106 protein-coding genes, 1 pseudogene and 2 riboswitches (2 of these 109 running past the window's edge) are annotated in these 115,343 nt (G+C 30.0%); of the genes and pseudogenes, 15 read left to right on the top strand and 92 right to left on the bottom strand.

Translation table 11 applies throughout. The features are described 5' to 3' along the window. From F3K33_RS05935 to F3K33_RS05920, 4 genes are all read right to left on the bottom strand, one after another. Positions 1 to 562 carry the 5' end (the start) of a replication-associated recombination protein A gene (locus tag F3K33_RS05935; protein WP_077868349.1) on the bottom strand. The gene continues 683 nt to the left of window position 1, outside the view, so 562 of the gene's 1,245 nt are visible here — the first part of the coding sequence; the start codon lies at positions 560 to 562; its stop codon lies off the left edge, out of view. A 578-nt stretch (positions 563 to 1,140) separates the two neighbouring features. Further along, positions 1,141 to 2,160 carry a cell wall-binding repeat-containing protein gene (locus F3K33_RS05930; protein WP_039773936.1) on the bottom strand — a complete coding sequence of 340 codons (1,020 nt, stop codon included), beginning with the start codon at positions 2,158 to 2,160 and terminating at the stop codon, positions 1,141 to 1,143. A gap of 99 nt (positions 2,161 to 2,259) precedes the next feature. Continuing rightward, entirely contained in the window at positions 2,260 to 3,576 is a 1,317-nt protein-coding gene (locus tag F3K33_RS05925) for a hypothetical protein (protein ID WP_039773935.1), read from the bottom strand. Continuing rightward, on the bottom strand, positions 3,577 to 4,227 hold the full coding sequence (locus F3K33_RS05920) for a DUF2059 domain-containing protein (protein ID WP_039773934.1): 651 nt from the start codon (positions 4,225 to 4,227) through the stop codon (positions 3,577 to 3,579). A gap of 339 nt (positions 4,228 to 4,566) precedes the next feature. On the opposite strand from F3K33_RS05920, the gene F3K33_RS05915 reads away from it, so the two are divergent. Beyond that, positions 4,567 to 5,526 (top strand): PspC-like choline-binding domain-containing protein, encoded by a 960-nt coding sequence (locus tag F3K33_RS05915; protein WP_039773933.1) that lies wholly within the window; start codon positions 4,567 to 4,569, stop codon positions 5,524 to 5,526. 298 nt (positions 5,527 to 5,824) lie between these two features. Here F3K33_RS05915 and F3K33_RS05910 read toward each other — a convergent pair. The 10 genes and pseudogenes from F3K33_RS05910 to F3K33_RS05860 all read right to left on the bottom strand — a co-directional run. Further along, positions 5,825 to 6,211: pseudogene (locus tag F3K33_RS05910) on the bottom strand (ABC transporter permease); the annotation flags it as partial. 227 nt (positions 6,212 to 6,438) lie between these two features. Beyond that, on the bottom strand, positions 6,439 to 8,418 hold the full coding sequence (locus tag F3K33_RS05905) for an ABC transporter ATP-binding protein/permease (RefSeq protein WP_154862456.1): 1,980 nt from the start codon (positions 8,416 to 8,418) through the stop codon (positions 6,439 to 6,441). A gap of 39 nt (positions 8,419 to 8,457) precedes the next feature. Beyond that, the gene (galU, locus tag F3K33_RS05900; RefSeq protein WP_039771221.1) at positions 8,458 to 9,336 is read right to left on the bottom strand and encodes a UTP--glucose-1-phosphate uridylyltransferase GalU; all 879 of its coding nucleotides are present in this window, start codon (positions 9,334 to 9,336) and stop codon (positions 8,458 to 8,460) included. A gap of 311 nt (positions 9,337 to 9,647) precedes the next feature. Beyond that, positions 9,648 to 10,169, bottom strand: coding sequence for a VanZ family protein (locus F3K33_RS05895; RefSeq protein ID WP_039771223.1), 522 nt, complete (start codon positions 10,167 to 10,169; stop codon positions 9,648 to 9,650). A 178-nt stretch (positions 10,170 to 10,347) separates the two neighbouring features. Then, complete coding sequence (locus tag F3K33_RS05890) at positions 10,348 to 10,575, bottom strand: acyl carrier protein (protein ID WP_017210807.1); 228 nt, start codon at positions 10,573 to 10,575, stop codon at positions 10,348 to 10,350. Positions 10,576 to 10,887: 312 nt separating this feature from the next. Continuing rightward, positions 10,888 to 12,399: an amino acid adenylation domain-containing protein gene (locus tag F3K33_RS05885; RefSeq protein WP_039771224.1), complete on the bottom strand. Its 1,512-nt coding sequence runs from the start codon at positions 12,397 to 12,399 to the stop codon at positions 10,888 to 10,890. Positions 12,400 to 12,441: 42 nt separating this feature from the next. Beyond that, on the bottom strand, positions 12,442 to 13,806 hold the full coding sequence (locus F3K33_RS05880) for a hypothetical protein (protein WP_039771227.1): 1,365 nt from the start codon (positions 13,804 to 13,806) through the stop codon (positions 12,442 to 12,444). Further along, positions 13,793 to 15,391, bottom strand: coding sequence for an MBOAT family O-acyltransferase (locus F3K33_RS05875; protein ID WP_039771229.1), 1,599 nt, complete (start codon positions 15,389 to 15,391; stop codon positions 13,793 to 13,795). The genes F3K33_RS05880 and F3K33_RS05875 overlap by 14 nt, the downstream gene beginning before the upstream one ends. 1,076 nt (positions 15,392 to 16,467) lie before the next feature. Continuing rightward, the gene (locus F3K33_RS05865) at positions 16,468 to 18,363 is read right to left on the bottom strand and encodes a diguanylate cyclase (protein WP_039771231.1); all 1,896 of its coding nucleotides are present in this window, start codon (positions 18,361 to 18,363) and stop codon (positions 16,468 to 16,470) included. Positions 18,364 to 18,552: 189 nt separating this feature from the next. Further along, the gene (locus F3K33_RS05860) at positions 18,553 to 18,765 is read right to left on the bottom strand and encodes a nucleotidyltransferase domain-containing protein (protein ID WP_069187761.1); all 213 of its coding nucleotides are present in this window, start codon (positions 18,763 to 18,765) and stop codon (positions 18,553 to 18,555) included. A gap of 474 nt (positions 18,766 to 19,239) precedes the next feature. Between F3K33_RS05860 and F3K33_RS26280 the strand changes: the two genes are divergently transcribed. Continuing rightward, the gene (locus F3K33_RS26280; protein WP_039771233.1) at positions 19,240 to 19,812 is read left to right on the top strand and encodes a hypothetical protein; all 573 of its coding nucleotides are present in this window, start codon (positions 19,240 to 19,242) and stop codon (positions 19,810 to 19,812) included. Between the two features lie 33 nt (positions 19,813 to 19,845). Here the strand turns inward: F3K33_RS26280 and F3K33_RS05855 are convergent, their stop codons facing one another. The 10 genes from F3K33_RS05855 to F3K33_RS05815 form a co-directional block, all read right to left on the bottom strand. Next, positions 19,846 to 20,895, bottom strand: a complete 1,050-nt coding sequence (locus F3K33_RS05855) for a galactose ABC transporter substrate-binding protein (RefSeq protein WP_039771235.1) — start codon at positions 20,893 to 20,895, stop codon at positions 19,846 to 19,848. 220 nt (positions 20,896 to 21,115) lie between these two features. Beyond that, entirely contained in the window at positions 21,116 to 21,316 is a 201-nt protein-coding gene (locus F3K33_RS26695; RefSeq protein WP_023973379.1) for a hypothetical protein, read from the bottom strand. Continuing rightward, on the bottom strand, positions 21,313 to 22,155 hold the full coding sequence (locus F3K33_RS05845) for an Ig-like domain-containing protein (RefSeq protein WP_039771237.1): 843 nt from the start codon (positions 22,153 to 22,155) through the stop codon (positions 21,313 to 21,315). Before F3K33_RS05845 ends, F3K33_RS26695 begins: the two co-directional genes overlap by 4 nt. A gap of 122 nt (positions 22,156 to 22,277) precedes the next feature. Further along, positions 22,278 to 23,036, bottom strand: a complete 759-nt coding sequence (locus tag F3K33_RS05840; protein WP_243141282.1) for an Rpn family recombination-promoting nuclease/putative transposase — start codon at positions 23,034 to 23,036, stop codon at positions 22,278 to 22,280. Between the two features lie 257 nt (positions 23,037 to 23,293). Then, entirely contained in the window at positions 23,294 to 23,464 is a 171-nt protein-coding gene (locus tag F3K33_RS26275) for a hypothetical protein (protein WP_023973382.1), read from the bottom strand. 234 nt (positions 23,465 to 23,698) lie between these two features. Continuing rightward, positions 23,699 to 24,625: a GH25 family lysozyme gene (locus F3K33_RS05835; protein WP_039771240.1), complete on the bottom strand. Its 927-nt coding sequence runs from the start codon at positions 24,623 to 24,625 to the stop codon at positions 23,699 to 23,701. A 219-nt stretch (positions 24,626 to 24,844) separates the two neighbouring features. Further along, the gene (locus tag F3K33_RS05830; protein WP_051144816.1) at positions 24,845 to 25,594 is read right to left on the bottom strand and encodes a DnaD domain protein; all 750 of its coding nucleotides are present in this window, start codon (positions 25,592 to 25,594) and stop codon (positions 24,845 to 24,847) included. Further along, on the bottom strand, positions 25,591 to 25,887 hold the full coding sequence (locus tag F3K33_RS05825; protein WP_051144818.1) for a putative phage replisome organizer: 297 nt from the start codon (positions 25,885 to 25,887) through the stop codon (positions 25,591 to 25,593). The genes F3K33_RS05830 and F3K33_RS05825 overlap by 4 nt, the downstream gene beginning before the upstream one ends. A 374-nt stretch (positions 25,888 to 26,261) precedes the next feature. After that, positions 26,262 to 26,810 carry a YqaJ viral recombinase family protein gene (locus F3K33_RS05820; RefSeq protein ID WP_051144820.1) on the bottom strand — a complete coding sequence of 183 codons (549 nt, stop codon included), beginning with the start codon at positions 26,808 to 26,810 and terminating at the stop codon, positions 26,262 to 26,264. A gap of 53 nt (positions 26,811 to 26,863) precedes the next feature. Further along, entirely contained in the window at positions 26,864 to 27,067 is a 204-nt protein-coding gene (locus F3K33_RS05815) for a helix-turn-helix domain-containing protein (RefSeq protein WP_039771242.1), read from the bottom strand. A gap of 193 nt (positions 27,068 to 27,260) precedes the next feature. Between F3K33_RS05815 and F3K33_RS05810 the strand changes: the two genes are divergently transcribed. From F3K33_RS05810 to F3K33_RS05790, 5 genes are all read left to right on the top strand, one after another. Beyond that, positions 27,261 to 27,680, top strand: coding sequence for a helix-turn-helix domain-containing protein (locus F3K33_RS05810; RefSeq protein ID WP_039771244.1), 420 nt, complete (start codon positions 27,261 to 27,263; stop codon positions 27,678 to 27,680). 447 nt (positions 27,681 to 28,127) lie between these two features. After that, positions 28,128 to 28,718, top strand: coding sequence for a helix-turn-helix domain-containing protein (locus tag F3K33_RS05805; protein ID WP_039771245.1), 591 nt, complete (start codon positions 28,128 to 28,130; stop codon positions 28,716 to 28,718). Beyond that, a complete protein-coding gene (locus F3K33_RS05800; RefSeq protein WP_023973389.1) occupies positions 28,700 to 28,897 on the top strand; it encodes a YvrJ family protein in 198 nt (65 codons plus the stop codon). Before F3K33_RS05805 ends, F3K33_RS05800 begins: the two co-directional genes overlap by 19 nt. A 95-nt stretch (positions 28,898 to 28,992) precedes the next feature. Continuing rightward, the gene (locus F3K33_RS05795; RefSeq protein ID WP_039771247.1) at positions 28,993 to 29,217 is read left to right on the top strand and encodes a DUF1659 domain-containing protein; all 225 of its coding nucleotides are present in this window, start codon (positions 28,993 to 28,995) and stop codon (positions 29,215 to 29,217) included. Between the two features lie 158 nt (positions 29,218 to 29,375). Then, on the top strand, positions 29,376 to 29,594 hold the full coding sequence (locus tag F3K33_RS05790) for a DUF2922 domain-containing protein (protein ID WP_017210821.1): 219 nt from the start codon (positions 29,376 to 29,378) through the stop codon (positions 29,592 to 29,594). 210 nt (positions 29,595 to 29,804) lie between these two features. Here the strand turns inward: F3K33_RS05790 and F3K33_RS05785 are convergent, their stop codons facing one another. The 38 genes from F3K33_RS05785 to F3K33_RS05600 form a co-directional block, all read right to left on the bottom strand. After that, positions 29,805 to 30,653, bottom strand: coding sequence for an Rpn family recombination-promoting nuclease/putative transposase (locus F3K33_RS05785; protein ID WP_039771249.1), 849 nt, complete (start codon positions 30,651 to 30,653; stop codon positions 29,805 to 29,807). Between the two features lie 180 nt (positions 30,654 to 30,833). Beyond that, the gene (locus F3K33_RS05780) at positions 30,834 to 31,373 is read right to left on the bottom strand and encodes a Uma2 family endonuclease (RefSeq protein WP_039771251.1); all 540 of its coding nucleotides are present in this window, start codon (positions 31,371 to 31,373) and stop codon (positions 30,834 to 30,836) included. A gap of 168 nt (positions 31,374 to 31,541) precedes the next feature. Continuing rightward, positions 31,542 to 31,799 (bottom strand): hypothetical protein, encoded by a 258-nt coding sequence (locus tag F3K33_RS05775; RefSeq protein ID WP_039771253.1) that lies wholly within the window; start codon positions 31,797 to 31,799, stop codon positions 31,542 to 31,544. A 159-nt stretch (positions 31,800 to 31,958) separates the two neighbouring features. Continuing rightward, complete coding sequence (gene galU / locus F3K33_RS05770) at positions 31,959 to 32,831, bottom strand: UTP--glucose-1-phosphate uridylyltransferase GalU (RefSeq protein ID WP_039771255.1); 873 nt, start codon at positions 32,829 to 32,831, stop codon at positions 31,959 to 31,961. 239 nt (positions 32,832 to 33,070) lie between these two features. Beyond that, positions 33,071 to 34,108, bottom strand: coding sequence for an acyltransferase family protein (locus F3K33_RS05765; protein ID WP_039771257.1), 1,038 nt, complete (start codon positions 34,106 to 34,108; stop codon positions 33,071 to 33,073). Between the two features lie 752 nt (positions 34,109 to 34,860). Continuing rightward, entirely contained in the window at positions 34,861 to 35,961 is a 1,101-nt protein-coding gene (gene glf / locus F3K33_RS05760) for a UDP-galactopyranose mutase (RefSeq protein ID WP_039771258.1), read from the bottom strand. A 7-nt stretch (positions 35,962 to 35,968) separates the two neighbouring features. After that, positions 35,969 to 36,172, bottom strand: a complete 204-nt coding sequence (locus F3K33_RS05755; RefSeq protein WP_039771260.1) for a 4Fe-4S dicluster domain-containing protein — start codon at positions 36,170 to 36,172, stop codon at positions 35,969 to 35,971. A 19-nt stretch (positions 36,173 to 36,191) separates the two neighbouring features. Beyond that, complete coding sequence (locus tag F3K33_RS05750) at positions 36,192 to 37,226, bottom strand: acyltransferase family protein (RefSeq protein ID WP_039771263.1); 1,035 nt, start codon at positions 37,224 to 37,226, stop codon at positions 36,192 to 36,194. Beyond that, positions 37,223 to 38,335, bottom strand: coding sequence for an NAD-dependent epimerase/dehydratase family protein (locus F3K33_RS05745; protein WP_039771265.1), 1,113 nt, complete (start codon positions 38,333 to 38,335; stop codon positions 37,223 to 37,225). Before F3K33_RS05745 ends, F3K33_RS05750 begins: the two co-directional genes overlap by 4 nt. Before the next feature lie 18 nt (positions 38,336 to 38,353). Then, on the bottom strand, positions 38,354 to 39,733 hold the full coding sequence (locus F3K33_RS05740; RefSeq protein ID WP_039771267.1) for an oligosaccharide flippase family protein: 1,380 nt from the start codon (positions 39,731 to 39,733) through the stop codon (positions 38,354 to 38,356). Then, the gene (locus tag F3K33_RS05735; RefSeq protein ID WP_051144822.1) at positions 39,733 to 40,695 is read right to left on the bottom strand and encodes a Coenzyme F420 hydrogenase/dehydrogenase, beta subunit C-terminal domain; all 963 of its coding nucleotides are present in this window, start codon (positions 40,693 to 40,695) and stop codon (positions 39,733 to 39,735) included. The genes F3K33_RS05740 and F3K33_RS05735 overlap by 1 nt, the downstream gene beginning before the upstream one ends. After that, complete coding sequence (locus F3K33_RS05730; RefSeq protein WP_039771269.1) at positions 40,685 to 41,305, bottom strand: LbetaH domain-containing protein; 621 nt, start codon at positions 41,303 to 41,305, stop codon at positions 40,685 to 40,687. Before F3K33_RS05730 ends, F3K33_RS05735 begins: the two co-directional genes overlap by 11 nt. A 12-nt stretch (positions 41,306 to 41,317) precedes the next feature. After that, on the bottom strand, positions 41,318 to 42,442 hold the full coding sequence (locus F3K33_RS05725; RefSeq protein WP_039771271.1) for a polysaccharide pyruvyl transferase family protein: 1,125 nt from the start codon (positions 42,440 to 42,442) through the stop codon (positions 41,318 to 41,320). Between the two features lie 24 nt (positions 42,443 to 42,466). After that, positions 42,467 to 43,696, bottom strand: coding sequence for a hypothetical protein (locus F3K33_RS05720; RefSeq protein ID WP_039771273.1), 1,230 nt, complete (start codon positions 43,694 to 43,696; stop codon positions 42,467 to 42,469). 207 nt (positions 43,697 to 43,903) lie between these two features. Next, positions 43,904 to 44,650 (bottom strand): DUF4422 domain-containing protein, encoded by a 747-nt coding sequence (locus F3K33_RS05715; protein ID WP_039771275.1) that lies wholly within the window; start codon positions 44,648 to 44,650, stop codon positions 43,904 to 43,906. A 15-nt stretch (positions 44,651 to 44,665) separates the two neighbouring features. Beyond that, positions 44,666 to 45,775 (bottom strand): glycosyltransferase, encoded by a 1,110-nt coding sequence (locus tag F3K33_RS05710; RefSeq protein WP_039771277.1) that lies wholly within the window; start codon positions 45,773 to 45,775, stop codon positions 44,666 to 44,668. Positions 45,776 to 45,788: 13 nt separating this feature from the next. Beyond that, positions 45,789 to 46,685 carry a glycosyltransferase family 2 protein gene (locus F3K33_RS05705; RefSeq protein WP_039771279.1) on the bottom strand — a complete coding sequence of 299 codons (897 nt, stop codon included), beginning with the start codon at positions 46,683 to 46,685 and terminating at the stop codon, positions 45,789 to 45,791. Positions 46,686 to 46,736: 51 nt separating this feature from the next. Then, positions 46,737 to 47,567 (bottom strand): DUF4422 domain-containing protein, encoded by an 831-nt coding sequence (locus F3K33_RS05700; protein ID WP_039771281.1) that lies wholly within the window; start codon positions 47,565 to 47,567, stop codon positions 46,737 to 46,739. Positions 47,568 to 48,388: 821 nt separating this feature from the next. Continuing rightward, positions 48,389 to 49,060, bottom strand: coding sequence for a sugar transferase (locus F3K33_RS05695; RefSeq protein WP_039771283.1), 672 nt, complete (start codon positions 49,058 to 49,060; stop codon positions 48,389 to 48,391). A 78-nt stretch (positions 49,061 to 49,138) separates the two neighbouring features. Further along, positions 49,139 to 49,221, bottom strand: a riboswitch (cyclic di-GMP riboswitch). 89 nt (positions 49,222 to 49,310) lie between these two features. Then, positions 49,311 to 50,075 (bottom strand): tyrosine-protein phosphatase, encoded by a 765-nt coding sequence (locus F3K33_RS05690; protein WP_084670541.1) that lies wholly within the window; start codon positions 50,073 to 50,075, stop codon positions 49,311 to 49,313. A gap of 672 nt (positions 50,076 to 50,747) precedes the next feature. Continuing rightward, positions 50,748 to 51,464, bottom strand: coding sequence for a CpsD/CapB family tyrosine-protein kinase (locus tag F3K33_RS05685; RefSeq protein ID WP_039771285.1), 717 nt, complete (start codon positions 51,462 to 51,464; stop codon positions 50,748 to 50,750). Positions 51,465 to 51,476: 12 nt separating this feature from the next. Then, positions 51,477 to 52,175, bottom strand: a complete 699-nt coding sequence (locus tag F3K33_RS05680; protein ID WP_023973408.1) for a YveK family protein — start codon at positions 52,173 to 52,175, stop codon at positions 51,477 to 51,479. A gap of 1,136 nt (positions 52,176 to 53,311) precedes the next feature. After that, the gene (locus F3K33_RS05675) at positions 53,312 to 54,106 is read right to left on the bottom strand and encodes an ABC transporter ATP-binding protein (RefSeq protein ID WP_011968424.1); all 795 of its coding nucleotides are present in this window, start codon (positions 54,104 to 54,106) and stop codon (positions 53,312 to 53,314) included. Continuing rightward, positions 54,072 to 54,974: an ABC transporter permease gene (locus tag F3K33_RS05670; RefSeq protein ID WP_011968423.1), complete on the bottom strand. Its 903-nt coding sequence runs from the start codon at positions 54,972 to 54,974 to the stop codon at positions 54,072 to 54,074. Before F3K33_RS05670 ends, F3K33_RS05675 begins: the two co-directional genes overlap by 35 nt. After that, positions 54,974 to 55,990 carry an ABC transporter substrate-binding protein gene (locus F3K33_RS05665; RefSeq protein WP_039771287.1) on the bottom strand — a complete coding sequence of 339 codons (1,017 nt, stop codon included), beginning with the start codon at positions 55,988 to 55,990 and terminating at the stop codon, positions 54,974 to 54,976. Before F3K33_RS05665 ends, F3K33_RS05670 begins: the two co-directional genes overlap by 1 nt. Positions 55,991 to 56,702: 712 nt before the next feature. Next, a complete protein-coding gene (locus F3K33_RS05660; protein WP_039771289.1) occupies positions 56,703 to 57,116 on the bottom strand; it encodes a HutP family protein in 414 nt (137 codons plus the stop codon). A gap of 48 nt (positions 57,117 to 57,164) precedes the next feature. Then, positions 57,165 to 58,727 (bottom strand): AAA family ATPase, encoded by a 1,563-nt coding sequence (locus F3K33_RS05655; protein ID WP_039771291.1) that lies wholly within the window; start codon positions 58,725 to 58,727, stop codon positions 57,165 to 57,167. A 599-nt stretch (positions 58,728 to 59,326) separates the two neighbouring features. Next, positions 59,327 to 60,145, bottom strand: a complete 819-nt coding sequence (locus F3K33_RS05650) for an acetyl-CoA carboxylase carboxyltransferase subunit alpha (protein ID WP_017210848.1) — start codon at positions 60,143 to 60,145, stop codon at positions 59,327 to 59,329. Positions 60,146 to 60,147: 2 nt separating this feature from the next. Continuing rightward, positions 60,148 to 61,011, bottom strand: coding sequence for an acetyl-CoA carboxylase, carboxyltransferase subunit beta (gene accD, locus F3K33_RS05645; RefSeq protein ID WP_039771293.1), 864 nt, complete (start codon positions 61,009 to 61,011; stop codon positions 60,148 to 60,150). Continuing rightward, complete coding sequence (locus F3K33_RS05640) at positions 61,004 to 62,356, bottom strand: acetyl-CoA carboxylase biotin carboxylase subunit (RefSeq protein ID WP_039771295.1); 1,353 nt, start codon at positions 62,354 to 62,356, stop codon at positions 61,004 to 61,006. The genes accD and F3K33_RS05640 overlap by 8 nt, the downstream gene beginning before the upstream one ends. 14 nt (positions 62,357 to 62,370) lie before the next feature. Next, positions 62,371 to 62,799: a 3-hydroxyacyl-ACP dehydratase FabZ gene (gene fabZ / locus F3K33_RS05635; protein ID WP_011968417.1), complete on the bottom strand. Its 429-nt coding sequence runs from the start codon at positions 62,797 to 62,799 to the stop codon at positions 62,371 to 62,373. Between the two features lie 3 nt (positions 62,800 to 62,802). Next, positions 62,803 to 63,318: an acetyl-CoA carboxylase biotin carboxyl carrier protein gene (gene accB, locus F3K33_RS05630; protein ID WP_039771297.1), complete on the bottom strand. Its 516-nt coding sequence runs from the start codon at positions 63,316 to 63,318 to the stop codon at positions 62,803 to 62,805. A 381-nt stretch (positions 63,319 to 63,699) separates the two neighbouring features. Further along, complete coding sequence (gene fabF, locus F3K33_RS05625) at positions 63,700 to 64,935, bottom strand: beta-ketoacyl-ACP synthase II (RefSeq protein WP_039771299.1); 1,236 nt, start codon at positions 64,933 to 64,935, stop codon at positions 63,700 to 63,702. 17 nt (positions 64,936 to 64,952) lie between these two features. Next, entirely contained in the window at positions 64,953 to 65,693 is a 741-nt protein-coding gene (fabG, locus tag F3K33_RS05620; protein WP_017210853.1) for a 3-oxoacyl-[acyl-carrier-protein] reductase, read from the bottom strand. Positions 65,694 to 65,891: 198 nt separating this feature from the next. After that, entirely contained in the window at positions 65,892 to 66,836 is a 945-nt protein-coding gene (fabD, locus tag F3K33_RS05615; RefSeq protein WP_039771301.1) for an ACP S-malonyltransferase, read from the bottom strand. Then, positions 66,829 to 67,770, bottom strand: coding sequence for an enoyl-[acyl-carrier-protein] reductase FabK (gene fabK / locus F3K33_RS05610; RefSeq protein WP_011968412.1), 942 nt, complete (start codon positions 67,768 to 67,770; stop codon positions 66,829 to 66,831). The genes fabD and fabK overlap by 8 nt, the downstream gene beginning before the upstream one ends. A 353-nt stretch (positions 67,771 to 68,123) precedes the next feature. After that, complete coding sequence (locus tag F3K33_RS05605; RefSeq protein WP_011968411.1) at positions 68,124 to 69,095, bottom strand: beta-ketoacyl-ACP synthase III; 972 nt, start codon at positions 69,093 to 69,095, stop codon at positions 68,124 to 68,126. 14 nt (positions 69,096 to 69,109) lie between these two features. Continuing rightward, a complete protein-coding gene (locus F3K33_RS05600; protein WP_011968410.1) occupies positions 69,110 to 69,559 on the bottom strand; it encodes a MarR family winged helix-turn-helix transcriptional regulator in 450 nt (149 codons plus the stop codon). 494 nt (positions 69,560 to 70,053) lie between these two features. Here F3K33_RS05600 and F3K33_RS05595 point away from each other — a divergent pair, with 494 nt between their 5' ends. Next, a complete protein-coding gene (locus F3K33_RS05595; protein ID WP_023973448.1) occupies positions 70,054 to 70,665 on the top strand; it encodes a hypothetical protein in 612 nt (203 codons plus the stop codon). A 293-nt stretch (positions 70,666 to 70,958) separates the two neighbouring features. Here F3K33_RS05595 and F3K33_RS05590 read toward each other — a convergent pair whose 3' ends face one another. The 23 genes from F3K33_RS05590 to F3K33_RS05480 all read right to left on the bottom strand — a co-directional run bounded on the left by F3K33_RS05590 (position 70,959) and on the right by F3K33_RS05480 (position 97,657). Next, on the bottom strand, positions 70,959 to 71,492 hold the full coding sequence (locus tag F3K33_RS05590; RefSeq protein ID WP_039771304.1) for a hypothetical protein: 534 nt from the start codon (positions 71,490 to 71,492) through the stop codon (positions 70,959 to 70,961). A gap of 810 nt (positions 71,493 to 72,302) precedes the next feature. After that, positions 72,303 to 73,232 (bottom strand): tetratricopeptide repeat protein, encoded by a 930-nt coding sequence (locus F3K33_RS05585; RefSeq protein WP_039770426.1) that lies wholly within the window; start codon positions 73,230 to 73,232, stop codon positions 72,303 to 72,305. Positions 73,233 to 73,349: 117 nt separating this feature from the next. Beyond that, a complete protein-coding gene (locus F3K33_RS05580) occupies positions 73,350 to 73,808 on the bottom strand; it encodes a HepT-like ribonuclease domain-containing protein (protein ID WP_039770428.1) in 459 nt (152 codons plus the stop codon). Continuing rightward, the gene (locus tag F3K33_RS05575) at positions 73,792 to 74,232 is read right to left on the bottom strand and encodes a nucleotidyltransferase domain-containing protein (protein ID WP_244620235.1); all 441 of its coding nucleotides are present in this window, start codon (positions 74,230 to 74,232) and stop codon (positions 73,792 to 73,794) included. The genes F3K33_RS05580 and F3K33_RS05575 overlap by 17 nt, the downstream gene beginning before the upstream one ends. 190 nt (positions 74,233 to 74,422) lie before the next feature. Next, positions 74,423 to 76,732 (bottom strand): M56 family metallopeptidase, encoded by a 2,310-nt coding sequence (locus F3K33_RS05570; protein ID WP_039770433.1) that lies wholly within the window; start codon positions 76,730 to 76,732, stop codon positions 74,423 to 74,425. Positions 76,733 to 76,736: 4 nt separating this feature from the next. After that, the gene (locus F3K33_RS05565; protein WP_077304961.1) at positions 76,737 to 77,105 is read right to left on the bottom strand and encodes a BlaI/MecI/CopY family transcriptional regulator; all 369 of its coding nucleotides are present in this window, start codon (positions 77,103 to 77,105) and stop codon (positions 76,737 to 76,739) included. Positions 77,106 to 77,890: 785 nt separating this feature from the next. Beyond that, a complete protein-coding gene (locus F3K33_RS05560) occupies positions 77,891 to 78,193 on the bottom strand; it encodes a hypothetical protein (RefSeq protein WP_017210862.1) in 303 nt (100 codons plus the stop codon). A 360-nt stretch (positions 78,194 to 78,553) separates the two neighbouring features. After that, a riboswitch (cyclic di-GMP riboswitch) is annotated at positions 78,554 to 78,636 on the bottom strand. A 241-nt stretch (positions 78,637 to 78,877) separates the two neighbouring features. Beyond that, entirely contained in the window at positions 78,878 to 80,128 is a 1,251-nt protein-coding gene (purD, locus tag F3K33_RS05555; RefSeq protein ID WP_039770435.1) for a phosphoribosylamine--glycine ligase, read from the bottom strand. A gap of 415 nt (positions 80,129 to 80,543) precedes the next feature. Next, positions 80,544 to 82,052, bottom strand: a complete 1,509-nt coding sequence (gene purH, locus F3K33_RS05550; protein ID WP_039770437.1) for a bifunctional phosphoribosylaminoimidazolecarboxamide formyltransferase/IMP cyclohydrolase — start codon at positions 82,050 to 82,052, stop codon at positions 80,544 to 80,546. 13 nt (positions 82,053 to 82,065) lie between these two features. Further along, entirely contained in the window at positions 82,066 to 82,677 is a 612-nt protein-coding gene (gene purN / locus F3K33_RS05545; RefSeq protein ID WP_039770439.1) for a phosphoribosylglycinamide formyltransferase, read from the bottom strand. Beyond that, positions 82,665 to 83,666, bottom strand: coding sequence for a phosphoribosylformylglycinamidine cyclo-ligase (purM, locus tag F3K33_RS05540; protein ID WP_011968400.1), 1,002 nt, complete (start codon positions 83,664 to 83,666; stop codon positions 82,665 to 82,667). Before purM ends, purN begins: the two co-directional genes overlap by 13 nt. A 69-nt stretch (positions 83,667 to 83,735) precedes the next feature. Further along, positions 83,736 to 85,151, bottom strand: a complete 1,416-nt coding sequence (gene purF / locus F3K33_RS05535) for an amidophosphoribosyltransferase (RefSeq protein WP_039770442.1) — start codon at positions 85,149 to 85,151, stop codon at positions 83,736 to 83,738. Positions 85,152 to 85,408: 257 nt separating this feature from the next. Then, a complete protein-coding gene (purC, locus tag F3K33_RS05530; RefSeq protein WP_011968398.1) occupies positions 85,409 to 86,116 on the bottom strand; it encodes a phosphoribosylaminoimidazolesuccinocarboxamide synthase in 708 nt (235 codons plus the stop codon). Continuing rightward, entirely contained in the window at positions 86,116 to 86,595 is a 480-nt protein-coding gene (gene purE / locus F3K33_RS05525; RefSeq protein ID WP_017210869.1) for a 5-(carboxyamino)imidazole ribonucleotide mutase, read from the bottom strand. The genes purC and purE overlap by 1 nt, the downstream gene beginning before the upstream one ends. A 429-nt stretch (positions 86,596 to 87,024) precedes the next feature. Next, complete coding sequence (locus F3K33_RS05520) at positions 87,025 to 90,771, bottom strand: phosphoribosylformylglycinamidine synthase (protein WP_039770444.1); 3,747 nt, start codon at positions 90,769 to 90,771, stop codon at positions 87,025 to 87,027. A gap of 510 nt (positions 90,772 to 91,281) precedes the next feature. Next, complete coding sequence (locus tag F3K33_RS05515; protein ID WP_023973460.1) at positions 91,282 to 91,449, bottom strand: zinc-ribbon domain-containing protein; 168 nt, start codon at positions 91,447 to 91,449, stop codon at positions 91,282 to 91,284. Positions 91,450 to 91,715: 266 nt separating this feature from the next. Further along, positions 91,716 to 92,402: an amino acid ABC transporter ATP-binding protein gene (locus F3K33_RS05510; protein WP_023973461.1), complete on the bottom strand. Its 687-nt coding sequence runs from the start codon at positions 92,400 to 92,402 to the stop codon at positions 91,716 to 91,718. Positions 92,403 to 92,417: 15 nt separating this feature from the next. Continuing rightward, positions 92,418 to 93,059, bottom strand: a complete 642-nt coding sequence (locus F3K33_RS05505; protein ID WP_039770446.1) for an amino acid ABC transporter permease — start codon at positions 93,057 to 93,059, stop codon at positions 92,418 to 92,420. A gap of 348 nt (positions 93,060 to 93,407) precedes the next feature. Further along, positions 93,408 to 94,241 carry an amino acid ABC transporter substrate-binding protein gene (locus F3K33_RS05500; RefSeq protein ID WP_023973463.1) on the bottom strand — a complete coding sequence of 278 codons (834 nt, stop codon included), beginning with the start codon at positions 94,239 to 94,241 and terminating at the stop codon, positions 93,408 to 93,410. 149 nt (positions 94,242 to 94,390) lie between these two features. Further along, the gene (locus F3K33_RS05495) at positions 94,391 to 94,906 is read right to left on the bottom strand and encodes a methyl-accepting chemotaxis protein (protein ID WP_017210874.1); all 516 of its coding nucleotides are present in this window, start codon (positions 94,904 to 94,906) and stop codon (positions 94,391 to 94,393) included. A 185-nt stretch (positions 94,907 to 95,091) separates the two neighbouring features. Beyond that, the gene (locus tag F3K33_RS05490; RefSeq protein WP_039770448.1) at positions 95,092 to 95,910 is read right to left on the bottom strand and encodes an EcsC family protein; all 819 of its coding nucleotides are present in this window, start codon (positions 95,908 to 95,910) and stop codon (positions 95,092 to 95,094) included. Between the two features lie 364 nt (positions 95,911 to 96,274). Continuing rightward, on the bottom strand, positions 96,275 to 97,222 hold the full coding sequence (locus F3K33_RS05485) for an SPFH domain-containing protein (RefSeq protein ID WP_023973465.1): 948 nt from the start codon (positions 97,220 to 97,222) through the stop codon (positions 96,275 to 96,277). A gap of 3 nt (positions 97,223 to 97,225) precedes the next feature. Next, positions 97,226 to 97,657, bottom strand: coding sequence for an NfeD family protein (locus F3K33_RS05480; RefSeq protein ID WP_011968388.1), 432 nt, complete (start codon positions 97,655 to 97,657; stop codon positions 97,226 to 97,228). Positions 97,658 to 97,974: 317 nt separating this feature from the next. Here F3K33_RS05480 and F3K33_RS05475 point away from each other — a divergent pair, with 317 nt between their 5' ends. From F3K33_RS05475 to F3K33_RS05465, 3 genes are all read left to right on the top strand, one after another. Next, on the top strand, positions 97,975 to 99,873 hold the full coding sequence (locus tag F3K33_RS05475) for an NAD(+) synthase (protein ID WP_039770451.1): 1,899 nt from the start codon (positions 97,975 to 97,977) through the stop codon (positions 99,871 to 99,873). A gap of 521 nt (positions 99,874 to 100,394) precedes the next feature. Then, positions 100,395 to 101,423: a branched-chain amino acid aminotransferase gene (locus F3K33_RS05470; RefSeq protein ID WP_011968386.1), complete on the top strand. Its 1,029-nt coding sequence runs from the start codon at positions 100,395 to 100,397 to the stop codon at positions 101,421 to 101,423. Between the two features lie 211 nt (positions 101,424 to 101,634). Further along, complete coding sequence (locus tag F3K33_RS05465; RefSeq protein ID WP_039770455.1) at positions 101,635 to 102,066, top strand: hypothetical protein; 432 nt, start codon at positions 101,635 to 101,637, stop codon at positions 102,064 to 102,066. 51 nt (positions 102,067 to 102,117) lie between these two features. Here the strand turns inward: F3K33_RS05465 and F3K33_RS05460 are convergent, their stop codons facing one another. Next, positions 102,118 to 103,824, bottom strand: a complete 1,707-nt coding sequence (locus F3K33_RS05460; protein ID WP_039770457.1) for an ABC transporter ATP-binding protein — start codon at positions 103,822 to 103,824, stop codon at positions 102,118 to 102,120. A 97-nt stretch (positions 103,825 to 103,921) separates the two neighbouring features. Here F3K33_RS05460 and F3K33_RS05455 point away from each other — a divergent pair, with 97 nt between their 5' ends. Further along, a complete protein-coding gene (locus tag F3K33_RS05455) occupies positions 103,922 to 104,173 on the top strand; it encodes a hypothetical protein (RefSeq protein WP_017212760.1) in 252 nt (83 codons plus the stop codon). Between the two features lie 37 nt (positions 104,174 to 104,210). On the opposite strand, the gene F3K33_RS05450 is transcribed toward F3K33_RS05455, so the two are convergent. The 4 genes from F3K33_RS05450 to F3K33_RS05435 form a co-directional block, all read right to left on the bottom strand. Then, positions 104,211 to 104,879, bottom strand: a complete 669-nt coding sequence (locus F3K33_RS05450; protein ID WP_011968383.1) for an ATP-binding cassette domain-containing protein — start codon at positions 104,877 to 104,879, stop codon at positions 104,211 to 104,213. Next, a complete protein-coding gene (locus F3K33_RS05445) occupies positions 104,876 to 105,631 on the bottom strand; it encodes an ABC transporter permease (RefSeq protein ID WP_023973470.1) in 756 nt (251 codons plus the stop codon). The genes F3K33_RS05450 and F3K33_RS05445 overlap by 4 nt, the downstream gene beginning before the upstream one ends. Next, a complete protein-coding gene (locus F3K33_RS05440; RefSeq protein WP_039770459.1) occupies positions 105,606 to 106,604 on the bottom strand; it encodes an ABC transporter substrate-binding protein in 999 nt (332 codons plus the stop codon). The genes F3K33_RS05445 and F3K33_RS05440 overlap by 26 nt, the downstream gene beginning before the upstream one ends. Positions 106,605 to 107,537: 933 nt before the next feature. Continuing rightward, positions 107,538 to 107,957 carry a YaaR family protein gene (locus tag F3K33_RS05435; RefSeq protein WP_011968380.1) on the bottom strand — a complete coding sequence of 140 codons (420 nt, stop codon included), beginning with the start codon at positions 107,955 to 107,957 and terminating at the stop codon, positions 107,538 to 107,540. 316 nt (positions 107,958 to 108,273) lie between these two features. Here F3K33_RS05435 and F3K33_RS05430 point away from each other — a divergent pair, with 316 nt between their 5' ends. After that, positions 108,274 to 110,886, top strand: coding sequence for a calcium-translocating P-type ATPase, PMCA-type (locus tag F3K33_RS05430; protein WP_039770461.1), 2,613 nt, complete (start codon positions 108,274 to 108,276; stop codon positions 110,884 to 110,886). A 155-nt stretch (positions 110,887 to 111,041) separates the two neighbouring features. Beyond that, positions 111,042 to 111,344: a hypothetical protein gene (locus tag F3K33_RS05425; RefSeq protein ID WP_011968378.1), complete on the top strand. Its 303-nt coding sequence runs from the start codon at positions 111,042 to 111,044 to the stop codon at positions 111,342 to 111,344. A gap of 189 nt (positions 111,345 to 111,533) precedes the next feature. Here the strand turns inward: F3K33_RS05425 and asnB are convergent, their stop codons facing one another. Beyond that, on the bottom strand, positions 111,534 to 113,378 hold the full coding sequence (gene asnB / locus F3K33_RS05420) for an asparagine synthase (glutamine-hydrolyzing) (RefSeq protein ID WP_039770462.1): 1,845 nt from the start codon (positions 113,376 to 113,378) through the stop codon (positions 111,534 to 111,536). A gap of 468 nt (positions 113,379 to 113,846) precedes the next feature. Between asnB and F3K33_RS05415 the strand changes: the two genes are divergently transcribed. After that, entirely contained in the window at positions 113,847 to 115,262 is a 1,416-nt protein-coding gene (locus F3K33_RS05415) for a spore germination protein (RefSeq protein ID WP_011968376.1), read from the top strand. Positions 115,263 to 115,331: 69 nt separating this feature from the next. Here F3K33_RS05415 and F3K33_RS05410 read toward each other — a convergent pair whose 3' ends face one another. After that, positions 115,332 to 115,343, bottom strand: the 3' portion of a protein-coding gene (locus F3K33_RS05410) for a CvfB family protein (protein ID WP_023973475.1). It continues 825 nt past the right edge of the window; only the last 12 of its 837 coding nucleotides appear in the window; its start codon lies beyond the right edge, outside the window; the stop codon is at positions 115,332 to 115,334.

Here is a 115,343-nt window from a genome sequence, read left to right as displayed (position 1 = left end):
TTTCTCCAATATACTCCAGCGCCTCATCTGAATATTCTATTTCTATCCCTTCATCTATAAGCTTTTGTATAGACCTCTTAAGACCAACTATTATGTCACCTGTAGTTAGAGGCTTAAAAGAGAATATATTACATCTGCTTATTATAGCTTTGTGTATAACAAAATATGGATTTTCAGTTGTACTTGCAATCAAAGTTATTCTTCCATCTTCTATAAATTCTAACAATGCCTGCTGCTGCTTTTTGTTAAAATGTTGAAGTTCATCAATATATAAAACAACTCCATTATAATTTAATAAGCTATCTATATTATTAGTTATGTCCTGAATATCCTTAACCGATGCAACTGTTGCATTTAATTTATAAAATTTCTTATCTACATAATTAGCCATTATATTCGCTAAAGTTGTTTTTCCCGTTCCTGGTGGTCCGTAAAATATGCAATTACATATGTTTTTTCCAGCTATCAAGTTATATAATGGCTTTCCTTGCCCTAATATATGCTGCTGACCTACAAAATCTTCTAATTTATTAGGTCTCATCAAATCAGCTAATGGTCTCACCTTTTCCACTCCTTTCTGCAATTATCGTTTTAAGACGTAATCCAAAATAATAATAAATCTAACTTTAATTACTCGCTCTCAAAGTAAAATCTCACGCGACTACTGAGTCAGATGTTTTTTATAAATCTGACTTTTTAATCCTTTGGATAAAAATCTGAAAGACTAATTTGACATTCTATTTAGCAGCAGATATACATATCCTAGTAAATCCACTCCCACTGCCATATTACTTATGCTTAACCCAAAATCTTTTTGTTAGTTTTGGACTTCTCTTTTTCTTTAATGCCTCTTAACTTATATATGTTGCAATTCACAATGCACACTTCACAATTACGTCTAAAATTCTCACAATATCTTTAGAATTATGACGAAGATTTATTTTTGCAATATATATAATAAACTTTATTTTATATAAAGTAACACTTTCCCCAATATTTCTCTTCGCTAGAAATAAAAATAGCGACAAGTAATATTATAGCAGATATAAAAAAATAAGAAAGCAGTAAGAATTTAAAATTCTCGCTGCTTTGCTTCTACATCATAGTTATATATATTTTATTTTAAATATATATTATATATTATTTAGTTATTGTTTGTTTTGTAGTCACGTATCCTACTTGTCCATCTCTATACACACGAGCAGTAGAATATACTATTGAACCTAGTGGAGCAGTATACTCACCATTATTATATTCTATTCCTTCATCTGTTCCATTTGCATTAGTAACTAATATATCTTGTGTAACATAATCTTTATCCCCACCAGTTGTACTATCAGCAGCTTTATTAAAGCTAACTGTGAAAGTGGCCTTTGCATCTGAAGCATTTTTATTAATAGTAACCTTTGCATAATCTGCATACTTGCTATTAATATCCCCTTGGAATGTTGTTGTTGAACCACCACTACTATGATTTGATCCACCACCACCTGATGAACCATTGCTACCAGTTGATCCCGTATTTCCTCCTGTTGTACTTGGAGTTACTTTTGCTCCATTTCCTGAAAATGCTACAGTTGGAGTTGGTATCTTGTCTCCTGTAGCTTCTCCGCTTGCTGCAAAAGTATAAACAGCTCCGTTAATTGTAACATTACCTGTTGCCATTGCTCCATTTGGTGCAAGATAATATACTTTTCCATTAACTTCAACTACACCTGTTTGCATTGCTCCTGATGCTGATGCAAAATACCATGCGCCTCCGTCATTTATCCAACCTGTCTTCATTGCTCCTGATGATTGTAAATAATACCATGTACCGCTATCATTTACCCAGCCTGTTTTCATTGCTCCTGATGGGTCTGCATAATACCAAGTAGCTCCATCATTTATCCAACCTGTTTTCATTTCGCCTGATGGTTGCATATAGTACCATGTACCACCGTCATTTGCCCAGCCTGTTTTCATATATCCTGTTGAATCAAAATAATACCAATTTCCATTTATTGATCTCCACCCTGTAGAATATGAATTTCCTTCTGTATTCCACCATCCATTCGAATCTTGCTTCCATTCTGCTGATGCTCCAATTGGAGATAATGCTGCTACAGTTAATCCAACTAATGCAACTGCAACCAACTTCTTTAACTTTAAACTTTTCATTATTATATACCCTCCTTAATAATACTGCTTCTCTAATTATCTTATTTTTTATAAAATGTTACTTTCTTGAACTCCCTTAGCTTTAGGCAATTCCTATAATTACTTATTTAGGACTCTTTTCCAAACACCAGGAATAAACAACAAGATCCCTGTAGCAAGTGCTGTAGCTCCATATTTTACCAAGCCTACTAGACTATAACCAGCTATATTATAGACAGTATCTTTTAAATAAACCGGAATAGCATTGATATTTTCATAAATTTTCAAATGATAAATACTGGAAGATACTATAACTAAAATTAATCCTGCAATGAAAAATGCAGTTCCTATGTATTTTAAACTAGAATCTAAACCATTAGCATTTACTTTTATTAATATACCTATAATAATTATAGGCATTATTATGAATAACCAAAATAATTTATAAATTGTTGAAGTTATTAGTGCTAACTTATGAACCTTATTTGATTCGATAATCTTATTAAAATTCATCTTTTCAACTTCTTTATCAATACTTTTACTTGCTTCATCTCCCAGCTTACCCTTAATACTATCTAATTTACTTTTAGGATTTTTACCATCTTGTATATTATTTGCGGCATTTTGTCCTTCATTATTTAAACTTGATGATGCTTCTTCCTTAGACCTTTGATTATTACTATCTTGTGATTTTGTAACATCGTCATTAGAATTTTCAGGTTCAGTAGAAGAATTACTTTCTCCTGATTCATAATCATCAATTGTTATTCCATAATCTTTTAACATCTTTAAGGCCTGTTCTTCGGTTATACCTTTTTTTGTTGCCTTTTCAATTGCTTCTTCTTCAGTTAATCCTTTTTGCCTTAGTATTTCCTTCACCTTAGCTTCTGCTTCACTTTTGCTCATTAGTTGTTCTACTTTTATATTGCCTTGTCCATCTTTCAATGCTGGCTTAATATAACTTATCCCATTAACTTGTGATATACTTTTAGTATATCCCATGTTTTCAATCTGGAACTTATCATTGAAAGATAAATCACTACTAGTTGGCTTAATCATATTATCCATAATAGAATCTAGCATATCAGATACTCTTTGCTTATATATAGATGTATCCATAGGCTTAACATTATTTTCACCAGTTTTTAGATATTCTAACAATTCGTGAACTACATTATCAGCTTCCTTTTTCACATCATCTTCTGTTATTATAGATTCTTTTATGTCAATGTTAATCCCCTTAGAGCTTAAGACCTTATCTATTTTTTCATAAATATAATCTTTAAGTTCTCTATAAGTTCCACTTTCATTAAAAATATTTAAATAAGTAGCTTCATTAAGCAACACATATTTAAAAAACACAGATAAAACAGCAAGCATGATACTAGCCATTAATAATATCTCAAGAACAACATTTTTTATAGAACTGTTTTTCATCTATTTTAGAGCTTCCTTAATCTTGTGTGCATAATCAGCTAAATTGCCAGTATTGTCATTAACGAAATCGTTAAGTGTATACACATTTCCTGAATTAAGCTGAAGAATTATTTGGTATCCTTGCATAACAGATGCAGTAGCTTTTCCATCTTTATTTTTCCCAAAAACTAGCTTAAGGCCATTAGTATTTTTTATCACTTTTTTCATATCATTTTGAAAATCGATTCTATTAACATTATCTGTGTTAGTACCATTTTCAATTTCTTTTAATCTATCTGCCACCTTATTAACTTCTGATATTATCTCATCAAGCTCAGCTTCACTAAATTTGTCAAACATTTTTAATCCAACTGTAACAAGTGTATCATCGTCTTCAATTAAATCTAATGCATCATTTAATTTGCTGTAGTCTTCTGCTCCTTTATACTCGTCAACCACTTTTTTAAATTCAGTCAAATCGATAACGCTAGCAATCTTTGTGTTTTTATTAACATTATAAGTTAATGGGCTAGTATTACTTTTAAATAAAGTTTTCATATCATCTTTTACTGTTTCATCGCTAGGCCTTTCTGCTGCAAATGCCCCTATTGAAGTGGATGTAGCTACTACTAATCCAAGTGCTCCCATTGATAATAATTTTTTCATTTTCATTCTTATTTTTCCCCTTTCAATATTTTAACTATATTCTCTTCCATATAACAGTATACATATTCTATAATATATCATTTATGGGCTAATTACAATATTTTTTCCATGATATCCACTTATATGAATAGTTTTTCATTTAAAAATTACTATTTTTTTCAATTTTCTTATTCTAGATATTAATTAACCTTCCATCATTTATAATAATTTGAAATTTACATATTTAAATGGTAAATTATATATATGTATATTTCAAACTTCACATAGTTATACATATGCAATAACCTCAAACAGACTATTGTGAATTTTGAGCATAACTAATCAAGTATTATGAGGAGTGTTAAAATGAAAAATTTCAAACTAAAAAACTTAGTTTTTGTAGCTGCAATAACACTTGTAGCTACTGCTACTGTTGTGCTTCCTACAAAAGCATCAGCTGCTTGGAGACAAGCTGATAATAGTAGTTGGAGCTACAGCGACGGAGATGCTGCGGTATCCGGTTGGAAATCAATAAATGGAAATTGGTATTTCTTCGATTCAAATTCCGTAATGAAAACTGGCTGGGTTAATGATGGCGGTAAATGGTATTACCTAGCATCATCTGGCGAAATGAAAACTGGCTGGATTAGCGATGGCGGTAAATGGTATTATACTAATCCATCTGGAGATATGCAAACTGGCTGGCTTTTAAACAACGGAGCTTGGTATTACCTAAATTCATCTGGAGATATGAAGACTGGATTACTTGAATTAAACGGTAAAACTTACTATTTAAGTGACTCTGGATCAATGAAAACAGGAACTGTAACTATTAACGGTGTAAGTTATACTTTTGGTCAAAATGGCGAAAAAGTAACAACCTCTACAGCAAATCAAAGTACTACTAATACAACAACTTCTTCATCAGGAGGATCAGGTGGTTCAGGAGGCAGTAGCTCTGGATCAAAAAATGATGACACTGACTCTTCATATGAATACTTATATGGGACTTGGACCGTTGGCGATCTTGTTTATAAAGGTAGTAACAATGACTCTATAGAATCATATGTCGGTGAACAATTTACAATCTCTAAAGATGGTATTACTGCTACACTTCCTGTTCTTGGCGTAACAACTATTAATCCTACTATTAAAGAAAGCTCAATGACAGCTTCTGAATTCAAATCAAAATGGAAGATTTCAGTTAGCGGCAGTACTGTTAAACGCCTCCACATATCTTATAGTAGCTATTCTGCAGATATGTATATTACCGAAGATGATACAAAATATGTTTCAGTAAAAGGTGCTCTTTTTGAATTGCAATAATAAAACTTGTTATTTTTGCGTTTAGCTTTTAATCAAAAAAATAGGTGCTTATTTATGTACAAGCATTTAACATAATCATGAGTTCCATTTAGAAGATGGTTTTCTGAGCGCTAAAATATACAGTAAAAATAAACCTTTGGATAATGTAACATCCAAAGGTTTATTTTATATATATGTTTCAATGCACAATGCTCAATTTATAATTCACATTTCACAATTCACAATTACGGCTAAAATTCTTGCAATATTTTTAGAATTATTATGAAGAATTATTTTTACAACATATATTAACTATTAATTATTCTCTTCTTAAAGATTCTACCGGATCTAATCTTGCAGCTTTATTAGCTGGCAATAATCCAGCCAGAACGCTTATAACAATACTTAATGTTAATCCAAAAGCAGCATATGACTTCTTTATCAAAACTAAATTGATGCCAAATAATTTAATTGACTTGATATTTATACCTGTCATTAATGCATATGCAAAGACAAGTCCAATAATCCCGCTAAAGCAGCCGATTAAGAACGCTTCTAAAACAAAAATCTTTCTTATATCCTTCCGACGTCCCCCTATGGCTTTAATTATTCCTATTTCCTTAGTTCGTTCTACAACACTAATATACATAATCACTACAATCATAATTGCAGATACTACCAAAGATACTGCTGAAATTCCTTTAACATAATCATGAGTTCCATTTAGAAGATGGTTTTCTGAGCGCTAAAATATACAGTAAAAATAAACCTTTGGATAATGTAACATCCAAAGGTTTATTTTATATATATGTTTCAATGCACAATGCTCAATTTATAATTCACATTTCACAATTCACAATTACGGCTAAAATTCTTGCAATATTTTTAGAATTATTATGAAGAATTATTTTTACAACATATATTAACTATTAATTATTCTCTTCTTAAAGATTCTACCGGATCTAATCTTGCAGCTTTATTAGCTGGCAATAATCCAGCCAGAACGCTTATAACAATACTTAATGTTAATCCAAAAGCAGCATATGACTTCTTTATCAAAACTAAATTGATGCCAAATAATTTAATTGACTTGATATTTATACCTGTCATTAATGCATATGCAAAGACAAGTCCAATAATCCCGCTAAAGCAGCCGATTAAGAACGCTTCTAAAACAAAAATCTTTCTTATATCCTTCCGACGTCCCCCTATGGCTTTAATTATTCCTATTTCCTTAGTTCGTTCTACAACACTAATATACATAATCACTACAATCATAATTGCAGATACTACCAAAGATACTGCTGAAATTCCTGATAATACATAAGTTAAAATGCTTATCATAGAATTAAACATATTTAACATTTGCTCTTGTGAAGATCCTGAATATCCAAGTTCCTTAACCTTTTCTTTTATTCCATCAGTATATTTTTCACTAGGTGTATTTAAATACATTACATTAGACTTTAATTCATATTTATTCTCTGAATACCAGTTTTCTAAATCTGAATAGTTTAAAAAGACAGACTTCATAATTGAAGTTAAATCTCCACCGGCTGTAGTGTAAATTCCGCTTACAATAAATTCTTTTTTTAATACCTTTTGATTTACTAAAATGCTCAAAGTCACCTTTTTACCAATAACGTCTTCTCCAACTTTATCACTTATAGTTTTGTTTATTAGTATCTCCCCATCTTTAGGTAACGTTCCTTCCTTAAGATTTGATTCTGTTATATTTGAGGATATGGTTGAAAGCCTCATGACATTACTTCCTTTTCCATTATAACTTAAAGAATCTGCTCCTAGAGATATTTCATTAAACCCCTTTTCTATAGAAGATACATTTTCTATTTCTGATAGCTTTTTTATGTCTTCTTCTTTAAATGGAGTTTGTTTATTAATGTCAGGCTTCTGTATGGTTGCAATATCTAAATCAACTGTTTCAGAATCATCACTAGGCATGTTTACCTCTATTACTAGAGGATTAACATAACTATTCATAGTTCTATTAAAATAAGCCTTAATTCCATTTCCAAAAGCCAGCATCAAGATAAGACTCATTATTCCTATACTTGAGCCTATAGAAATAAATATATTTCTTATTGCCTTTTCCTTCATATTAGTAAGTGCCAGCTTTATTGCATTAAATGAATTTAAACTTTTCCCTCTTTTTCTGATGTATCTGCTTCCTTCATAGTTCTTCTCATCGCCAACAGCAGCTTCCAATTCAAAGGATTTATTATCCTCATTTATACTGCCATCAGCTATTTTAATTACTCTGCTGCAGCAAGATGCTACTTTCTCAGAATGAGTAACCATAATCACAAGTTTACCAGCTTTAGCTATACTCTTCATTATTTCTAGAACTTGCATTGATGTCTTTGAGTCTAGACTTCCTGTAGGTTCGTCTGCAATAATTATTTCAGGATCATTCACTAATGCTCTTGCAATAGCTACCCTCTGTTTCTGCCCACCTGATAACTGGTTTGGCTTCTTATTTATATGATCTTTTAACCCAAGTTCTATTAACAATTCTTTTGCACGTTTAACTCTTTCTTTTTTCTTTACATTAGATAGCGTCATAGCTATTGCTACATTGTTTAAAATGGATAAATGAGGTATTAGATTAAAGCTTTGAAAGACAAATCCAATCCTATTTTTTCTATACTCATCGAGCTCTCTTTTCTTAAACTTTTTAATATTCTCTCCGTTTACAAATAATTCTCCATTATATTTAGAATCCAATCCACCTATTAAATTCATTAATGTAGACTTACCACTACCCGATTCTCCTATAATCGCTACTAATTCTTTTTTATCAAAAGATAAATTAATATCTTTTAGCACATAAATTTTTTCATTACTTTTTACTTTATAATATTTGCTAATATTTTTCAAACTTAATATACTCATTATTTTCCTCTTTAATTAATTCAACTTAAATTTCAAAACTTAAATAACTATACTCTTTAAATAATCAGTAAATCCATCTCTAAGTTCTGAATTCCTTAGTGCGTATTCTACTGTAGCTTTTAAGTATCCAAGCTTATCTCCTACATCATATCTTGTTCCTTCAAAGTTATATGAATAAATTGCTTCTTCTTTAAGCAATTCTAATAATGCATCTGTAAGCTGTATTTCATTACCTTTTCCAGGTTTAATTCTGCTTAATACCTCAAATATCTGTGGTGTTATTATGTACCTTCCAAGAATTGCAGTATTAGATAAAGCATCTTTAATATTTGGCTTTTCCACTAACCCCTTAACCTTAGAAACTCTATCCTCAATTTTTATTCCATTAACTATTCCATACCTTGATACATGCTCTGGTTCTACTGCTTGCACTCCCAATATACTTGTTTTGTATTCACCATAACAATCTATAAGCTGTTTCAAACAAGGCTTTTGGTATTCATTTGTATAAACAATATCATCTCCAAGCAATACTGCAAAAGGTTCATTTCCTACAAATGCCCTAGCACAATAAATAGCATGTCCTAACCCTTTTGGTTCCTTCTGTCTTATGTAGTGAATATTTGCCATACCTGATATATCCCTGACTATCTTTAATAAATCGTCCTTATTATTTTTAGCTAGTTCTGCTTCAAGTTCCACTGACTTATCAAAATGATTTTCAATGCATGTTTTATGCCTTCCAGTTATAATAAGAATTTCTTCAATTCCAGAAGCTATTGCTTCTTCTACAATATACTGAATTGCAGGTTTATCTACTATAGGTAGCATTTCCTTAGATTTTGCTTTAGTTGCTGGAAGAAACCTTGTGCCCAATCCTGCCGCAGGAATTATCGCTTTTTTTATTTTTTTACTCATGATTATGTCCCCCATATTAGTCATCTTATCTTTTTTTGTCAATTATATCCTATTTATAGTATAACATGAAATTTTATTGTATTGTGAAATTATTTTAACAGCTGCTGAAGTAAAGAGAAATCAAAATCATCCTTAAGCTAATAAGTTATAAAAATAAGAAATATATATGTTGCAATTCAAATGAACATTTCACAATTCATAATTTCAGCCAAAATTCTTGCAATATTTTTAGAATTATAATGAAGAATTATTTTTGCAACGTATATATTAAAGAAAAAAGTACGTAATTTTTTAACTACGTACTTTTTTCCTTATGACCTTTTCCTTTTATAAATTTTATAATAGGAAAGATAAAATAAGCCTAATCCAATCATTGCTCCCATAAAATCAACTAAAATATCACTAACTAATGAAGTCCTTCCTGGTATAAAAGATTGATGAAACTCATCAGTTACAGCATAAAATAAACAAATAAACAATATGTAAATTATCATACCTTTTCCGCTTTTATTATAAGAAAAAAGTGCACCGCAAACTAGAATTGCTAGTACCATATACATAAATGCATGTGCATTTTTCCTTACTATATGATCTAAATTACTTGCTTCTTCCTGCTTAACATTAATGCTATTCTTATTTACTTGGGAACTATCACTACTGCTTACTGCCTTATCTTTATTTTCAGCTTGTGATTTTTCTTGATTTCTTTGAGCATTTTCAATTATATTAACCACCTTAGTGCTTTGTTCATGAGAAATTGTTCCGTTATTTCCTGACATATAAAATATAAATCCCATCCAGAACAAACATAAAAGTATAACGATTTTTTTCAAGTGACCACCTCTTTTTAATTAGACCATTTGTGAATTTCATTTCAATACTGTTAATAGTTATCTTATATTATACCCCATATATCACTTGCTTAAAACAAAAGTTGCACTAAACATAATTTAGTGCAGTAACTTTATATAATTATAATTTTCAATCTCGCCATCTAACTTATAATAAAATCTATTCCTCTAAAAGACGTTGTATCAAGTTAAAAATTGCTTCTGCACTGTTAAAATTTTCAGGAATTATTTCAATTGCAGGAACTTCGATATCATATTCATCATCAATTACATTAACAATTTCAACAATATCAAACGAATCCAAAATACCTTCATCAACTAAAGTTGTACATGTCCCAAAATCAACATCATCTCTAACACCTTGTAATAATTCAATTAACTTCTCCATAATATATCTCTCCTTCATTGTATGATTTCACTTATTATATAAACATATTTGTAAATTCACTAAAACTTTAAGTTCATATCTTCACTAGAAATTATAAATATATTTGTGTAGAAAACATTTGAAAATGAGTTGTTAAAGGTTCTTAGCGGTAGGTTGTTCCATTTTAGCTTGTCAAACTGAAAGTTGGAGCATGCTAAAGTGGATGCAACCTGCTGCTTAGAACCTTTCAGCGATATTTTCATAGTTTTTCGGAATCAAAATATTTATAATTTCGGTAAGTTACAACATAAATCTAAATTTAATGTTGTTTATTTATTTTATATATTCTTCTATTAGCTTTTTACGATCAATTTTTCCATTCATATTGAGTGGCATACTGCTTCTATTATTGCAGACATTAGGCAGCATATAACGAGGCAGCTTTTCCTTCAAATTCTGTGATAGTTTTTTAGTCTCAAGGCTTCCTGAATATACAGCAACAATTTGATCACTTTCTTTATTATATAGGCAGCAACACATATCCACGCCTTCTAATGCACTCATTGCATTTTCTATTTCACCTAATTCTATTCTATTTCCCATATGTTTTATTTGAAAGTCTTTACGTGAAACATAAACTAATTCTCTATTCTCATTCCAGTAAACTAAATCTCCTGTACAATAAACAGTTTCAGGATAGCTCTTATTTAATGGGTTTTGAATAAATGCTTCTCTTGTTTTTTCTGGATTATTATAATATCCACAAGCTAAGAATGATCCACGAATTAACAATTCTCCAACTTTTCCACATTCTTCAACAAGTTGTCCATCTTCATCCACAATCAAAGCCTCTACATTATCACATGGCACCCCTATTGGGATAGGTTCATCATCATTAAACTCTCTGTCAACTATATAGTATATTCCTATATCTGTGATCTCAGTTGGTCCAAACAAATTTGCATATACTGCATCAGGAACATGTCTACGCCATATATTAAGCTGTTTAGTAGGCATTGTCTCTCCTGCAAATAGAATCTTCTTTAAAGCAGGCAACTTAATGACATCTAAAGCTCCTAAATTAGCCACTATACTTAATGCAGATGGAACCCAATAAATCATGTTAATTCCTTTTTCATTTAAAAATTCAAGTAACTTTACTGGAAATGAAAATAACATTTTAGGAATAATATATAATGTCGCTCCACTTCTAATAGTTGCAAATATATCAAATACAGACATACTGAAATAAAATGGTGTCTGATTTCCAAAAGTAGTATTCTCATCCAACTCAAAAGTTTTAACTACCCAGTCTGCATAATCAATTACAGATCTATGGCATACAATAACACCTTTTGGAATCCCTGTTGACCCGCTTGTAAAAAGAATGTACAAAGGATCAGTATCAATCATTTGCCTTCTTGCAGTCTCTAGTTTTTCTTCATTTTTTGGTAACATATGAATTTCATCATACAATACCTTTATGCAATCTGTTTCTATAAGCGAAAGACACTTTTCTGTTTTATCGTCGTAAATTATAGCAGCTGGCTTCAATGTATCCAATATTATGTTAATGCGCTCTACAGGCATTTGAGAATCCAGTGGAACATAAAAACATCCTGCATATGCTGCACCCATGAATGCTGAGATATTTCGTGCGCCTTTTTCCATATAGACAACAACAGCTTTATGCATACCTATGTTTTCTATCAAAAAACTCCCAATACTTTTAGATTCTTCAACTAATTCATGATAAGTTAATTCATATTTACCATCAGAAAAAGCAACTTTATTAGGAAATTTCTTTTCTGATTTTTCAAGATAAGATAAAATGCTTTTTTCCATAATATTTCCTCCATAATCTATTTTTTCATAGCTTACTTTACATTATCTTTTATATGACTCTTCTTTTGAGACATCTTCATCATAATGACGAATTGCTTCATTATTATTAGATCCTTTTGCTCTGGCATTTACTCGTATTTTAAACTTCTTATAGGACTTTGAATCAAAAACGAAATCTGGATTTTTATCATAATCTCGTATAATATGCTCCTGCCCAGTTTCTGAATCCAGTAATACAAATTGGTATTCTGGTGTAACTTTAGATCCATGAAGAGAATCCCCTGATAGTGTTATAATACTACCATTCTTTTTCCAATTAAACCAAGCAGATGAAACATAATCTATTGATGCATAATATTCATCTTGTTTATAAAAATATTTGCTCATATCATCACCATTTTGGCGCTTCTTTATGAAAGCTGCTAAAGATTTAGAGAAAGCCTCTGCGCCAATAGCATTCAAGTGTTCAGTATCAGAAAAATAATTATTTTTTAACTTAAACACTTCTGGTTTAATTAAGTTATAGTTGTAATATTGAATATTTAAGTTCTTTGCTATCTCTGCCACCTTATTATCAAATTCAAAGTAATTTTTTACTCTAAGGATTTGAAATGTAGGAAATGGTGTTGTTAAAAGAATTAACTCACAATTGTTCTCCTTACATAATTCAGATATCTTCTTTAAATATTCAGTATCTTTTGAGTTTATATCTCCTATATTTTTATTTGCCGGAGGTAATTTTAGATTATCGTAATTTAAAGTTCCTTTTTGATCACTAGGATCAACCTTATTGAATCCTTTTCCTACATAGCCACTCTTATTGTTTTCCATAGCTTCTACTTGTCCCGGTTTTGGATAATCTGTATAAAAAGAATCAAATTTTCCATAAATATTGTTTACTACATCAAGAGGTGATTTTACATCATATCCACGCCACGGAAATAGCCTGTCTAAATAAGAACCATCTTGGGACGATGAAAAATAATATTCAAGCTTATTTAAAAATGATTTCATATATAAAGAAACTGAAAGAAATACTATTGGCTTTTCTTCCTTGCTAGTAAAATTATCTGGATCAACCGTTAAAACAATTAGTTTAGGTTTATGGTAAGAAAATAATTCTTTCAATGAATAGTAAGTACCCACAAACATTTGCTGAGAAAATGCATAATTAAAAGTATTTTCCCCCAATTCCTTATCCATAATATATGGATTAATATCTCTTTGAGATAGTGACGCACCTGCAAATACCACATCAAAATCTTTTTTCTCAGAATACATTTCACGCATTGTCATTCGTGAATAATTTCCCTTTGGCACAAGGGCAAATGCTAAGCCATAACTTAAAATAATAAATACCATTATAAATATGATTCCACTAAACCATTTATATTTAAAATTGCGCATACATAAATCCTCCTAGGAGATTTCCAGAACTAGCATCAAAGCTTATGACAGCAAAAATTAATGCATAAAATACTGCCCACCTAAAAACTAAATTTTGCTTAGATAAAAATTCACGTATCTTTACGCCTCTTTCTTGCAATACACTTACTGAAAACAAAATAACCGTTGCCCAAAATAAAATTCTAAAATCCTGTTCTTTAAGTCCAAGTTTATAAATTGTACCATCAAGTAATTGCGTAATTTTAAAATTTGCTACGGTATTATGTAACATATAAAGTGAAGAGTTAAGATTACTTGCTCTATCAAAATACCATCCTAAATTTACAATAAAAAATGTTCTTAATATCCTAAACAAGTGATATGAGAAGCATTCCGTATTTACTTTAGTTACTCTTTTTAACCATTCATAAAACGGTTCTAGAATCGTGCTAAAGGCAATAACAATTCCATTATATAATCCCCACGCTACGTAATGCCAATAAGCTCCATGCCAAATACCAACAACTAAAAATACCACTAAGTTAGAAAATACAACCGGAATAGTCCTTCCTGCTTTCCTTCCAAGATGTTTATTGGCTAGTTTTGATACCTTAGACATTTTCTTTGAAAGAGCTAGAGGGTAAAATATATAATCGCGCATCCAAGCACCTAAGGTAATATGCCATCTGCGCCAAAATTCTGATAGTGAGGTTGAAAAATACGGTCTTCTAAAATTCACAGCCATATTTATTCCAAGCAATTCAGAGATCCCCATAGCAACATCAATTCCGCCTGAAAAATCTGCATATTGCTGTAATGAATAGAATAAAACTCCTACTACTGTGATTGCACCACCATAATTATCATAGTTCTTAAATGTTTCATTAACTAATGTGATTGCTCTATCTGCAATTACCATCTTCTTAAAAAGCCCCCATAAAATCAATTGGAGACCATATTTAAATTTCTGCCAATCAAACCTGTGAGTTTTATATAATTGTTCTGATAATTTATCAAATCTATTAATAGGGCCTTGTACAATTTGAGGAAAAAATGAAATAAACAGTGCAAATTTAAATAAGTTTTTTTCTGCTTTATATTTTCCATTGTATACATCAATTAGGTACCCCATGGACTGAAAAGTATAAAAAGATATTCCTAATGGTAGTAACAAATTCAACTTCATTGGCACTGTCCCATGGTGGGTCACAATGTTGAACAATCCTACAATGTTTTTTGATAAAAAATCAAAATATTTTAAAAACGCTAAAATTCCGAAATTACTTAATAAAACACACCAGAAAATTATTCTCTGCTTCTTCTTTGCTAGAGCCTTTATTTGTTTCTTACTTTCAGGTGTCAGTGTTTCTTTTTTTTCAGTTAATTCAATTTTCATATTTTCGCTAATTTTACTTATAATAATTGTTCCAACCCAGACTGTCAAAGTCGTAAAAATTATATATCCAACAGTCTTTACACCAGCAGATATATAAAAAATATAACTTCCAATAAGTAAACATATCCATTGAAACTTCTTAGGCAAAATATAGTACGCCAAAATCAATATAACAAAAAAAATACAAAAATTAAATTGCAAAAACGACATTATTCCACATCCTTATAAAGAAATTAATATACATGTTTCAAAAAGTTTAATTCATAAAAATTCATCTTAAACTATATACTACAATTCACAATTCACAATGCACAGTTCACAATGCACAATTACGGATAAAATTCTTGCAATATTTTTAGAATTATGATGAAAAATCATTTTTTCAATATATAGTTTTATAAAGAATGAATTATACTATTTAAAGCTTATATATGGCAAAAAATATTTAATATCCAAACATTTTTTATTATAGCACTTTATAACATTTGTTCCATACATAAACTAATAAATATAAGAATTTTTTAATACTTTTGTATAGATACCCCAACTAAGACCTGAACTTATGCATATAACTCGCCGAAATGAATAATATACTTTTATTCCAGTTTCCAGGTAATTTTGATGGGTGATTCTAAGGCTATAAAGTTGCACCAAAATGCTAGCCTCACAGAACAAGCTGTGAACTAGCACATTTGGAACAACTTATAGCCAAAGAATCACATCCATCAAAATTACCAATGAAACATTCCACAAAAGTATATTACCCATTTCTAGTTGGGATATATTTCATAGTATAAATCCAACTTATAATTGGCTTATCTATATAGATAAACAATTTAAGAATTCAACTTATTAGATAAATGTATTTACAAATTTACTAAAACTTTAAGTTCATATCTTCACTAGAAATCATAAATATATTTGTGAAGAAAACATTTGAAAATGAGCTGTTAAAGGTTCTTAGCTGTAGGTTGTTCCATTTTAGCTTGTCAAACTGAAAGTTGGAGCATGCTAAAGTGGCTACAACCTGCTGCTTAGAACCTTCAGCGATATTTTCATAGCTTTTCGGAATCAAAATATTTATGATTTCGGCGAGTTATATGCATAAGTTGGGGTATCTATAGTCCACATATTATTCCACAAAAAATACGTTGTATCGACGGTAAGTGGTATAACCGCCTGTACAACGCATTGCTATTTCATATGTATATTGAAAATATTTTTATTTATGTAATATCCTGATTTAAATTTCAGTGTGAAACTATATATTAATTTTGGATTATTTTTTAATCCATATTTAATTCTGGCTTCCATATGGTTACTTGATTCTTTCCATTTCGTTTTGATTTTAATGATGCTTTATCTGCATTTTTTATTAACATTTCCTTATCATAATTGACATCAACTAAAGAGCTAATTCCTACACTAATAGTAATATTAAAAGTGTTAGATGTAGACTTAGATTTGCTTAGTCCAACTTTTTCAGAAATCCACTTCTTAAAGATATTAGAATTAAATAATTTTTCCGATTTGAACATGCTTTCTTTTATCGTTTCTGCATCTAATGCTGTTTCTTCTTCCTCTTTATCACCAATTTCAAATTTATAATCACTAATAATATTTTTTATTTGCTCCATAATAACCCCTGCATCTTCACTATTAGTATAAGGCAAAATTATCGTGAATTCATCTCCACCATATCTAAATATGACATCTTCATCACGTAAAATGCTTCTCATAACTTCTACAACCTTTTTTAAAAGAAGATCCCCTACTGGATGTCCATGAGTATCATTATATTTTTTAAAATTATCTATATCAATCATTGCCATAGATAGATCATTCTCATCCTTTTGAACTTTTCTAATATATTCATCAAGCATATTTTGAAAATAACGATGATTATAGACTCCTGTAAGTCCATCTCTTGTAGCCAATCTTTCTACATTTTTGTATAAAAAGGCATTTTCTAGTGCACTTGTCAAAGGTGTTATGGTTCCATTTATAAGTTCAATTTCTTCTATTGTTAATTTATTTTTTGTGTTTATATGTAAAATACCTATACAACTTTCTTTTGATAATAATGGGATGGAATATATGTATCCTTTATCTGCTTTTAATTCAGCCATATGTTTGTTTTTAAAAGCTTCTTCAACAGTTCCATTAAACTCTAAATCTTTTTTATCATTGCCATAAGATGAAATCACATCAATTTTATTTTCATCTACTTTATCAAATATTCCTAATGCACATGACTGAACTTCTATAAGCTCAGTTACTATCTTAATACCCATATTAGATACCTCTTCCAAATCCATAGATGAGGTTATTCTTTTAGTTAGTTCAAACAGTCTTTGGTTATTTTGATTTTCTTTTTGAAGCTTAGCAGTTAATTGGGCATTATTTATAGCAAGTCCAATTTCTCCAGATATAGTATTAATCAATTTAAAATCTGATTCTCCAAAATCCGAATCTTTTTTACTTCCTAAAACTAATACACCCAATATTTTTTCATGCATTTTTATAGGAATTGTAATCTGAGCTCTTGTATCACTTATGCACCGTATATATCTAAAATCCTTTTGAACATCATCTGTGAGTAACCCCTGTTCTTTATAAAATGTCCATCCAACAAGACCTTCACCTATTCTGAAAGTTGTCTTTTCTAACTCTTCATATAAAACATTAGAATGTGATTTCAGTTTAAGTTCATCTTTTTCTAACAAAAATATTAATCCAAAATCTGCATTTGTGTGAGTTACAAGACGAGCTAATATAGTATCTAATAACTCTTGAATAGATGCCATATTATATATAGCAAATGCTGTATCATATAAAATACTATTTTCAAATTTTAATATTCTTATATTTCTATTTATTTTATCTATTTCATTGAATAGAGATTCTCCATCTATTAATTTAACATCATTAGAATATTTCCTATCTCCAATATTTAAATTACTTTTCATTTGTTTTAATTTTATATATGCTCTTATAATTTTATTTACAATAATGGCTAATAATAAAATAATAGTAAACATAAAATAAATAAAATTGCTAATTTCCCATTTTTCAAAGGATATAATTATTTTTTGCTGCACTAAAATAATAAATAATGTAGGCATTAATATGGCAATAATACTAAAGATTAGATACAGTTTAAATGTAAAGCTTTTACTCACTATTAAATCTCCCTTTTCGATATAATATATGTTTCAATTCACAATGCACAGTTTTCAATCTACAATTCACAGTTTTTCAATGCACAATTCATAGTTTCAATTTACAATTTACAGTTCACAAGCCACAGTTCATAATTTTCAATGCATAGTTCACAATTACTGCTAGAATTCTTGCAGTACATATTCAATTTAATAAATATTAATCAAATAAGTACTTGTATTCATTTCTATGTCCTCAATAAATTCAGATCTTGAATTTTCACAATACACGGCAAGATCAATATCACTTTTTAATAAATTATCCCCTCTTGCTCTAGATCCAAAGAGAATAACTTTATTAATACTTTTATGCTTATGGCATATATCCAATATATCATCAACAATTTTCTGTTCTAAATTCAAACTTATCTCTCCTTTGGCTTGTTACACTTAACATACATAATATTATAACCTATAAATTATTTACTTAAAACAATAAATGTACTAAGTACTCTTTTATAGCTGTCACTATTAACTTCTGCCATAATATATTTTATATAAATTTTCATTCATCTATCTCAAACCCTCATGTTTCCTATAAATATTTACATATTTAAATATTTTCCTAGGTAAATATTTTTCTATAAACATACTTACCTAGAAAAATATATTCCCATAAACCTATTTTCCTAGAAACATTTAAACCTATTTTTATTCTAAAATATGAACCTAGAAACCTATGAATATATAAAAAAATTTAAATTTTTTCATATTAAAGTATTTATATATTTTAATATTTGCATATATCTTATATGAGGGGGTAATTAGTTCTGCATATGACAAGGCTTATATAATATATTATTTCTTCATATTTTAATACATAGGGAGGAATTATAAATGAACATGTCTGTAAAAAAATCTAAGGTAAAAGGCGAAATCAAGGATGATTTTTCCATTGATGAAAATGAGTCTGATGATATATTTACATTCTCAGAGGGAGAGCTTAAGTTAGATGGGACTCTTTTAAAATCATTTTCTTTTGATTCTGATGAAGAACTTATTGAACATCCTGCGCCACCCACCATTCACGATCCCACCACCACCACCAACAACAACAACAACAATAATAGCAATAATAGCAATAATAATAATAATAATAATAATAATTACAGTAACAATGATAGCACTAATACTACACCTAATTTAAATTCTCATGATATTCCATATAATCCTGATGTCAAAAATGAAATTTTGGACCACAGAACTTTAAAAGTTAATCCAAATGGACGAACACCATCTGTTGATGGCGAAGCCTTCGATATGGTAAGAAGCTATACTTTAAGACGCTCTACTGTAAGAATCCTAAGTAAAATTAAAGCCATTCATATTGATGATAATGTTTATTTAAATACCATCGTTGACGAAGCTATTCGTTATTATTATGAATACCTTAAAACTCAAAACAATTAAGTTAATCTTCTTCTATTTTAATACCTAATCAAATTATTTCTTATATATAATTTGATTAGGTATGCGAATTGCAACTCCTGTTTCATCAAATTGATAATCAGTACCTTCAATGGGATCTCTCCCTTGAACCATATTCATTCCTATAGTATAAAGTGCTTCTGCCATGGCCTTTGGATCTTGAAAAATAGTCCCTAACATTAATCCTTCGTTAATTAACTTCTGTGATTCTGGCAATCCCTCAACACCAACTACTGCAATATTTTTTTCTTTATCTCCTAAATTATATCCATAGGATTGCAGTGCTTCAATTGCACCTAATGCCATAGAGTCGTCATTTGCAATTATGACTTCAATCTTAGGTCCAGTTTTTAAAAATAGCGACTCTATAGCCTCTTTTGCGAGTTCTCTACTCCAATAAGCAAATACTCTTTCAAGCTCCTGAGTTTCTACTCCTGCTTCACTAAGTGCTAAAAGAGAATATTTTGTTCTATCAGCTGCTACCAAATTATTTCTTTCACCTTCTAAAAGAACATATTGCATTATTCCATCATGGTTCTTATCAATGGAATCTCTATTTGTGTTCCATTCATTAGCAAGAATCTCGCCCTCCATAATTCCATCGCTTTTTGCATCTAACCCTATATATAGAGATTTATTGTATCTTTTAATCTCACTTAGCAGCGGCTCCCTATTAAAAAATATCACTGGAATATTAGCTTTAGCAATTTGATTAGTAACTCTTTTTACCGTTAATTCATCCCTGTTCTTAACTAGATGCATTATTATAAGATCAGCACCTTCTTTAAGTACATTATCAAGCTGCTCATTTTGCACTGCTTGATTTGATTTAGCATCATAAAACGTAAATTCTACTTTTCCTGGATTTTCTTCTTGAATATCTTCTAAATCTTTGCGAACTAAAGAAATATAATCATCACTAAAATTTATTAAAAATACAGCTACTCTAATAGGTCTTTTTTCAGCAGCATTAATACTCGCAAATGTGGCTTTTTCTTTAAAGCTAAATAACATATATGACATTATCATTAGAAACATTATAATAGATAGCATTTTCTTAAACATTTTTACTTCCTCCAACAGTAGAAATTTTCCACAATGTTATTATGTATATCGCGAAAATATTTATGCTAAGCTATTATGGGTATTTTACAATTATTTAATATTAAGTGTAAGTAAAATAGAGTGGTAATAAACACCACTCTATCTAAACTCTAAATTTTCATTCAGCATGATACTTACACTTGATAATTTTTATTTTCCACAGGAGTGAGGTTACCCAATCCTATTCAAATATATCTGGTAAAAATTTATATACTTCACTTTCATTTTTAAATATAACTTCTATTGGCTCAGAATATGGTGTACATTTATTTCCTTTAAAAAAGTTATATAGTGCTGATGATATTCCCATAACAATTCTATTATGAGCCATTGATATTCTTGAGCTAATAAAATAAAAATTTAATTCCAATATTAAATTCACTTATCTAACTCCACTTTAACTTCGTATTCATTTAAGATATTATTATCATCTTCATATTTTATGCTTGAATCTGGTTTGTTATTATATACTCTTATAATAAGAGTTGTTGTTCCTGGATCTAAAACAATATTATCATTATCGACAAGCTTTGCTTTTCTAACTTCACCAATATCTGAATATGAAGTAGCCCTAAATACTTTAATATACTTTTCATCTAATCTTTTTATATTAACACTTATATTATCTGATGACGCTTTTGCATAATAAGTTCTCTTATTTTTTGCTTCGCTAACTATATTATTACTGTTATAATTCTCATCACTATAAAGTTCCATTGCACTACCATCTTTATTTAGCAATCCTATTTTGTTGTAATAAGAATAATAAACTGTTACTTTACATGTATCTGATCTTCCACTTCCGTCATTTGCTGTACATGTAATTGTTGTAGTTCCTTCTGATATTCCTTTTACCTCTCCATTTGAACTTACCCTTGCTACATCTGTATTACTAGATTTCCATGTTACTTTTTTATTGTCTGCATTGCTTGGCAATACTGTTTCCTTTAGCTTTAAAGTATCTCCTTGATTAATAACTGCGCTTGATTCATTTAACATTACTCCTGTTACGCTTACTGTATCTTTATTATTAAGACTTTTATCTGATTCTTTTTCGGAATTAACCTTTAATTCTGATCCAACGTTGTTTACTATAGTATCCGTTGATTGAACTGAGTTTCCTTCCGTTTCTGTAGCATATATTTCTATAGGATTTAATATTGATACTGATGCTACTACCATTAAACCTGATATTACTTTTATTAATTTAAGCTTTTCCATACCTCATTCTCCCAACCATTTTTATTTAATTATACCATATTTTTCTTTTAGATTCTCAAAATTTTCAATCTCACTATGTTATTAACACACATAAGCATACTGAATTTAGGAATCCTAATTAGCTATCTTATGCCCAGCCTAGAAGCTTCTTCTCTAGTTTGTTCAAAAGTTTCCTTTATTGTTCTTGAAATATTAGAAGTCATTATTTCAACCTCCTCTTTTTTTGCTATTAAAATATCCTCTATTCTTTCGCCTAATTTATTCTTTATATCGTCATTCAAGGTCGTTCTTAACCAATGCCTTATCATCATTTTTTGTTCTTTTGTCAAGTTATTAAAGTTTATTGCAATCTCTTTTATCCTGCTTATAAATTCTTCAACATCTATTTTTTGATCTAATAAAAATACTGCTGATGCTATATTTTTTAATTTCATCAATTCATCTTTTTCATACTTATTTATGTCTATAAGTATATATTCAAAATCAATTATGTTATTTCCAAATAATTCATTTTTATTTATAACATTTTTAAATTTTCTCTCTACAGTCCATTTATACCCGCCATTATATGATACAATTGGTACTATTGCTGGCAGTTTAAATCCCTTACTTTTAACATCTATCTTTTTAGTATTCTTTAATACTTCTCTCCATATTTCTGACATATACATAAATAATCTTATAGGTATACTATAATCAACATATGATTGAAATTCTAGTAATATATAAAATATTACTTCTTTATCTTCTATGTTTGCTTTATATACTATATCTGATTCTAATTCCTCATAATCTGAAAGAATATATGACTTATTTACTAATTCCATATTATCCTCTGTAATGTCTTTTCCCCATGGACTTTCACCAAAACTTTGAATCATAGTAACTAGAAGTCTCTTATTAAGTAATCTTTTAGTGCAGCTCCTTTTAACAAGAAATTTTTCACAAGATTTGCCTCCTTTGTTATACTCATTATTCCATAACCTTATTTAAATAACTTAAAATAAATGTTTATTTTTATTGAAAATTTGATATAATATAAATAAGAAAAGCTTAGTGCTGGTAACACTAAGCTAATCCTAGAACGTTTTATGTTTTAGGGCTATTAGATTTTAATTAATTGTTAGAAAATGAACGCTTACTCTTGTGATGATGGGGCGTTCTTTTCATTTGTTTTAAACTTAATTTTAAAACCTTTTATATTAATTTCAAGATTAAATTCACAATCTTTTGAATTATGTCTTAACGCTCTATTAATCAATATCACTAATATTAATGCTATCGATATTATTAATATTCCAATAATCATCCAACACCACCCCCTTAGACTATATAGTAAAATTACTTACTAATAGCCCAAGGTGGGAAAACGTACAACCACCATAGCCCATCTCTATGGTTCATTCTTAAATACTATCACAGTTTAACATATTTTATTATTTAATGGAACAAATTTCTACAATGGAAAAAAGTATTGCACTAAATTTTCATTCAGTACAATACTTGAACTTGCTAAAATCTAAGTTCCCACCTAACGTTGATTTTATATTCCTGGAGTCCCCATTGCTCCATTATTATCAAAATGATACCATTTGTCATCTATCTTTATACGTCCTGTCTGCATTATACCTTCCCCATTAAAATAGTACCATTTTGAAGATTTCTCATCACAATACCAGCCAGTTTTCATAGCTCCATTATTGTAATCTCCAAAGTAATACCAACTATCTCCATACTTTTTCCAATCATGAATCATCCAACCTTCTGAATCAAACAAATACCATTTTCCGTTTATGAATTCCCAAGCATCCTTAGTAAAAGTTCCATCAGTATGCTTATACCACCATTTATCATTCTCATTTATCCAAGTTCCTAAGTACATATTATTTTTAAGCAAAACACCTTGTGTAAATAAATTCACATCGCATTTTCCGCTTACCCCTGATATATCTCCATTTTCAGTATATTGATGCCCTATTCTATTAGTAAAGAAATTTGAAGGAAGGTTCCAGGGATCATTATTATAATTTGCTTCCCAGAAAGGATACTCTTTTATTTTACTTTTTATCTCTTCTATATTTGATAAAAATCCTGTATAAGAGTAGATTCCTAATTGAAGAGGACTTAATTCCTTAAATGCATTTATAAATCTTATTATATAATCACACAATTCATCAAATTCAGATTCAATATCAAGCATAGGAATCATGTCCCATGCACAGTCTTTAATCTTTTTATAAAAGTTTTCTGCCTGAGCCTGTGGAGAGCTTGTACTAACTAAAAAATGATAAGCTCCAACATTTATCCCATGGCTTTTACATAAATCATAAAACTCCTCTAGTCTGCTGTCTTGAAACGTCTTCCCCTCAGTAGCTTTCATATAGACGCATTCTATGTTATCTTCTGCGACTTTATCAAAATCAATACTTGCATTATTATTTGATATATCAATTCCTTTAACATACCTCATTACCTATACCCCCTTATATACATTTTTTCAATTCACAATGCACAATTCACATTTTGCAATTCACAATTCACATTTTGCAATTTGCAATGCTCAATTTACCTCTTTCAATTCTCAATTTACAATTAGAGCTAAAATTCTTGCGATATATTTAGAATTACCATGAAGAATTATTTTTGCAATATATTAAGACATAATCCCTAAAATAACCAATTCATATGATTAGCTATCTTCTGTCCATCCTAGAAGTTTCTTCTCTAAATCATCATAATCATACTGCCTAGGCTCAAAGTTAATAAATCTAAGTTTTGGTTTTTCTTTAACAAATGATGAATTGCCTGCATCGCAATCATTAAACTCCATATCTTCATAGTCTTTTGGATATCCTTCCTTAAGCCAGTTTTTAAGGATACCATTAATATAATTTATATCAAGCTTATTTCTTTCTATAGCTTCTCTAACAGCCATTTCTATATACTTTTCTTTATGAATCATTAACTCTTTTATTACCCAGCTTAAAGTAAATCCTCTTATGACTTTATTATCTTCTTCTAAGGTTTTTATAATTTTAAGAGCCTGTGATTTTATTTCATCATGAGACGAAGAGACAATTTTAGTCTGTATATGAGCTTTATCATAAGATTCATCATTTTCTTTTGTTAAAGCAACATCATTTACCTTATCTTTTTCTTTATTCTCTTTTTTATCTATATTCTTTTTCTTATGTTCTTTATCTTCTTCTCTCTTCTCCTTCTGTAGCGTTACATTTGCGTTACAGTTTTTATTTTTGTTAATTTTATTAGTATCACTTCCTTCATTTATGGCATTATTACAAGCTTCATCAGTATTTAATTTTTTCTCTACAAGTTCCTTTTCTTTTTTCTTTCTTTCTCTAAAGTTTTTAACTCTTTCACGAGTACCCTCTTTTACTCTTTTCATTCCTTCAATATTTTGATGTTTTTCCCAGTTCATATTTTTATTACGCCATTTTCATAAATTTTAATAAGCTTAAAAGATTCTAATATATCTAGAACCTCTTCTATAATATCTAGTGGCCTGTTAAATAATATAGACAGCATTTTTTTAGTATAAGGTACGTCTTTTTTTAGATATATTAATCCACCATCATTAACCTTTCCCGCCTGTAAAAGCAGTCTTATCCATACATAATTTGTACAATCTCTTAATGGCAGTGAGTCAATTAATCTCATTGTTTCATCTTCACACATATTTGTATTTAGCTTAATCCACTCTATCCCCTTCATAAATATCGTCCCCTACCTAATTTTTACTTAAAATATTCAGTACTCCCTTTTAGATTTATTTTCACTCATTTTGTTCTTTTCAACCTAACTTAAATGGTACATATATGTTGAAATGCACAATGCACGATTGGCAATGCACAATTCACAATTCACAATTGGCAATTATGGCTAAAATTCTTGTAGTATTTTTACAATTATCGCGAAGAATTATTTTTGCAATATACATTATAAGCTGTACTCATAATTGGTAAATATACGCAGATTTAATAGTTCTATAATTCTCACAAAAATAAAGTAATCTCTGAAACTATATAAATATAGATAAACAGCCATAACTAAACTCCAGTATATCGGCTATTTATCTATATTTTTAGTCACCTAGGCGAAATTTCCTTTAAGATATGATCATAAAAAAATACTTTCTCTTCATTAACTATCTTTGAAATCACCTTTTCATCTCTATGTATCTCTTTAAATACAAATTTTCTGCTGTTGATTAAACATGCAAAATAGCATTTATCGGCTTTTGTAACTCTCATATTATGTTGACATTCAAGAAAAACATTTTTATTTATTTCTTCATCAAAGTTAATTCCATTATATATGCTGCAAAGTAAAATAGAATTTTCACCAACTATTCTTCTATCTACTTTACAACACATAAATTCATATTCTTCATCAATAATTGTTTTTAATTCTTTTCTTACCTTCTTACCACTTCTTATGGTAAATTCTTTACATAAAATCTCCTTTAAAGTATTAAACCAATAAATTTCTTCATATTCTTCCTTAAGATTTATATGTCTACTCTGACCTTTTTCTAACTTCTCTTCATATAATTCTTTTATTGTTTTCTTTGCATTTATACCTAATATTATCCCTATCTCATTCCCATAAATGAATTTTAAATCTCTTTCTGCCATACTTCCCCCTTAAACGTAAATACTTTCATGTCATCGTTTACAAAACGCATATATTAAAAATATTCACTTATTCTAATATTAAATAAACATCTTATTGCGTTTAAATCTTCTGAAGTAAATCTTGCACCTCTTCCATTTAACGCATTGTTAACAAAAGAGCTTGATCTGCCAATGTGTTCTGCTAACTCACTTTGTTTGATGTTATTCACCAATAAGAATTCCTTAAATTTATTATATTGAGCTTGTGACTTTGACATACTATATTCCCCCTTATATAATTTTATCGTAACAGCATTTGGTTTAAGTTGCCACCGTTAATTTAATTATACGACTACAGCTATAAGTGTCAATGATTTTTTTGGAAATTTTTTCAAATTATTTTCTTGCTTTTTGTCGCTTACAGTTGTATACTTATCTCCAAAGTAATCTTTTACATTATGGAGGAGAAATATGAATATAACAGGTATAATCCTTAAGAACTTGCGATTAAAAAAGAATATTACTCTAGATCAGCTAGCTTCTGAGATAAATAAAACATTTGATATTAATATTACTGGAAGCATGCTTTCTAAATGGGAAACTGGTAAAGCAGCACCAATATATGATCACTTGAAACGCTTAGCCTCATACTATAATGTCACTACAGACTTTCTTCTTGGTTTTGATCAATATGAAAACTTAATTAGCGTTGATTCTTCTGCTAATTTAAATAAGACAAAACCTAAAATACGTTATTCTAAAAAGGCCAATAAAGTAAAAACACTAGCAAAATTATTGGAGAACGATAAGATCACTCTTAAAGATCTTCTAATCTTTGAGGATTTTATTCGTATTTATATATCAAAAAAATCAAAAAATTTATATAGGTAGAAGACTAGATAAATTTCTAGCTTCTATTTTCTCAACTTTCTTCTTTACTCAATTCACAATTCACAATGCACAATCGCAGTTAAAATTCTTTAAATATTTTTATAATTAGAATTATTTTTGCAATATATATTTTAAATACACAACTTAACATACATTATAGATAAACAGAATATAACCTAGATTTATGTTATAACTTATCGAAATTATAAATATGAATATCCAATTTTCAAATTTGATATCCATATTGTACATACCTAATATCCTATATATGTTGCAATTCACAATTACGGTTAAAATTCTTGTAATATTTTTAGAATTATCATGAAGAATTATTTTTGCAATATATATTTTTTTAAATTTTTTCTTAAAATTTGTTCCCAAAGTGTTTATAAAAATCTTTTTTTCTGTATATCTCTTATGAAAAGTAATTTTTAGGAGGGATTATATGTGAATTATGATTATATTGAACACTTAGCCTCAAAGGCTAAGGGTGGTGACCTTAAAGCTAAAGAAAATTTAATTAAGGAATTTACTCCACTTATAAATTCCTTATCTATGAGAACATTTATCCATGGTTATGAAAAATGCGATATTAAAAATGAGTGCTTCTTAATGCTTTTTTACTGCATAGCTAAGTACGATTTAAATACTCATCGTTTTGTTGCCTATGCCACAAATTCCATAAAAAATAATCTACTTGTTCTACTAAAAAGATACGATAATCGAAAAGATATTGATGGATATTTCTCTTTAAGTGATGATATTGAGTGTAATACTTCTCTAAGTAATGATATGGAAGATGAAAGTATGAATCTTGAATATGAGAACATTAAACTATTATCTGCAATAAAAAATAATTTAAGCGATTCAGAGAGGTATTTAATAAACTTTGTCTTTTTTATGAAAAATACCCTTACAAATTATGCTTATCATGAGAATGTATCATATATGACAGCTTTAAAAAGAAAGAAAAAAGCTTTAAAAAAATTAAAAAGTTGTATTGTTGGAGGTAATGAATTATGGGAATTAACGATATGATGAGCCTTATTACTAATGCTGGATTTCCTATAGCAGTGTGCGCTTATTTACTATTTCGCCTTGAAAAACAACTCTCCACTCTTTCATCTTCAATAAACAAATTAAATACTATAATTTCTACTAAATTAGGCGTTGTCATTGATACTTCATGTGATAGCGAAGTTCAAAATTTGAAATAAAAAATAAATTTCAAAAAAATTTTCAAATTACCCTTTATAAAAATCAATTTTTGTGTATATACAATATGAGAACAAAATTTAGGAGGTAAGAAAATATGGCAGTAGCAAAACAAATTAAAACTACATCTTTAAGTATCGAGGTTCAAAGTGGGTTGGATAAAGCGGGGGACCCAATCTATAGCAAGAAAAGTTTCGCAAATGTGAGGACTGACGTAGCTCCTGAAAATGCATATGCAGTAGGAGAAGCAATTAAGAGTGTTATGTCCACTGGTACAAGATCCACTTTGTTAAATGAATCTTCAAGCCTTACTCAAGAATAAAAACAGCTCAATCAAACACTTAACTTCCCTTTCAAGATATGTATTAAACTTTAAGTAATTCTTAGTTTACTTAATATTCAAAAAGGTACTTTCTCTTATCTTTCATCTTATAATCAATCTTTAACTACTATAAATAAAATTTTAGGGGGATTTAAATTATGGAATATGTTTTAGCAATGACTTTTATAACTGAAAATGGATTAAAAAGCAACTTCAGCATCAGCGGAGTTAAACCTGATGTTACTCCTGCTGAGGTAAATTCTCTAATGGACACAATCATTCAAAAGAACGTCTTCTTCAGCTCTTCTGGAGCTTTAGTAAAAAAATCAGACGCTAAATTAACACAGAAAACTGTTACAAAAATTGATATAGCATAAAATTAAAAGGCTCGTTACCTCATGGTAGCGGGCCTTTTTCAATAGTATAAAAAAATCTAAATTAGTTCAAAATACTAGATATTAAGCAATACTACTAATTCAAATGAAAGTAATTCTACTGAAAAAAGAGCTACTCTGCCATATGATAAAATAATATGGAGAGATGGATTGTATCATTACTGAGTACTTTTAGCGAATGCTTGCTATATCTCACCTTAATTTTTGTATTTCTTCTATAGTTAATCCAGTTTTAATCGCTATTGTTTTATTGTCTAAAACATCTAATAAGTTTTTAGCTATATTTATTTTTTCCTGATACTGTCCTTGTTTTATTCCTTCTTTTATTCCTTTTTCTTCAGCACTCCTAATTTCTGCATTATGAATACGTAGTGCTTTTAAATCATTCTCATATATTTCCCTTTCTTCTTTGTCTAAATACATTATATCCAACTTTTCTATAGCTTTTTTTATGTTTTCGTCTTCTTCTAATTCTTTTGGTATTTTATATTTATCTATTTCATAAGCTCTATTTAAAAAGCTAACCCATCTATCTAACGCAGTTTTTACATCTTTATAATCCTTCTTAAATTTATTTAGTTCTATAAAATGCATTTCAAATAAATCAGAAAATTCTTCTTTTGTTTCTTCATTATAAACCTTATATACATTATGAAAATCTTCCTCTTTTAAGTAATTAAAATCTAATATATTTATTCCTATAGTCTTTCTTAAAATTTCAAAATCATCTCCACTTTCTATCTGATCTGAATACACCTTTGACCAATAATAAAAAGCTCTTTTATCATAAAAGCCTTGTTCTGCTATTTGCATCTCTATATCATACCATATTCCTTTTTCATCTACTGCTTTTATATCAAGAATTGTCATTTTACCTTTTCGGTAATTTGAAATATTATATGGATTCTTTAACTCTATATCTTCTATTTTATTTTTCTCTGATATTATGGAATTTATAAATGCTATTAATATACTTTTATTTTCTTCACTTCCAAATAACTTTTTAAATGCAAAATCAACTTTTGGATTTAATTTACACACAAGCTTCACTTCCTCTCTCATATATATTCACACTTGATATTGATTATAGTAATATTATACCCCATAGCCAATTTCCTTAAAACAAAAAATTGCACTAAACCTTAATTTAGTGCAATACTTGTAATTGGTAATTTTTCATAAGGTTCTGACTCTTTTTTGAGTGAAACATGACTCAACTAACTATTTTAATATTTCTTCTGCTTTAATAAATAATCCTTCAAAAATATTACTGGAGTAATACTCATTTATAGAAGGCTTAAATACGCCATCTACCAGATTATACTGAATCATCTCACCTGTCTGCTCAACTATTACATATTCTAAAACTCCATACCTTTGATATATTTGAAGTTTGGTTATATAATCATGTCCTGAATAATTAGGAGAAACCACTTCGAATATTATCTTTGGTGGAGATACGAAACTTTCTCCAACTTTTTTTCCATCTTCACACATTACAAATACATCTGGAAATATATTTATTATATCCTTATCATTATGAAATTTTAATTCTATTTGCTCAGTATATACTTTACATTTACTATTAGTTAAGTAGCTCATAAGCTTAAATTGAATATTATTTACTATCTCATTATGTTTAACAGAGGTTTTAGAATGAAGAACAACATCTCCATTTATGAACTCTATATTATATTTATATTTATGTTGTAACTTCTCATATTCTTCTAAAGTAAACATTCTATTTTCTTCTATATGCATTTATATCAGCCCCTTATTTAATAAATTATATACTAATATATTTTTATTATAGCCTAAATCACATTGTAATGAAACAAAAAGCAGACATGATTTTTTATTAACCATACATGATATACATTAAATACATGTGATTTAAAAGTACTAATAGGTAGCTTGAGAGTGAAGTTGCTATATATATCTTTCCAAACATTTTTTATAGAAAAACTCCACAATATTATCTGCTTTTCTAGCGTTATAAAATTCTAACATCAAAGTATTAAATTCTAATCTATCTTTAGCTTTAACATTTAATACTCCTTGACCATTAGAAAGCAATATATAGTTACATACTAATCTTGATGTTCTCTTATTTCCATCATAATAAAATTTATTTATTTCTAATTGAGGTACAACATCGGAAAATGTAATATCTCGCTCAAATAACATTATCTTTAACATCCTTTCAATTTATCTATAGTGTAATTATACCCTATAACCAATTTCCTTAAAACAAAAAATCGCACTAAATAATCACTTAGTGCAATGCTTGTACCTGTAAAAGTTTTAGGCCTCAGGGGTGCTAGTGAGGAACTTGTGACTCACTTGCTATTTTACTATATTTTTTAAATAATCTATAAATTCATCCTTAATTTCAGGCTTCCTTAAGGCATATTCTACTGTTGCTTCTAAAAATCCAAGCTTATCTCCAACATCGTATCTTCTTCCTTCAAAGTTATAAGCGTACATAGCTTCACTTTTAGCAAGCTCTAGCAATGCATCTGTAAGTTGAATTTCATTTCCCTTACCAGGTTTTGTATTTTCTAAAATTTCAAATATTGCAGGAGTAACTATATATCTACCAAGTATTGCAGTATTAGATGGTGCATCTTCTATACTTGGCTTTTCTACTAATCCCTTGACTTTGCAAACTCTATCTTCTATTACTATTCCATCAACTATACCATACTTACATACATCTTCAGGTTCAACACTTTGAACACCTAAAATGCTTGTTTTGTACTCATCATAGCAATCAATAAGCTGCTTTAAGCAAGGTTTACCTTCATTATATACTATATCATCCCCAAGAAGAATTGCAAAAGGTTCATTCCCTACAAAACTCTTAGCACAATGAATAGCATGTCCTAATCCTCTAGGTTCTTTCTGTCTTATATAATGAATATCAACCATATCTGAAATATCTTTAACTAATTCTAATAATTCATCCTTGTGGTTTTTTGCAAGTTCCATTTCAAGCTCAACAGATTTATCAAAATGATCTTCAATACATTTTTTATTTCTACCAGTAACAATTAGAATTTCATCAATACCTGAGGCAACCGCTTCCTCTATAATATATTGAATTGTTGGCTTATCTACTATAGGAAGCATCTCCTTTGGTTGAGCCTTAGTTGCAGGTAAAAATCTCGTTCCAAGACCTGCTGCTGGAATTATTGCTTTTCTTATCTTTTTATTCATTAATGCTCTCCCATATTTTTTAATATAAATATAATATTCAATTTTTACTTTAGTAATTTCACAATTTAATTCAACAAAAAGATTGCACTAAACAATTCATTTAGTGCAACACTACTCGTACTTGGAAAATCATGTTTCCCCCAGGGGTGCTAGTCGGGAGCTTGCGAGCGACTTGCTATAAATCGGTAATTTTTTCACAAGGTTCTGAGCCCTTTGTGAGGGAAGCATGACAGAAATTGCTAAATTCTCATATTGTTTAAATCACTGTACTCTTTTTCCTTCAACTTATATCCAAATAATACAGGATATAAATTTTTTTTCTTACTAACCTCATAAATTATTATTGGTATCACCATTCCAATCACAGTTCCAATAATAATATGTAGGCTTGCATTTTTAATGCCTCCAAATTTCATAATAATTATCCTCGCCCCTGCCTGAGGTATAAGATGAGAAACATAAATAACTAAAGATATTTTCCCAAAATATTTGATTACAATTAGTTTTTTAACTCTTGAAAGAAGAACAGATATAAAGAGCGTAAATCCTATACCCGATATGCTTATTATGAGGTAAATAATATGGACAGGGTACTCTGATAACAAAAAATATGAATATACATATATAAAGCTAACGATAGCAAAAATAATAGCCGAAGCAATTGTATGTATTAATATATTTTTGTTATTTAGTTTACCAAAAATATTTATACCTTTTTTATTATACACATATATACCTAAAACAAAAAACACAAAATATTTTCCTACATCAGATAATATCCAAAAATTCAAAAAAGGTGATGATATATAATATATTATAGAAAAAATCATAATTACATTTAAACTCATTACTCTTTTTGAAAAATAATACAATATAAATAAAAAGAACAAGCAGTATAAATACCAATAGATTGAAAAAGGATGAACAGGCGATTTCAACAACTCACTCCAACTTTGATGGTTATTTGTGAATTTTGACGCTATAGACATAAAACTTCCTGTTATCATTACCCATATAAAATAAGGATAAATAATTGTAGTAAGTTTCTGTTTAACAGCTAACAAAAACGTATTTTTTGCCCATTTATCCGCAAATATTCCAGATGCAAAAAAAAATAATGGCATATGAAATCCATATATTATAATGTTAGATATATTATATGGATTGTGTTGTGAAATTGTATTTGATCCTTGTAATCCAACAATTACATGTCCATATACTACTAACAGTATACCAATTCCTTTAAAATAGTCTATCCATTCGATTCTTTTTGCCAAAACAATCCCTCCTATAAAGCATAGAATTCTCACAAAAGCTAATTAGAACCTGTGATTACTCTCTTTTTATTACTTTGATTTTTTATTACTAGCTCAAAAAAATTGTAGAACTTGAACTATCTGTTTCTAATCTATATTTCTTAAACTTATTATTCTAATACTCATAGACCTGATACCTTTTAACCCTAAATCTTTAATTCCTTTTTATTGATCCTTTTTCAAAAAGAAACAAATATTACCACACTTGTTAATAAACTCAGAAGCAATGATTTCCTAGCAACTTATATCATCTTGGCTTACAATAAAATTCTATCTATTGGTGCTCATTATAACTTTATATCTAGATTATTATTATCTTAATTATCAAAAGAAATTTATAAAACCAAGACTTATTCAGATCATATAAATAGTCGCATTCTAAATAATTCCAAAATTCATTCTTTAAATAATATGCAGTAAAAAGCGTTTCTCTTTTCTAATAATAATTGCTAGTACTAATATCCATATTGATACTCAAATCAAAGTTTTTGGTTTAAGTATTTTAAATTTATTGAAATAATAATTTAGTAACTAAATATTTAAAAAAACTTCATTTATGGGTTTCTTCGCTATAATTATTTTTGTATAAAAATAAGCTGTTGTCATAAATTTTACAGTTTTTAAATGATTCAAATAAAATTCAAATTTTACACATTACTTTCCTTGATTACTCAGCATAGTTGATTTTCTCCTCCTAATATTAGACAGCAGAACTATACTAACTCTCTCTCACACATATCCAACGCAGATGCAATAACAGCATCCATGTCATAGTACTTATACTCACCAAGACGTCCACCGAAAATAATATTTTTTTCGTTTTCTGCTAACTTCTTGTACTCTTCATAGAGCTTACTATTCTTCTGATCATTAACCGGATAATATGGCTCATCACCAGGCTTCCATTCAGAGCTATATTCACGGCTTATGACCGTCTTCGGCTGCGTTCCAAATTCAAACCATTTATGCTCAATTATACGTGTCCAAGGTGTCTCCGCATCTGTGTAGTTAACAGCAGCATTCCCCTGGAAGTTTGACTTATCCAGAACCTCTGTCTCAAAGCGTACAGAACGATATTCCAGTGTTCCTAACTTATAATCAAAGTAAGCGTCGATAGCTCCAGTGTAAATAACTTTGTCGGCCATTACATCATATTCTATTTTCTTCTCTAGATAGTCCACGCCAAGCTGTACCTCAATGCCATCCAGCATATTAGCAACCATCTTTGTATAGCCACCCATTGGAATACCTTGATATAAAGCATTAAAGTAGTTATTATCAAAAGTTAAACGAACCGGAAGTCTCTTGATGATAAATGCTGGAAGCTGATCGCAAGGACGTCCCCACTGCTTTTCAGTGTATCCTTTAACTAATTTATTATATATATCAGTTCCAACCAAAGATATAGCCTGTTCTTCAAGATTCTTTGGTACAGTAATACCTGCTTGGTTTTTCTGCTCTTCAATCTTTGCAGCTGCTTCTTCAGGAGTCACAACCCCCCACATCTTATTAAAGGTGTACATATTAAATGGTAAAGAATACAATTCACCATAATAATTTGCTACTGGGGAATTCGTAAAACGGTTGAACTCTGCAAACTTATTTATATAATCCCACACCTTCTTGTCATTGGTATGGAAAATATGTGCACCATACTTATGAACATTGATGCCTTCAATCTCTTCTGTATAGACATTTCCAGCAATATTAGGACGCTTGTCAATTACCAAAACAGATTTACCTTGTGCTTTTGCTTCATTCGCAAATATTGCTCCGTAAAGACCTGCTCCTACTACTAAATAATCATATTTCATAACTTTATTACCTTGACCTTTCCTTAATTTTTATAGGGCACACTGCTATACATTTATAGCATCGTACACATTTTTCAGTTTCAATTTTAGGATATGGAAATCCCTCTTCATCCAAAACCATATAAATTGCAGACTTAGGACAAATTGCATAACATGCAGAACATCCACAGCACAATTCTTTTTCACCGAACAAAATAGGTAATTCTTTCATTTTTTTCACTTCACCTTCTTTACATTGAAACGTATTTTCTCAATATTCTATTTTTTAATAAAACAACTGTAATAATACTGCAAATACCATATATAAATACAACTTCAATAATACGAATACCTATATTTTGTTTTAAGCCAAAATATATCAAGCATTTGTTCGCTATCTTGTATATAAATGGATGCAAAATCCATATTCCTGTAGTTGTTGGTGCTATACGCTTTGCAATATTCCAAAACATATCATTATGAATAGAGCAATTCACCATGTTCTTCATTAATATTACACTCCCAAAAACAACAGGTATAAAATCATAATAACTAGATGCCCAAACAATATGCAATTTTATCGCTAACATGCATACACACAACCAGCAAATCACAAAAACTAAAATGTCTATTTTACCCCAAATACCAACATTTAGCTTCTCATTCTTTTTTATGTACATACCAATAAAGAAGTAGCTTCCATTGGTACATAACCTTAATGGAGCAGGCACTATTTCCCTAATCTCTGGAAGTCCATTTATCGTAAGAATAATATCAACAAAAAAAATAATGAACAACAATAGAATAAGTCCACTAATTACTGGTTTTGTAATTATCTTTTGAATACTATACCCTTTGTTTTTTAGTAGTATATTTATAATCAAAGAAAACACATAAATAATTACAAGAGCAGACAGAAACCATAAATGAAACAAATCTGATTTACCTATAAATGCACCTATACAAACTTTTAGAAAATATAACGCATCGTGATTAATAATAGATTCTATTACCCCAACAGAAATTCCCCAAAGGATAACAAAACGTAGTATTCTAATAACTTTCTTCTTTATATAATCAAAAGTAATATCTCGACTATATAGCAGATAACCATTTAGCATAAAAAACAATGGTATTCCAAAGCTACCTAATAAATAAAAACAGAGTTGCACTGCCCCATCCCCATTTTCAATCACATGTAATATTACTACCATTAAGGATGCAATTGATTTTACTAGGTTAATTCTATCTGACTTACTTGTTAAACTGTTTGAAATATTATTCATTTTATTATATGTTTCACCTTTCTCGCCAATTCATATACCCTTCTAAATGGTTGGTATTTCATAATATAATAAAAGACGACTTTATTACTATAAAGATTCCTTCCTTTAATGCATTCTGTTGAGTAATGAATTTCTTTCTTAATAAAATAATCTATTTTCCCATCCCATTTATAGTCTATACTTTGCATTTTTTTATTTTCCAAAAAGTAGTTTACACTTTTCCTAAGTCCATCTGATAAACTTATCGAAAACTCATATCCTTCAATTGCCTTCATAACTTTTGTATTATCAAATCTCATATTGCTTCCCTTATCCCCTTTTAAAATCTGATAGTACTCAGGAATATATTTCTCCACCATTTCTAAAGAAATAGAAAACATTTTCGATTTTCTTCTCAATATTTCACACAAAGTTTCGTAAACTTCCCTCCATGTATATGTATACGTGCTTGTTATATGAAACTCTTCTTTATAAGCATTTCTATTACAAAGTAGTTTATACAAAACTTCTGAAAAATCAATTGTGTGTGTCAGGGTACATATTGCAGACCCTCCATCAAGTAAAACAATGGGTTTATCTTCAATAATTCTTTGTATTAAAGTAAAATTAAATCCATCTGGTATTATTTGAAACGGAATTCTAGAATCACCATATGTTACATATGGTCTTATTATTGTATAATTTATATCTTGATCCTTTAAATATTTCTCGCACAATGACTTATTATATGCATAATCCCACTTCTCATTACCTACAGGCGTATTTTCTGAAATGATTTCATTCTCATTACGCTTTATATAAGCAGTTGCAGATGAAATAAAAATATATTGTGAAAATTTTTTATAGATTACAGAAAGAGTTTTTTTCATTTGATCTACTGTAAAACTAAGGAAATCAACTACAACATCATATTTTCTTAAATTTATTTTTCTTTTCAATTCATCTACAGATTCTAATCGCCAATCAGCAATAATTAAATTAGCTCTTTCGTCTATAAATTCTTTTCTTTTTCCTCTATTAACTAAATATACATCGTTATTTTCATCCAAACATTTTTTAGTAAAATCCGTTGATAATATTCCACTTCCACCTATTATTAGTATTTTCATTTTCTCACCCTATTAAAATTATTTTTTTAACATCTTTAAGAACAAATTCCTCTTGCTAATCAGCAAGACTATCAGTATTATACATCTAACTATATATGACCATATCCCTGAAATATAATATAGAAAAAGCTGAATTCCCACGAGTAATACATATATGTATAATTCACGAATATTTAGAGTTATGTTTGCAAATTTTTTAGTATCAAACCAACGATAAACAATGGTTACAAAATAACCTAGCAATGTATTTAACGCTGCCCCCATAATCCCCAACACCGGTATAAAAATGATATTTAGAATAATATTGGTTACAGCACCAATAAGAGTAGAATATAGTGCTCCTTTGGTATCTTTAAATACAGAATACAAAGAACCCAAATTCCCATTTAATGCATGTAAGACTACGCTTAAAATTAATAATGGAACATATAACCATGCAGATGCATATTCTTCTGCAAACAAAACTAAAATCATTGGCTTAGTTATAACTAATATTCCAAGAAGTCCAACAACCATAACAGATAAATAATTGTTGAAAACGTCAGAATATAGTCTGTCTCTATCATTATTATCAATTGAATTAATAGCGGTTGTTTGCCATGCTTGATAGAAAATATTCTCAAAAATACTTAATATATTGGGTAACTTATTAGCTACAGAGTATATACCAGTGGCGGTTGTTCCCATAAAAAAAGTCAACATATATCGATCAGACAAATCCATAATCCACCACATTGTCGCTGTTGGCAATAATGGTAAGCAGAATTTAATAAATTCTTTCATGTATTTTCTATCTATGGCATGAACAGAAAAGTTCTTAGTTATTTTACATGCAATTCCTAAATATATTGTTTCAACTATTTTACTTATCAGAAAAGATAATAGCCAACCATACAATCCTTGGTTTAGTAAAACCATAAAAACACAATTTGAAAAAAGTAAAGAAACAGAAGAAACCACTCCTGATAATGCAAAAAGAAACATCTTATCAGAGCCTCGCAAATATTGAGCCATAATGAAGTTTATAGACCCTAGTATTGCACATATACAAACAATTATTATATATTGTTGCGAAAAGTCAAATCTAAAGGTAAAGAATGGGATCATGAAGCATACCAAAATTCCAGGCAAACTAATGACAAAGGAGGAACTAAATACCTTTTTTTTATCATATTTTTTATCATTTGAATAACGAAAAGTAGCTTCATATATATCAAGACAAAGTAGAGGCAATACAAGCCCCATTGTCGAATTGATTAAATCCATTATTCCATATTGCGCAACTGTCATAAAATAGGAGTACAAAGGTGCTAAAATAAAGGCAATGATTTTGCTCCCCATATTTGCAATAGCAATAATTATTGTATTTCTCTTAAGCTCATTATAATTCTTATTCATTATTTTTCCTTTCCTAATAATCGCGCACGAAAATACCAGAACCACTCTCTAGCTGAAGGACGGAAAAATTTATCAATGGCCTTGACTCCTCCTTTTTCTTTAACAAATTCAAAAAAAAGATCTCGAGAATCATTTTTTTTCACCGAAGATACTGCAGTCCAATTTCCTGCCATTAAAGTCTCTGAATCATACCTTTCATAATGCAAATTATCCTTTATCTCTTCGAATATTTCCAATGCTCTACTATTTTGTACTAATAATGCTGATAAGCCATAATCATCGTTCAACTTTTCATTTTCCTCACCAATACCCCAACAATCTGAAATAGTAAAATCACTATTTCTATTTAATCCTTTAAAATGACAGTTGAAGCATGATGGTCTAATATTACAATAGGATAAATATGATTTCATAAATTTATTCATGCATCCTCTAATTTGATAATTGTGATTTACATATTCAACACTAAAATACCACTTTTTCCATCCCTTTGGTTTACTCTTAAAAACTATATTCTTTATTGTGCCAGACTTAGATAATTCGTCTACATACTCATTCCATACTGTATTGGACGCTACTCCATGACATACAAAATCCATGCAATATAAATTATCATATTCTTTTTCCATGAAAGATTTTAAACCTTCAACTTGGCAAGGAGTTCCCACAAATAGCACAACTGTACCGTCTTGTAAATATTGTCTCACCTCTTTATAAGTCTCACCAATTAGACTCTGTGGATATTTGGACCCCCTTAATTTATCTAAATCCTCAACCCTATTTACGCATATATGATGAATTGAAAAATCAGAATCAAAAGCAGCACCAAATACGACACCATTATAATTCTGTATTATATGATCGGCAAGCAAAGTAAATATTCCACCAGACGTACTTTTCATTCTTATTTCAATATTATCATTATAGCAAGCAAATGCTTGTGGATAGTTATCAGTTTCCATTTCCAAACCTCCCTAAATGTCCATCTGTTGCATTCTCTTTATGGTGAATTGAAGCAGGATTTCCAATTACAATCGAATGAGAAGGTACATCAAAATTAACAAATGTATTTGGTGCAATAAGCACATCATCACCTATCTTAACTTTACCTACAACAGTTGAATTCGCCCTAATACATACTCTATTTCCAAAACTAGGAAACCCTTCTCTTTTCCCTCTTATATCTCTTCCAATTGTAACTCCATGTGTTAACATTATTTCATTTCCAAATTTTGCATTTCCGTTAATTATAATCCTTCCCCAATGTCCAATTATAAATCCTTCCCCAATATTAGGGTTACCAAGAAAGTCTATTCCTGTCTTATTTGCGTTTTTTTCTAATCTCCACCTATAGAAATGCCCCCATATATTTCCAATATTCACTTGATACTTTCTATATAATTTTACTGTTTTGAATTCTAACGTATGTTTTTCTTTATTTGGTAACTTTGTATCTCCGCATCTAAATGTTGCATTAAACACAATATCTTTTTTTATTGCTTTTCTGTACTTAAAATAATTAAATAAATAGAACTTCGGATGTATTACTTTTACAATTTTAGATTTATTCATAAATACGCCCCATCAATACACAATCGCTTCCTTCAAATATTCTTTACTATGTTTTCTTAATCTCTCCACTTCGCAGTTTACATAACCATAGTCAATTGGTTCGAACGTCTTAGTTATTAGACTATCAACATCATATATTATTCTATCGTTCAATCCAATTCTATTCAAAATATCAGTTTTTCGAAATTCTGATCCAACATTTTCACACAAAGAATATACATCTTTCTCAAAATTGACAGAAAGAATTGTTCCATGATAAGAATCAGTAACCACCATTTCTGCATTATAAATAGCTTCAAGAAATTCAACTGGTCCGAATTCTGAATGTGTTTCAACCACCTTATTTTGTATAGGAATGAATGCAAATGGGGTAACTATAATTAATTTACATTGTCTACTGTTTGCTAATTCAATTAACACCTTTCTATTCTTCTTTAATGGTTGAATTCCACCAAGTGAATAGTATAATATATATCTTTTCTTCTTGTTCTCCTTTAGATTAAGAGATTTAATCCAATCCGCTTTATCTAACAAAAATGTAGGATCTAAAACATTCTCTATATTTCTTCCCATCATTTCTGCCATATGAACTGAGCTAGAATTTTCTCTCATTGAAATGCTAGAAAATTTTGAAATTTCCGGAATAATCCTCTTTAATTCATCATCTGTCATATTTGCAACAGATGATGCATATGACACTTTTTTCCCCGAAAAACCAACCAGTAGATATGAATTCATATATTCCCAAGAATTATGCTCTAATTCTTGAGAGTGTTTATTCCAAATCTGATCACTACCGCTGATTATTGTATCATACTTATTCCAGATATTCACAACATCATCAGGTGTTTGGCATTCATTGCTCAAATTCATATATTGATTAAAGAAATTTTCAAATGCATTACAACGTATACGTCTTTTACCATGAAGCGGAAACTGCATAATGTCTTTAATCAGTGTTTTCATTCCATATTTTGTACGATATAGACTATAAAACTGTCTCTGTTCCTTCATTCTGAAATTAATTAGCTCTGCATAACCACATATCTTTTTAACCATTTCCTGAGTTGCATAGGCTTGTAGTGCTGAACCATAATTATAAGCTGAGTGATAAGTAATAATTCCGATTTTTTTCAACTTGCATTCTCCTTCTAAATTTAACTAATCTAATATTTTTTTTACTTTTATAGGAATGTTGATATTGAAATTAAGGATAAGAAGCCAACATATAGCGTTAATCATTGTGCATAATACTCTTGATTGAACAACTGTAACAAATAAAAGCGCTCCCGACAATATAACAAATCCCATATTACTACGTGACTTTGGGTTTACAATATAACTTCCAATTGCAATAACATACGGTATTGCATACCACATTCCCCACAATATACCACCATATGCCAAAATACCACCTATGCCTGTACTTAAACCTGCATTTGTTCTCCACTCCGCTCGATACGGATCAATGCCTTTCATATTTTCATAGCCTACTCCAGTTATCATATTATGAAGGAAACATTTCATAGATGCAATCACATCATCACTACGAATAGATGTTGATACTACTCCATTCACAAGTTTATCCTGCACAATATAAATAATGCTGTAAATAACAATAGATATCAATGCTGGCATAACTATAAATTTTATTACTTTATTTTTACTAATTTCCTTGTAAAATTTCAGATAAAACAATACTGCAAGCACCAAAAAACCTGTTGTTGAAAATGAAGTTATCATCGCAGTGACAATAATAGCAAGTATACATTTTCTGTATCCTTTATTTCTCATAAACATTTCATAATATAATGCAAATGCTAAAGGATAAGCTAACATAGGAGCCTCTACAAATAGTGCCATATTTCTTACTCCGGAATATCCAAATGCATCTATTACTTGTCCTTCACAATACAAATGATAGAAATCATAATAATTCTGAATTCCCCAGCCAACTTCTGCGTATGGATAATATGTTGTAGGTTGTATTATATGTAAACATGATGCGAATACAAAGAAAAACAAACTTATTGTAGCAATGATAGCCATAATATTTGTATAAGCTTCCATTATTTCAGCTAAATTATTTCTATTTGATAGGTATATTAAAAAAAGAATAAAAGCCACTACTATCGAAAATAAAAATTCAATATTATGGAACTCTCCAATTAAAGTGAGAATCATCATCACAGCAAAATAACACCCGATTAGAAATAAAATATTATTTTTAATCTTATATTTATTATCTAACAATAAAGCCAATAATAAAAGCGCTAGTATTGCATATAAAAAATATCTATTTGGTAATGTATGTACAAGTAGTGAATGACACTGCAAAACTACTACTATTAGCAAAATATACATTAATAATTTTCTAATCCATTTTATCACTAAAATATCACCTCATAGTTTCATCATATTAGATTATTATATATTTTTCATTAGTATCAAATCTTCTCTTGTTATATGCCAGATAGTATCTGTCAATTATTCAAAATAATTTCTACATGAAATTGTATCTCACCAAATTAGCGTAAAAAACTCAAAATAGCATAATTAAAATCTTATAGTATTTTATTATCAATGGAATATTTAATTTTATTTTAAATGATACAATACTACTCTTTTACACCCAGTTAAAAATCGCTTTTTTAGTGGCCATTTTTCTTCAGTATTAATCACACCTACTTCAAACACCTTAAAACAATTATGCTTAACATATACATTCAATAATCGTTCTGCCATAAATCCATAAATGCGTTTTTGATATGAATTATATCCCGTTAAATCAGCTCTTTTCTCAACTTCAAATAAAATTGCAAACAACCATTTGCAGTAATCATCGTATATTTCTTTTTTACATATCATCATATTAAAAAAGCTAATATCATGCCCATTCATATATTTTCGATATGTTTTCAAATATTCTGGACACTGCTCACCAATAATTTCTTCAACTAAATCTAGATCTTTTTTATATCCTGATTCTTCACAATAATTTTCTTCTATAGTCTGTTGTATTCTCTGATGAAACGGAAGTATTATATCATAAGTCTTTAATTTATTTTCAACACATTTTTTAGACAATATTTTTTTGTTTCCAAAATGATTTGAAAAATATCTTCTATAATGAGTAATTCCAATATATTCATCTTTACAATTTTTCCACAGCCAATATAATCCTGTTAATTCACAATAATTTGAATTTTTTTCAGAAATATTCTCTCCACTATCATCATATTCATCGCCAAAAATATGGCCTCTATGCGCCCCAACCAATAAACTTCTGTATCCCTCATCTTTGGGCTGCTCAAATGCTTTATGAGTTATAATATATATTGACATTTTTATCTCCTTACATTAACTAAAATATATTTCTCGAACTTTTGCAGCAGTTTTGTCAACGTCATATCCTTTTTCTTCCAACGCTGCTGCATTATTATATCTTTCTGCTTCTTTATACTTCAATATTCCTTCTATCCATGGTTGAACGCTTTCAGACAATGGTAAATATTCTATTGATTTACCAATAGAAAGTTCATTAGATACATTATCTGATACTATTATCGGCAATCCTGCCGCCTGCGCTTCAACACCAACAATTGGTAACCCTTCAAATCTAGATGGAAGTAGAAAGATGTCCATTGCCTGTAAGTACTCATGTACATTATTCACATTTCCGCAAAAGATGACTTTATTTACTATACTTAATTTCTCCACATAAATTTTTATTTCTTCTTCAAGTTCCCCTGAACCAATTAACATTAACTTTGCATTTTTCTCTATTTTTAAAAGCTCATTGAAAATTTTTATTAAATATTCATGATTTTTTTGGTAACTGAATCTTCCGACATGACCAATAACAAATGTATTTTCCTCTATATTATACTTCATCCTTATATTTTTTCTTACTTTTTGATTTATCTCAAATTTTTTTAAATCCACACCATTATTCAATATAATCATTTCATTTTTAACAATATGTGGCATATATTTTGCTTCTCCAGCAACTAAAGAACAAGCACAATAGAAATCAACATTTTTTCTCATTACAAAATTCCCTGCAATACGAAGTATTCGGTTTTTCATATTGATATTCTCAATTGCACAATGAGAATGTGTAATTACTTTTTTCACTCCATTTTTCTTTGCATAATATGCTAATATGCAAAGTATAGAAATACTGCCTGAATGAATATGAACTACATCATATTTGTTTTCCTTCAAAAACATATCCACATATTTGTTAATATTAAATCGATTCTTTCCTGGAGAAAATTCCAAACCAAGGGCCACGATCTTCCCCCCAAAATCCTCAACGGTTTTCTTATAATACATATTATCACAATAATAGGGAGTCATTAAATCAACCTCTATATTTTCTAAATTCATGTGTGATAACAAATTGATAACAAAGGATTCCTGTCCACCATTCGATATTGGTTCTCCAAAAACTTCTAATACTTTCATTTTCCCCACCATATCACTCATTTATATACTCAATATCCGGCATAAACTTAAATCCTTCTTTTGTGCCTTGAAAAATCATTTTTATACGTTTCAATCGATTATTCTTTGACTTAATTAATACTCTAGCAACATGTCCTGACAATCTAATCACTTCATAGATGAATCCTTTAACACTTTCTCGGCGATATAGATAAACATCATTCCTGTATAGATAGCGATAGCGGTCCAATCTATCCACTCCATCAGTTGCAATATTCGCACCTATGTTATTAGCAGATTTATGTATTACAACGCTTGTTGTTAACAGATAGCATGAATAATTTTGTGAAATCCTTCTCGTATACTCCCAATCATCAGTCCAAATAAAGAACTCCTTTATAGGAAGTCCAACTTTGAGAACTACTTTCGTTGGTATAAACAATGATACAAAAGATGCCATAGCAACAGTTGATAATTTTTCATCAAAATCTGTAACATATTTTGTCAACGTTTTTCTTTGAATATTCATCTTACATATATTATTATCTTTCCATAGCACTTTGCTTGAGAGGAAACCATACTGTCCATTTAATTTTCGATCACAATTCAAGAATTCTTCCAAAGCATTTTCTGTTGGTATACAGTCATCATCCATAACCCAAATGTATTCAAATTGATGTTCTGTCGCGTACCTAATTCCATACTGAAATCCTCCAGCTCCACCCAAATTTTCACCAGTATTTATGTATATTATTTGCTTATTATCAATATATGCTTGAATGCTATCTCTTGTCCCATCAGTACTTGCATTATCAATTATTACAACAGTCAATTTATCTGCAACTGTCTGCTTTAATAAACTTTCAATATTTTCAAGCAATAGATTTTTTCTGTTATATGTTACAACTACCGCAGCAACTTTATTTTCCATAGTTAACAACTCCCAAATTTAATAATTTAATTTTACACCTTCACTGTAAAATTAAAAGCTTCCTTCATAACGCTTATTCAAAAACTTTGCCATTAAAAAAGCAGTCCCTTTCTTCCACCAATTAACTTTTTCCATATGAATGCAAGGAATTTCTTTTATTTCATTCTTTTTAATTGTTCCAATTGTGATTTGATAATCTAACCAAACATTAAAAATAATTTCACTAACTCGCCCATAAAAGCGGCCTTGGAAAAAAGATAACTCAGGCATTTCCAGTTCTTGATTAAGTTTAAAATTAATATCAAATAACCAAGAACAATAATTATCAAAATAATCCTTACGCATTATCATCATATTAAACATGTATCCGTATGATTGCTTCACTATTCGATCATACGAAGCCAAATAATCTGGGTACTTGATACTAATTATTTCGCGAGTTTTGTCTAATTGTTCAGAGTAATGTGTATGTTTATAATGAGAATATAACGATTCAATATAGTATTTTCTCTTACTAGGCACAAACACTTTATACTTTTTAAGCAAAGGTGCTAGCTCCTCATATGTTAACACATTTTCAAATGGTTCATTGGACTTTCTTGTCATTGAAAAATGTCTGCGATAATGTACCAATCCAACATATTCATAATCAAGATTTTTCCATGCCCAATATAAACCTGTCAATTCGCAAAAACTTGAATTCAATTGAGAAATATTTTCTCTAGAATTATCTTTCTCATAACCAAAATCCAATTCATTGCCTTCCGCATCAGTTTTCCCCTCTGCTCCAACATGCAAAGGGAGATATATATCGTCTGATGGCATCCGATATTTTTTATGTGTTGCAATTACAATTTTTGCTTTCAGCTTTTCTCCATTCATGTTCTCTCCTCCTTTACGTGAATATTTTTAGATCATTCTTCATTTTGGATAAGATAATATAAACTTAAATCAAAGCCTTTGAATCGCACTGATCTTTTTGTACCTAATTATTCCAAAATAATACAACTATCTTTTTTCTAAATCTCATTTCTGTTTTCTTAATTTATTCTTTCGAATTTGAGGTTTACTAACTCCATTCTTTATATTTATTTTTTTTCCACTATATCCAGCCTTTAAATATTATTAAAAATCTTTGTCGAAAGCTATTCTTTCACCTAATTTCAAATACCATATTATAAAACCACTTCATTTACTTCTTGTTCAACCAAGCTCGTTGATTATACCTACTGTTCTTATTCTAAAAAAGATGTAATATAAACAACATCACATATGGGGCTTCTGCATAACAATGAGCACATGATAATAATAGCAAAAAGTAGCAGTAGTTAACCTTTTGCTTTATATATTTAAACTGAATAGTAGATGTTTTTACAAATTTGTATTATTACTAATTTTGTCACTTAGATCATATCCTTTTATACTATAAGTAGTTATAAAGTATAATTTTCTAACTATTCTTCCATATAATTATTTCTACACCATCTTCATGCGATATTATCAAATTATAGCCAAATATAAAACTTTTGCGAATACTCATAATTTTTAACGGTATAACCAGCCTCCAACCACTCGCATAGCAAGTGATTTTCTTCTAACTCTAAAACACATAATAAAAAGTTTCACATAGCATAAGAATATACTCTTCTACACTTAATTTTATTAATCCAACTCTATCTCAGATACAGTTTCACAATATTTTCCTATCTTGCATGTTCATCACCAAAAAACACTCCAAATGTTTTTAATACTAACTTTATATCAACTAGAGTATTTCTCTCTCTAACATACTTAACATCTAATCTCATCCAATCTTCAAAGCCAATATCACTTCTTCCAGACACCTGCCAATAGCAAGTAAGCCCTGGCTTAACTGTTAATCTTTCCATCATCCAATCTTCAAATTTCGCCACTTCTTTTGGTAGTGATGGCCTCGGTCCAACTAAACTCATTTCACCTTTTAAGACGTTAACTAATTGCGGCAGTTCATCTATACTTGTTTTTCTTATGAATCTTCCCACCTTAGTTATTCTTGGATCTTCTTTCATTTTAAACATTGGTCCATTCATTTCATTTTTAGCACTTAGCTTGTCCTTTAGTTCTTCTGCATTGACCACCATAGATCTAAATTTATACATTCTGAATTTTTTGCCATTTCTTCCAACTCTCTCTTGTGAAAAGATTGAGTTTCCTTCTGATTCTAATCTGATTAAAATAGCTGTAACTAAAAATATTGGGCTTAAAATTATAAGTCCAATAGATGAACAAACTACATCCATAGTTCTCTTTAAAAAACAATATCCTATTCTGCTGTCTTCCGTTTCCAGTTGTTCTTTAAACAAAACTTCCTCACTGTTAAATTCTAACTGCTGCATACTACTCCCCCTAAAGCTCATTATCACCAAACGAACAAATTTTCCCCTTATTATTCACAAAAAGCAACCAACCTTAACATAAATCAAAGCCGGTTGCACTAATAACTCACCATATATAAAGTGCCCAGATAAACATATGGATCAACGTCTCTCTATCACAGATTATACCACATAATTAATAATTTGTTAATATTGATTCGACAATCCATCTCATGAAATTTATCCCATTGTTAGACATTTAACAATAAATTTATCTTTTAAAAAATCCAAATATCGATTTCTTTTCTTTAATTTTCTCTCCTGAAAACTTTATCTCCCCATTATTTAGCATTTTTTCAGAACTATCTTTAAATACATCCTTGATTGTGCTTTTATTTATTAAATCCAAAGCCGTACTAAGACCAGTATTTCTTCTATTAATATTATGAGCATCAGACCCTATAAAGTTATATATCCCATTATTTAGAAGCGTATTCGCTGTCTTTTGAACTTTTTCTCCAAATCTTCCATCTATACTTCCAGCATTTACTTGGAATAAATAACCTTCATTAATAAACTTATTAATATTCTTAGGATCTTGTATAATAGGAATATATCTTTCTGGATGTGCAATTACTGGTACTATGTTTCTCACTTGAAGCTCATAAAGAGTGTCAAATATACTTTCATCAAACTTTCTCATCGGAAATTCAATAAGCATATATCTAGAATCATTTATAGTTCCAATATTCCCTTGCATATAATATTCTATTATCTTTTCAGTATAATAAACTTCCTGACCACTATATACCTTTATATCTATGTTCTCTTTCACTAAAATATTATTAATTTCCTTCACATAATTCTTAACTTCATCAATTGTAGCTTCTCCATACTCAAGTAAATAATGAGGAGTAGCCACAATCTCTTTAACACCATCTTTTTCCGCATTTCTAAGCATCTCCAAAGTCATTTCCATATCCCTAGATCCATCATCAATCCCCGGTATTATATGCGAATGAATATCTACTATCATAACTATCCCTCTCCTCTAAAAATAAAAAAATCAGTAAAAGTTTCCCTCTTCTTTCGGTAAATATACTCACAAAACTAATCTTCATAGATATCCAATTTAAATCTTCAACTTATTAGATAAATAAATTCGCTAGAAATTATAATCTTTTATCTATATTCCACCCAAGTAGATATCCATACTTCAAACTATATATATTCCTGAATATACTCTATACCAGAAATAAAGGTCTTGCTTTTGTGGAAGTGTTACATTAGAGGATTAAAATGTGGATATTTCTTTAGCAGAAGTTGTTCCAGTTTTGCTTGTCCTGAACTTGTTTCAGGAGCATGCGAAAATGGTGCAACTTCTGCTATTAGAAATTCACAGTTTAATCCTCAGTAACCGGAACAAATAATATGACCTTTATTTAGGTAAATATACTCACAAAACTAATTTATATTACATATAGAATTCTCACTAGAAAGTTGAAACATTTTTATGCAGCAGGCATTTGAAAATAAGCTGTTAAAAGTGCTTGATTGTAGGTTGTTCAGCTACTGCTTGTCACAATGAAATTGGGAGCAAGCAGTAGTGATGCAACCTGCAATTTAGCACTTTCAGCGAAATTTTCATAGTCCTGCGAAATAACAATGTTTCTACTTTCGGTAGATCATTATGTAAATCTATATTACTTTATTTACCTTCTTCACTACTTCCATAATAGTAGTAGTATTTACCTCTAGTATTTTCTACTGCATGAAGTACAGTTCCTAATATATTAGCTCCAACTTTAGTTAATAAATTCTTTGCATCAATTACTGATTCTCTACTTGTTCTTTGCGCTCTTACAACAAGTATAGTTCCATCTGCTTTTGTAGAAAGAATTTGAGCATCTGTAACAGCTTGAAGTGGGGCACTATCTAAAATTACTATATCGTATTTCTCCCCTAATTTTTGTATTAAATTAGTCATGGCAGTTGAAGATAACATTTCTGATGGGTTAGGCGGAATCTTACCAGATGTTAATATATCAAGATTTTCGTTACGACTTTGTATTACATTATCTAGATCTTCTTTTCCTATAAGAACTTCAGATAATCCACTTAAGTTTGATAATTTAAAGTTTTTATGTACTGAAGGTTTTCTTAAATCACAATCAACTATTATAACTCTTTTTTCATTTTGAGCAAAAGATAATGCAAGATTACCTGACACTGTAGACTTTCCTTCTGCTGCTTCCGCACTTGTAATTACAATAGTTTTAATTGTCTTATCAAATGATGAATACTGAATATTTGTTCTTAATGTTCTATATGCTTCCGATACTATTGACTTTGGTTTTTTTTCAACTACAAAACCCTTATATTCTTGATTTGCTACTGCTTTATTTAATCTTTTTGCTGAAAACATCTTTTTATCCCCCTATTCCAAATCATCAGGAATTGCACCGATAACAGGGATTCCTAGTATTTGTTCTAATTGTTCTTTACTCTTAAAAGTATTATCTAAGAATTCTAATAAAAACGCTAATCCAACGCTAATCATAAGTCCAAGTAAAAATGCAATAGCAATATTTAATTTCTTATTAGGGCTAGCTGGATTTTCAGGCAATTCTGCTGGCTCTACTATTTTTACATTACCATTTGGTATAAGTTCTGTAGATGTCTTTATGAACTGATTTGTTATAGAATCTAATACTTCTTTACTTAGATTTCTATCCTTACTTATGTATTTTATCTCCAAAATTTGAGTGTTTGCTGCTGGCGTAACAGTTAAGCCATCAAGAACATCTTTTGGATCTAAGGCAAAACCTTCAGCATTAATAGCCTTTTCAGCTAGAGCATTAGTCTTTATAACTTCTGCGTAAGTTTTTAATAATTGCTGATACATCTGAATATCACTATTATTATAATTTTGATCCTTACTATCTGTCTTTTCTTTACCTATAAATACCTTTGTGCTTGCTTCATATTTTGGTGCAATTACAAAAAAACTAACAATTCCGGCCGTTAATGTTGCAAGTAAAGTTATTGAAAGTATCATCTTCCATCTTTTTAATAATATATTTATTATTTCTTCGATCCTAATGGACTCCTCAATTCTTATGTTTTCTTCGTTCATCTGTCAAACTCCCTATAATTTCTATTTTTAAATGCATGTACCATTTTTTTCGGTTTAAATCATTTTTTCAAATAATCAGTCGTAAAGGTTTAGTCTAAAATTACACACATCATTAATTTCATTAATCTTCTCAAAAAAATATTCCCCCTAAATAGTTAATTAAATTTAATAACATCACTATTTACCATTATATCATAATTTTTTCTTATATTATACTTAGTATTTAAATTAGACACAAAAAAACAAAATATTTTACAATAATTTTCCCATAAGTTATATTTTGTAATTAAACTTGTTATATTTTTTATAAAATTCACATTATTCAATGCACAATACTTACTTCAATGCACAATTCACAGTGTACAATTCTTACTTCAATTCGCTATTAGGGACATAATTCTTGGGATATTTTTTCGAATCATCATGAGGAGTTATTTGTTTCGATATATATGTAACAAAAATAAGCAGTAAGATCTATAAGTTTCTTACCACTTCATTATAGTTATTATTTTTTAATGGAATTTTAATTTATTTTATATCTAAACTAGAAATAAGGGGCATGCTTTTAGGTCATGTTGCATCTAGGATATTAACATTATTTAAATACAAAAAATAAGGAAAAAATTTCAAGTGATTATCTATACTAGAAAGAAAAGTTATTCTTTTGCGTAGTGTTGCATTGAGAAAAGAGCTATAGGATTTCTTAAGTAGACGTTGTTCCATTGTTGCTTGTCCTGAGTTGTGCCTCAGGAGCATGCAAAAATGGATGCAACTTTTACTTTTAGAAATCCATAGTCCGATTCTCAAAAAATATTATTCCCACAAAACTTTATTCATACATAAACCAGAAATGAGATACATGTTTATGCAGCAGGCATTTGAAAATAAGCTGCAACAAGTGGAGTTTTAATACTATATAACTTTACTTTATACCTACACTAGAAATAAGGGGCATGCTTTTACGGAATGTTGCATCTAGGATTTTGATGGCTATGTTTCTTGATTATAAGTTGTTCTAAAATGCTAGTTCAAAATTTACTTTTGAGGCTAGCATTTTGGGTACAACTTATACTCTTAGAAACATCCATCTAAATCCTTAGCAACTGGAGTAAATGCATGCCCCTTATTTCGGTGGTTTATCCAAATAAAGTTCTATCGCTTAAAGCTTCTGCTCCATTAGCTTTTTCAAATAGTCCAAGAAGTTTATTATTATCTAATTTTTCTTTTTCTTCACCTTTGACGTCAACTAAAATCTTGCCTCTATGCATCATGAAAAGTCTATTACCATTTTCAAGAGCATGTTTAAGATTATGGGTAACCATAAGTGTTGTTATTCCGCTGTCTTTTACTATATTTCTTGTTATATCCATTATTATTTCTGATGTTTTAGGATCTAGCGCCGCTGTGTGCTCATCTAGTAATAATAACTTAGGTTTAGACATTACTGACATAAGCAGAGTTAAAGCCTGTCTCTGTCCTCCTGATAAAAGCTGCACTTTATTATAAAGCTTATCTTCAAGCCCCAAATTAAGTTCTTTTACCATCTCTTTGTAATAATCTATCCTCTTTTTATTTATCCCAAAGCTAAGCCCAAAGGATTTCCCCTTGTTATCTGCAAGAGCGATATTTTCTAATATTGTCATATTAGGTGCTACACCCATTGATGGATTTTGAAAAACTCTCCCAATGGACTTTGATCTTGCATATTCAGGTTTATTAATAACTTCATCACCATCTAATAATATTGATCCTGAATCTGCTTCAAGAGTTCCAGATATCATATTTAACAATGTTGATTTACCTGCTCCATTTGAACCTATTATACTTATGAAATCACCTTGCTTAACATCCAATGATAATCTATCAAAAACCCTATTTTCATTTATTGTATTTTGATTAAACACTTTGGATAGTTGTTTCACTTTTAACATCTTTAGCACTACCTCCTATAACAGATTTTCTTTTCTTAAATTTCAAGACACCGCTATTAGAACATAATGCTATAACTACAATTATGGCTGTCATTAATTTTAAGTCATTGGCATTTAATCCAAGTTTTAATACTATTGCTATTGCCGCCTTGTATATGATTGCCCCTAGTATTGATAAGGTAGTCACTTTAATAAAAGATAATCTCTCAAATAATGATGTTCCGATAATTACTGCCGCAAGCCCCATTACAACAGTACCAGTTCCCATTCCAACATCACTAAATCCTTGATATTGTGCAGTTAGTGCCCCAGCAAGTGCAACTAATGCATTACTTATCATAAGACCTAACACTTTAACCAAATCTTTATTTACTCCAAGAGATGAAACTACTTGTTCATTATCCCCAACAGCTACAAGCAAAAATCCTGATTTAGTTTTTAAATATAAATCTAATAGTATTTTCACTACAATAACCATTATCAAAATCACTACTATAGCCGGAATTGATGACTTAAATAAATTAGGAGTATTAAATAATGGAACATTTGCTTTTCCCATTATTCTTAAGTTAATAGAATATAATCCTATCATTACTAATATTCCAGCCATTAAATTTGTTATTTTAAGCTTAACATGCAAAAATGCTGTTATTCCTCCAGCTAATGCTCCACCTAAGGTTGCTATTATTATACTAATCCATGGATTAACCCCATTTACCAAAAGAGCTGCGGAAATTGCAGCCCCAAGTGGGAATGTAGAGTCCACTGATAAATCAGGAAAATCTAAAATTTTATAAGTTATATATACTCCGATTGAAACTAATGAAAATAGCAGCCCTTGTTCTAAAATATTTATTAAAACACCCACTACTCAACGCCTCCAGTTACCTTTTTACAATTTGATTCTATATCTGCTGGAAGTGTTATATTTAATTTCTTAACTACATCAGTGTTTATAGTAAATGACATATCACTTAATGTGCTTATTTCAACATCTGATGGCTTCTTTCCATCTAAAACTTCTGCTGCTTTATATCCAGCTTCTTTTCCTAGCTTGTAATAATCTATTCCTATAGAAGCAAGTCCACCTTTAGTTACTACTGCTTCTTCTGCACCTATTATAGGAACGTTTTTATCTAAACAAAGTTTACCTACTAACGCATATCCTGAAGCAACTGTATTATCTGTAGGTGTATATAATACATCTATTTGACCTAAAGCACTTGCTAAATTTTGATTTATCTCATTAACATTTGTAACACCAATTTCTTTTACTGCTAAGCCTTGTTTATCTGCCGCTGCTTTAAGCTCATCAACTTGAGTTACAGAATTTGTTTCTGAAGTGTTATAAATTACTCCTACTGTTTTAGCATTTGGAAGTAATTTTTTTAATAATTCTATTTGCTTGTCCACAGGAACTTTATCTGATGTACCTGTAACATTTGTTCCCGAGCTCTTCCAATCCTTTGCTACTTCTGCTTTAACAGGATCTGTTACTGCTGTGAATATTATTGGAATATCCTTAGTTGAATTATAAGCTGCTTGAACTGCTGGTGTTGCAATTGCAAAAATCAAGTCTTTCTTTGCATCTGTAAATTGCTTAGCAATTGTTTGAGCATTAGCTTGTTCACCCTGAGCATTTTGTTGTTCAATTTTAATATTCTTACCTTCTTCATATCCCTTTTCTTTTAATCCATCAACAAATCCCTTATTAGACGCATCTAAAGCATCATGTTGAACTAACTGAATCACTCCAATATTCTTCACTGCCGATGATGCAGCACCTCCATTATTAGAATCCGTTGCACTCTTTCCGCATCCTGCAAGAATTCCTCCAACTAAAACTGTACATAGCAGCATGGCTGCTTTCTTTTTTCCTACCATATTTCTATCCTCCTACTATATTCTTATTATCAATTTCCTACTATACTCCAAAATGCCAACTACCTTCTCAATAAATACAATCATAAATATATATCTATATTTATGATAAATATTCAAATAAATTGATAATAATTTATAAATCTTTTAAGTTATGATATCATATTTTGAAATACTTGTAAAGTTACAGTCTATACTTTGCAAGCTTTTTTAGTTTTTTATTGTAAAAATTATAATTATATGTTTTCTAAGTTTTAGAAGTAATAATCTTTACTATAATTATAAACATCTTATGACTACAGAAATTACAGTATACATATATATGAAGAAATCATTTAAAAATAAAGCATAAAAAAATCGCAGGCGACTGTGGAGCAGGAGATTTTTTTCACGCATCTGCCTTTTCGAACGCATGTGAGAAAAACTTGGCAGGCGAATAAGATTTCTTTTTTATTCTTTTTAAAATGCCAAAACTATTCAATCAACTTCTTTAAGTTATCAACAGATTTTGCTGAAATATAAATTCCTAAAAAATAAAAAAGGCTCTTAGCATTACGGTTTTTCCACTTTAGTCTGTTACACTGAAAGTGCGACTTGTTAAAACGGATGCAACCTTGTAGCCTAGAACCTTTTTTGTTTTATATCTTTAAATATTCAATATACCGAAAAGGACAATAACCAAAATAGCAACGAACTATTTTTCCGCCTATAAAATTTATAAAGGTAATGACCTATGCCCTATTCCTATAGCTACTTCATCTAAGTGCAGAAGTCCAATACTTAAGAATATGCATACTGAAATATGTTCTCCACCTCTAGCTATTCCGATTTTCCCACCTATATTTTGGCCATTTGCTCTATTTGCAACTTGAATAACCGCATCTCTAGTTGCACCTATAACAGCACCTTCATGCAAATGCTCTTCTCTTATTAACTCGTTTCTTTTTGCAGCAACTAATGCACTTTCGAGTATTTTAGATATTGATGAGTTTATATTTCCCCCTACATTTACTGCGGTAACTTTAATTCCCTTCTCTGCATATACTTTCTTTAAATGCTCTTCTTCATGTCTATCACATATAGCCATTTTAGTAGCTATCTTCGCAACTCTTGTACTATTGCTTTCCATTTTTACACTCTCCAATCAATCTAAACCTATAACATTGATCTGATTAACTTAAACATATACCTGAAAAATATCCTTTCCATTAATATTAGATCTTTCTTCCTTAAACTCTTTATTTTTATTAAAGTCAAAAACTAATAAATATCCCACATTTAAATCATGTATATTCAAATAATCACAAAGTTGCTCGATTCCCTTTTCGTGGTATTTTAAGCCTCTCCAGATTTTCATCTCAATTATATACTTAAATTTATTGTAGGTTATAACTACATCTAATCTTTTCTCTTCTGAAACTTGAACTTCCTTAAAATCAAATCCTGTTCCATTTATTATAGGCTTTATAAATGCTAAAAATAACAATCTCCCATGATGTTCTATAAACTCACTATCTTTAGAAGAATACTGCTCCTTCATAAAATGCTGAAATCTCTTAAGTATTTTTTCTATATTTAAGCCACCATCTTTTTTTATAAATGCTTCCTTAAAGTTATACTCTTCTATATTGTTATAATTATTTTCAAGCTTTGAAATCATATAATTATATATTATTTCTCCAAATATTTTATTAGATATAGATACTTTTCCGTTTTTATTTTTAAAATAACCATATGTGCTTCCAATTTCTATAATTGGATTATAGCTATTAAACCCCTTATCGTTTCCATTTACTATTATGTCTTCAATATAATCATAAAATTCTTTATTGTTTTCTAAGTTCTTAATCAAACTATCAAATAAAGTATTTTTTTCTTCTAAAATAATTTTAACTGCCTTTTGTATATCTTCACTCTCCCAAGGCCCTTTATCCAATTCATAAATTTTTTCATCTACAATTTGGCATAGCCTGCTAACTAAAAACGGGTATCCATCTGTAAAAAAGTGAATCTCTTCACTAAGTTTATCTATATCCATAGATAAAGAATTTTCTATTGCATATTCATTTAGCATAGTAGCTATTTCTTTGGGCGAAAAACTCATATCCACATTGAAATCAACAGCAATATTCCATGGGGAATTATATTTAGCTTCCTCTTTATTTCTAATTTTTAATTTTAGACTCTTCACATCATATACCCCTGCCAAAATGACACTTTTAAAAGTGAAGTCCTTTCCAACTTCCCTCCCAAGGTACTTATTTCTAAGCATTCCAAGAAAACTTAAAAACAACTGATTATTTGAGCTTTTATCTACTTCATCTATAATTAAAACAACTTCCTTTTTAGCTTTTTCAACGAACTTTGTTATTATTTCTGATAATTCTTCAATGTCATTAATCTCTCTACTTAAATTTTCTAACCTATTGCTTTCTTCTTTATCTACAAATGCTAGATCTTTAATTATTAGCTTCAAAAATTTGTTGCAAAAACTTTTTTCCTCTTCGAATACGATATCTCCAATTCCTTCAAAGCTTATATTTATAACTAAATATACATCCTTTAATCTATTATTTATCTCATTCAAAGTCGTCGTTTTTCCATATTGTCTAGGCCTATTTATAGTAAAATAAAATTCATTATCTATAAGTTTCTTTATTTGTTCAATTTTCTTACTTATGTCAACCATATAGTATTTTCTTGAAACACAAACCCCAGTACTATTAAACCTTTTCTTCATACTCTATACACACCACCGATCTTTAACTGATTTATTATATTATATCCTATAAGTTATTTTAATAAAACAAAAAATAGGGCTAAAGAGTATTTCTCTACCCTTTAGCCCCTATATTAAATCTTGCCATATATAAATCAATTATAAGCTATAGATATCCAACTTTAAAACTAGACTTATGTGATACCTTACCGAAATCATAAATATTTTGATTCCGAAAAGCTATGAAAATATCGCTGAAGGTTCTAAGCAGCAGGTTGTATCCACTTTAGCATGCTCCAACTTTCAGTTTGACAAGCTAAAATGGAACAACCTACAGCTAAGACCCTTTAACAGCTCATTTTCAAATGTTTTCTCCACAAATATATTTATGATTTCTAGTGAAGATATGAGCTTAAAGTTTTAGTAACTTTGTAAATATGTTCATCTAATAAGTCTAATTCTTAAATTGTTTATCTATATAGATAACACAATCATAAACTATACTTACACCATGAAATATCTTCAAACCAGAAACTGGAATAAAAGTATGTTATTCATTTCGGCGAGTTATATGAATAAGTTCAGGTCTTAGTGGATATCTATAGATTCATACTATAAAATTAATAAAAGTTTCCCATAGCTCTGAATTTATTATATCTATTATCTATTAGTTCATTTAAATCTTTTTCTTTTAATTCTAACAAGCTATCTACAATTGTTTTCTTAAGAACCTCTGCTGTTTTAACAGGGTTTTTATGTGCACCACCCCTAGGTTCTTTTACGATACCGTCAATTATATCAAAACCCTTTAAATCTTTAGCAGTAATTTTCGCAACTGCTGCTGCTTCTTTAACTCTGCTTGGATCTTTCCATAGAATCGAAGCAAATCCTTCTGGTGAAAGAACTGAATATATAGAATGTTCTAACATAAATATTTTATCTGCAACTGCTAAAGCTAAAGCTCCTCCACTTTCGCCCTCACCTGTTATAATTGAAATTATTGGTGTCTTTAATCTACTTAATTCAAAAAGATTATTTGCTATAGCCTGCCCTTGACCTCTTTCTTCTGCTCCCATACCTGGAAATGCTCCCATAGTATCTATAAAACAAATTATTGGCCTTTTAAATTTTTCGGCCTGCTTCATAAGTCTTAATGCTTTTCTATATCCTTCCGGATTAGGCATTCCAAAATTTCTTTTTATATACTCACTAGTATTTGATCCTTTAGTTATTGCTATAACTGTAACATTTATATCATTAATAGATGCGATTCCACCAATTATAGCTTGATCATCACCAAAGTTTCTGTCTCCATGAAATTCAATGAAATCTTTAAATATAGTTTCTATATAATATTGCCCAGATGGTCTGTCTTTGTGCCTTGCTATTTCAACACTTTCCCATGGTGTTACATTAATTTTCATAAAATCTTTATCCATAATTAATTCCTCACTCCATGCAAAATAAGAATTTTATATATACATGCTCTCATATTCTTTCTTTCAACAATGGCATCAACAAAACCTTTTTCAAGTAAAAATTCTGCTTTTTGAAAATTATCTGGAAGAGTTTCTTTAATTGTGTTCTCAATAACTCTTCTTCCTGCAAATCCTATTAATGCATTCGGCTCACTTAAAATGATGTCACCTTCCATTGCAAAACTTGCAGTTACTCCTCCAGTTGTTGGATCTGTTAATATAGAAATATATAAAAGACCAGCTTCACTATGCTTTGCTAGAGCTGCACTTATTTTTGCCATTTGCATAAGTGAAAAAATACCTTCCTGCATTCTAGCACCGCCAGATGCTGTAAAAATCATTAATGGAAGCTTATTTTCTGTGGCATGTTCTATAAGTCTTGTAATCTTTTCACCAACTACAGTCCCCATACTTCCCATCATAAAGAAGCTATCCATAATAGCACATGCTACTTCTATACCATTTAGCTTTCCAACTCCAGTAACAACAGCTTCTGTACTATCAGTCTTAGTGCTTTTTAACTTTTCTTCATAGCCTTTAAAATCTAATGGATTAGTAGTTTTTAAGTCTTTCCAGAATTCCTTAAAAGTATCTTTATCAAAAAATACTTTTATTCTTTCTTTTGCATTAAGTCTAAAATGATGACCACAAGTTGCACAAACGAACTTAGAATTTTCTAAGTCTTCTGCATATATCATCGAATTACACTTATCACATTTTTCCCACATACCTGATGGTATATTAGGCTTTTCTTCAGAAACACTCTTTTTTAACGTTGAGGATTTAACAGTTGCATATTGTCTTTTTACAAATAAATCCTTAAGCATTCTTCTTCACCATCTTTTCTGCTAAAAATGAAGTATCATAATCTCCTTCTAAGAATTCTTTAGTATGAAGTATTGATAATTCAAAATCAATATTAGTTTTTACCCCACCTACTGCAAATTCTGCTAATGCTCTATCCATTTTTACAATAGCTTCATTTCTATTATCACCAAAAGTAATTAATTTAGCTATCATAGAATCATAGCAATGAGGAATTTTATACCCACAGAATATAGCTGAATCAACTCTTACTCCCATACCCCCTGGGACACAAAGCTCTTCGATTGTTCCTGGACATGGTCTGAAATCATGTTCTGGATCTTCTGCATTAACTCTACATTCTATTGCATGACCTTTAATCTTTATATCATCTTGAGTATAAGCTAATTTTTCTCCTGAAGCTATCTTCAATTGTTCTTTTACTAAGTCTATACCTGTAATCATTTCAGTAATTGGATGCTCTACTTGTATTCTAGTATTCATTTCCATGAAGTAGAAATTATTATCTCTATCAAACAAGAATTCTATAGTTCCTGCATTCTTATAATCTACAGCTAGAGCTGCTTTCTTTGCAATTTCACCCATTTTAGCTCTTAATTCTTCTGTTAATACATTTGATGGTGCTTCTTCTAAAACCTTTTGGTTCTTTCTTTGCATCGAGCATTCTCTTTCACATAAATGTATAACATGGCCATGTTCATCGGCTAATATTTGAAATTCAATATGCTTTGGCTTTTGAACAAATTTTTCTATATATAATGAATCATCCCCAAAACAAGCTTTTGCTTCTGTTTTAGCAGTTTTAAAGCCCATTAAGAATTCTTCATCATTATTAGCAACTCTTATTCCTTTACCGCCGCCACCTGCTGATGCTTTTATCATTATTGGGTATCCAATACCTTTTGCAATTTCTAAAGCATGGGCTTCATCTCTTATTTCACCTTCATATCCAGGTACTACAGGAACACCAGAAGCTTTCATAATTTCTCTTGCTTTAGCCTTATTTCCCATAAGCTCAATTGTCTCATAATCAGGACCTATAAATTTAATATTGCATTGTCTACACATCTTTGCGAATTTAGGATTTTCTGATAAAAATCCAAACCCTGGATGTATAGCGTCAGCTCCAGTTAAAACACATGCACTTAGAATGTTTGTTATGTTTAAATAACTATCTTTAGGCATTGCAGAACCAATACATACAGCTTCATCTGCAAGTTGAGTATGAAGTGCTTCTTTATCTATTTCTGAATAAACAGCTACTGTACTTATTCCCATTTCTCTACAAGCTCTAATTATTCTAACTGCAATTTCTCCTCTGTTGGCAATTAGCACTTTCTTTAACATTTTTATCACCTATCCTACTGCAACGCAAAAAGTATTTCAGCTTCACAAACTGTTTTTCCATCTACTGAGGCAATCCCTTTTCCAATACCTATAGGTCCTTTAATCTTAATAATTTCACAATATAAATCAAGCTTATCTCCAGGTACAACTTTTCCTTTAAATCTAACTTTATTTATACCTGCAAATAATGGAGTCTTACCTTTAAATCTTTCCATTGAAAGAATAGCAACTGTTCCTGTTTGAGCTAAAGCTTCAACTTGAAGTACTCCTGGCATAATTGGTTCTTCTGGATAATGCCCTTGAAAGAATGCTTCATTTGCAGAAACATTTTTATATCCTCTTACAAATTGTTTTTCTTCTATTTCCATTTCAGTTACTCTATCTATTAAAAGCATTGGGTATCTATGTGGTATAATTTTTTTTATTTCATTTATGTTAAGCATTAATTATTCCCCCTTAACCTTAAATAATGGCTGGCCATATTCTACCATATCTCCGTCATTAGCTAAGCGTTCTACTATTACTCCATTATATTCGCTTTCGATTTCATTCATAAGTTTCATAGCTTCTATAATACAAATAACCTTTCCCTTAGAAACTGTGCCGCCAACTTCTACGAAAGGTGAGCTTTCTGGTGATGCTGAAGAGTAAAATGTTCCAACCATAGGAGAAGTTATAATACTTACATCCTTATCGTCTATAACTACTTCTTTTTCAGCAGCCTTTACTTCTTCTTTCTCCACTATATGATTTTCTGATCTTTCTACTGAACTAAGTGAACTAGCAGCAGTGTTAACCTGATTATTTACAGCTGGAGTATAATTTCCTGAGCCATTATCAGCTAATCCTCTAGTTAATGATTTATCCATCTTTATATGATCATTTCCACTTTGAAGCTCAAAAAAGGCCAAACTTGAAGAGTCAACCAATTTAACAAGCTCTTTAATTTTTTCAAAGTCCATAAAAATATCCTCCTCTTATATATGTTGCAATTCACAATTCATAATTTAATTCACAATGCACAATTCACAATTCACAGCTTAATGCTCAATTATCAATTCACATTTCAATTCCCAATGCACAATTATCATTTCACAATGCACAATTCACACTGCTCAATTTTTAATTTACAATTACGTATGAAATTCTTGTAATATTTTTAGAATTATTCTTAGGAATTATTTTTTGCAATGTATATATATATATCTTATTCAAAAATATTATTTATATATTTTATGCCGTACTAAGTCACATTCATAAAGTTAATATTTCTTATTAACTGCATCTAACTTTTCTGGCATAAAATATATGTAACACTTTTTATTTTACCAAATATATCTTTATTATTTCCACTTTTTCAAAAGTAAAGTGGCATTATGTCCACCAAAGCCTAAAGAGTTAGTAAGTGCATATTCTAAATCTTGCTTTCTTCCAACGTTAGGCACATAATCTAAATCTAATTCTTCATCTTTTGTTTTATATCCGATTGTTGGCGGGATAAATCCTTCTTCAAGAGCCTTTGCACATATTATTGCTTCTATTGCTCCTGCTGCTCCTAAAAGATGACCTGTCATAGATTTTGTTGAAGATATTGGAACTTTGTATGCTTCTTCTCCAAACGCTTTTTTAATAGCTGCTGTTTCAAATTTATCATTTAATTCTGTTGAAGTTCCATGAGCATTTATATAAGAAACTTGTTCTGGTTTAATTCCTGCCTCTTGCAACGCATCAGCCATAGCTCTTGAAGCTCCTGCTCCTTCTGGATCTGGAGATGTAATATGATATGCATCACAAGTTGATCCATATCCTACAACTTCAGCTATGATGTTTGCACCTCTAGCTTCAGCATGTTCTAAAGATTCAAGAATTACAACTCCTGCACCTTCTCCCATTACAAATCCGCCTCTTTCCTTATCGAAAGGGATAGAAGCTCTTTCTGGATCATTTCCTGAATTTAATGCCTTCATACTATGGAATCCAGTAACTCCAAGTCTAGTTATAGGTGCTTCTGCTCCACCTGCAAGCATTACATCTGCATAACCATGTTTTATTGTTCTAAATGCATCACCAATATTGTTTGTTCCTGTTGCACAAGCAGTTACTGCTGATGTACATGGTCCTCTTAATCCATATTTAATAGCTACATTTCCTGCACCTAAATTTATTATTGTCATAGGAACGAAAAATGGAGATACTCTTTTAGACTTTCCAGTTGCAATTTTAGTACATTCAGTTTCAATAGTTTCAAATCCACCTATACCAGATCCAAGCATTACTCCAAATCTTTCTAGATTTTCTTTTTCTAAATCTATTCCTGAATTCTTTATTGCTTCATCTGATGCAACCAAAGCAAATTGAGCAAATCTATCTAATCTCTTTGCTTCTTTCTTACCTATTAAAGTATCTGGATCAAAGCCCTTAACTTCTGCTGCTATTTTTACATCTACTAAATCTTTATCAACTAAAGTTATATAATCTATTCCTAGCTTTCCGCTTTTTGCATTATCCCAAAACGTACTTACATCATTTCCTATCGGAGTCAGAGCTCCCATCCCCGTAATTACTACTCTTCTTTCCATAAATCAAACTTCCTCCATTACATTAACATTCCACCGTCAACCTGGATAACTTGCCCTGTAACATAATCTGCACTTTCACTTGCAAGGAAAGCTACAACATTTGCTACATCACTTGCTTTTCCTAATCTCTTAAGCGGTATAGTCTTCTTCATCTCTTCTTTGTATTTATCTGCTAGAGCTTCTGTCATATCTGTTTCGATATATCCTGGTGCTACTGCATTTACAGTGATTCCTCTTGAACCAACTTCTCTAGCTAATGATTTTGTCATTCCAATTACTCCAGCTTTAGACGCAGAATAATTTACTTGACCTGCATTTCCAGTAATTCCAACTACTGATGAAAGATTTATTATCTTTCCATGTTTTTGTTTCATCATAATTGGAGTTATAGCTTTTAAGCAGTTAAACACACCTTTTAGATTAACATCAATAACATTATCAAAATCTTCTTCTTTCATTCTGATTATTAATGCATCTTTTGTGATTCCTGCATTATTTACCATTATATCTATAGTGCCAAATTTTTCTTTAGCAGAATTGATAAGATTATCAACTTCTTCTGACTTAGATATATCACCTTTTACACATAAAGTTTCTACACCCATGCCTTTTATTTCATTTTCAACTTCTAATGCTTCTTTTTCATTACTTCTATAATTTAAAACTATATTAGCTCCAAGAGATGCAAGCTTTAAAGCTATTGCCTTTCCAATTCCTCTTGATGCGCCTGTAACAATTGCACATTTTCCTTTTAGCATATATTAAATTACCTCCTATTGTTATAAACAATTACCCTATAACTGAGCTGCAAATAATTATTTATAATCCATCTACTCATTCTAAATAACTATTCCTATATTTTACAATAATAAGCCTACATTTAAAATCCTAGCAGACCATGTGTCAGTTAAGATAAAAATGCAGAGACTTACTTTTAATAAATATATATTTATATATTAAAGATTGCTTTTAATCTTATCAATTGTGTTTTTCAATGAATCCATATCCTCAACATTTAAAAGACTTGCACTCTTATTTATTTTCTTAACAAATCCTCTAAGTGCTTTTCCAGGACCTACTTCTATGAATGTATCAACGCCGCTATCTATCATATGATTTATAGTCTTTTCAAAAAGGACTGATGTTCTTATATGTCTCTTTAATAATTCTTTAACATCATCTTCTCTTTCATAAGGAAGCCCTTTAACATTTGAATAAACTACTTTTTCAAGTTCTTTAATATCAACATTTTTTATAGTATTAAAGAATTCTTCACTTGCAGGCTCAAGAAGTGAACTATGAAATGGTCCACTAACCTTTAGCGGAATTCCAAGGCCTCCTAATTCTTTTGCAATTTTTACGGCTTCATCGATTGCTTTGTTTTCTCCTGAAATAACTACTTGGCCTGGGCAGTTATAATTAGCCCCTTCAACTATTCCAAATTCACCTGCTCTAGTTAATAATTCTTGTATCTTTTCATCATTTAATTTTAACACAGCAGCCATTTTTCCAAGGCCTTCTGGTAGCGCACTACCCATTATTCTTCCTCTTTCTTTTATAAGAAGTAATCCTTCTTCTAAAGAAAGTGCTCCCCCGTATATTAACGCTGCATATTCTCCTAAGCTAAGGCCTGCTGCATAATCTGCTTCAATGCCATTTATCTCTAGTGCTTTTAGCGCGATAAGTGATGCAACAAGTATTGTAGGTTGTGCATTTTCTGTTGCTGTTAAAATTTCTTCTGGCCCTTCGAACATCATTTTCTTAATAGGCATATTTAAAATTTCTTCACTACGATCTAATATTTCTTTACATTCTGGTATATTATCGCAAAGTTCTTTTGCCATTCCAATAGTTTGAACTCCTTGACCTGGAAAAAGAAATGCAGTCTTACTACTATTCATGATTCCCTCCAAAACGCTTAAATATTTCATTTGATTCTGTAAATAATTCTTCAATCATTTCCTTACATGATTGTTCCTTGCAAATAAGTCCTGCTATTTGACCTGACATAAGTGATCCATTATCCACATCACCATCTACAACAGCCTTTTTAAGCGCACCAATTCCAAGCTTTTCTAATTCTTCAGCAGATGCTCCTTCTTTTTCTAACTTAAGATAAGTTCTTGCAAGCTTATTTCTTAGAACTCTAACTGGGTGACCTGTTGGTCTTCCTGTTACTTCTGTATCTATATCATTGGCTTTTAGTACTTTATCTTTATAATTTTGATGTATTGTACATTCTTTTGCCACTAAGAATCTTGTTCCAACTTGAATTCCTTCAGCGCCTAGCATAAATGATGCAGCTACTCCTCTACCATCACCTATTCCTCCAGCTGCTATAACTGGTACGCTTACAGCATCAACAACTTGTGGTACTAATGTCATAGTAGTTAACTGACCTACATGCCCACCTGATTCAGTACCTTCTGCAATAATTGCATCAGCTCCTGACTTTTCCATTCTTTTAGCTAGTGCTACAGAAGCTACTACTGGTATAACCTTTATTCCATGAGCTTTCCATTTTTCCATATACTTTCCTGGACTTCCTGCACCAGTTGTAACAACAGATACGCCTTCTTCACATACTAATTCTGCTATTTCCTCAGCATTTTCTGCCATTAACATTATATTTACACCGAATGGCTTGTTAGTTAATTCCTTTGTTTTCTTTATCTGTTCTCTTACCCATTCAGTTGGTGCTGCCCCAGTTATTATTCCAAGTCCACCAGCTTCACTTACTGCTGAAGCTAAAGATGCATCTGCAATTCTTGCCATAGCACCTTGAAATATAGGATATTCTATTTTTAACAGGTCACATACTCTATTTTTTTCCACAACATATTCCTCCTACCATTACCAATCACAAAATATCGCTTAATGTACTATCTCTTACTATAATAATGGAACTTCCTGTATTTTAATCTTATCTATGTATAATAGCCATTTTGCCTATTATGATAAGTAATTTTACTATTATAGCATATTTTTATCAATGAGATTACTAAAAAGTTAAAAATAAGTTCATATTCTCCAACGTTTATACATTGGTTTTTTTATAAATATTAAATTGCATCTTGTATTATTTTAATCTCAAATGATATGATATTTATTTCCATAACCATTCCATTCTTATATATAAATCTATTTCAAAGTTAAATAATAAAAGCTTATTTAACTATTATTTTTAATTACCACTCAAGTAATGTTGCTGCATAAGTTAACCCACCACCAAATGCGACAAGAATAATTTTATCACCTTTATTTAGTAAGCCTTTTTCATACATTTCATTTAAAGCTATAGGTACTGTTGCAGCTGATGTATTTCCTACCTTTTCTAAGTTCAAATAGAACTTATCTTCGCTTAATTTCAACTTTTCTGCTGCTAATTTTATAATCCTATAATTTGCTTGGTGAGGTACTATATATTTAATGTCATCAAATGAAACATTAGTATCTTTCATAACTTCAGTAACGGCTTCATCTATTGCAGATACTGCAAATCTAAGTATTTCTCTACCATTCATATCGATAGTTCTTTTAGCTAATTTTTTTTCTTTTGAAAAAGGAGTATCAAAATCAGTAGCGCCTATAGTAAGTGCTTCCCCCTTTTTTCCATCCGCTCTTAAATATGATTTAATTATTCCTGGTGCCTCATCCCTCTTAAGTACAGCAGCACCAGCACCATCTCCAAATAAAATACAAGTGCTTCTGTCTGTCCAGTCTGTTACTTTTGAAAGAACTTCAGCTCCAACTACTAATGCATTTTTATAATTCATAGACATCATTAAAGCTTTAGCTGTCTCCAAGCCGTATACAAATCCTGAACATGCAACACTTATATCAAAACAAGCTGCCTTACTTGCATCTAAATTACTTTGAACTAGACATGCAACCGATGGTATAAACATATCTGGACTAATTGTAGCAACAATAATAAGCTCTAAATCTTTTGCATCAATACCAGCTCTTTCAAGTGCAAGCTTAGCTGCTTTTGTTGAGATATCAGATGTATTTTCTCCTTCTGAGATTCTTCTTTCTCTCATACCTGTTCTTTGCACTATCCACTCATCACTTGTTTCAACGAATTCACTTATTCTATCATTAGTAACTACTAGAGATGGAAGATATGCTCCAATTCCAGCAATTTTAATATTACTCATATTTTTCTCCTTCATTATACTAATTCATATTTTTCTTTAAAAAAGTTATTTATTTTACTTAAAGAAGAAATTAAAATTTCTTCTTCTTCTAACGTTAATCCTTCTATTGCATTATTTATCATTTCTCCATGAAATCTCTGATGGATTCTGAATGCTAACTTTCCTTTTCGAGTTAATTTAATAAGAACAACTCTTCTGTCTGTTTCTATCCTGTTTCTTTCTACATATCCTTTTTTAATTAATTTATTGATAGCAGTTGTTAAAGTACTTACTGTAATTTTTAATTTCTGCGCTACCTCTGACATTGTTCTTTCACTGTACATACCAATAGATTCTATAGTATGAATTTCTGTTATTGAAAGATCTGAAAGTACACCATTCTTTAAACTTTGCTCCTCAATTTGTAAGACATCATTAAATAACTGCACCAAAAGCTCATTAATCAGTTTTGTTGATTTATCCATTTATCTGCACTCTCCATTTTGACATCCAAAAATATCTTCTAACAAAAATTATATTCAGTGTTTATAAAATGAAAAATTTGGTAATGAAAATCTTAAATATCATACCAAATACGCAATCTATTGACCAATTAGACATATGAAATAAAATAACAAGCAAACGACATAAAGATATTTTGTCCTAAGATTGGCTGAGGAAAGTTCATTTTGAATTCAGAATGAACTACATGAAAAGTTTCACTTTACTTTAGACAAAATATATAAACAAACATATTTACTTTATATTTTCTGAGTATGCCTCGCCTTTAATCAAAAAGTTTTAAAATCAAATAGTTTGATAATCAAAATATACTATACTCAAAATACATTGTCAAATTTTTTTCAATTTTTTCCAGTCTCTTGTATGCTTTTAATTAGCAATTTCATATGATATAATTAATTAAATTAGTTAATATTATCTATAATATTAATTTTTAAACATAGGAGGTGTACATATCATGACTAGAAAGTTAATTATAGCTACAGTTTTAATGTTAAGTACCGTAATGGTTTCTTGTAGCACAAAGCCTAGTGATTCCCCTAAGCCTAGTGATAATAACACTACTACTGTAGAGCAAAATAAAGACGACAATGGCTCTTCTAATGCTGATAGTAAAAAAGCTAATGAAACTACAAGCGATACAAAAAAAGTAAATAAGTTAAAACTTTCTATATATAGTATAGATGATAACTCTTTGGAACCAAATCAATCAGGTACTATTGAGGTAAATGAAAATTCAACTCTACAGGACAAGCTAAAAGAATTAGCAAAAGCTGTATCAGAGAAAAAATTTGACAATTTACCAATTGAAGTTAAATCTATAGATACTGTTAACGGCAAAAAAGTTGCTACTATAAACTTAACTGACTCAAATAATAAAAAATGGGTTCCAAAGTTTCAAGGATCAACTGGTGGTTCAGTTACAGCTAATACTTTGATTGAGAATTTCCTTCAATCTAATAACAAATCTAAAGGCGAATGGATTGATGGCGTGAAATTCCTATATAATAATGAAACAATAGAATATGAACATGCATCAGACTTATCTACTGTTAAGTATGCAAATTAATTACATTAAGTTATAACAAAAAGAAGCCAAGCTTTAATATTTAAAACTTGGCTTCTTTTGCTTTTTATTTTATTATCCAGTATTTCAACAAAATCTCTTCTTATATAATGGTATCTATTTCAAAGTTCTTCAAATTTTTCTTCATTAGAATATATATATGTTGCAAAAATAATTCTTCATCATAATTCTAAAAACATTGCAAGAATTTCATATGTAATTATGCATTGTGAAATGATAATTGATAATTGTGCATTAAATTGAGCATTGTGCATTTCAATATATATTTCAATCTATTAAGAAATTACTGTATATGTTTGAGTATAAGCTATTTGTTCATCACCTAATGTAAGGTAATAATATATTGGTATCATATACGTTGAATAAAATAACGTTGAAGCTTCTGGCACATTGCTTTCTATTGCTCTTACTAAGATCTGTTGGTGCTTTAAACTTACAATATAGCAAGTAGCTATAATTACAATTTGTTCTGAAAAAAACACGTCAGAAATTGAATTTGAATATTTATCAGCATGATTTACCAAATTAGTCCTAATAATTCTAAGCTGCTCAATATAACGCTGTATCTCAATATCAAACTTCTTCAAGTCATCAACTGGTGTATCTGGTTTTATATTATATACAGTTAAATTTGCCCGTATAACTTTAATTTGATTTAAGCTGTTAATAATATCCTCCTTATTCTGTAAATTAGATATTTTAGGGCCATACTGCTGAGGTATATTCGGAATTTGTGCATATGCTAAATTACTTGTGAATACTGTTATGAATACTACAAACGTTATCAAACGGATTATTATTTTACGCATTATTGTTCCTCCATATTATAATAAATCTACCTTATTTACAAAAAGTACTCTTTAAGTTTATCCTTTGTTATTTTAAATATTTTATTCCTAAAAGATAGATTATATTAATGAGGATATACGCACTACTCAAAGGGCATCCGTTCTATTGTTTCCAGTATTGTATAGATAAACCTACTAAGACCTGAACTTATGCATATAACTCGCCGAAATGAATAACATACTTTTGTTCCAGTTTCTAGGTAATTCTGATGGGTGATTCTAAGGCTATAAAGTTGCACCCAAAGTGCTAGCCTCAAAGAACAAGCTTTGAACTAGCACATTTGGAACAACTTATAGCCAAAGAATCACATCCATCAAAATTACCAATGAAACATTCCACAAAAGTATATTACCCATTTCTAGTTGGGATATATTTCATAGTATAAATCTAACTTATAATTGGTTTATCCATATGGATATCCAATTTAAGAATTCAGCTTATTAGATGAATGTATTTACAAATTTACTAAAACTTTAAGTTCATATCTTCACTAGAAATCATAAATATATTTGTGAAGAAAACATTTGAAAATGAGCTGTTAAAGGTTCTTAGCTGTAGGTTGTTCCATTTTAGCTTGTGAAGTGAGAGTCCAAAATTTTATTTTGGGTTCTCGAACTTCCTCAGCGAATGTAATGAGTCGAGCTTCCCTAGGAAAGTTGGAGCATGCTAAAGTGGGTATAACCTGCCGCTTAGAACCTTCAGCGATATTTTCATAGCTTTTCGGAATCAAAATATTTATGATTTCGGTAAGTTATAACATAAATTTAGTTTTAAATTTGGATATCTATCCAAAGATTCTTATATTCTTCAAGTCCTCTTATTGGATCTAATTCTTTGTCTTTCTTCATATACTCTAAAAAGAATTCATTTAATTCTATACTTTTTTCTACATCTCTTAATGCTTTTAATTTTTCATTTATATTTACATAATAACAAGCTCTATTATAATATAGAAAACCTTCATCATCATTTTCTTCTATTCCCTTACTTATTACTTCGATAGCTTTTTCAAAATTACCTTCTTCTCTATATGCTACAGATAAATTCAGAAAACTATAAGGATAATTGGGATTTGCTTCAATAGACTTGTAATAATATTCTTTGCTCTCTTCTATCTTATTTAACTTATTTAAAATTACTGCTTTATTAAATAATATCTTGTAATGTCCATCCTCAATTTCTAAAGCCTTATTTATATAATTTAGCGCCTCAATATTCTCATTATTTTCTTCTAAAATACAAGCTAGATTTGCATATGCCCACATATAATTAGGATTTATCTCAATAACCTTTTTATAGTTGCTTATTGCCTTATCCTTTTCACCTGATTCATCATATATATTGGCTAAAAAGAAATATGCTTTATCATAATTAGGATTTTTTTCTATGGCCTTCTCATAATATTTCTTAGCCTTTTCTAATTCATCATTTTCATCATATATTATTGCTAAGCCATAATATGCTCTAGCATCATCCTCATCTAATTCAATTACTTCTCGATACTTTTTCTCTGCATCACCAGATAATCCAATTTCATCATAAATTAATGCCATATCCATTAGTAATTCTATATCTTCTTTTCCTATATTTAAGGCATATGCCTTTTGATAAAATGAAATGGCTTTTAATAAGTTATTTTCTGATCTTAAATTTCTCGCCATATTTATATAATTATTGTATAAATAATTCTTGTTTTCCATCTTGTTCTTCATCCATTCATTTGATTTGTTATATGCATACTTATGTGATACTAACCGAAAGAGCAGGTACTCATTGTTTCGGTTTCTAGAGAATTTGGTTGTGGATTTCTAAAAATATTATTTTTTATCTCTATATTTTAATATAACATTGTCCTTGCTTTCCTCTAAGAACAATTCAAAGTATGCTAATTTTTCTAGGCAAAACTTTTCTATTTCGCTTTCACTTGTTTCTCTAATATAATAATCATGAGTATACCTATTTCTCAACTTAACTACTACTGATAAATATTTTTTTAATGTCTCATCAAAAAATCCAATTTCAGAAGCTTCTTCAATAAGCTTTAATGCCGAAGCTGAACTACTTATTTTCCCATCATTTATGATTATATAGCTCTCACACATGTCAATTATATATTCCGCAAAATCTTGAAAATAAGCTATAACAGCTCTTTTTATTATTTTGTTATTGGATTTCTTATATTCATTTATAGCTTCCTTTAAATTTTCTAAATTATCATAGGCAGCTTTATATTTTTCTAAAAATTTTTCTTTTTTATATCTAAAGTAAGGACTCATCTGTAATTCCTCCAAAATAACTATATTGCTCATCTATTTTTAATACTTTTTCAAAGTTTGCATTGTTCCTCGCATGTTTTAAGACATAATGCTGAAAATCATACCATAATTCTTCATCAATAATATATTTATTATTACTATCTACTGCAAATCTTGCATACTTACTTCCAAAATCTTTAAATAAAACAAATGTCAAATGTATATTATCGTAGTTATAATATTGCTTTGATAATTCTATGATTTTATCTTCAATGTCTAAGGTGTCCATAAATGAAACTTTTGGTTTTACTACAACAGCTAAGTCTATGTCACTTCTATCTTTGTTCCAATACTCTGTTCTATAGCTCCCAAATTCAGCAATACAAACGATACTTTGAATTTTCTTTAATTCATTTAAAAAATATGATTCAGCCAAAATTATCACCTCTTTAGAATTATATCACTAAAATAATAAAATACTCAATTTATATACAATTGAGTATTTTATCATATTGAACCTATATATATTGCAATTCACAATGCACATTTCACAATTCACAATTACGGCCAAAATTCTTGTAATATTTTTAGAATTTATGATGAAGTATTATTTTTTCAACATATATATGAAATATTTACTTTTTATATACGTCTATAACATTTTCAGTTTTATAATGACCGTAGTACCAAGTATTTGTATAAGAAGTTGATCTAAAATTCAAAGAATCAGCAAGCTTAGTTTCTACTCCATCTTTTGTCTTCCATAAACTAAATGAATCGCCATCTTTTCTTACAAATAATATTTGATTTTCTGATATATATTTTGGCATGAAATCAAATGATTTGTTATTTGTAATTTGAGTTATTTCTTTTGTTTCAGTGTTCACTTGATAAATATAGTGCGGTTCACTTTCCCAGTTTTTCGAACTTTGTGATATGTCATCTTTTAAGGCATCAGCTCCAGAATATACTATATTCTTTCCATCACTGGAATAATCCGGTGTCATTGATACTTGATTTTCTGGAATTAAACTTGTAAATTTGTTAGCTTTGATATCGAAAATTCCTAACGCCTTATTACTATACATATCTCTATATTCGCCATTGTTAACAGCAACCATGCTGCTATCTACTGGGTTTTGAGATATATTATCTTTATATGCTAATGCAATCATATTATTATTTTCTATAAATTTATTGTTTAAAAGATCATATACTGCAAATTCTGTCATATCAGCTGACATTGAGCCTGAATTAGGTTTGTTCCATATATACATATATCTATCATCACTTGATATCCTCTCAACATTAGGTCTTGATCCAATGGATTCAAATAACTCAGATGCTGTATACTGCTCTCCAATCTCTTTATCATTTCCTTCTTTACCTTCCAAAACAACCTTTTCTTCTTTAGTAGCTAAATCATAGCTAATTATACCTATTGATTTAATAGTTTTCCCTTTGTCTGTAGTAGTTTCTAGCTGTTTATTAGCATATACCTTATTTTTACTATCGCAATTGATATTAAAATAATCATACTCATTGCTTATAATATCCACTAACTTTTTAGTATTGGTATTATACATAGACATACCTTCATTTTTAGCAGAGCAAATTAAATTTCCTGAGTTATTCCAATCATATGACTCTACATTTTTAGCTACTTCAATTACTTCACGAGTCTCTATATTGCAAATATATAAATCATCTTCTTTAGTATAAGCAACATATAATCCATCTTTAGATATTTTCGGCAATTTAATTTTTTCATTTTTATCAAGAAGAATTGGGTTATTTTCTTTTAGTTCAGACATGTATAGCCCATCATTTAATACAAACGCTGCAAATTCTGTTGTTTTAGCGTTTTTAGGTGCATTATCATTACTAGCAAATACAGTTTTTGATGCAAGCAAACTAGTAGATGTAAAAATCATAGTTACCATAAGTGAAATACAAACAACTATTTTTTTTGACTTTTTAAAAAACACTATATTTTTCAAGCGTGTCTCAATCTCCTTCCTACTTTTACAAACTGATGCCCCTAAGCTTAGGGATTTATTCTGAGAATATTCTATTAACTCTAATATAATTTCTCCATAATATTTTCTTTTTGATTTATCCATATTCTTTATAAGTTGTTCATCTAAAGACATCTCACAATTTATATTTATCCTATTTCTAATAATATAAACAATAGGATTAAACCAATTGATTATATTTGCTAAAAGTGCTGCTGCCTTCACCCATAAATCTTTACGTTTAAAATGAATTAATTCATGATCCAGTATTATTTCGAGCTTGTCCAAATTGTGGTCCATCTTAGGAATTGTGATAGTAGGTGTTAATATTCCTGTAATCATTGGACTTTTAATGCCACCGCATTCTTTTAGAATTATCTTCCTATATATATTTAATTTTTTCTTACAGTTTTCAAAAACATCAATTATTGATTTATCATCAACAATATCGCTTACACTTTTAAGTTTTTTATAAAAAGAAATATATACGTATGTCTCTTTAATTACTAATATGAGTGCACCTAATATCCATGCATAAAGCAGCATATTTCTATTCATTATTTTTTGCATCATACTTGTCTGCTTTAAATCCACTTGGTTTTGGCTTACAGGCTTGAGAGTACCATCCCCTTGCAAAACTCTTATCTCATCACTTTTATCGTTGCTCTTCAGCATCTTTTCATAATTTTGCTGCACCACCGTATTCGTATCATCCTGCATAAATAAATAATTCTTATGTTCCACTATTTGAGGCAGTTTAACAAAACTCCCAATAGGTATAATAAAAATTAAAAGCGTTATAAATAGCATATAATAATTCCAAGTGGCACTAAAAGTTTTCTTAGTAAATGGCCTAAATAAACAAAGTATTAAAAACATAACGCTGCCTGCTAGTGACATTTGCAGAATATAATTTAGAATCTCCATATGCCTACACCTCTTTGAGCCATTCTTTCAACTCTGCAATATCCTTATTACTTATTTTCTTATTATTAAACAATGTTGCCATAAAGTTTTTAACTGATCCCTTATGCATATCTTCTAAGAAATTATCAGTTTGAATAGCCTTATATTCTTCTTCCGTAATTTTAGGAAAATAATTATTTAACTTTCCTACTTTAGTTACACTCAAAATTCCTTTTTCAGTTAATCTTGATATCAGCGTCATTATTGTTGTTACCTTCCATGAATTTTCTTTTGGAAGCTCGTCTAGAATCTCAGCTGTAGTAATTTGATCATTCTTTTTCCATATTATTTTCATTATCTCCATTTCAGCGTCCGATATCTTCCCTAACTTCATATTCAATCATCTCCTCTATATAATTCTACAAGATGTAGTATTTATATTTTTATACTACACCTTGTAGAATTGTATGTCAATATATTCCTATGAATTTTTAATAAAAAACTTATTGCATATGCATGTTACAATTCACAATTATGCCTAGGATTCTTGTAATATAAATAAATAGACTAAGACCTGAACTTATGCATATAACTCGCCGAAATGAATAACATATTTTTGTTCCAGTTTCTAGGTAATTCTGATGGGTGATTCTAAGGCTATAAAGTTGCACCCAAAGTGCTAGCCTCAAAGAACAGGCGCTCACAGAGAAAGTTCGAAGAACGAAATATGAAATTTCGATTCTCACTTTTTGAACTAGCACATTTGGAACAACTTATAGCCAAAGAATCACATCCATCAAAATTACCAATGAAACATTCCACAAAAATATATTACTCATTTCTATTTAGAAAATATTTCCTAGTTCAAGTATAGTTTATGATTGTGTTATCTATATTAAAACTAAGAGTACATAAAAATAAGCTGTTAAAAACAGTTAATGCGGGGCTGGTCTCCTTTTGCTTGTCCTAATGAATTAAGAACATGCGCGAGAAGATGTAACCCTGCATTAGTACTTTACAACGAATTTTTCATAAATCTGCTAAGTAAACATATATGTTGCAATTCACAATGCACATTTCACAATTATGCTTAGAATTATTGCAATATTTTCAGAAATTTTATGAAGAATTATTTTTGCATTATATATTATTGAATTAATATATAGAAATTTTTATTTTCTATTTCACTTTCCATTTATATCTCGTTTCTAAAAATTCCCCTTGTCTATCATATCCTTTTATATTGTATCCCATCTTGTTATATCCTTGCCTGTCATATCCTCCACTATTATATCCTTCTTTATCATATCCATATTTATCGTACCCGTCTATATTGTAACCTTCTGTATTAAAATATGTGCCATTTTTATGAACCCCTTTTTTATCAAAACCCTCTTCATTAAATTTTGTACCGTTTTTATGAATTCCTTTTGAATCAAACCCATGTTCATCATATTTCTTTAACCTATTAAAAAATAACATAAAGATTGCACCTCAATTTTAATTTATTATCTATATACTTATTTATAGATATGCCAAGTGAAATCTAAACCTATGCATATAACTCACCGAAATAAGCATTATGCTGTTGTTCCAGTTTCTAAGGAATTATGATGGATGATTCTAAGATTACAAGTTGTACCCAAGATGCTAGCTTCAAAGACAAGCTTTGAACTAGCATACTTGGAACAACTTCCAATCTAAGAATCAGAACCATCAAATTCCTAATGAAACATTTCACAAAAGCATAATTCTTATTTCTAGTTAGTACATATTTCATAGTCTAGATATAGTTTATAATTGGCTTATCTATATTTGAGCCAGCAAAAAAAAGACCGACCTTAATAAAAAGGTCGGTTGCACTATTAACTCATCGAATATAAAGTGCCCAAGTAAATATTCGAATCGCAGTTTCCTTATATACATAATATTCCTATTTAATGATTATTTTAACATGCAATCAATTAGGAATCAATGAACAAATAGCGAATAAAATGACGCAATTTTAAATTCCAACATATATGTTACAATTCACAATTCTGGCTAAAATTCTTACAATATTTTTATAATTATGATAACGGATTATTTTTGAAATATATATAAGCTATTAAGCATTATTGACTAAAATCATAATAATACCTAATAGCTCATTTCTTTAATATATATTTATTTATGTGTTCCTATATCACTTCTACAATATGCTCCTTCAAAAGTGACATATTTAATATTTTCGTAAGCGTCTTTTCTAGCTTCTTCTAGAGTTTTTCCAAGACCAATAACTGATAGCACTCTTCCACCGTTAGTCTTTAAAACTCCATCTTCTGCTTTAGCTCCTGCTAAGAATACTTTATCTTTAACTTTTTCATCAATTGTTATCTCATAACCCTTAACAAAATCTCCTGGATATCCTTTAGATGCTAAAACAACATTTATGCAGACACCATTATCCCACTTAACTGTGGTTTTATCTAGTTCTTCTCTTAATGCCGCTTCGATAACTTCTACTAAGTCACTTTCCATTAGATAAAGAACTGATTGTGTTTCAGGATCTCCCATTCTTACATTATATTCTAAAAGGTAAGTTCCTTTTGCAGTAATCATGATACCAAAGAAGATTATTCCTTTATAATCAAAGCCTTCTTCTCTAATACCAATTAAAGTCTTAGCCATGATATTTTCTTCGAAATCCTTCATCACATCTTCTGTCACATAAGGATTTGGAGCTAATACACCCATTCCACCTGTATTTGGTCCTTTACCTCCATCAAATATCTGCTTATGGTCTTTACCTGATATGAATGGAATTATTGTCTTCCCATCAGTGATAGATAGAATTGAGGCTTCAACACCTTCTAGGAATTCTTCAATCACTATTTTTTGGCCTGCTCCATTGAAGATATCATCTACCATATAAGATTTTACTGCGTCTATTGCTTCTTCTTTAGTTTCACATATAGCAACGCCTTTTCCTGCTGCGAGACCATCTGCTTTAACTACTGTTGGATAAGGACACACATCTAAATATTTAAGCGCTTCATTGACATCTGTAAATGTTTCGTATTCTGCTGTCTTAACGCCATACTTTTTCATAAATTCTTTAGAAAAGCTTTTACTTCCTTCAAGCATTGCTCCATTTTCAGCTGGTCCAAATATCTTTAATCCTTCTGTTTTAAACTTATTAACAATTCCTTTTGTTAAAGGATCTTCTGGCCCAACTATTGTAAGATCAATAATTTCTTCTTTAGCAAATTTAATTAATTCATCAATATCAGTTATGTTTACATTTTCGCATTTATTTTCAATTGCAGTCCCACCGTTACCTGGAGCAACAAAGATTTTTTCAACTTTTTCACTTTTTGCAAGTTTCCAAGCCAAAGCATGTTCTCTACCACCAGAACCAATTAAAAGAAGTTTCATTTACATACCTCCAAAATAATATTCCGTTATAGATAAACAGTATAAACTCAAAGCTTATGTTATAACCAACCGAAAGAAAGGATACTCTGTTGTTTTGGTTGTCTTAGAGAATATAACTGTGGATTTCTAACATTAAACGTTGCGTCCATTTCTGCATGCTCCCAACACAAGATTGGGACAAGCAAAAATGGAACAACTTCTAATGAAGAAATCCTACAGCCATATTCTCAGATGCAACACTGCACAAAAGAGTACCCTTTCTTTCTAATGTGGGAGTCATTTCAAAGCATAAGTCTAATTCATAACTTGTTTATCTATAACAATTAACTTAAAAAAACACAGGGTTTTTATTATATATTTTCAATCTAATATAGAATTTATTGCTTAATTACCTAATATAAATAACTTATTTATATTAATGCTTGAAGTGTCTATATCCTGTAAATACCATTGAGATTCCATATTTGTTACAAACGTCTATTGACTCTTGATCTCTAATAGATCCACCTGGTTGAATTATCGCTTTAATGCCAGCTTTTGCCGCTGTCTCTGCAACATCTCCAAATGGGAAGTAAGCATCTGATGCAAGGATTGTAGCTCCTTTTCCTCTCTTTAAAGCATCTTCTGTTGGCCAGATTCTATTAACTTGACCACCGCCAATTCCAAGTGCTATTCCATTATGAGCAACAACTATAGCATTAGATTTAACGTATTTAACTACTTTCATTCCAAATAATAAATCATTCATTTCTTCATCAGTTGGTTTCTTTTCAGTTACAAATTTAATTTCTTCTACTAATTTATTATCTTCCTCTTGAACAAGCATTGCCCCATCAACTGTAACCATATATTTATCTGCCTTTGGAGTATTATGGAATTTAAGAACTCTTAAATTCTTCTTAGTTTTTAAAATTTCTAAAGCATCTTCATCATATTCTGGTGCAGCTATAACTTCTAAGAAAATTTTAACCATTTCTTCAGCAGTTTTCTTATCTACTTTTCTATTAAATCCAATGATTCCTCCAAATATTGAAGTTGGATCTACTTCATATGCCTTCATATACGCTTCATAAGAATCTTTTCCAATTGCAACACCACAAGGTGTATTATGTTTTAATGCACAGCATGCTGGTTCATCAAATTCATTAGCACATTTCCAAGCTATATCAACATCTTTAAAGTTATTATAAGATAATTCCTTACCATTTAATGTTTCAAAAGTATTCATAGCTCCATCAAGCATTGTTGATGCGTAAACAGCTGCAGTTTGATGTGAATTTTCACCATATCTAAGGCTTTGCATCTTCTTATATGAAACTGAAAGATATTCTGGATATTCTTCTTCATCATCAGCTAATAAGAAGTTTGAAATAGCCCCATCATAAGCACTCATAAGATTAAATACTTTACCAGCTAATTTCTTCTTAGTCTTATAAGAAGTTTCTCCATCTGCTTCAATCTCTTCCATAACAACTTTATAGTCATTCTTATCAGAAATTACTACAACATCCTGAAAATTCTTAGCTGCTGCTCTAAGCATTGTAGGTCCACCAATATCTATAAATTCAACCTTTTCTTCAAATTCTAAATCTTCTTTAACTTTCTCAAAGAATGGATATAGATTTACAACTACATAATCTATAGTATGAATATTTCTTCCTTTTAATGTATTCATATGTTCTTCATTGTCTCTTATAGCTAATATTCCAGCATGAACTAATGGATGAAGTGTTTTAACTCTTCCATCTAACATTTCAGGAAAATCAGTAACTTCATTGATTTCAATTACATTTAATCCATTTTCCTTTAAATATTTATAAGTTCCACCTGTTGATACAATTTCAACATCTTTAGATACTAAAAATTTAGCAAAATCTAAAACTCCCTCTTTATCAAATACACTTATTAAAGCTCTCTTTTTCACGAAAAGGCCTCCTTTATTCTTCTATCTTGACTCTACCATCAATTACTCTGATTTTATTTTCGCTAATTAACTTAATTGCCTTAGGTAATATTTCGTGTTCTTTTTCTAAAATCCTCTTTTGAAGAGTTTCCGCATCATCTTCAAAATAAACTGGCACAACTTCTTGAAGAAGTATGGCACCCCCATCAACTTCAGAATTTACAAAGTGAACTGTACATCCTGAAAATCTTACACCACTTTTAATTACGGCTTCATGAACCTTTAATCCGTACATTCCAGGTCCACAAAAAGATGGAATTAAAGATGGATGAATGTTTATAATTCTATTATCAAATTCCTTTAATATTTCCCCATCTAAAATTGCCAAAAATCCTGCAAGAACTATTAAATCAACCTTTCCCGTTGTTAATTCTAAGATCTTGTTAGAGGATTCTTCACCATATTCACGCCTATTAACAACAAAAGTATCTATATTATGCTTTTTAGCCCTCTCTAAAGCATAAATATTATCACGGCTTCCTATAACCATCTCTATCTTAACATTCATATAGTTACTTTCAACCGCATCTATTACCGATTGTAGGTCTGTTCCGCCCCCAGAAACCAAGACCGCTATTTTAAACAAATACCTTCACCCCCAGATGTTACGTATCCTATTTCATAAGCTTTTTCTCCCATTTCTACTAAAGCCTTTATAATAGGTTCCACATCTTCATCTTTAACAGCAAGAACAAACCCTATTCCCATGTTAAAAGTGTTATACATATGCTCCTTGTCTACACCTTTTTCAATGATTCTTTCAAATATAGCTGGAAGTGGATATGAATCTTTGTTAATTACAGCTGTGAAGTCCCCACCATTAAACATTCTTGGAACATTTTCTATAAATCCACCACCTGTAACATGAGCCATACCTTTAATCTCATAGCTTTCTAACAATTTAAGTACTGGTTTTACATAAATCTTAGTTGGTGTAATTAATGTCTTCCATACTTCTTCACCATTAAATTCTTCATTTAAATCTGGGAATACTTTTCTGATTAATGAATATCCATTAGAATGTATTCCAGAAGAGGCTATACCAATCAACTTATCTCCATCTTTAATATTGCTTCCATTAATAATCTTATCTTTATCAGCTATACCAACTGCAAATCCAGCCATATCATATTCTCCATCTGAATAGAATCCAGGCATTTCAGCTGTTTCTCCACCAATTAAGGCACAGTCAGAATCAACGCATCCATCCGATATACCTTTAACTAAATCTGCTGCAACTTCAGCTTCAAGCTTCCCACAAGCTATATAATCTAAGAAAAATAATGGTTTTGCCCCATGGCATAAAATATCATTTACGCACATAGCTACGCAGTCAATACCAACTGTATCGTACTTCTTGTTCTTAAATGCGATTTCAAGCTTAGTTCCTACTCCATCAGTTCCAGAAACTAAAACTGGTTTTTCATAACCTGATGGTAATTCAACCATCCCAGCAAAACTTCCAAGACCATTTAAAACATATTGACTCATAGTTCTTGCTGCATATTCTTTTATAAGCTTAACTGATTTATATCCTTCTTCTATGTTAACTCCCGCTTCTTTGTAAGTAATCATTTATTAACTCCACCTTTCAAAATGCTATTGACATATTCAAAAAACAATAGATGAATGTGCCTTAGATGTCTATATCTCTTTCTCTACTGGTGTTGCAACTGGGTAAACTCCATTAAAGCATCCCATACAAAATTCTTCTCTATCACCGCAGCTCTTATAAACGCCTTCTTCACTTAGATATCCTAAATAATCTGCTCCAATCATATCTCTAATCTCTTCTATAGTATTATTAGCAGCAACAAGCTCACTTCTATAAGGTGTATCTATTCCAAAATAACATGGATACTTAACACTTGGTGATGCTAGTAAGAAACTAACTTCTTTTACACCTACACGTCTAAGTGATTCAACTAAATGTTTTGATGTAGTGCCTCTTACTACTGAGTCATCAATAAGTATAACTCTTTTTCCTTCTAAGTTTGATTTTAGTGGATTTAACTTTACTGCAACTGCTCTTTCTCTAATTTCTTGAGATGGCGATATAAAAGTTCTTCCAACGTATCTGTTTTTAATAAATCCAGTATCATAAGGTATACCAGAAGCCTTTGCATATCCGATAGCTGCTGGTATTCCAGAGTCTGGAACTGCTATAACAACATCTGCATCTAATGGATGCTCTTTATATAACTGTTCTCCTGCTTTAACTCTTGTTGTATGAACTTCAAGCCCATCAATTCTAGAGTCTGGTCTAGCAAAATATATATATTCAAAAGCACATGTCTGACATTTAGTATTTTCAGAATATCTATATGAACTTATTCCTTCACTGTCTATTATAACTATTTCTCCTGGTTCTATATCCCTTACAAATTCAGCACCTATTGCATCTAAAGCGCAGCTTTCTGAAGTTAGAATGTAACCTTCTTCAATTTTCCCCAATGAAAGCGGTCTAATTCCATGTGGATCTCTAGCCCCAATTAATCTATCCTTTGACATAATAGTTAATGCAAATGAACCTCTAACAGCTGACATAGCATCAACTACTGCTTTTGCAAAACCTTTTTTTGCGCTTCTTGCTATAAGACATGCAATTACTTCAGAATCTGTTGTAGTATGGAAAATTTGTCCTCCATCTTCAAGCAATTCTTTTATTACATCTGCATTTACTAAAGTTCCGTTATGAGCCATAGCTATTGGTCCCATCTTTGATGAAACGAGTATTGGCTGAGCATTTTCAATGCCTTTTCCACCAGCAGTTGAATATCTTACGTGGCCTATAGCTATATGACCTTTTAGCTTTTGTAAATCTTCCTGCTTAAATGCTTCAGTTATTAAACCTAATCCTTTATGTATGTCAATTTTTTCACCATCTGCTACTGCAATTCCAGCACTTTCCTGCCCTCTATGTTGAAGAGCATAAAGTCCATAGTAAGTCATTGATGCTACATCTATTGGCTTATTAGTATATACTCCAAATACCCCACACTCATCCTTAAATTTATCATTACTTGGATCCATTATTAATTCAAAATTCGGATTACTCATCTATACAATCCTTTCACTAATCTATTTTTGAAAAACTTAAAATACATGAGAACTAATGCACAATTAAGGATGAAATTTTTTTTGACTTCTAAATCACATAATTCATCAAACTTCATCAGAGAAATGAGAATTCAAAATAACACTCAAGACTTAATGTACGAATTCTCAACCTTCCTCTGTGAACTTAGTTCCCTCATTGTGCATTGCTAATTGCATTCTAATATAAATTTTATAGTAAATTTGATTCTAAATATATACTACTTAGAAATTCTCTTTAATATTTCAACATAAGCATCTTTAACATTACCTAAGTCTCTTCTGAATCTATCTTTATCTAATTTTTCTCCTGTTGTTGCATCCCAGAATCTACAAGTGTCTGGTGATATTTCATCAGCTAAAACTATTGTTCCATCAGCACATCTACCAAATTCAACTTTAAAGTCAATTAAGTTTATGTTTTGTTCTTTAAATACAGCTTTAAGAGTGTCATTAATTTTTGCTGTCATATCATAGATTACTTTTAATTCTTCAAAAGTAGTTGCACCAATTCCAACTGCATGATAATCATTTATTAATGGATCTCCTAGTGAGTCATCTTTATATGATAATTCAAATACAGTAGTCTTAAGCTTAAATCCTTCTTCAAGACCTAATCTCTTAGCCATGCTTCCTGCTGCAACATTTCTCACTATTACTTCAAGTGGAACTATTTCAACCTTTTTACATAATTGTTCTCTATCATTTAGTTTCTCTATAAAATGAGTTTTAACTCCTGCTTTTTCTAATATTTCAAATAATACTGAAGTTATAGCATTATTCATTATACCTTTATCTTCGATTTGGCCTTTCTTTTCTCCATTGAATGCTGTAGCATCGTCTTTGTAATATACAATTACTTCATCAGCCTTATCTGTTGCGTAAATTTTCTTTGCTTTTCCTTCATATAACATTTCTAATTTTTCCATTATAGTTCTACCCCTTCCGCATTTTCCTCAATGAATTTTTTCTTCATATTTAATCTGAATTCTTTTAATTTATTTTTTAATTCATCATTATTAACTGATAACATTTGAACCGCTAACATTCCTGCATTGTAGCTGTTATTTATACCAACAGTTGCAACTGGAATTGACTTTGGCATTTGTACTATAGAATATAATGCATCAACACCTTCAAGAGCTGCCTTAACTGGAACTCCTATTACAGGAAGTATTGTCTTTGATGCTATTACTCCTGGTAAATGTGCTGCAAGCCCTGCTCCAGCTATAATAACTTGACATCCTTGAGCTTGAATTTCTTCTAATGTTTCTTCTAATTTTTCTGGTACTCTATGAGCTGAAAGTATAAACGCTTTGTACTCTACTCCAAATTCCTTTAAAGCATTTGCTGCTCCTCTCATAACCTCTGTGTCTGATTTACTTCCAAAAAATATTGCTACCTGCATTTTTAAGCCTCCTGTTTTTGTAATGTTCCTATTAATACATTTATATATTTCTCTTAAGGGCTATCCCCCGCATTATAAGTGAGAGTCCAAAAAGTGATGCTCCAAATTTTGTATTTGGTTAGCAGAACTTTCTCCTTGGAGCTTTTACATTTGGTTTCTCGAACTTACTCAGCGAACGTATGTGAGTCGAGTTTCCTTATAAATGTCTGTAACCCGCATTATCACTATAAATATTTACATATTTATCTATTTACATATCTTCATATTTATCTTTTTAAATATTTATATACTTAACTTTGTACATATTTAAAAATTTAACTTCTTACATATATACCTATTTAAATTTTTAAATATATAACTATTTTTATATTCTGCATCTTTCATCTAATTGAGAGTTAGCAATCAGCAAGCAATGCTAACTTTCAACTTTTATTTAAAATATTCTACTCCTGCTTTGAAGATCTTTTGATCAAAGTCTCCTGGGATGTTTCTATATAAATCTGTTCCTATTCTTTCACTATGTGCCATCTTACCTAAGACTCTTCCATCTGGACTTGTTATACCTTCTATTCCGTACATTGATCCATTTGGATTGAACGGCATATTTAATGATACATTTCCATCAAAGTCAACATATTGAGTTGCCACTTGACCATTAGCAATTAATTCTTTAATTAAGCTTTCTGGTGCAACAAATCTTCCTTCACCATGCGAGATTGCAACTGAATGTATATCTCCTACATTAACTTCACTGAACCAAGGTGATTTATTTGAAACAACCTTTGTACTTATAATTGAAGACATATGTCTGTTTATATTGTTGTAAGTCAATGTTGCCATATCTTCTTTAATATCAACTATTTCGCCATATGGTACTAATCCTAATTTAATTAACGCTTGGAAGCCGTTACAAATACCAAGTGCTAATCCATCTCTATTTTTAAGTAATTCCATTACGCTATTGCTTATCTTTTCATTTCTAAGAGCATTGGCAATGAATTTACCTGAACCATCTGGTTCATCCCCTGCTGAGAAGCCTCCTGGAATCATAAGAATTTGAGCAGTACTTATTTCTTTTGCAAGTCTTTCAATAGATTCATTAAGTGCTTCTTTAGTAATATTTCTAAATACTACTTGAGTTACTTCTGCTCCTTCTTTTTCAAATGCTCTTGCACAGTCATATTCACAGTTGTTTCCTGGGAATACTGGAATTACAACCTTTGGCTTAGCTACTTTAATTGCTGGAGAAAGTGTTGATTTCTTATCATATAAAACTGTTTCTACTTTTCCTTCTACATCTTCAGTTTTAATTTTAAATACTGAGCTTAATTTTTCTTCGTATGTTTTTTCTAAAGCTTCTATATCTAAATTCAAATCATATTCCTTAGAAATTATAACTGCTGAACTTATTGTCTTACCAACTTCTTTATATAAACACTCTTTGAATTCTTCTTCTACATTAACACCATTCTTAACTTCTAGTACTATAGTTCCATAGTTAAATCCAAATAGCTCATCCTTTGTTAAGTTTTCAATTTCTGCACCAATTCTATTTCCAAGTGTCATTTTAGTAACAGTTTCTGAAACTCCACCATACTTAACAGCAGATGCTGAAATTACTTTTCCGCTTTGAATTAAGTTATATAGTACGTCTAAGTTCTTCTTAATCTTATCTAAATTTATAGTTCCATCTTCTAGTTTTTCAGTTTGAAGTAAAACTAAACTTGATCCTGCTTCTTTAAATTCTGGTGATATTATATTTCTAGCTTTTTCTACTCCTACAGCAAATGATACTAATGTTGGAGGTACATCTAAATCTCCAAAACTTCCTGACATTGAGTCCTTACCACCGATTGCTGCTGTTTCAAATGCCATTTGAGCTTCATATGCACCAAGCAATGCTGCAAATGGTTTTCCCCATCTAGAGCTTTCTGATCCTAATCTTTCAAAATACTCTTGGAATGTAAGCCTAGCTTTTCTGTAATCTCCACCCATAGCTACAAGTTTTGATATACTTTCAATTACTGCATAGTATGCCATATGATATGGACTCCAAGTACCTAATTCTGGATTAAATCCAAATGTCATTAATGTAGCATCTGCACTTTCTCCATCTAGAACTGGGATTTTAGCTGCCATTCCTTCTGCTGGAGTCTTTGCATACTTACCACCAAATGGCATAAGTACTGTTCCATGTCCTATTGTTGCATCAAATCTTTCTGATAATCCTTGCTGAGATGATACATTTAATTTTCTTAAATTATTTATCCATTCTTCTTTAACATCAATATCTGCTACTACATATGGATAATCAACTGGAGCTTTAACTGTAACATTTGTCTTTTGAGTTGCACCATTTGTATCTAAGAATATTCTCTTTAAATCAACTATATTTTTACCTCTCCAGAATAATCTAAGTCTATCTGTATCAGTAACATGTGCAACTAAATTGGCTTCCAAGTTTTCATCGTTTGAAAGTCTTATAAATTCATCTGCATCTTCTTTCTTAACAACTACTGCCATTCTTTCTTGTGATTCTGAAACCGCAAGTTCTGTTCCATCTAGACCTTCATATTTCTTTGGAACTTTATCTAAATCTATATCTAATCCTCTGCAAAGTTCTCCAATTGCAACTGAAACTCCACCTGCACCAAAGTCATTACATCTCTTAATCATCTTTGCTACTTTAGAATTTCTAAATAATCTTTGAAGCTTTCTTTCAGTAGGTGCATTTCCTTTTTGAACTTCTGCTCCACATTCATTAAGTGAATCTACTGTATGTTCCTTAGATGAACCTGTAGCTCCTCCAACACCGTCTCTTCCAGTTCTACCACCAAGTAAGATAATAACATCTCCTAAAGCTGGTTCTTCTCTTACCACATTTTCCTTAGGTGCTGCTGCAATAACTGCTCCAACTTCCATTCTCTTTGCTGCATAGTTTGGATGATATACTTCTTCAACTTGACCTGTTGCAAGACCAATTTGATTTCCATATGAACTATATCCATGAGCTGCTCCAAGTGTTATCTTTCTTTGAGGAAGTTTCCCTTCTAATGTATCTTCAACTGGAACTGTTGGATCTGCTGCTCCTGTAACTCTCATTGCTTGATATACGTAAGTTCTTCCTGATAGTGGATCTCTTATAGCTCCACCAAGACATGTTGCTGCTCCACCAAAAGGTTCAATTTCTGTTGGATGGTTATGTGTTTCATTCTTGAACATTACTAAGTAATCTTCCATGCCTTTATCAGTTTCAATTTTCACGTTAATTGAACAAGCATTTATTTCTTCGGAAATATCTAGATCTTCAAGTTTTCCTCTTTTTCTAAGTTCTTTCATAGCAATTACTGCCATATCCATAAGAGTTTTATTCTTTTCTTTCTCGCCATAAACATATGATCTAGATTTTATATAACCTTCATAACTTGCTTTTATTGGAGCTGTATATTTATTATCTTCAATTTGGATATCTTCTAATATAGTTGAGAATGTTGTATGTCTACAGTGATCTGACCAGTATGTATCTATAACTTTAATTTCAGTTATACTTGGATCTCTTTTCTCTCCTTTGAAATAATCTTGAATCATAAGAAGATCATCAATACTCATAGCCAAACCTTGTCCACTATGAAATTCTTTTAATTGATCCAATGTCTTGCTGGTAAATCCATCTAAGATTTGTACATCTTTAGGTATGTTTGAAAGTGATGATAAATCTTTGCTATTTATATCTACTTCCCTTGAATCGACTGGGTTTATATAATATTTCTTAATTTTTTCAATATCATCTTTTGAAAGGTTTCCTTTTAATAATACTACTTTAGCTGATTTTATTTCAACCTTGTCTTCTGCTGTTAATAGAGCTAGACATTCTGAAGCTGAATCTGCTCTTTGATCGTATTGACCTGGCAAATATTCTACACCAAAAGCTACTTCTCCTTCATTCATTGGTAATTCTGATTCGTAAACTACATCTACTGTTGCTTCAGAAAAAATTGTATGTAAAGCCTTATTATAATATTCTTCAGGTATATCTGATATTATATATTTATTAACAAGTCTTACGTCTTCTAATCCAGTTACTCCTAAGTTATCTCTAAAATCATTTAATAAACTTTGAGCTTCTACATTAAATCCTTTTTTCTTTTCAACGAATACGCTTCTAATATTTAACATTTTAATTCCTCCAAAAAATATTATGAGATTTAGCCTAGGTGCATTCAAAAAATACCTCGTCAATATACTTGTATATTATACTTGTTATTTTTTTCATTTACCTACTCACTACACCTTCGTAATGGCGAATGTTTTCCGATAACACTCTACTAACTTTCGTATCGATACCATAAGATTATCATTCAACACGTATGTTGTCAACCTATTTTATGTTAAATTTTCATTTAATTTATGTTTTTACGAACTATATATTTATATTATTTTTATATAGTTCGTATTTTGTTTGTTTAATATATATTTTTATGTATTATAAAGCATTTTTTCTTTTTTCTTAGAATAGTGCACATTTTTATAGTATAAAGAATCAATTTCAACATAATCTATGTTGAAAAAAAGACGCAGATAATTATAGTGTTTTCTATCAATCCTATAATTATCTGCGTCTAAAAATTTATTTTTCTATATAAAAAATAAAGAGTCATAAGATTTCTCTTATGACTCAACAACTTACTATCTGTCGAAGTTTCTGTTGTTTCTTTGTTGCTTTCTAGCTCTTCTACAATCAGGACATCTAACTGGATCGTTATCAAATCCTTTTTCTTTGTAGAATTCTTGTTCTCCAACTGTGAAAACAAATTCCTTTCCACAATCTTTACATACTAAAGTTCTATCTTCCATTATAAAAATCCTCCCTTTTTCCAAAGATTATAACCTGATACCTAGACCCAATCTCTGAAACAGAGGCGAATGTACAGTATTGATTAAATCTTGAATTATCTTACATTCTTATAATACCACACTTTGCCACATATTTCAACACTAATTCTTATAATTAAATTGTTAAATTTAAACCTTCTCAATTTATAATATATCAAAACTTTTATTAACTTATATATAATTTGTTAAAAAAATTGAGGTTTAATTCAACCTCAATCCTAATATAGCTACTCTTCTTCGAACATTAGACCCTCTTGCAATTTTCCAGCATCCATTGATACTATTCTATCTGACACTTTTTTAGCAAAGTCCATATCATGAGTTATAATCATCATACTCATGCCTTTTTCACTTAAACGCTTTATTAAATTTGCAACTTCTCCAGTTAGTCCTGGATCTAGTGCAGAAGTTGGCTCATCAAAGCACATTATTTTAGGTTCAAGCACTAATGCTCTTCCAATAGCAACTCTTTGTTTTTGACCACCAGATAATTCAAATGGATAGTTATTTTTCTTTCCTAACAAGTCTAAGAAACCTAAAGTTTCTTCTGCTTTCTTTATTGCTTCTTCTTTTGACCATCCTAACACCTTTTGTGGTGCTTCAATAAGATTTTCTAAAACACTCATATGCGGAAATAAGTTAAAATTTTGAAATACTAATCCTATATCTTTTCTTATTTCTTTTAACGCATTTTTATCTACATACTTACCATTTTTACATAAAACTTTTCCGTTAACTTCTATATCGCCTTCATCACAATGTTCCAATTCATTTACACATCTAAGTAAAGTTGTCTTTCCGCCACCTGAATTTCCAACGACAACTAATATTTCACCTTTTTTTATATGAAGATTAACACCTTTTAAAACTTCTGTATTTCCGAATCTCTTTTTCAAATTACTTACTTTAAGCATATAATCTCCTCCACACTATTTATAATAGTCATACTTATCTTCAATTTTCTTTAATATTTGACTGAAAATTGCTATTACTACTAAGTAAACAGCACCAACTATTAAAAGAGGTAATAACGAAACATCTCTATTAGCAGCAGTTTTACCTATCTTTAGTAACTCATCCATACCCACTACATAAACTAGTGAAGTATCCTTCACTAAAGTTGTTATTTCATTTGCAACTGGTGGTATTACTGTTTTAAATGCTTGAGGAAGTATTATTCTAAAAAACGTTTGTCTCGAACTTAACCCTAAAACTTTAGCCCCTTCAACTTGTCCATTATCTATAGATTCTATACCTGCTCTAAATATTTCTCCAAAATAAGCTCCATAATTTAAAGTAAATGCTAAAATTGCTGCTGGAAATCTATCAAAGCTGACCCCTACTAGAGGAAGTCCAAAGAAAATCACAATAATTTGTAATAACAGAGGAGTACCTCTCATTATAAGAATATATATTCCACTTATTTGCTTAAGTATTAGAGATTTAGATGTCCTCATTACAGCTACTATTACTCCTAATGGAATAGATAATACTAATGTAAGTACAAAAATTTCTAATGTGACTTTTAATCCCTCTAATACTTGAGGCATTATCTCTAAAATATAACTCAAAGTTATTTCCTCCTCTTTATTTTCAAATTATTTATGCGTAAAATAATCTGCTTCGCAGACTGTGTGTTTTTAATACTTCTAAAAGTTATCTATAGATTGTCCAATAATATAATCTCCTAAAGAATAAAAAGTGGCCAGGCCACATTCCAATCAAATGTTAATAAAGAACAATTAAGAGTGATGGATGAAATCACTTTTAAATTTCCAAAAAGAAATTCTTTTATAATTTCATCACTTATTATTCACCATCAGTATTTATATTTCTAACTAGTTAATTTAGTAAATTTTATTTATAATATTAACTTCATAAAATTCTAATAAATTAAGTTTATAATTATCTAATTAACACTATTTAAGGATTATATCTTGTTCGAACCATTTCTTTGATATGTCTGCTGCAGTTCCATCAGAAATAACTTCATCTAAAGCTTTGTTAAAAGCTTCTACAAATTTAGTATCACCTTTTTTAATTCCAACACCGTACTCTTCACTTCCAAAATTCTCAGTTAAGATTTTATATTTCTCTTCTCCTCTTGCTTTCATATAATATCTTGCTAAAATCTCGTCTACAACAATTGCATCTAATCTCTTTGCTTCTAAGTCCATTAATGCTGCATTATTATCTTCAAATGTAACAAGCTTTCCGCCATCAAAAGATTTTTCAATATCACCAGCTGCTTCAACTGCATCTACTGCTGTAGATCCATTTTGAGCACCAACTTTTTTACCTGCTAAATCATTTTTAGATTTAATAGTAGAATCTGCTAATGTTACTATAACTTGTGTATTACTTAAATATGGTTTTGAAAATTCAACTTTTTCCTTTCTTTCATCAGTAATTGAATATCCATTCCATATTAAATCTATATTACCGTTGTTAAGTTCAGTTTCTTTCATACTCCAATCAATTGATTGAAATTTCACCTTCTTATTAAGTTTTTTACCTACTGCATTTGCTAAATCAACGTCAAATCCAACTATTTCCCCGTTCTCATTCTTAAATCCCATTGGAACAAAAGTATCATCTAAACCTATTACTAATTCATCTTTATCTAATGCACTTTTTGCTGCCTTTGATTCTGATGACTTATTAGCATTTCCACCGCATGCAACCAAGCTTACTCCTAATGTAGCTATGATGGCAGCTACTGTTAATTTTTTTATTAAACTATTTATTTTCATATGTACTAACCCCCTACATCACTTTCTATTTATCACTTTATCATACTAAAGCAAAAGAATCAAGTATTTTTTATATTCTAAATTATAACAGGCATAACAGATGCTGTATTACGCCTATCATACCTGTAAAAAACTTAGAATTATAAATTTTATCTAGTGGTTGCTATTCTATCTATCGCTCTTTCAAGGTTATTCATATGTGATGTAAATTCATCTACTGTATCTGTTACTTGCTTTTTATCAATTGGATCCTTAAATGTATCTGCTCTATCTTTTGCATCATCAACATTATCTTTAATTTCATCTAATTTATTAGATATATCATCAAATTTATTTTTAATATCTTCACTTTTTCCTTCAAAATCAGCATTATTGAGCTCGTCCGTTAATTCATCTGCTTTATCATTTAATTCTTTCATTACACGTGTAGTATCACTATCTACTTCATTAACTTTATCAGAAATTTCCTTAGGGTTAGACTTTAATTTATCCATTAATTCTTTCATCTTATCTGATTCAAAAACTTCATTAACCTTATCTGCAGATGGCTTTTCATCTGTATCTTCTTTTGTTTGAAGTATATAATCATCTTTAAGATTACAACCAATTAAAGAAAAAGAAAGTATTAATAAAAGTATAAAGCTCATTATATTTTTCTTTTTCATTTCTTCACCTCAATTTGTTTTATAATATATATTACACAAATAATCCTTCATCATAATTCTAAAAATGTTACAAGAATTTTAGCCGTAATTGTGAATTGCAACATATATAGTCTATATTAATATTTTTTTGCTAATCTTTCAATAATGAAATTGAGGCACACTTAAACGCAACAAGTTCATCTAAGCTAAAGAGTATTTTTCAATTTAGATAATAATCTTTTTTTATATTTTATACTTGCCACTTCGCTTATATCAGCTAATAATCTATAATTTGATATTCCACCATATACTCCAACTATCGGTATCCCCTGAATAACTTTTGATACAACTATATTTTCAGATAAACATTTTGAAGCTGACTCAATTAATTCATTTATATCAACCTTAAGGTCATGATTATTTTCAATACTATAAGCAATTCTATCCACTTCATTTGAGTATAGAATTTTTTCATCTGTTTTTATAGAACTTGCACAAATTATATTTAATATAAATGCCTTTTCACTTTTAGACTTATAATCAAATCCATAATTCACACAAATCTCATACACAGTTTTTAATATTACTCCAATAAACACGGGTATATCCGGTATTCCAATTCCTAATATACCAAGTAATGTCCCTTCGGCTGCTGTGATCCCTTTATTTATAAGCACACCTTTTTTCACTCTTTTATCTATTCTGCTTAAATTTTTGTTATTCATCTGCTTAGATAAAATATATTCATCTATATCTGCTTCATTTTTAATTTTCTCTGAGTTGTAACTTTTCTCTATTACTGTAGTACCTTTTTCAAAAACATAATAAAATCCCTTTTCAAATGCTTTCTCAAAAGTTTCTATCATATTTTTCGGAATTTTTTCTTCTAATTGCTCTTTTACAGGTAATATCTTATTTTTTATATATTCATTTTCTTTTTTATAAAAGAACTTGTCTTCTCTTTTTATTAACTTTTTCATTTGACTATTTAGTATTCTTTCTTTTCTTTTATCCCTATAATCCATGCGCAGCTATACCGAATCCCTTCTATAAATAATAAATTACTGTACTTAATTAACCTACTTATATAATATAATAATTGCACCAAAAACGGTATTTCAAACATAATTAATTGATTTACCTAAAATAATATATATTAAATATGTAAAAGTTCAAGCAAATAAATTAAAATTTGCACGCTCTACATTGTTTCTCTACTTAGATGAAACTTGACTCACTTTCGTTCACTGAGTGCTCACAGAGCAAGCGACCATCATCGAATCATAAATTCGAGATGCCTTCTTAATTGATTCACACAAAATCAAAGATTTTGGTTCACTACCTAAAAGAGAGCAATTATCTTGCTCTCTTTTAAGTGTATTTAGTTTATTATTTCTTTCCTGATCCTTTTAGCATTTCTCCAATTGCAGCTATACTCCCAAGAGATGATAAAGTCTCATTTGGTAATATAAGCTTGTTTGCTGGACTGTTAGCCATTTCTTTAAGTGCTTCAACTTGCTTTAATGCTATAACAGTTTCATTTGTTCCAGACTCAATAATAGCTTGATTTACTTTTCTTATAGCTTGAGATTCTGCAATCGCTATTTGTTCTATAGCCTTTGCTTTACCTTCTGCTTCTAGTAGCTGAGATTCTTTTAAACCTTCTGCTCTTCTTATATTTGCTTGCTTTTCTGCTTCTGCTGATAAGATCTTAGCTTGTTTTTCTCCTTCTGCTTTTTCTATTTGAGATTGTCTCAAACCTTCTGCTTGAAGAATCATAGCTCTCTTATCTCTTTCAGCTTTCATTTGCTTTTCCATTGCTTGTTGGATTTCAGCTGGTGGAACTATATTTTTAATTTCAACTGAAAGTATCTTTATTCCATAAGCATCAGTAACTTCATCAATAATGCTTAAAAGATCTTGATTTATACTATCTCTTCCTGATAAAATTTCATCTAATGACATATTACCTAAGATATTTCTCATATTAGTTGTAGCTGAGTATACAATACCTGATTGAAAACTTTCAATATTATAAACTGCATCTCTTGCATTCAATACCTTATAAAATATAACATTGTCTACTAATATTTTAACATTATCTTTAGTTATAACCGATTGTGGCTCCACATCTAAAATTTGTTGTTTTGTAGAAACCTTTCTTCTAACAAAATCTACAAATGGCACAATAAAATGTAATCCTGGTTCCAATACTCTATGGAATTGTCCAAATCTTTCTACAACATATAAATGCCCTGTATTTACAACCTTAATTGATGAGATAACTACTATTAATATTAATAGTAAAATAACCCCTAAAATTATAATAACACTCATAATCTAGTCCTCCTGAACCTTTTCAATTTTTAATTTTATACCTTCTATTCCTTTGATAGTAAACTTGTCCCCTTTGTGAATAATATCGCCTTCATTTATTACAGTCCAATATTCTCCACCAACTTTAACTTGGGCTTTATCTATAATCTCTTTTTCGCTTATCATAATTTTTCCTACATATGTTTCTTCCATTAGTGGTATTCTTTCGTTTGCTGCTTTAAATTTTTTCTTGAGTAACGGGTATCCAACTGCAAATGATATTATATTTAGTACAGAAAATACTATTATTTGAATTATAAATGGCACTTCCATTACTCCACACACTGCAGCTACGACAGCACCTACTGCGAATAGTGTAAAACAAAAATTACTAGTTAAAATATCTATTGCAAATACGCATATAGCTATAACTAACCAAAAAACTGCCGCCCCCATACAACTTCCCTCCTTAAAAACATTATAATATTAGTTCTAAGATTTACTGTCCAATTTTTACATACATACTTGAATTTGTAATCTTATTTTATATTATACAGTACATTTATGAATATTTCAAGATATTTATTAACTCAAAAAGAGTTATTTTATACCTTTTATCTTTTTTTGATTTCACAAACATGTTAGTATATAATTATTAGGATATGTTTATGTTTACTAAGCAAAATATACTTAAAACGTATTTAATTATATTAGAACTATATCTTATAAACCAATAAAAAAACTTAAACTTTATAATTGCAAGGAGTGATTAAATGGATTTTATAAAAGTCGCAGCTGCTTGCCCTAAAACTAGAGTTGCAGATGTTGATTATAATGTTAAAAATATTTTACAGTGCATAAATGATGCAGTAAAAAATGAAAGTAAATTCATAGTTTTCCCAGAACTTTGCTTAACAGCTTATACTTGCGGAGATTTATTTTTGCAAGAATACTTATTAAACAAAGCTTTAGATGGAATTTTTGAAATATTAGATTCTACTAAAGGCGATGATATTTTAATTGCTGTAGGTGCACCACTTATCTGTGGAAGTACTTTATACAATTGTGCTTTTCTATTATTTAAAGGAAGTGTTTTAGGAATAGTTCCTAAATCATATCTTCCAAATTACAGTGAATTCTATGAAAAAAGATGGTTCACTGAAGGTCTTTCAGTTGAGGATGAAAGAGTAGATTTACCATTCCAAAAAGATGTTCCTTTTGGAGTGAACTTAATTTTTTCATCAAGTATCGCAAACTTTGGAGTTGAAATCTGTGAAGACTTATGGGTAACAATTCCACCAAGCTCTTACCTTTCTCTTATGGGCGCTCATATAATAGGAAACCTTTCTGCATCAAATGAGCTTGTTAGCAAAATGGATTATAGAAAAAGCCTAATATCAAATCAAAGTGCTAGATCAATTTGCAGCTATATATATTCTTCTGCTGGTGTTCATGAATCTACTACAGATGTATTATTTAGTGGGCATTTATTAATAAGTGAAAATGGTTCATTATTAAAAGAAAATTACAGATTTCAAAGAGAAAATGAAGTAATATATTCTATAGTTGATGTATTCAAATTAAAGTCTGAAAGAATGAAAAACTTGAGCTTTAGAGATTCATCTAAATTTATCAATAAGAATCCTAACATGATTAAATTTGAATTTAGTGATGCTTCAATAAGCACATTTGATAGATTTGTGGATAAACATCCATTTGTGCCTTCTTACGAAAAAGAAAGAGAAGTTCGCTGCAAAGAAATATTTAATATTCAAGCTGCTGGCTTAGCAAAGAGATTAGAGCATACAGGATCAAAAAAAGCTATAGTTGGAATTTCAGGGGGATTGGATTCTACATTAGCCTTACTTGTAATAGTAAAGACTTTTGAATTGCTTGGTATTGACAAAAAGAATATAGTAACCATTACTATGCCTGGTTTCGGTACTACTGATAGGACTTACAATAATGCTATTAATTTATGTAAGGAATTAGGTACAGACCTTAGAGAAATAAATATAGTTAAAGCATCTCTTCAACATTTTGAAGATATTGGTCATGATAAAGACATTCATGATGTAACTTACGAAAATGTTCAGGCAAGAGAAAGAACCCAAATTTTAATGGATATTGCTAATAAAGAAAGAGGACTCTTAATAGGTACTGGTGATTTATCAGAGCTTGCTCTTGGCTGGTGTACATATAACGGAGATCATATGTCAATGTATTCCGTAAATCCATCTATTCCAAAAACTCTTGTAAGATATTTAGTTCAATATGTAGCTCAACATGAATCTACTGAAGTTGTACGCGATATTCTTATGGATATACTAGATACACCTGTAAGCCCTGAATTATTACCTAAGGATGCTAACGGTGAAATTGCTCAAAAAACGGAAGACATTGTAGGTCCTTATGAGCTTCATGATTTCTTCTTATATCACTTTATTAAACATGGCTCAACTAAAGAGAGAATATTCTTTTTAGCTAGGGCTGCCTTTAAAGATGATTACTCTGATGAGGAAATACAAAAATGGCTTGATAAATTTATTTTTAGATTCTTTACTCAACAATTTAAAAGAAGTGCTCTTCCTGATGGACCTAAAGTCGGAAGTATTTCTTTAAGTCCTAGAGGTGACTGGCGTATGCCATCAGATGCTAAGCCTTGGGAATAGCTAACCGAAATCATAAATATTTTTGTTCCGAAAAACTATGAAAATATCGCTGAAGGCTCTAAGTTGCAAGTTGCGCCCAATTCAGCATGCTCCCGCTTTCAGCGTGACAAGCTAAATTTGAACAACTTACAGCTAAGAGCCTTTAACAGCTTATTTTCAAATGTTTTCTACACAAAGATATATATGATTTCCAGTTGAGATATTCTCCCAAAAATTATTAAACGCAAAAATTCTCTATCTAGTTGCGTTTAATAAGTTCTTAATTGTGCTTCGCACTCTTTTTAACTGTGAAAAGATCTTAATTGCACTTCGTGCTCTTTTTATAGGTGAAATGATCTTAATTGCACTTCGTGCTCTTTTTATAGGTGAAATGATCTTAATTGCACTTCGTGCTCTTTTTATAGGTGCGTACTTTTTTTCAAATGTGTGGAAATTTTTTTTAAGTAGTGCTAAAATAGATGTTATTAAATAACAATAATAAACAATGGCAATAAGCCTTATAGATTTGGAGGAATATAAAAATGGGGAAAAAAGCTGATATAGACTGGGGTAAATTAGGATTTGATTACATAAAAACAGATCTTCGTTATATTTCAGTTTGGAAAGATGGAAAATGGGATGAAGGAAAACTTGTTGAAGACAATATGCTTAGTATAAGTGAAGCTTCTACGGTTATTCACTATGGCCAAAGTTGTTTTGAAGGGCTTAAGGCATATACAACAAAAGAAGGTAAAATTCAATTATTTAGACCTGACTTAAATGCAGATCGTATGAATGAAAGCTGTGACAAACTTCTTATGCCACATATTCCAAAAGAAAAATTTATCGATGCAGTTAAACAAGTTGTAAAGGCAAATGAAAAATATGTACCACCTTATGGAAGTGGTGCAACTCTATATATTAGACCATATTTAATGGGAGTTGGTAACAACATTGGTGTTAAACCTGCTCCAGAATATATTTTCGGTGTATTTTGTATACCAGTAGGACCTTATTTTAAAGATGGTGTATCTCCTTGCAATTATATAGTTTTAGATGATTTTGATAGAGCCGCTCCTCATGGTACTGGCGGAAATAAAGTTGGTGGTAACTATGCAGCTTCATTACAAGCTCATGCTGAAGCTGTAAAAAAAGGATTTGCTGATTGTATTTACCTAGATCCAGCTACTCATACAAAAATAGAAGAAATAGGTGCTGCGAACTTCTTTGGAATAACTAAAAATGATGAATTCGTTACTCCTAAATCACCATCTATTTTGCCAAGTATAACAAAGAGATCTCTTCTTTACATTGCTGAACATTATTTAAAGATGCCTGTTTATGAAAGAGAAGTATTTATTGATGAAATAGATCAATTTAAAGAGGCTGGTGCTTGCGGTACTGCTGCAGTAATAACTCCTATTGGTGGAATCCAACATAACGATAAATTGCATGTATTCTTTAGCGAAACTGAAGTTGGTCCTATAACTCAAAAATTATATGACTTACTTTTAGGAATTCAACTTGGTGATGTTGAAGCTCCAGAAGGCTGGATATACGAAGTAGAATAATATTTATAAAATAAATTTAAAAATAGTATGAACTTAGCAAAAATAAGTTCATACTATTTTTTTATACTCTTATGTATATATATTAATCAAATAAATATACATTATATTATAGAATATTTAGTAAACTTTTCTAGTAGATATACGAATATATAAGTAATATATTAATACTAATATTGAAGCTGAATTTATAATTTTAGGGAGGGGCTATTATATGAGTGATAACAGAATAATTTCTAGAAGTGAATATATTGTGGCTAGTGTATCTGGTGCTGCTATAGATAATAAAATAATAAAGAGACCTTATACTAACCCTCGAAATCCTTCCAATAAAAAACAAAATAATGCTAAATCTTTTGACAATACTTTGCATTCATCAGCTTCACAATCATCATCAAATGACAATTCAACGACTTTTTCAAATGAATTGGAAAATATGGCAAGATTAAAAAGTGAAGAAAACTCCAGATTAGTTCAGGCAAAGTTCAACAATAAAATAAAAGATTCTGAGACTTCTGAGAAGAATGCTACTCAAACTGAATTGCATAACAAGCTTGCTCAAGCTATGGATGTTGATGTGGATGTATCTACTATATATAAAAAAGTACAATTGCTAAATTCATTAAAAAATGAATCTAATAACTGATAAGAGGTTGCCAAAACATATGGTTTTTGGCAACCTTCTTTTATCTAAAGCTTACACTGCTGCTAGTCTATGTAAATTACTGTACTCTCCTTGTTTTTCCATTAATTCTTCATGAGTTCCTGCTTCTATTATACCTGTTTTTCCAAGTACAATAATTTCATCTGCATTCTTAATGGTAGACAATCTATGTGCAACTACTATGGTTGTCCTTCCAGCGCATAACTTTTCTAGGGATTCTTGAATTATGCGTTCTGTTGCATTATCTAGTGCCGATGTTGCTTCATCCAAAATTAATATTGGAGGATTCTTAAGAAAAACTCTTGCAATGGAAATACGCTGCTTTTGCCCACCAGATAGTTTAACACCTCTTTCGCCAATGTAAGTATCATATCCTTCTGGTAGTGTATTTATAAATTCATGAATATTAGCCATCTTAGCGGCTCTTAGTAATTCTTCTTCAGTTGCATCTGTCTTTCCAAACAGTATATTATCTCTTATAGTTCCTGTAAATAAGAAAACTTCTTGCTGAACTATTCCAATATTCTCTCTAAGAGAATCTAATTTAACATCATAAATACTCTTATTATCTATTAAAATATCTCCACTATCAACTTCATAAAATCTTGGGATAAGATTACAAAATGTTGTTTTACCTCCACCAGAAGCTCCTACTAATGCCAACATCTTTCCTTTACTTATTTTAATAGAAATATTTTTTAAAACTTCTTTTCCTTCATAACTAAAATTAACATCTTTAAATTCTATTTCACCTTGAACATTTTCAAGTTCAGTCGCATTTACTTTGTCTTTTTCTTTATCTTGACTCATTATTTCTATATATCTTTGGAAACCTGTAATTCCATTTTGAAATTGTTCCATAAAATCAATAAGTTTCTTTATTGGGGTCATAAAGATTTTTATAAACAGCATATATGCCATAAAATCTCCAATGTTTATAAGTCCAATAAGTGTAAATATTCCTCCCCCTATTAAACCTACGTAACTTAGCACGTCCATTCCAAATCCTGCACCTGAAGAATATTCTGCCATTACTTTGTATGCTCTTTCTCTGGCATTGATGAATCTTTTATTTCCTTTTTCAAATTTTTCTTCTTCGGCTTCGTGACTTACAAATGCTTTTGATATTTTTATTCCTGAAATACTATTTTCAAGATTTGCATTGACTGCTCCTGTTTCTACTTTAGTTTCAAGAAAAGCTTTATTCATCTTCTTTCTCTCATATAAAGTAAACCATACTATAAATGGTATGAATGCAAATATTAAAACTGTAAGAGGTATATTTATTGTACACAATATTATAAATGAACCTATAAGCATAACTATTGATATAAATAAATCTTCTGGCCCATGATGAGCAAGCTCTGAAATATCCATTAAGTCATTAATAATTCTAGACATTATATCTCCTGTTTTATTATTATCAAAGAAGCTATTAGGTAATTTTTGAAGGTGCTTAAATATATGTCTTCTCATATCACCCTGCATTCTAACACCTACAACATGTCCCCAATACTGCATGAAATATCCACATGCAGCCTTGATTCCAAAAATTATAAGTAATGCTATGGCAAATACAATAATTGTCCTTAAATCTTTATTAGGAATCGATTCATTTACTAGATCCCTTGTCATAACTGGATATACTAAATCGCATAAAGATGCGATAAGTGCTACTACTAAATCTAAAATAAATAATAATTTATACGGTTTATAAAATGAAATAAATTTTTTTATCATTTAAAATCTCCTTCCTCTAATGAATAAAATTCATATGGCTTGTATATACTTTAATATAATACATAATTTTCCAATTGTAAGGTGGTGAATAACTTTTATGAAAAAGCTATTTTATTTTGTAAGCTTCTGCTTAGCGATTCTATTGCCTTTATTTTCACTAAATATCATAGCAAGTAAATCTGATCCAGATTATTTTTTTCCATTAATCTTTATTTGCTTAGGCCTTTGTGATACATTACTTGGCATTAATTTATTAAATGCAAACAAAAAATTTTTAGGTATTTCCAGTTTTGTAATAGCAAGTTTCTTATTCGTTTTAGTTGGAAGCAAAATTTGTATATATAATTAAAAATGTGTACTAGTAGTGCATTCCTACTATATAACTTTTATATTATATTTAAAATTTCTTCCTTACATTTATCTAAATTCTCAATAAATGTTCCTGCTATTTTAACTGGTCTATTGTTAAATACTATTATATTCCCTCGGAAATATATAGCTTCATCTAGATCATGAGTAACCAATATAACCATTCTTTTTTCTTTGTCTAATAAATTTTTAAATTCATCAATTATGGCATATTTCAACTTATAATCTAAAGATTTAAAAGGCTCATCCATTAAAATGACCTTTGATGGCTTTCCAAATGCTCTTGCTATATTAACTCTTTGTCTCATTCCTCCGCTAAGTGCATTTGGATATTTGTTTTTTGTATCGTAAATTCCAACTAAATTTAATACTTCATCAATTCTATTCTCCAAATCAGAATCCTTGAAATATTTTTCTAATGCAATTTCCAAGTTTTCTTTAACAGTAAGCCACTCAATTAACCTATCTTCTTGAAATATATAGCTTATATCACTTAATGAAACGCCACTTATCTCTCCACTTTGAACATCTATTAGACCTGCTATAATGTCTAATAGAGTACTCTTTCCACACCCAGATTTTCCTATTATACAATTTATCTTATCGTCGTAAAAATCTATGTTGAAATTCTCAAAAATTTTCTCAGTTCCATATGACTTATTTAGATTTTTAATACTTATATTCATTTGGACCACCTATATGTTCTTTTCCTTAACAACTTATTTAAAAACTCTAAAACTAGAGATACAATGACAATAATTACAATCCATGCAAAAATCCCTGGAGTATTAAAATTAACTTTTTCTACCTGTATCTGTGATCCTATCCCAAACTTTGGCTGCCCGTATACTTCTCCTGCAATTACAACTTTAAAAGTCAATGAAAATGTCGATACAAAGATGCTCATAAAATAAAATTTCATAGTTGGAATATAGATCTTTTTGACCTTGTTTTTTAGGCTCACTTCATATATCTTCGTCATATCGATTATTTTTTTATCTATTTGCAAAAGGTTATTCCGTATACCTTCATAAAGGATTGGAAAAATGATAGCAAATCCTGCAACAAATGGTGTACTATCCTTATCAAACCACACCAATGAAAGAACTACTAACACCATAGTTGGAATTGTCTTGCTAAATGAATTTACAGGCTCCATTAAATACTTGAAAAAGGGATACACTATTGCGAGCACCCCTAAAATCATTGAAAAAATCAAAGCTAATACATAACTAGTCGTAGTCCTGTAAAAACTGCTAAAAATTATCTTTAACGAATTTTTATCACCAAAAATATTCTTAATAGCTTCTAATACTTGTTCTAATCTTGGAATATATATGTCATTATTTATTATTACTGCAATTAGCTGCCATATCCCTATGAAAAATATACATGATAGTAAAGTATATAATCTACTTTTCCATGAATATTTCATCATTTGGTATACTTCCTCCTATTGTTTTTGGATCAAATTCATTTAATTTTTTAAAATAAGTTTCATATTCTTTATAACAATCCTTTATTCCTACGTATTTTATATTTGACCTATCAATAGCTTTCACTACTATTGGCTTCTTTGCCGAAACTCCTATTTCTTCGCAATAATCTCCAACAGTTTCTTTATTATTATATATCCACTCTTCTGAATCTTTAACTTGTTTTAAAAGTTCTAAAACAAATTCCTTATCATTTTCTAACAATTCCTTCTTAACTATAATTGTTGATTGAGGATATCCATATTGAGAGTCGTTTAATTTTTTCCATTCTTCATTTAAATTTAGCATTACATTAAACTTATCATTTTTACTCTGAACTGTTGATAAAGCTGGTTCTGGAATTACTGCATATTCTGACTTTCCAGATAAAATTATTGGTGCAAGCTCATTTACTGTATTCACATAACTAAAATTAATTTCTTTATCTACATCAATACCTTTTTCTTTAAGTATTGTTCTTGCAATTATATCAGGCGTTAATCCCTTCCCAATATTGTAAACTTCTTTTCCTTTTAAATCTTCAACGCTTTGATTTTGATTAGTTGTACCTATATAAAACGATCCAAATCCAACTGTTCCTGCTATTTTATATTCCTTGTTCTTATTAAACACAGTTGCCGCCACGTTTGAAGGAACAATTGCAATATCTGGCTCACTCTTCATAACGCTTGTAACTAAGCTGTCAGAGTTTTGCTCAATAGTATAATTAACATTGTATCCAGATTTAATTTCCGGTTTTTCTTTTATAAGTTTAGCTACTGCTATAGCTGTAAGCCCATCTGGTGTTACAAAGCTAATATCTTTTGTTGATTTCTTATTATCTTCAGATTTGCTTTGATTTGAGCTACTGTCACAACCTGCAAATGTAAAAACACACAATATCATGATTAAAAATAATGATACCTTTTTTTTCATTCTAATTCCCCCTAAAAAATATTAATATCTAAATTAAGAATTAAATCAAAATACTTAATAGTAATATTAATTAATTGATATTCACTATTAATTATAATAACATATTAAAATTGAAATACCAAATCTGTATGGATATCCAACTTTAAAACTGTGATAACTTACCGAAATCATAAATATTTTGTTCCGAAAAGCTATGAAAATATCGCTGAAGATTCTAAGCCGCAGATTTCACCACTTTAGCATGCTCCCACTTTCAGTGTGACAAGCTAAAGCGGAACAATCTACAACTAAGAATCTTAGCAGCTCATTTTCAAATGTTTTCTCCACAAATATATTTATGATTTCTGGTGAATATATGAACTTAAAGTTCTAGCAACCTTGTAAATATGTTCATCTAATAACTCCAATTTTTGATTGGATATCTATATAGATGCCCCGATTATAAGTTAGATTGATACTATGAAATATATCTCAACTAGAAATAAGAATTATGCTTTTGTAACCACAAGGGTCATAATATGAAATGTTTCATTAGGAATTTGATGGTTTTGATTCTTAGATTAAAAGTTGTTCCAAGTATGCTAGTTCAAAGCTCGCCTTTGAGGCTAGCATCTTGGGTGCAACTTGTGATCTTAGAATCATCCATCATAATTCCCTTAGAAACTGGAACAATAGCATAATCCTTATTTCGGCGAGACATATGCATAAGTTCAGGTCTTAATTAGGGTATCCATATATAATTTCAATAAAGATTAAAAACGACAAAAGAACATGTAGAATAATTATTAAACATGTTCTAATATATTTCTATTTATAAAAAATATACATTTATGTACTTACTGAGATTAGATTTCCACATTCCCATCTTGATTGAACGATTAACTTAATAGCCTTGTAAATGTGAATATGTTATTGCAACACATATATCATTTATTATCTATATATATCAACAATCATCCCTTGAATTTCATCAATTGTTGACGCTATATTTATATTATCTTTTTCATCAGAAAGGAGTGCTTTTGTTAATTCTTCAAGTTTTCCATCAACAGTATCAACCGTTACGAAATACTGAGTCTGCCAAAAGCTAATATCTTTTTTAGTCTCATACATGAACTTTAGTATCGATTCTAAATATTCTTTTATCATCTTTTTATACATAACCACATCAACATAAGTCTTAGTAGTTACTAGTCTGTTGCCCCTTTTTTTTATGTCATCTATCATTTTTTTGAGTTGTTCTTCTGATTTTTTATGTCTTTCCTGACTAAAACTTTGGGAAAAATCTTTTTTTTCAGAAATAATTTTTCTCTCAGAAGTTACAGTCCCTCTTCGCACTCTACCAATCTCCATGTATATTCAATCCTTTCCTAACTCAAAAATAAAGTTTATCTAAAAGTTTAAAACTCTAAAAATAGCTAATTACGCTCTATTGTATATATGTTGCAATTCACAATTACAGCTAAAATTCTTGCAATATCTTTAAAATTATGATGAAGAATTATTTTTGCAATATATATATTTAATTAATTATATCAAAATCCAGTTATTTTCTCTACTTAATATTTGATTTTGATATGTATATTTCATTTTTTCCCATGTATATAAATTCATTAAACCTCTAATATATATATGTATATACTAAATTATGAATGGAGTGATGTTATCCATGTGGTTTGATGCACCTTCACAAGAAGTTCTGCAAAAATTAAATGTTAATCCTGATGTTGGGCTTTCCGAATCAGAGGCAAAAGATCGCCTTGAAAAATATGGAGAAAACAAATTAGCTTCTCAAAGTAAAAAGAGCCTTTGGCAGCTATTCTTATCTCAAATAAACGATGTTATGATTTATATACTTTTAGTTGCAGCAATTATTTCTGCATTTATGCACGAATATAGTGACACAATTGTAATACTGCTTGTAATTTTAATAAATGCTCTAATAGGAGTGTTTCAAGAATCTAAGGCAGAGAAATCTCTCGAAGCATTAAAAAAATTATCTACCCCAAAAGCTATAGTTAAGCGAGAAGGTATTATAAAAGAAATACCTTCTGAAGAAGTTGTTGTGGGTGATATTATTATACTAGATGCTGGAAGATATCTCCCTGCTGATTTACGATTAATTGAAAGTGCTAATTTAAAAATAGATGAATCAGCATTTACTGGTGAATCTGTCCCTGCTGAAAAAGATAGTAATGTTACCCTTGCAAATGGCAATATACCTATAGGTGATATGATAAATATGGCCTTTATGTCAACTTTAGTGACTTACGGCCGCGGAACTGGTGTTGTTGTAAATACTGGAATGAATACACAAATAGGAAAAATAGCTGATATGCTAAATAAAGAAGAAGATAATACGACTCCATTGCAGCGAAGACTTGCATCTCTTGGAAAAACTTTAGGCTTTGGAGCTGTAGGTATTTGTATATTGATCTTTGTCATATCAATGTTTCAAGGACGAGATTGGTTCGAAATGCTTTTAACTGCTATAAGCTTAGCTGTTGCTGCAATTCCTGAGGGCCTTCCAGCAATTGTTGCAATAGTACTAGCAATGGGTGTACAGCGAATGATAAAGCAAAATTCTATAGTAAAAAAACTTCCAGCCGTTGAAACTTTAGGATCTGTTAATATAATATGTTCTGATAAAACTGGAACCTTAACTCTAAATGTAATGACAATAAAAAAATGCTGCATAAATAATAAACTTGTATCTATTAATGATTGCGATCTAGGTGATAATGATACAAAATTGTTGTTTGAAGGAATGATTTTATGCAATGATGCTACTTCAAAAGATGGTAGTAAAACAGGAGATCCTACTGAAATTGCTTTGCTTGATGCTGGAATCAAGTATGACTTATATAAAGAAGATTTAAGCACAGATCACTCAAGGGTTGATGAAATTCCTTTTGACTCAGATAGAAAGCTAATGACTACTGTAAATAAATACGATTCACATTTTAAAGTTTTCACCAAAGGAGCTATTGATAATTTACTTAAACTTTCAAACAAAATCTTATTAGATGGAGAAATAATTGATTTCACACAAGAAAAAAAGGATGAAATCCTAAAAATATCTAATCTAATGTCTGACGAAGCCTTAAGAGTCCTCGGTTTAAGCTATAAAGACATAAAGGATGAAAGCGTCAGCATAGATTCTCTCGAAAAAGATTTAACTTTCGTAGGATTAATGGGAATGATAGATCCTCCTAGAGAGGAAGTTAAACCATCAATTGCTTTATGTAAGCAAGCTGGAATAACTCCTATTATGATAACTGGAGATCATAAAAATACTGCTTTTGCAATTGCTAGTGAACTTGGAATTGCAAATAGTATAAATGAATGCATGACTGGAGCTGAAATTGATAGCTATAGCGATGAAGAATTTAATAAAATAGTTAACAATTATAAGGTATTTGCTAGAGTTTCTCCAGAAAATAAAGTTAAGATTGTAAAAGCATTTAAATTCCATGGGAATATTGTATCTATGACTGGTGATGGCGTTAACGACGCTCCATCTTTAAAGGCTGCTGATATAGGTGTTGCTATGGGTATTACAGGGACTGACGTCGCTAAAGGTGCTGCTGATATGATTTTAACTGACGACAACTTTACCACAATAGTCAAAGCTGTAGAGGAAGGAAGAAATATTTATGCAAATATAAGAAAAGCTATAATATTCTTATTGTCCTGTAACTTGGGTGAAATAGTTTCTTTGTTTGTAGCTATTCTATTAAATTTTGATCCACCATTATTACCAATTCATATTTTATGGGTGAATTTAATAACAGACAGTTTTCCTGCTCTTTCTCTTGGTATAGATCCAAAGGATCCAAGCGTAATGGAGCATCCACCTAGAAATCCAAAAGAATCACTTTTTGCAGAACACATGGGGTTATTTCTGGCTTTAAATGGTGTACTAATTGGTGGTGTAACATTAGCTGCTTTTCTTCTTGGTGAAAGATTGTATATGAGCTCCCTAGTTCATGCTCAAACTTTAGCTTTTGTAGTTTTAAGTTTTTCCCAATTATTTTTTTCACTCTCTATGCGAAGCAGAGAAAAATCTCTTTTAAAGGTTGGACTCTTCACAAACAAATATTTATTGCTATCAATTCTACTTGGTATGTGTATTCAATTTTTAATAATTATAATTCCATTCTTCGCTGATGTATTTAATGTATTTATTTTAAGTGCCAGAGATTGGCTTCTAGTAATATGTATTTCTTTAATCCCATTCTTGCTTAATGAAATATTTAAGTTAATTAAATATCATAGATAAGCATAAGGTAATTAAAATATTACATTTATTACAATATTTTAATGATCAATTTTTATGAATATTGACAAACTTTTTTTATCTTTTTAATTATAGTTGAAACAAGATAATATCTATAGTACAATCTATCATATAAAAGGGATTTAGGAGGTATTAAAATGATAATAAAATGTATAGATAATGATCTTTGTTCAACTTTAACTTTAAATAAGGAATATGTGGTCATAGAAGAAGCACCTGAATATTATGTAATTATTGATGATAAAAATGATGAAACAACTTGCAGAAAATCAAGATTTGAAATTATTGAAGATGGTGGTTTAACTAAGAAAGCTAAAGCTACTATTACAGAATTAACTTATCAATTAGAAAATGATTTTAAAGACATAAAACAATTTTCAATTAGAAAAAATTCAAAAGGTGAAATTAAAGAAATATCTGTAAAGTTCAAATATATCTAGAAAAAAGTTCTGCTGGAAGGCAGAACTTTTTTAATTCACAATTCACAATTCACAATTCACAATTCACAATTCACAATTCACAATTCACAATTCACAATTCACAATTCACAATTAAAGATTAAATTTTTAGATATATATTTTTAAAACTCCAAAGTAGCTTACCCATAATTGTGCATTATGAATTAAAAATTAAATTAGTAGATTAACATTATATTCTTCAAGCCAAATATTTACTTGAATCAAGAAAGCAAGCAATTGTGGTCCAGTCATTAGCTGCCCATACCATGGAGCTTTATATGATTCTCCTTTTGTGAGTATTATCTCTCTAACTACCTTTTCATCAATGATTTCATGAATTGGTGAAGATTTCTTATCTAAAATCTCAGTTATCATCTTACATACAATGTCTGTATAAACTGGATTATGTGTCTTAGGATATGGACTCTTCTTTCTGTATATAATGTCATTTGGCAATATTCCTTCAAAGGCTGCTCTTAATAATCCTTTTTCTCTGCCTTTATATAATTTTACATCAGCTGGCAAGTTGAACGCATAATCAACCAATCTAATGTCGGCAAATGGAACTCTTGCTTCTAGTCCATTATACATACTAGTCCTATCTTTTCTTGTAAGAAGCTGAACCATGAACCATTTTAGATTTAAATATGACACTTCCCTCATCCTATAATCTCTCTTACTCTCCCCATCAAGATGAGGGACTTTACTTAGAGATTTTTCATATTGAGTTCTAACTAATTCCTCTAGCGGCATATTTTTTAATTTCTTATTAACTATAGCCTTTCTATCATTAACAAACCTCGACCATGGGAATGTATCTAAATAGAACATTTCATCCCTTGTAAACCAAGGATATCCCCCAAAGATTTCATCAGCACACTCTCCTGTAAGTCCAACTACAAAGTCTTTACGAATTTCTTTACAAAATAGAAGCATTGATGAATCGATATCTGCCATACCAGGTAAGTCTCTTGATATCACAGCATCTCTTAATGCAGCTGCTAAATCTGAATGATTCAAAACTACTTTTCTATGATCACTATTTATAAACTTTGCCATTTCTTCTGACCAGTATTCATCTGATGTCGGTTGAAATAATGACGCTTTAAAATACTTTTCATTGTCTTCATAATTAATCGCATAAGTAGTAAGCTTCTTTCCCTGTTTTCTAAATTCCTCAGCAGCTATTGCTGATATAATTGAGGAGTCTAATCCCCCTGATAGGAATGTACAAACAGGTACATCTCCAACTAATTGTCTCTTTACTGCATCTATTAATAATTCTCTCGCATGAACTATTGCTTCTTCTGCTGTTTCATGAAATTCTTTTGCTTCAACTGTCCAATATTCCCACTTTTTAATGTTTCCATCACATGAAACTAATAAACAGTTGGCTGGTGCAATTTCTTTTATATTCTTAAATACTCCGCTTCCTGGTATTGTCGCAGGTCCAAGCCCAAATATTTCAGTTAATCCTTCCATATCAATTTCTCTTTTAACTCTTGGATCTGCTAAAAGAGTTTTTATCTCAGAACCAAAAACAAGGGTATTATCATGAACAGTATAGAATAATGGCTTAACCCCCATTTGATCTCTAGCTAAAAAAACTTCTCTTTTATCTTCATCAAAAACTCCAAATGCAAATATACCTATAAGCTTATTTACACAGTCCTTCCCCCAACAAATATACGATGTAAGCAATACTTCAGTATCTGAATAAGAATCAAAAGTAAATCCTTTAGCCTTTAATTCTTTTCTTAAATCCTCAGTATTATATAGCTCACCATTATAAACCAATGTGTATTTCTTACCCTCAAATATTTTAGTCATAGGTTGCAATCCACCTTCTGGATCTACAACTATAAGCCTTCTATGGCCTAATAAAACATTTGGAGATATATAATATCCTTTTGCATCAGGTCCCCTCTTCTCCAAAGTCTTTATCATATTATTTAATATATCTTTATCTTGTACTATATTCTTTTTAAAATTTACTAATCCAGCAATTCCGCACATCCATTTCACCTTCTAATAGTATTGATACTATTAAAATATGCACCTTTAAAAAAAGTGCGACAGCACATTAAGATCTTTGCACATTTATAAAAAGTGCGATAGCACATTTAAGATCTTTTTTACTTTAAAGAAAGTGCGACAGCACAATTAAGAACTTTACACTTCTTGAACAAGTGCGATAGCACATTTAAGATCTTTACACATTTGAAAAAAGTACGCACAGCTAAAAAGAGCACAAAGTGCATTTAGGATCCTTTCACAATTAAAAAAAGCACGAAGTGCAATTACGATCATTTCACATCTAAAAAGAGCACGGAGTGCAATTAAAATCATTTCACAGTTAAAAACTTCTCCCTCTAATAATTGTATAAAGAATTATAAATTTATATATTTGATAAACATGAATACTATTTCTTATCTGTAACATACTAGATATGTATATTTAAATAGAGAGAGAAGGTAAAATAATTGAATGTTGCAAACAATTACCAAGCAAATATTGACTTAATTCATTCAAATTTAGTTGTAGATAAAAGTTTCGATATCGTTGAACGAAACTTCATTGTTGGGGGAAGAAGCTCTGTTTTATATTTTTTGAATGGTTTTATTAAAGATGCTATCATGGAGGAAATATTAAAATCTTTCTTTAAGATAACACCTGAAACAATGAATTCATACAAAACAATTGATGACTTTATCAACAATAAAGTTTCACACGTATCCGTTAAAACCGAAACTGATTTAGACAAAATTTTAATCGCGTTATTATCTGGCCAAACAATAATGTATGTTGATGGCTATGATTCATTTATACTCTTAGATTTGCGTACTTATCCAGGTTCAGATTCATCAAAACCTGAAAAGGAAAAAACTTTAAGAGGTGGAAGAGATGGCTTCATTGAAAAGTTAGTATTTAATGCTGGTTTCATTAGAAGAAGAATACGAGATCCAAGATTAGTTTTTGATATACATCAAGTTGGTAATGTCTCAAAAACAGATGTATGTATCGCGTATATAGATGGAGTAGCAGATAAAAAAGTTCTTGATTTAATAATTGATAGCATATCAAAAGTAGATATAAAAGCTTTAACGCTTTCTGACCAAAGTTTAGTTGATGTAATGTGCACAAAAAATTGGCTTAATCCATTTCCAAAGGTAAGATTTACCGAAAGGCCTGATGTAGCTGCTGCACATATAGTTGAAGGAAAAATAATTATTATTGTGGATAATTCTCCAAACGTAATAATTCTCCCAACAGGAATTTTCGATTTTTTACAAGATATAAATGATTATTATTTCCCTTTATTCACTGGAAACTACCTAAGAATTGTTAGAAATTTCGTAATGTTAGCGACAATATTATTAACTCCAGTTTACTTAATGATTGTAAATGGGAATATTTTTATACCGAGTTATTTTGACTTTTTAAAACCGCAAGAGGAATTTGCTTTGCCTCTGCTCGGTCAATTCATGCTTTTAGAATTTGCTGTTGATATATTAAAGCTGGCTGGTTTAAATACTCCAAGCCCACTTGGAAGTGCAATGTCTTTGATTGGTGGTTTAATCCTTGGTGATTACGCTGTAAAAACAGGCTGGTTTATTCCTCAGTCTATATTATATATGTCCATCGTTACCATAGGAGACTTTACTCAACCTAGCATAGAAATGAATTTTGCTTTAAAATTTGCAAGGATGATTTTACTTATACTTTGTGGATTCTTTGGTTTCTGGGGCTTTATAGGTGGTATTATATTCATTCTAATAGTTATGGCAAGTACAAAAACAATAGCTGGTGATAAATATTTCTATCCTTTAATTCCATTTAACTGGAAAGCTCTTAAAAATTTATTATTCAGAACACGAATATCAAACGATGTGCAATAAGCTATGTAAAAAAAGTGATAAGTTAACATAAAACTTATCACTTTTAATTTATAACTTTTCATTTGTCACTTATAAAAGTCT

The organism is Clostridium beijerinckii (genome assembly GCF_008705175.1).
Lineage (GTDB): Bacteria > Bacillota > Clostridia > Clostridiales > Clostridiaceae > Clostridium > Clostridium beijerinckii.
The sequence above is the reverse complement of the archived record's forward strand: the minus strand, read 5'-3'. Positions and strand labels throughout refer to the sequence as shown.

What these genes read in the sequence shown, in the direction of transcription:
- F3K33_RS05780 (WP_039771251.1), bottom strand. Translation starts at nt 31,373, where the DNA reads ATGCATATAGAAGAAAATAGAATGTTTACTTTAGAAGAATATGAGAAG.
- F3K33_RS05740 (WP_039771267.1), bottom strand. Translation starts at nt 39,733, where the DNA reads ATGAATAAGAATTATAATGAGCTTAAGAGAAATACAATAATTATTGCT.
- F3K33_RS05485 (WP_023973465.1), bottom strand. Translation starts at nt 97,222, where the DNA reads ATGAGTGTTATTATAATTTTAGGGGTTATTTTACTATTAATATTAATA.
- purF (WP_039770442.1), bottom strand. Translation starts at nt 85,151, where the DNA reads ATGAGTAATCCGAATTTTGAATTAATAATGGATCCAAGTAATGATAAA.
- F3K33_RS05695 (WP_039771283.1), bottom strand. Translation starts at nt 49,060, where the DNA reads ATGCAGCAGTTAGAATTTAACAGTGAGGAAGTTTTGTTTAAAGAACAA.
- F3K33_RS05840 (WP_243141282.1), bottom strand. Translation starts at nt 23,036, where the DNA reads ATGATTCAAAGTTTTGGTGAAAGTCCATGGGGAAAAGACATTACAGAG.
- galU (WP_039771255.1), bottom strand. Translation starts at nt 32,831, where the DNA reads ATGAATAAAAAGATAAGAAAAGCAATAATTCCAGCAGCAGGTCTTGGA.
- F3K33_RS05570 (WP_039770433.1), bottom strand. Translation starts at nt 76,732, where the DNA reads ATGGAGATTCTAAATTATATTCTGCAAATGTCACTAGCAGGCAGCGTT.
- F3K33_RS05915 (WP_039773933.1), top strand. Translation starts at nt 4,567, where the DNA reads ATGAAAAATTTCAAACTAAAAAACTTAGTTTTTGTAGCTGCAATAACA.
- F3K33_RS05820 (WP_051144820.1), bottom strand. Translation starts at nt 26,810, where the DNA reads ATGGCAGAAAGAGATTTAAAATTCATTTATGGGAATGAGATAGGGATA.
- F3K33_RS05470 (WP_011968386.1), top strand. Translation starts at nt 100,395, where the DNA reads ATGGGGAAAAAAGCTGATATAGACTGGGGTAAATTAGGATTTGATTAC.
- F3K33_RS05475 (WP_039770451.1), top strand. Translation starts at nt 97,975, where the DNA reads ATGGATTTTATAAAAGTCGCAGCTGCTTGCCCTAAAACTAGAGTTGCA.
- glf (WP_039771258.1), bottom strand. Translation starts at nt 35,961, where the DNA reads ATGAAATATGATTATTTAGTAGTAGGAGCAGGTCTTTACGGAGCAATA.
- F3K33_RS05460 (WP_039770457.1), bottom strand. Translation starts at nt 103,824, where the DNA reads ATGATAAAAAAATTTATTTCATTTTATAAACCGTATAAATTATTATTT.
- F3K33_RS05455 (WP_017212760.1), top strand. Translation starts at nt 103,922, where the DNA reads ATGAAAAAGCTATTTTATTTTGTAAGCTTCTGCTTAGCGATTCTATTG.
- purM (WP_011968400.1), bottom strand. Translation starts at nt 83,666, where the DNA reads ATGATTACTTACAAAGAAGCGGGAGTTAACATAGAAGAAGGATATAAA.
- F3K33_RS05755 (WP_039771260.1), bottom strand. Translation starts at nt 36,172, where the DNA reads ATGAAAGAATTACCTATTTTGTTCGGTGAAAAAGAATTGTGCTGTGGA.
- F3K33_RS05735 (WP_051144822.1), bottom strand. Translation starts at nt 40,695, where the DNA reads ATGGAAACTGATAACTATCCACAAGCATTTGCTTGCTATAATGATAAT.
- asnB (WP_039770462.1), bottom strand. Translation starts at nt 113,378, where the DNA reads ATGTGCGGAATTGCTGGATTAGTAAATTTTAAAAAGAATATAGTACAA.
- F3K33_RS05585 (WP_039770426.1), bottom strand. Translation starts at nt 73,232, where the DNA reads ATGGAAAACAAGAATTATTTATACAATAATTATATAAATATGGCGAGA.
- F3K33_RS05890 (WP_017210807.1), bottom strand. Translation starts at nt 10,575, where the DNA reads ATGGAGAAGTTAATTGAATTATTACAAGGTGTTAGAGATGATGTTGAT.
- F3K33_RS05875 (WP_039771229.1), bottom strand. Translation starts at nt 15,391, where the DNA reads ATGTCGTTTTTGCAATTTAATTTTTGTATTTTTTTTGTTATATTGATT.
- F3K33_RS05745 (WP_039771265.1), bottom strand. Translation starts at nt 38,335, where the DNA reads ATGAAAATACTAATAATAGGTGGAAGTGGAATATTATCAACGGATTTT.
- F3K33_RS05880 (WP_039771227.1), bottom strand. Translation starts at nt 13,806, where the DNA reads ATGCGCAATTTTAAATATAAATGGTTTAGTGGAATCATATTTATAATG.
- F3K33_RS05790 (WP_017210821.1), top strand. Translation starts at nt 29,376, where the DNA reads ATGGAATATGTTTTAGCAATGACTTTTATAACTGAAAATGGATTAAAA.
- F3K33_RS05835 (WP_039771240.1), bottom strand. Translation starts at nt 24,625, where the DNA reads ATGAGGTATGTTAAAGGAATTGATATATCAAATAATAATGCAAGTATT.
- F3K33_RS05430 (WP_039770461.1), top strand. Translation starts at nt 108,274, where the DNA reads ATGTGGTTTGATGCACCTTCACAAGAAGTTCTGCAAAAATTAAATGTT.
- F3K33_RS05700 (WP_039771281.1), bottom strand. Translation starts at nt 47,567, where the DNA reads ATGAATGGAGAAAAGCTGAAAGCAAAAATTGTAATTGCAACACATAAA.
- F3K33_RS05560 (WP_017210862.1), bottom strand. Translation starts at nt 78,193, where the DNA reads ATGTTATTTTTTAATAGGTTAAAGAAATATGATGAACATGGGTTTGAT.
- F3K33_RS05775 (WP_039771253.1), bottom strand. Translation starts at nt 31,799, where the DNA reads ATGTTATTTGAGCGAGATATTACATTTTCCGATGTTGTACCTCAATTA.
- F3K33_RS05595 (WP_023973448.1), top strand. Translation starts at nt 70,054, where the DNA reads ATGACTAGAAAGTTAATTATAGCTACAGTTTTAATGTTAAGTACCGTA.
- F3K33_RS05520 (WP_039770444.1), bottom strand. Translation starts at nt 90,771, where the DNA reads ATGTTAAATATTAGAAGCGTATTCGTTGAAAAGAAAAAAGGATTTAAT.
- F3K33_RS05930 (WP_039773936.1), bottom strand. Translation starts at nt 2,160, where the DNA reads ATGAAAAGTTTAAAGTTAAAGAAGTTGGTTGCAGTTGCATTAGTTGGA.
- F3K33_RS05655 (WP_039771291.1), bottom strand. Translation starts at nt 58,727, where the DNA reads ATGAAGAAAAGGTTTAATAGTACTGGGGTTTGTGTTTCAAGAAAATAC.
- F3K33_RS05690 (WP_084670541.1), bottom strand. Translation starts at nt 50,075, where the DNA reads ATGATAGTAGATATTCATTCGCATATAATACCGGGGATTGATGATGGA.
- F3K33_RS05845 (WP_039771237.1), bottom strand. Translation starts at nt 22,155, where the DNA reads ATGGAAAAGCTTAAATTAATAAAAGTAATATCAGGTTTAATGGTAGTA.
- F3K33_RS05685 (WP_039771285.1), bottom strand. Translation starts at nt 51,464, where the DNA reads ATGTTTTCAGCAAAAAGATTAAATAAAGCAGTAGCAAATCAAGAATAT.
- F3K33_RS05435 (WP_011968380.1), bottom strand. Translation starts at nt 107,957, where the DNA reads ATGGAGATTGGTAGAGTGCGAAGAGGGACTGTAACTTCTGAGAGAAAA.
- F3K33_RS05800 (WP_023973389.1), top strand. Translation starts at nt 28,700, where the DNA reads ATGGGAATTAACGATATGATGAGCCTTATTACTAATGCTGGATTTCCT.
- F3K33_RS05905 (WP_154862456.1), bottom strand. Translation starts at nt 8,418, where the DNA reads ATGAGTATATTAAGTTTGAAAAATATTAGCAAATATTATAAAGTAAAA.
- accD (WP_039771293.1), bottom strand. Translation starts at nt 61,011, where the DNA reads ATGCTTAAGGATTTATTTGTAAAAAGACAATATGCAACTGTTAAATCC.
- galU (WP_039771221.1), bottom strand. Translation starts at nt 9,336, where the DNA reads ATGAGTAAAAAAATAAAAAAAGCGATAATTCCTGCGGCAGGATTGGGC.
- F3K33_RS26280 (WP_039771233.1), top strand. Translation starts at nt 19,240, where the DNA reads ATGAACATGTCTGTAAAAAAATCTAAGGTAAAAGGCGAAATCAAGGAT.
- F3K33_RS05750 (WP_039771263.1), bottom strand. Translation starts at nt 37,226, where the DNA reads ATGAATAATATTTCAAACAGTTTAACAAGTAAGTCAGATAGAATTAAC.
- F3K33_RS05650 (WP_017210848.1), bottom strand. Translation starts at nt 60,145, where the DNA reads ATGGATAAAGATTTTATGAAAATTAATGTAACACCATGGGAAAGTGTT.
- F3K33_RS05795 (WP_039771247.1), top strand. Translation starts at nt 28,993, where the DNA reads ATGGCAGTAGCAAAACAAATTAAAACTACATCTTTAAGTATCGAGGTT.
- F3K33_RS05715 (WP_039771275.1), bottom strand. Translation starts at nt 44,650, where the DNA reads ATGTCAATATATATTATAACTCATAAAGCATTTGAGCAGCCCAAAGAT.
- F3K33_RS05580 (WP_039770428.1), bottom strand. Translation starts at nt 73,808, where the DNA reads ATGAGTCCTTACTTTAGATATAAAAAAGAAAAATTTTTAGAAAAATAT.
- F3K33_RS05815 (WP_039771242.1), bottom strand. Translation starts at nt 27,067, where the DNA reads ATGTCAAAGTCACAAGCTCAATATAATAAATTTAAGGAATTCTTATTG.
- fabG (WP_017210853.1), bottom strand. Translation starts at nt 65,693, where the DNA reads ATGCTAAAAGGAAAATGTGCAATTGTTACAGGCGCATCAAGAGGAATT.
- F3K33_RS05490 (WP_039770448.1), bottom strand. Translation starts at nt 95,910, where the DNA reads ATGGATTATAGGGATAAAAGAAAAGAAAGAATACTAAATAGTCAAATG.
- F3K33_RS05440 (WP_039770459.1), bottom strand. Translation starts at nt 106,604, where the DNA reads ATGAAAAAAAAGGTATCATTATTTTTAATCATGATATTGTGTGTTTTT.
- F3K33_RS05730 (WP_039771269.1), bottom strand. Translation starts at nt 41,305, where the DNA reads ATGAATAAATCTAAAATTGTAAAAGTAATACATCCGAAGTTCTATTTA.
- F3K33_RS05660 (WP_039771289.1), bottom strand. Translation starts at nt 57,116, where the DNA reads ATGGAAAGCAATAGTACAAGAGTTGCGAAGATAGCTACTAAAATGGCT.
- purE (WP_017210869.1), bottom strand. Translation starts at nt 86,595, where the DNA reads ATGCAGGTAGCAATATTTTTTGGAAGTAAATCAGACACAGAGGTTATG.
- F3K33_RS05925 (WP_039773935.1), bottom strand. Translation starts at nt 3,576, where the DNA reads ATGAAAAACAGTTCTATAAAAAATGTTGTTCTTGAGATATTATTAATG.
- F3K33_RS05515 (WP_023973460.1), bottom strand. Translation starts at nt 91,449, where the DNA reads ATGGAAGATAGAACTTTAGTATGTAAAGATTGTGGAAAGGAATTTGTT.
- F3K33_RS05680 (WP_023973408.1), bottom strand. Translation starts at nt 52,175, where the DNA reads ATGAACGAAGAAAACATAAGAATTGAGGAGTCCATTAGGATCGAAGAA.
- F3K33_RS05885 (WP_039771224.1), bottom strand. Translation starts at nt 12,399, where the DNA reads ATGGAAAAAAGCATTTTATCTTATCTTGAAAAATCAGAAAAGAAATTT.
- F3K33_RS05710 (WP_039771277.1), bottom strand. Translation starts at nt 45,775, where the DNA reads ATGAAAGTATTAGAAGTTTTTGGAGAACCAATATCGAATGGTGGACAG.
- purC (WP_011968398.1), bottom strand. Translation starts at nt 86,116, where the DNA reads ATGGAAAAATTAGAAATGTTATATGAAGGAAAAGCAAAGAAAATTTAC.
- F3K33_RS05445 (WP_023973470.1), bottom strand. Translation starts at nt 105,631, where the DNA reads ATGATGAAATATTCATGGAAAAGTAGATTATATACTTTACTATCATGT.
- F3K33_RS05510 (WP_023973461.1), bottom strand. Translation starts at nt 92,402, where the DNA reads ATGCTTAAAGTAAGTAATTTGAAAAAGAGATTCGGAAATACAGAAGTT.
- F3K33_RS26275 (WP_023973382.1), bottom strand. Translation starts at nt 23,464, where the DNA reads ATGATTATTGGAATATTAATAATATCGATAGCATTAATATTAGTGATA.
- F3K33_RS05590 (WP_039771304.1), bottom strand. Translation starts at nt 71,492, where the DNA reads ATGCGTAAAATAATAATCCGTTTGATAACGTTTGTAGTATTCATAACA.
- F3K33_RS05605 (WP_011968411.1), bottom strand. Translation starts at nt 69,095, where the DNA reads ATGAGTAATATTAAAATTGCTGGAATTGGAGCATATCTTCCATCTCTA.
- F3K33_RS05500 (WP_023973463.1), bottom strand. Translation starts at nt 94,241, where the DNA reads ATGAAAATAAATAGTTTAATAAAAAAATTAACAGTAGCTGCCATCATA.
- accB (WP_039771297.1), bottom strand. Translation starts at nt 63,318, where the DNA reads ATGGACTTTGAAAAAATTAAAGAGCTTGTTAAATTGGTTGACTCTTCA.
- F3K33_RS05480 (WP_011968388.1), bottom strand. Translation starts at nt 97,657, where the DNA reads ATGGGGGCGGCAGTTTTTTGGTTAGTTATAGCTATATGCGTATTTGCA.
- F3K33_RS05565 (WP_077304961.1), bottom strand. Translation starts at nt 77,105, where the DNA reads ATGAAGTTAGGGAAGATATCGGACGCTGAAATGGAGATAATGAAAATA.
- F3K33_RS05830 (WP_051144816.1), bottom strand. Translation starts at nt 25,594, where the DNA reads ATGAACTGGGAAAAACATCAAAATATTGAAGGAATGAAAAGAGTAAAA.
- F3K33_RS05425 (WP_011968378.1), top strand. Translation starts at nt 111,042, where the DNA reads ATGATAATAAAATGTATAGATAATGATCTTTGTTCAACTTTAACTTTA.
- F3K33_RS05640 (WP_039771295.1), bottom strand. Translation starts at nt 62,356, where the DNA reads ATGTTAAAGAAAGTGCTAATTGCCAACAGAGGAGAAATTGCAGTTAGA.
- purD (WP_039770435.1), bottom strand. Translation starts at nt 80,128, where the DNA reads ATGAAACTTCTTTTAATTGGTTCTGGTGGTAGAGAACATGCTTTGGCT.
- F3K33_RS05810 (WP_039771244.1), top strand. Translation starts at nt 27,261, where the DNA reads ATGAATATAACAGGTATAATCCTTAAGAACTTGCGATTAAAAAAGAAT.
- fabD (WP_039771301.1), bottom strand. Translation starts at nt 66,836, where the DNA reads ATGAATAGTAGTAAGACTGCATTTCTTTTTCCAGGTCAAGGAGTTCAA.
- F3K33_RS05465 (WP_039770455.1), top strand. Translation starts at nt 101,635, where the DNA reads ATGAGTGATAACAGAATAATTTCTAGAAGTGAATATATTGTGGCTAGT.
- fabZ (WP_011968417.1), bottom strand. Translation starts at nt 62,799, where the DNA reads ATGCTTAACATAAATGAAATAAAAAAAATTATACCACATAGATACCCA.
- F3K33_RS05665 (WP_039771287.1), bottom strand. Translation starts at nt 55,990, where the DNA reads ATGGTAGGAAAAAAGAAAGCAGCCATGCTGCTATGTACAGTTTTAGTT.
- F3K33_RS05600 (WP_011968410.1), bottom strand. Translation starts at nt 69,559, where the DNA reads ATGGATAAATCAACAAAACTGATTAATGAGCTTTTGGTGCAGTTATTT.
- fabF (WP_039771299.1), bottom strand. Translation starts at nt 64,935, where the DNA reads ATGGAAAGAAGAGTAGTAATTACGGGGATGGGAGCTCTGACTCCGATA.
- F3K33_RS05920 (WP_039773934.1), bottom strand. Translation starts at nt 4,227, where the DNA reads ATGAAAATGAAAAAATTATTATCAATGGGAGCACTTGGATTAGTAGTA.
- F3K33_RS05495 (WP_017210874.1), bottom strand. Translation starts at nt 94,906, where the DNA reads ATGAAAAAGAAAAATATAATGAGCTTTATACTTTTATTAATACTTTCT.
- F3K33_RS05855 (WP_039771235.1), bottom strand. Translation starts at nt 20,895, where the DNA reads ATGTTTAAGAAAATGCTATCTATTATAATGTTTCTAATGATAATGTCA.
- F3K33_RS05705 (WP_039771279.1), bottom strand. Translation starts at nt 46,685, where the DNA reads ATGGAAAATAAAGTTGCTGCGGTAGTTGTAACATATAACAGAAAAAAT.
- F3K33_RS05675 (WP_011968424.1), bottom strand. Translation starts at nt 54,106, where the DNA reads ATGTTAAAAGTGAAACAACTATCCAAAGTGTTTAATCAAAATACAATA.
- F3K33_RS05825 (WP_051144818.1), bottom strand. Translation starts at nt 25,887, where the DNA reads ATGAAGGGGATAGAGTGGATTAAGCTAAATACAAATATGTGTGAAGAT.
- F3K33_RS05450 (WP_011968383.1), bottom strand. Translation starts at nt 104,879, where the DNA reads ATGAATATAAGTATTAAAAATCTAAATAAGTCATATGGAACTGAGAAA.